This is a genomic window from Flammeovirga pacifica, from assembly GCF_000807855.2.
Taxonomy (GTDB): domain Bacteria; phylum Bacteroidota; class Bacteroidia; order Cytophagales; family Flammeovirgaceae; genus Flammeovirga; species Flammeovirga pacifica.
On record NZ_JRYR02000001.1, the window covers coordinates 3,143,490 to 3,229,437 of the forward strand.

The 85,948-nt window shown below is 33.1% G+C and carries 64 protein-coding genes; 37 read left to right on the forward strand and 27 right to left on the reverse strand.

The window, feature by feature from the left end; genetic code table 11:
* The 6 genes from NH26_RS12285 to NH26_RS12310 all read right to left on the reverse strand — a co-directional run.
* Window positions 1–1,514: tetratricopeptide repeat protein (locus NH26_RS12285; RefSeq protein ID WP_139263034.1), on the reverse strand; the 1,514-nt coding region annotated here is incomplete at its 3' end.
* Between the two features lies 1 nt (window position 1,515).
* Window positions 1,516–4,974, reverse strand: a complete 3,459-nt coding sequence (locus NH26_RS12290; protein WP_084812163.1) for a sensor histidine kinase — start codon at window positions 4,972–4,974, stop codon at window positions 1,516–1,518.
* Window positions 4,975–5,217: 243 nt separating this feature from the next.
* Window positions 5,218–5,811: an HdeD family acid-resistance protein gene (locus NH26_RS12295; RefSeq protein ID WP_044227855.1), complete on the reverse strand. Its 594-nt coding sequence runs from the start codon at window positions 5,809–5,811 to the stop codon at window positions 5,218–5,220.
* A 38-nt stretch (window positions 5,812–5,849) separates the two neighbouring features.
* Window positions 5,850–6,329, reverse strand: coding sequence for a hypothetical protein (locus tag NH26_RS12300; protein ID WP_044227853.1), 480 nt, complete (start codon window positions 6,327–6,329; stop codon window positions 5,850–5,852).
* A 312-nt stretch (window positions 6,330–6,641) separates the two neighbouring features.
* The gene (locus NH26_RS12305; RefSeq protein WP_044227850.1) at window positions 6,642–8,096 is read right to left on the reverse strand and encodes a M48 family metalloprotease; all 1,455 of its coding nucleotides are present in this window, start codon (window positions 8,094–8,096) and stop codon (window positions 6,642–6,644) included.
* 221 nt (window positions 8,097–8,317) lie between these two features.
* The gene (locus tag NH26_RS12310) at window positions 8,318–9,817 is read right to left on the reverse strand and encodes an arylsulfatase (RefSeq protein WP_052432257.1); all 1,500 of its coding nucleotides are present in this window, start codon (window positions 9,815–9,817) and stop codon (window positions 8,318–8,320) included.
* A gap of 243 nt (window positions 9,818–10,060) precedes the next feature.
* Between NH26_RS12310 and NH26_RS12315 the strand changes: the two genes are divergently transcribed.
* Window positions 10,061–10,522: a hypothetical protein gene (locus NH26_RS12315; RefSeq protein ID WP_139263036.1), complete on the forward strand. Its 462-nt coding sequence runs from the start codon at window positions 10,061–10,063 to the stop codon at window positions 10,520–10,522.
* A gap of 3 nt (window positions 10,523–10,525) precedes the next feature.
* Here NH26_RS12315 and NH26_RS12320 read toward each other — a convergent pair whose 3' ends face one another.
* From NH26_RS12320 to NH26_RS12325, 3 genes are all read right to left on the reverse strand, one after another.
* Window positions 10,526–10,852, reverse strand: a complete 327-nt coding sequence (locus NH26_RS12320; RefSeq protein WP_044227885.1) for a nucleotide pyrophosphohydrolase — start codon at window positions 10,850–10,852, stop codon at window positions 10,526–10,528.
* 223 nt (window positions 10,853–11,075) lie between these two features.
* Window positions 11,076–11,210 (reverse strand): hypothetical protein, encoded by a 135-nt coding sequence (locus NH26_RS25795; protein ID WP_262494278.1) that lies wholly within the window; start codon window positions 11,208–11,210, stop codon window positions 11,076–11,078.
* A gap of 570 nt (window positions 11,211–11,780) precedes the next feature.
* Window positions 11,781–13,256, reverse strand: a complete 1,476-nt coding sequence (locus NH26_RS12325; protein ID WP_044227845.1) for an SDR family oxidoreductase — start codon at window positions 13,254–13,256, stop codon at window positions 11,781–11,783.
* A gap of 192 nt (window positions 13,257–13,448) precedes the next feature.
* Here NH26_RS12325 and NH26_RS12330 point away from each other — a divergent pair, with 192 nt between their 5' ends.
* From NH26_RS12330 to NH26_RS12365, 8 genes are all read left to right on the forward strand, one after another.
* Window positions 13,449–14,150 carry a hypothetical protein gene (locus tag NH26_RS12330; RefSeq protein ID WP_044227842.1) on the forward strand — a complete coding sequence of 234 codons (702 nt, stop codon included), beginning with the start codon at window positions 13,449–13,451 and terminating at the stop codon, window positions 14,148–14,150.
* A 360-nt stretch (window positions 14,151–14,510) separates the two neighbouring features.
* Window positions 14,511–15,482 (forward strand): AAA family ATPase, encoded by a 972-nt coding sequence (locus NH26_RS12335; protein ID WP_262494279.1) that lies wholly within the window; start codon window positions 14,511–14,513, stop codon window positions 15,480–15,482.
* A 10-nt stretch (window positions 15,483–15,492) separates the two neighbouring features.
* The gene (locus NH26_RS12340) at window positions 15,493–16,419 is read left to right on the forward strand and encodes a DUF58 domain-containing protein (RefSeq protein WP_044227835.1); all 927 of its coding nucleotides are present in this window, start codon (window positions 15,493–15,495) and stop codon (window positions 16,417–16,419) included.
* A gap of 2 nt (window positions 16,420–16,421) precedes the next feature.
* The gene (locus NH26_RS12345; protein WP_052432256.1) at window positions 16,422–16,913 is read left to right on the forward strand and encodes a DUF4381 domain-containing protein; all 492 of its coding nucleotides are present in this window, start codon (window positions 16,422–16,424) and stop codon (window positions 16,911–16,913) included.
* Complete coding sequence (locus tag NH26_RS12350; protein ID WP_044227832.1) at window positions 16,906–17,895, forward strand: VWA domain-containing protein; 990 nt, start codon at window positions 16,906–16,908, stop codon at window positions 17,893–17,895. The genes NH26_RS12345 and NH26_RS12350 overlap by 8 nt, the downstream gene beginning before the upstream one ends.
* A complete protein-coding gene (locus tag NH26_RS12355; RefSeq protein WP_044227829.1) occupies window positions 17,892–19,649 on the forward strand; it encodes a VWA domain-containing protein in 1,758 nt (585 codons plus the stop codon). Before NH26_RS12350 ends, NH26_RS12355 begins: the two co-directional genes overlap by 4 nt.
* Entirely contained in the window at window positions 19,643–21,022 is a 1,380-nt protein-coding gene (locus NH26_RS12360) for a BatD family protein (protein ID WP_084812165.1), read from the forward strand. Before NH26_RS12355 ends, NH26_RS12360 begins: the two co-directional genes overlap by 7 nt.
* 655 nt (window positions 21,023–21,677) lie before the next feature.
* Entirely contained in the window at window positions 21,678–22,616 is a 939-nt protein-coding gene (locus NH26_RS12365; RefSeq protein WP_044227823.1) for a hypothetical protein, read from the forward strand.
* A 248-nt stretch (window positions 22,617–22,864) separates the two neighbouring features.
* Here NH26_RS12365 and NH26_RS12370 read toward each other — a convergent pair whose 3' ends face one another.
* On the reverse strand, window positions 22,865–23,623 hold the full coding sequence (locus NH26_RS12370; RefSeq protein ID WP_052432255.1) for a hypothetical protein: 759 nt from the start codon (window positions 23,621–23,623) through the stop codon (window positions 22,865–22,867).
* 248 nt (window positions 23,624–23,871) lie between these two features.
* On the opposite strand from NH26_RS12370, the gene fusA (NH26_RS12375) reads away from it, so the two are divergent.
* The 5 genes from fusA (NH26_RS12375) (at window position 23,872) to rpsJ (ending at window position 29,923) form a co-directional block, all read left to right on the forward strand.
* Window positions 23,872–26,010, forward strand: a complete 2,139-nt coding sequence (gene fusA / locus NH26_RS12375) for an elongation factor G (RefSeq protein ID WP_044227821.1) — start codon at window positions 23,872–23,874, stop codon at window positions 26,008–26,010.
* A 402-nt stretch (window positions 26,011–26,412) separates the two neighbouring features.
* A complete protein-coding gene (gene rpsL / locus NH26_RS12380) occupies window positions 26,413–26,793 on the forward strand; it encodes a 30S ribosomal protein S12 (RefSeq protein WP_044227819.1) in 381 nt (126 codons plus the stop codon).
* Window positions 26,794–26,888: 95 nt separating this feature from the next.
* Complete coding sequence (gene rpsG, locus NH26_RS12385) at window positions 26,889–27,371, forward strand: 30S ribosomal protein S7 (protein ID WP_044227817.1); 483 nt, start codon at window positions 26,889–26,891, stop codon at window positions 27,369–27,371.
* Window positions 27,372–27,377: 6 nt separating this feature from the next.
* Window positions 27,378–29,516 carry an elongation factor G gene (fusA, locus tag NH26_RS12390; protein WP_084812166.1) on the forward strand — a complete coding sequence of 713 codons (2,139 nt, stop codon included), beginning with the start codon at window positions 27,378–27,380 and terminating at the stop codon, window positions 29,514–29,516.
* 101 nt (window positions 29,517–29,617) lie between these two features.
* Window positions 29,618–29,923 (forward strand): 30S ribosomal protein S10, encoded by a 306-nt coding sequence (gene rpsJ / locus NH26_RS12395; protein ID WP_044227810.1) that lies wholly within the window; start codon window positions 29,618–29,620, stop codon window positions 29,921–29,923.
* Window positions 29,924–30,066: 143 nt separating this feature from the next.
* Here rpsJ and NH26_RS12400 read toward each other — a convergent pair whose 3' ends face one another.
* Window positions 30,067–31,026, reverse strand: a complete 960-nt coding sequence (locus NH26_RS12400; protein ID WP_044227808.1) for a FecR family protein — start codon at window positions 31,024–31,026, stop codon at window positions 30,067–30,069.
* A 202-nt stretch (window positions 31,027–31,228) separates the two neighbouring features.
* On the opposite strand from NH26_RS12400, the gene NH26_RS12405 reads away from it, so the two are divergent.
* Window positions 31,229–31,684 carry a hypothetical protein gene (locus NH26_RS12405; RefSeq protein WP_044227805.1) on the forward strand — a complete coding sequence of 152 codons (456 nt, stop codon included), beginning with the start codon at window positions 31,229–31,231 and terminating at the stop codon, window positions 31,682–31,684.
* Between the two features lie 113 nt (window positions 31,685–31,797).
* Window positions 31,798–33,981: a bifunctional alpha,alpha-trehalose-phosphate synthase (UDP-forming)/trehalose-phosphatase gene (locus NH26_RS12410; RefSeq protein WP_044227801.1), complete on the forward strand. Its 2,184-nt coding sequence runs from the start codon at window positions 31,798–31,800 to the stop codon at window positions 33,979–33,981.
* Window positions 33,982–34,721: 740 nt separating this feature from the next.
* Here NH26_RS12410 and NH26_RS12415 read toward each other — a convergent pair.
* Both NH26_RS12415 and NH26_RS12420 read right to left on the reverse strand, forming a co-directional pair.
* Window positions 34,722–35,756 carry a ferredoxin--NADP reductase gene (locus NH26_RS12415; protein WP_044227796.1) on the reverse strand — a complete coding sequence of 345 codons (1,035 nt, stop codon included), beginning with the start codon at window positions 35,754–35,756 and terminating at the stop codon, window positions 34,722–34,724.
* A gap of 18 nt (window positions 35,757–35,774) precedes the next feature.
* The gene (locus tag NH26_RS12420) at window positions 35,775–36,611 is read right to left on the reverse strand and encodes a hypothetical protein (protein ID WP_139263038.1); all 837 of its coding nucleotides are present in this window, start codon (window positions 36,609–36,611) and stop codon (window positions 35,775–35,777) included.
* Window positions 36,612–36,887: 276 nt separating this feature from the next.
* Between NH26_RS12420 and NH26_RS12425 the strand changes: the two genes are divergently transcribed.
* From NH26_RS12425 to NH26_RS12435, 3 genes are all read left to right on the forward strand, one after another.
* Window positions 36,888–38,336, forward strand: a complete 1,449-nt coding sequence (locus tag NH26_RS12425; protein ID WP_084812167.1) for a ComEC/Rec2 family competence protein — start codon at window positions 36,888–36,890, stop codon at window positions 38,334–38,336.
* Between the two features lie 183 nt (window positions 38,337–38,519).
* Entirely contained in the window at window positions 38,520–39,935 is a 1,416-nt protein-coding gene (gene glmM, locus NH26_RS12430; protein WP_044227787.1) for a phosphoglucosamine mutase, read from the forward strand.
* Window positions 39,936–40,153: 218 nt separating this feature from the next.
* On the forward strand, window positions 40,154–41,299 hold the full coding sequence (locus NH26_RS12435; RefSeq protein WP_044227784.1) for a cysteine desulfurase family protein: 1,146 nt from the start codon (window positions 40,154–40,156) through the stop codon (window positions 41,297–41,299).
* Window positions 41,300–41,389: 90 nt separating this feature from the next.
* Here the strand turns inward: NH26_RS12435 and bshA are convergent, their stop codons facing one another.
* The gene (gene bshA / locus NH26_RS12440) at window positions 41,390–42,532 is read right to left on the reverse strand and encodes an N-acetyl-alpha-D-glucosaminyl L-malate synthase BshA (RefSeq protein ID WP_044227781.1); all 1,143 of its coding nucleotides are present in this window, start codon (window positions 42,530–42,532) and stop codon (window positions 41,390–41,392) included.
* 22 nt (window positions 42,533–42,554) lie between these two features.
* On the reverse strand, window positions 42,555–42,878 hold the full coding sequence (gene ytxJ / locus NH26_RS12445) for a bacillithiol system redox-active protein YtxJ (protein WP_044227778.1): 324 nt from the start codon (window positions 42,876–42,878) through the stop codon (window positions 42,555–42,557).
* A gap of 210 nt (window positions 42,879–43,088) precedes the next feature.
* Between ytxJ and NH26_RS12450 the strand changes: the two genes are divergently transcribed.
* Complete coding sequence (locus tag NH26_RS12450) at window positions 43,089–43,412, forward strand: DUF805 domain-containing protein (RefSeq protein ID WP_044227775.1); 324 nt, start codon at window positions 43,089–43,091, stop codon at window positions 43,410–43,412.
* 171 nt (window positions 43,413–43,583) lie between these two features.
* Here the strand turns inward: NH26_RS12450 and NH26_RS12455 are convergent, their stop codons facing one another.
* A complete protein-coding gene (locus tag NH26_RS12455) occupies window positions 43,584–44,684 on the reverse strand; it encodes a hypothetical protein (protein ID WP_071397158.1) in 1,101 nt (366 codons plus the stop codon).
* A 205-nt stretch (window positions 44,685–44,889) separates the two neighbouring features.
* On the opposite strand from NH26_RS12455, the gene NH26_RS12460 reads away from it, so the two are divergent.
* A complete protein-coding gene (locus NH26_RS12460; RefSeq protein WP_044227769.1) occupies window positions 44,890–45,768 on the forward strand; it encodes an SDR family oxidoreductase in 879 nt (292 codons plus the stop codon).
* A 154-nt stretch (window positions 45,769–45,922) separates the two neighbouring features.
* Here NH26_RS12460 and NH26_RS12465 read toward each other — a convergent pair whose 3' ends face one another.
* The 6 genes from NH26_RS12465 to NH26_RS12490 all read right to left on the reverse strand — a co-directional run bounded on the left by NH26_RS12465 (window position 45,923) and on the right by NH26_RS12490 (window position 54,104).
* The gene (locus tag NH26_RS12465) at window positions 45,923–46,510 is read right to left on the reverse strand and encodes an SPOR domain-containing protein (RefSeq protein ID WP_044227766.1); all 588 of its coding nucleotides are present in this window, start codon (window positions 46,508–46,510) and stop codon (window positions 45,923–45,925) included.
* A gap of 151 nt (window positions 46,511–46,661) precedes the next feature.
* Window positions 46,662–50,048, reverse strand: coding sequence for a preprotein translocase subunit SecA (secA, locus tag NH26_RS12470; RefSeq protein WP_044227764.1), 3,387 nt, complete (start codon window positions 50,046–50,048; stop codon window positions 46,662–46,664).
* Between the two features lie 227 nt (window positions 50,049–50,275).
* Window positions 50,276–50,830 carry an FKBP-type peptidyl-prolyl cis-trans isomerase gene (locus NH26_RS12475; RefSeq protein WP_052432254.1) on the reverse strand — a complete coding sequence of 185 codons (555 nt, stop codon included), beginning with the start codon at window positions 50,828–50,830 and terminating at the stop codon, window positions 50,276–50,278.
* A 28-nt stretch (window positions 50,831–50,858) separates the two neighbouring features.
* On the reverse strand, window positions 50,859–51,983 hold the full coding sequence (locus NH26_RS12480) for an FKBP-type peptidyl-prolyl cis-trans isomerase (protein ID WP_044227761.1): 1,125 nt from the start codon (window positions 51,981–51,983) through the stop codon (window positions 50,859–50,861).
* 176 nt (window positions 51,984–52,159) lie between these two features.
* A complete protein-coding gene (locus NH26_RS12485) occupies window positions 52,160–53,071 on the reverse strand; it encodes an FKBP-type peptidyl-prolyl cis-trans isomerase (protein ID WP_052432253.1) in 912 nt (303 codons plus the stop codon).
* A 19-nt stretch (window positions 53,072–53,090) separates the two neighbouring features.
* Complete coding sequence (locus tag NH26_RS12490; RefSeq protein WP_044227759.1) at window positions 53,091–54,104, reverse strand: DHH family phosphoesterase; 1,014 nt, start codon at window positions 54,102–54,104, stop codon at window positions 53,091–53,093.
* Between the two features lie 576 nt (window positions 54,105–54,680).
* Between NH26_RS12490 and mutS the strand changes: the two genes are divergently transcribed.
* Genes mutS through NH26_RS12505 form a run of 3 tightly spaced genes read left to right on the forward strand, consistent with a single transcriptional unit; the run spans window position 54,681 to window position 58,789 of the window.
* Window positions 54,681–57,257 carry a DNA mismatch repair protein MutS gene (mutS, locus tag NH26_RS12495; protein ID WP_242427353.1) on the forward strand — a complete coding sequence of 859 codons (2,577 nt, stop codon included), beginning with the start codon at window positions 54,681–54,683 and terminating at the stop codon, window positions 57,255–57,257.
* A 9-nt stretch (window positions 57,258–57,266) separates the two neighbouring features.
* Window positions 57,267–57,797 (forward strand): DUF4199 domain-containing protein, encoded by a 531-nt coding sequence (locus NH26_RS12500; protein ID WP_044227756.1) that lies wholly within the window; start codon window positions 57,267–57,269, stop codon window positions 57,795–57,797.
* Between the two features lie 20 nt (window positions 57,798–57,817).
* Entirely contained in the window at window positions 57,818–58,789 is a 972-nt protein-coding gene (locus NH26_RS12505; protein ID WP_199880239.1) for a glycosyltransferase family 2 protein, read from the forward strand.
* 72 nt (window positions 58,790–58,861) lie between these two features.
* On the opposite strand, the gene NH26_RS12510 is transcribed toward NH26_RS12505, so the two are convergent.
* The 5 genes from NH26_RS12510 to NH26_RS12530 all read right to left on the reverse strand — a co-directional run bounded on the left by NH26_RS12510 (window position 58,862) and on the right by NH26_RS12530 (window position 74,971).
* Window positions 58,862–59,434, reverse strand: coding sequence for a DUF4136 domain-containing protein (locus tag NH26_RS12510; protein WP_052432252.1), 573 nt, complete (start codon window positions 59,432–59,434; stop codon window positions 58,862–58,864).
* A 344-nt stretch (window positions 59,435–59,778) separates the two neighbouring features.
* Window positions 59,779–65,424: an Ig-like domain-containing protein gene (locus NH26_RS12515; protein ID WP_052432251.1), complete on the reverse strand. Its 5,646-nt coding sequence runs from the start codon at window positions 65,422–65,424 to the stop codon at window positions 59,779–59,781.
* Window positions 65,425–65,681: 257 nt separating this feature from the next.
* Entirely contained in the window at window positions 65,682–69,845 is a 4,164-nt protein-coding gene (locus tag NH26_RS12520) for a hybrid sensor histidine kinase/response regulator transcription factor (protein ID WP_071397160.1), read from the reverse strand.
* Window positions 69,846–70,239: 394 nt separating this feature from the next.
* Entirely contained in the window at window positions 70,240–71,760 is a 1,521-nt protein-coding gene (locus NH26_RS12525) for a SusD/RagB family nutrient-binding outer membrane lipoprotein (protein WP_044227750.1), read from the reverse strand.
* A gap of 79 nt (window positions 71,761–71,839) precedes the next feature.
* A complete protein-coding gene (locus NH26_RS12530) occupies window positions 71,840–74,971 on the reverse strand; it encodes a SusC/RagA family TonB-linked outer membrane protein (protein ID WP_084812168.1) in 3,132 nt (1,043 codons plus the stop codon).
* A 309-nt stretch (window positions 74,972–75,280) separates the two neighbouring features.
* Between NH26_RS12530 and NH26_RS12535 the strand changes: the two genes are divergently transcribed.
* From NH26_RS12535 to tnpB, 13 genes are all read left to right on the forward strand, one after another.
* The gene (locus NH26_RS12535; protein WP_084812169.1) at window positions 75,281–76,411 is read left to right on the forward strand and encodes a sensor histidine kinase; all 1,131 of its coding nucleotides are present in this window, start codon (window positions 75,281–75,283) and stop codon (window positions 76,409–76,411) included.
* The gene (locus NH26_RS12540) at window positions 76,404–77,192 is read left to right on the forward strand and encodes a LytR/AlgR family response regulator transcription factor (protein ID WP_044227745.1); all 789 of its coding nucleotides are present in this window, start codon (window positions 76,404–76,406) and stop codon (window positions 77,190–77,192) included. The genes NH26_RS12535 and NH26_RS12540 overlap by 8 nt, the downstream gene beginning before the upstream one ends.
* Before the next feature lie 374 nt (window positions 77,193–77,566).
* Window positions 77,567–78,232 (forward strand): hypothetical protein, encoded by a 666-nt coding sequence (locus tag NH26_RS12545; RefSeq protein WP_139263040.1) that lies wholly within the window; start codon window positions 77,567–77,569, stop codon window positions 78,230–78,232.
* A 3-nt stretch (window positions 78,233–78,235) separates the two neighbouring features.
* A complete protein-coding gene (locus tag NH26_RS12550) occupies window positions 78,236–78,778 on the forward strand; it encodes a peroxiredoxin family protein (protein ID WP_044227739.1) in 543 nt (180 codons plus the stop codon).
* Complete coding sequence (locus tag NH26_RS12555; RefSeq protein WP_044227736.1) at window positions 78,753–80,864, forward strand: peptidase domain-containing ABC transporter; 2,112 nt, start codon at window positions 78,753–78,755, stop codon at window positions 80,862–80,864. Before NH26_RS12550 ends, NH26_RS12555 begins: the two co-directional genes overlap by 26 nt.
* Before the next feature lie 80 nt (window positions 80,865–80,944).
* Window positions 80,945–81,118 (forward strand): hypothetical protein, encoded by a 174-nt coding sequence (locus NH26_RS25455; protein WP_158021936.1) that lies wholly within the window; start codon window positions 80,945–80,947, stop codon window positions 81,116–81,118.
* A 19-nt stretch (window positions 81,119–81,137) separates the two neighbouring features.
* Entirely contained in the window at window positions 81,138–81,326 is a 189-nt protein-coding gene (locus tag NH26_RS12560; RefSeq protein ID WP_044227730.1) for a hypothetical protein, read from the forward strand.
* Between the two features lie 51 nt (window positions 81,327–81,377).
* Window positions 81,378–82,142 (forward strand): ABC transporter ATP-binding protein, encoded by a 765-nt coding sequence (locus tag NH26_RS12565; RefSeq protein WP_044227727.1) that lies wholly within the window; start codon window positions 81,378–81,380, stop codon window positions 82,140–82,142.
* Between the two features lies 1 nt (window position 82,143).
* Window positions 82,144–83,472: an oligosaccharide repeat unit polymerase gene (locus NH26_RS12570; protein ID WP_071397161.1), complete on the forward strand. Its 1,329-nt coding sequence runs from the start codon at window positions 82,144–82,146 to the stop codon at window positions 83,470–83,472.
* 269 nt (window positions 83,473–83,741) lie between these two features.
* A complete protein-coding gene (locus NH26_RS12575) occupies window positions 83,742–84,329 on the forward strand; it encodes a hypothetical protein (RefSeq protein ID WP_044229923.1) in 588 nt (195 codons plus the stop codon).
* 231 nt (window positions 84,330–84,560) lie between these two features.
* Window positions 84,561–85,100 carry a DUF6263 family protein gene (locus tag NH26_RS12580; protein ID WP_044229926.1) on the forward strand — a complete coding sequence of 180 codons (540 nt, stop codon included), beginning with the start codon at window positions 84,561–84,563 and terminating at the stop codon, window positions 85,098–85,100.
* Between the two features lie 73 nt (window positions 85,101–85,173).
* Window positions 85,174–85,452, forward strand: coding sequence for an IS66 family insertion sequence element accessory protein TnpA (gene tnpA / locus NH26_RS12585; protein WP_071397162.1), 279 nt, complete (start codon window positions 85,174–85,176; stop codon window positions 85,450–85,452).
* On the forward strand, window positions 85,452–85,793 hold the full coding sequence (tnpB, locus tag NH26_RS12590) for an IS66 family insertion sequence element accessory protein TnpB (protein ID WP_071397163.1): 342 nt from the start codon (window positions 85,452–85,454) through the stop codon (window positions 85,791–85,793). The genes tnpA and tnpB overlap by 1 nt, the downstream gene beginning before the upstream one ends.
* The last annotated feature ends 155 nt before the right edge of the window (window positions 85,794–85,948 follow it).

Consider the following 85,948-nt stretch of genomic DNA (forward strand, 5'->3'; position numbering starts at 1 on the left):
GTTAATCGAACTCTATTGATGGCGAAAATTGTAAATAGTGTTACTAAACCTAGTATGATAATTAATGCAGTTCTTTGATTTTTTGATTGAACGAGTTTTTCTTGTTGAATTAGCTTTTGGCTGGCATAATTGAGGCTGTCCGACAAAGCTCGTTTTTCATTTTCGTATTGGTACTGTTGATGTAAAACTACTTGTTGACTTTCTAAATTAAGTATACTGTCTCTTGCTGTCACAAAATGCTCGTAACTTACCAAGGCCTGCTTACTATTCCCTAGTATTACATAAATATCATATAAGTCTTTTGAAATATTTTGTGTTTGCTCAATTTCAAGGCCTTCAGCTCTTGCTAAGGCTTTTTTCAAATAAAAAATTGCTTTATCGTAGCTTCCTTTTTGTTTATAATAAAGACCTAAATAACGATAGCTTTTAGCAATACCTTTTTTATCATCAAGTGTTTTATTGATTGCTAAAGCATCGTTTAAGCTATTGTAGACTCCTTCTAATTGATCATTTCTGATATGAATTAAAGCTATACTATTCAGTAAAGTCCCAATATTATGTTTACGATTTAATTCTCTTGCTATAGCTAATGCTTCCTCAAAATATTGAAGTGCTTTATCATATTCTTTTTTGTAATCATAGGCTATTCCAAAATTGGTTAGACACTTTAATATTCCCGCTTTATCACCTAGCCTCTTTCTTATCTGATAACTTTTGTCCGTATATTTTATGTAGTTATCATAATCCTTTAACTGAAAGTAAGAATTAGAAATACTCAAATAAGTATAAGCCATAGAATATTCATTGCCTGCTTCCTCATTGATTTTTAAAGCTTTAAATTGAAGCTCTACTGATGCACTTAAATCTCCTTGACGAGATTTAATGACTGCCAAATTTGTCAGAGGAGCACTTTTCGGACTTCCCGCTTCCGTATATAATTGATGACATCGGGTTAAATTTTTCTCTGCCTCCTCATAATTTTTTTGAAAAATATTAATAATACCAATATTATTCAATGCTCCCGCCATCAGGATTTTATCATTTAAAGTTGATGCAATTGCAAAACTTTTATTGTAATAATTTAATGTAGTTTCATAATCTCCTCTTGCATAATAAGTAGATCCAATCCCATGAATTGACCTGGAAACTAATAAACTATCCGCCACTTCTCTAGCTATATTCAAGGATTTTTTAAAAGTGATTTCGGCTTCTTCGTACTTTCCTTTTCTATATTGAGTCTTCCCTCTAATTATTAAATTTTCTGATTGATATTTCAATAAGTTTTTCTCCTCTGCATATTGTAAGCCTATGTTTGCAAGGGCAAATGCACTATCTGTATTTGACTTTACTATTTCTTTACTTTGCTTAAGGAGTGCTTCTAACCGAGTTGTATCTTCTAAATTAGTATTTGTCCAAACATTCCATAAAGAATCTGATTTTGTTTGACAGATAGCAACTTCAGAAATCAATAGTAGTAAAATACTTAGGTAGATATAGTTTCTTCTATTACACATACTAAAAGTTTTTATTGATCTCAATTAATAAAGTAGTACCTCTCCCTTCTCTACTTTCTATTTCTAAGAAACCTCCAATAGCATCCAGTCTATTTTTCATTCCCTTAAAACCCAACCCAGAATTCTTTTTTATTACATTAATAGCATCAAACCCAACACCATTATCTTCAATAGTGAGCATATAGATATCATCATAATTTTTTAATTGAATATCTACTTTTGAAGCCTTCGAATACTTAAAAATATTATTGATTCCTTCTTGAAGAATTCTATATAGAGTGATTTTTATTTGATAGTTTTCAATTAAATGATCGTCGAAATTATGGAAGAAATTAAATTCCATTTCTTCAGTACTTTTATCTACTTCTGTGATTAGACTATCAAAAGCTGAAATAATCCCAAAGTCAACAATAGCCTTTGGCATTAGAGTATGAGCTACTGTTCTACTTTCTACGATAGACTTCTGAAGATAATCCCAACCTGTATTAAACTTTTCAAGTATTTCAGGTGGTATATTATCTAATTTCTTTTTGAAAGATTGAAAATTCAAGGATGATATGGTCAATGTTTGTTGTAATCCATCATGAATATCTTTTGAAATACGTTGTCTTTCATTATCCTCTGTAAGGATAATCGCTTCAAGAATTTCTTGTGTTTTACGCTTTTTTTCCGTTACATCAATGTAAGTTCCTACTACACGTTGAGGGTCTCCATAATGGTCTCTTTCTACAATTTTACTCTTTACAAGAATCCATACAATATTTCCATTTTTATGATAGAACCTGAATTCTTGATCTTCTATTTCATCTATTAACTTCTGTTTTCTTAGTTCCTCATAAGTTGTTATCCAAAGTGACCTATCATCAGGATAAACAAAGGGTAATATACCTGTTTTTCTATCACAATCTTTCAACTCATATCCTAATAAGTGAGCTGATGCATCACTTAGTATCAGTTCATCATTTATAATATTATAATCCCAAATACCATCTTTTGTCGCTTCTAAGGCATAATTCAACCTTTCTTTACTTTTCATTAAATCATGATTCAGATGAGAGATTTCTTGTGTTCTATTCTCTACTAATTCTTCTAAATTATCATTTAAGAATTTAAGTTCTTGCGTACGCTCATCTACCTTAATTTGAAGATTTTCACGCTGCAACTTTATTACTTTTACTCTCCATTGAAATATGACAAATACAACAAATAAGAAAATTAAGATGTAAGTAATTTTAGCTGTTAGGGTTTTGTACCAATACTCCTCTTTCACAAAAGAATAAGATTTTTGAAGGTACGTATAGGAGTTATCGGAATTTTTTAATCTAGCATAAAAAGTATATTTCCCAGCAGGAAGATTGTTATAATAAGCCACTGCTCTGTTTCCCATACTCAACCAATCGTTATCATATCCCTCAATTTTATATTCATAATTAAGATTCCCATGTTGAGTAAAATCAAGAGTAGACAAATGAAACTCTATTTGTTTTGAGTCAGCTTTATAAGTAGATGGAAAGCTATCCATTTTCTTGCCATTCGTCACTACTTCTTGTAGTACTACTTTTGGTGATGAATAATACACTTTTTTAGGTCTAAACTCGTATAAATTTTCTTTTGCCAAAAGGTATAGTTGGGAGTGAAGTTTTATAAAATAAGGATTGTATCCAATCTCATGAAATGCTCCTTCTGCAAAATTCCATTTAAACTTTTTCCCCAAGTTCATTACCTGCTTTCCATTTTTCATCACTGGTATAATTTCTTGCATATAAGGCTGTCTTTTGTGAGTAACAAAAAACCATTTCCCTTGAGGTTTAGACATGGCAATCATCATAGACTGATTTGCAGGTAAATTTGTCCTTGTGTCATAATGAATTACCTCGTTTTCATTTTTGATTTGTAATAACCCTGATCCATAAGTCCCTACCCATAAACTAGAGTCATTATCTATAGAGACATCCACAATATATTTAGTTAAAGATGAATGCTTATTAAATGGTCTTAGGGTATCACCTTCTACAATATACACCCCTAAACTTGTTGTTAGCCAATCTTTTCCTAAAGTCTTAGACAGATTCTCAATATGATAAAAAGGTGGTTTTAGTTTTATCAAGGAATCTTTTTTAGTGATATAAAAGCCCTTTCTATTATTGATGATATATTCTCCATCAGATAACTGGAATAGATCCATTGTTTCAGTAGAACATATTCTTTTTATCAGTTTTAATTGATCATTCTCTATCTTCACTTCAAAGCCACCTTTATTGGTAGACAAGAGTAAGTTTCCTGAATTTGATTTAGCGGTCTTGTATATCTCTTCTCCAATGAAATTTTCTGATTTCAATTTGACAATTTCTTTTCCATTGAACGTGAAAACACCATTTGCTTCAGATCCAAACACAATCTGATCATCAATTATTACTGGCTCACAAAAACTAGCATTAATGGCTTCTTTTGATTTGGGTAATTCTAAAAAAGGAGTATTTGATAGGTAATTTAAACCCGCTGTAGCCCCTGCCCATAAATTACCATCTCTATCTAAAAAGATAGTCAACATTTTATGATAAGTGAGTCCGTCTTTATCATAAATCGTTTCAACCTTATTGTTATACACTCTATGTAAACCTTCACCTCCTGCCCAGATAGCTCCATTCTTTTGTACTAAAATTTTGCGTATCACTTGTTTAGATTTATTCTTACCTAACCAGTAAATCAGCTTTCCTGAAATTGAATTATAACGACATAATTCTCCCCATTGCCCTCCTATGAGTAATTCTCCATTATGCTCTTTCACTGTATAAGCCATCATATCAATAGGCTTTTTGGTCATTAATTCGGTTTCATTTGTTACACTATTCCATTTATAAATAATTGAATGTTGTTTTTTTACATAGGTATGAAGTATCAATAATTTACCTTCCTCATCACTTGGGAAAATTCGGAACAATGCCTTATTAGGGTATTTGTACTTTATTAATTTGCCATTTTTTAGAGAGAAAATTGACCGATTACAAGCAAACCATATTCCCCCATTTTTATCAGAAAACATGTTATTTACTCTTTTTAGTTTTCCTCCATTTTCATCATATACTTGAACTATCTCATCATCTTTTAAATAAAATAAACCTCTATTTGTAGCAAACCACAACTGATTATTGGCATCAATCTCAACCAATTTTATTGACTCAGTTTCTATAATTGGATCTGTACTAAGGTTAATAACTTTTACTGTTGCTCCATCAAACTTTAATAAACCTCTATCAGAACCTATCCATAAATAGCCACTAGTATCTTGTGCAATAGAAAAAACTCTATCAATAGGAGTATCTTGAATTTGAGTCCATGTTTTTATCTCATATTCATTAATAGGTATAAATGGGTTCAACTCTTGTGAAAAAGAGTTGTTACTTATAAAAAGAGCATTTATTAAGAAGAAGAAATGATATAAAAAATGGCGTGTTTGCATAGTAATACTAGAAATCAGAAACTAGAACTAAGATAGCAGATTTTATAGGAATAAGATGAAGGTTGCAAGATATATCTCTAAGGGATGTATCAGGCAACCATATCTATTTGTATTTATTTCTTCAATAGAAGATATCGTATTTGATACTTACACTTTCAAAAAATGAAACTAGAAATACTGTAAAATATACTATTTGCAATTAAAATGAATAGGCAATCTATCTCTAGATCGCCTATTATTGTTTTAGACTAATTCCAAATCTACTTGTTCTTTTAATATTTTTCTAGCCTTTTTAAGTTTCAAGGAGATCGCTATTTGATAGATACCCAAGAAGATAAATACCGCTCCTGTTAATGAGATAATGGTAAAACCTGCCCAAACTGGATTCCATATTAATATCATAGAAAGGATCAAACCAATAGCTCCTAAATAAAAGAGTGGACCTCTTGTTATTACTCCAAAGCCATTTAATACTTCTGAGAAAGTCATGGCCCCAATCGCCCTTATCATAAAAGTAAAACCAACATACATAGGTAATGTCGCCATTGAGATGGATGGGTTTTTAATCAAGAATATACCTAGGAATAAATTGATAAAACCCCAGAATATAGACCAACCCCATCCACTTATAGTTTTTCTATTCATGAATGAAAATATGATATCTGATAAACCTGTAAAAATAAAAGTGATACTAAAGAACACAGATAGTGCTATGTAACTTTCAATAGGGTATGTAAAAGTAAATACGCCTGCAGCCACTAATACAAAACCAGATACTAATAATAACCACCAGTGTTTAAATGATTTTTGCAACGAGTTTCTTACTTGATTTTCCATAACTTTTGTTTTTTGAGAGATGTATTAAATTTTTATTTTTATTTAAATATTGATGAGGTAAGCGTTGTAATGTTTGAAACAAATTCTTCACCTACATCTGAAGTTCTTTTTAATAGAGACCTTGTATCATTATTCATATCTTCTAAATGAATAGAGATTCTTAAGATCATTTCTTCCACACTGTTTTGTAATTGATAAATATCTAAAAGTGATTCTTGCAATTTGATTTCTTTTTGAGCCTCAGAAAGATCCCCATCACTCATTATCTTGGCCATTACTTTATATCTCATATTATTAAATATGATATCTACCTTTTTAGTGACTTCATCAAAACTTTGCTCCTCTCTTACAGCGGTCTGACCTAAAGCATAAATACTTTCAGATTCTAGTTCTTTAATTTTTTCTGCCAGTGTGATTTCATTTTCCAATAAGAAATCATCAATCTTTGAAGAAATTTCTTTTTTTGCTTCCATTAAACTTAATGGATAAGAGAGCGATGTATTATTCAATGTTTTCATAATAGTTTCAATTAAAAGAGATGTTTTTTTCTTACATTACAAAGGTGCATTATGTGGCTTAAATCTATATTGCAGTGTTACCTAATCCTTGATTTTAGGTATTTTACCTAGGTCACCATCAAAAAAAGAGGTCACAAAGTGCCCTCCCTTTCATTGAGTATAAAATACTCTTCTTTACCCTAATATATTACTACTTCAATAGTTTCTGGGTTACTCTCTTTTACCTGCTTTAGCTCTTTTATCAAAAGCATAGCAAGTAATAGAATTATAAGTGTCACTATTTTCATAAAACTCCGCTATACGGTATTTATATTACTCTGTTATTTTTACATCGTGATGTATCTTTACCTCAGAAGTGTAAGCATACTTTTTCACAATTTTAATTCCTTGTCCTTCTTTCAAATGGTCATCAGCTTTCAAGTCGTTCAAGACTTCAATAAGTTTAAGTGAAGCCACATTGTTATTCCTTTTACATAAATACTTTAATGTTTCCCCTGCTTTTACCTTTACTATGGCTACTTTCTGAGTATGAATCCTTTCTCCGTCATTATCACCTAACGCAATTAAAGATACAGATACTCTTTCGAATATTTTCAGCGATGAATCATCTGAAAAGTTACTAATTCTATATACCCTCCCATTGGCTTTTACCCAGCCTATATTGGCATAGTTCTCCTGGGCTTTACTTTTGACTGCAAAAGATATTCTGTATCCATTCTCTTCACGATGTGGAAAAAATCCTTTACTAGAAATATGTCCCTTTTCCTTATCCGATAGTTTTTCTATAAATTTCTTTGAAGCCTCCATCACTTCTGTTTCTTCTTCTATAGAAATGACCACTCCCTTTCTAGAATCTTGACTATATCCACCAAAATATTCAGGTTGATTAATCAATAACCATTTATCTGGAAATTTCACCTTAATTGACAATTCTGGATGCATGAATTCAGATCCTTCGAAAACACCTTGTGTTACACTATTTCCAAATAATACTCCATCTATTGCCTGATGATACTGTTCTTTTTTATTGGCAGTCGACCCATGAATCATAAAAGAAGCTTTCGTTTCTATATCACTTTCTCTTTTAGGAGTATAGGGATGGTCGCTGAAATAACTTTTCTTTTCTTCTTCCCCTGTTACTAATTCAATAACATCAGTCATTCTATGTAAAATAGCTTTTAGTGCTACTGGGTTATAACCTGCTCTTGCTGCTAAATCCATACCTTCTAAATCTGCCTCTGTTTCCTTCTTCCTACCGTATGAGGCTAGATATAAGGCATTGGATGCTTTTATTGGAGCATTAAAAATATCTCCTAGATCTTTACTAATTATACCAATTAATTCTCCTGGTAACTCAAGTAATTTAGGTAAAATTCCTTTTTTCATTTGCGAGATGGAGTGCCGATTATGTGCATGAATAATTTCATGAGCTAATATCCCTGCTAACTCATCTTCCGATTGAATAATACTTAACAAACCTGTAGTGATAAATACATATCCTCCTGGCAATGCAAAAGCATTAGGTTCTACTTGAGGTACAATTCTAAATTGATAATTAAACTGTTTATCTTCTAACTGACTTACAAGTTGTTGTCCAACACAATTGATATATTCTGTCATTTCTTCATCTTGATACACCCCCATTTCTTGAGCTACTTGATTTGCATATTCCAATCCTAAAGTTTTATCGAGTTCAATATTTTGAGCGATCAAACTTGAAAATTGAAAGACAAAAATTATTTGTAGTAGTAAAGCAATTGTTTTCATGGTATATATTCTAAAGAGTTGATGAATAAATAATCTTTCCTTTTGATTACATTACAAATATGAAGGTTTACATAAAGGTATATGTGAGTAGAAAACCTAATTGAAAGGATTAGGTAAATTACGTACTGTTTTACTACCTCATGAATTATCTCTTGACAATATTCTAACAAAAAAAGGAACGCCATTTCTGACGCTCCTCTCAATACGAAAAATCTATTTATTTACTCTACCCATGACGCTGCCGATTGTCTTGGAGGGAACTCCTTGAAGGTTCCCATAAACTCTTTAACAGTTTCTACTGTTGGAGCCATCAAGAACATATGTTCGATAAAGAAATCTGTGTAACCAGACTCATCAATTGCTCTTTCAAAAGGATCTCTTCTAAGGTTGATGATAATTGGTGCTCTCAACTTAGTGAAAGGTTTAATCCATACATCCAACCCTTCGTGTTCTTGGATGGAGAACATAAACTTCCAATCACCAATTCTTACTGCAGATAAATCACCTCCATCTGTAAAGTAGAAGAATTCTTCTCGTGGTCCTTTTTCTTCTTGGCCTAAGAAATAAGGCATGAAGTTGTAACCATCTAAGTGTACTTTGTAAGTCATATCATCAGCTTTGTAGCCAGTTAATAACTGCTCTTTTAATTGGTCTTCACCTGCTGCTGCCACTAAGGTTGGCATCCAGTCTTCTAAAGAGATAATCTCATTAGATACTTGATGAGGAGCAATTTTACTTGGCCAGCTCACCATCATTGGTACTCTGAAACCACCTTCCCAAGTAGTATTCTTCTCCCCTCTGAAAGGAATCATACCACCATCAGGCCATGATAATACCTCCGCTCCATTATCAGTAGTATATACTACAATGGTATTTTCAGTAATTCCCAATTCATCTAATTTGTTTAGTAACTGACCAACGTGCCCGTCATGCTCTACCATACCGTCTGCATATACACCTTGACCAGTTTTACCTTCAGCCTCTTCTGTAAGGTGAGTCACTACGTGCATTCTTGTAGAATTAAACCACACAAAGAAAGGTTCATCATCATTATGAGCTTTATCGATAAAATCTATAGATGCGGCTAAGAATTCTCTATCTACAGTTTCCATTCTTTTCTTTGTTAATGGACCTGTATCAGAAATACGACCATCAGCATAGGCATGAATCACGCCTCTTGGGCCAAATCTTTCTTTAAAATTTGGATCTGTTGGATAATCTGGATGTTCTGGTTCCTCTTCCGCATTTAAGTGGTATAGATTACCAAAGAATTCATCAAAACCATGGTTGGTTGGTAAGAATTCATCTTTATCACCCAGGTGATTTTTACCAAATTGACCCGTTGTATAACCTTTTGTTTTAAGAATTTCTGCAATTGTTGGATCTTCTTTTTGTAATCCTAAATCATCGCCAGGTAGACCCACTTTAGAAAGACCTGTTCTTTTTGCACTTTGGCCTGTTATAAAAACTGAGCGACCTGCTGTACAACTATTTTGTGCATAACTATCAGTAAAACGAATTCCTGAGTTAGCTATTCTATCGATGTTTGGCGTTCTGTACCCCATCATACCATCGTTGTAAGCACTTATATTAAACATCCCTATATCATCACCAAAAATGACTAAGATATTAGGCTTTTCATTACTTCCTTTCTTTTTCTTTTGAGCTATTAATTGATTAGCAAAAAGGGTAACAAGAATAAATAAAATAAAATGTTTCATTTTGTTTTCTATTAGTGAATGAGATAATCTTTTTTGTTTTTGATCATTGATCACATTACAAAGGTGCAGTATTGACCTCTCCTATAAGTGAGTAGAAAACCTAATTGAAAAGTTTAAGTAAATTACCTATGCACGTATTGGGTGGAAAAAGGAATGATATCACTAGGGGTATTAAATACTCATATCGATTTGATGTAAAAAAAATACACCTTAACTTCAATGCTCTATCACATAGAAATTAAGATGTACAGATTATATTTACTATCATGTTTCCTTCTTTGTTTGTCATGTAATAATGATGATAATATACCGACAAACATTAGTCATACTCTCAGAAGTAAAGAAACTATTGATGAAGAATTCTCAAATCAAAGAATTATAGAACAAAGCGAGATAATTTTATATCGTGATTCTTCCTATACCAATTATTTATATCAAGAAACCTATTCTTTATCGAATACATCTGAATTACTTTACACTACCTATTATTACTATAGAGGTGGATGGTCAGAAAATAGCGATAAAGAGATTCACTTGTTTCTTAATGATAATTACTTTTTAAATAAAGTGGATAATGTAGCTGATACTACTTTTTGTGGAGAACTTAATGGGGCTTCAGGTTTTGTACCTACTATTAGGGTAGAAGATTTCGAGCCAATAGATTTAAACCTTCCCGATTTCCCTTGTTTACCAGAGGATAATTAAACTTTACTTTAATTTTTCGTTGTTTTTATGTCTGTCAGCATCACGAATTGACTTTTTCTCTAAGTTTTTCTTTAATGCTTCAGTCAAATCTATGCCTGTTTGATTGGCTAAACATACTAAAACAAACATCACATCAGCCATTTCATCGGCAAGGTCAACATCTTCATCAGATTTTTTAAAAGATTGTTCACCATATTTTCTAGACATAATTCGAGCTACTTCACCCACTTCTTCCATAAGAATAGCAGTATTAGTCAGCTCATTAAAATACCTTACACCAGTGGTGTTGATCCACTCATCTACTACTTTTTGTACTTCTTCTAAAGTCATAATCAATTGGATTAAAATTAATGGATCAAACATAATATTTTAGAAAATGAAGAACTAAGAAAAACGAATTATATTTTTAGAATTTCTTTTGTTGAGAGAGCACTTAAATACTAGAGATTAGTTAATATATGGGAGATGATCAGAAAAAATTGGGCATAAAAAAAGCCCTTAAGGGCATCACATCATTGGTCTTTATCGACCTTCTTACTATTTAAAGTAATGTTTAAGCAGATTGCTTTACATTACCTTTTAACTCTTTTACTTCAGTTTTCTTTGTTGTTTTTGACTCACAAACTGGTACTAAAACTGGGAAACCTGTTGCCGTTACTGTGAGAATTTTTCCTTTAATTGTTTTCATAATTTTATTATTTGTTTGTTTTAATAATGATTGGATAACCTGTCGCTGTATGCGTTATGATTGTGTTTTGTCTTGATTTCATAATTTTTAAATTTTAATGTTTGAATTACTTATTTGTTTTTACAATTACTGGGTAACCTGTTGCTGTTACTGTGATGATGCTATTTTGATTTTTCATGTCTTTTTAAATTTTTATTGTTATAAATTAATTACTTGTTTGTTTTTACAATTACTGGGTAACCTGTTGCTGTTACTGTGATGATATTATTTTGATTTTTCATGTCTTTTAAATTTTAATGTTTTTGTTTTGTTTTCTATTTTATTACACGACAAAGGTGAGATAAAGTTTCGACTTATTATAGGGCATTTATACAATTAAAAGCTATATGAACAAAATATTATAAACACTCAATTCAACACTTTATTGTATTTTATTCTGTTTAAATACCTAAAAACCATAAATAAAAATAGAAGTGTATTTAAATCACACTTACCTATGATGTAAGTGTTCATCAATACACTTCTAATGAATTAGTTATATTAATTAATTGTTAATGTTTTAATTATTTTTCAAGAGGCATTTTTGGAGTACAAATCATCATCATTATAGGCTATAATGTTCTTTGCCATGCCCGGAAAAACGAAACCATGAAATGGATAAACTGCATACCAATACATTCTTCCCCAAATACCTAATGGTCTAAATGTAGCATTTTGCTCCAACCACTTCTTACCATCTTTTTCTTTTATCTTAAACTCCAACCAAGCTTCACCAGGAAGTTTCATTTCAGCAAAAAGTAAAAGTCGTTTATGTTTTTTATCGGCTAAAATCACTCTCCAAAAATCTAGAGACTCTCCTGTTTTTAACTCGGTAGGACTTCTTCTACCTCTTCTTAGACCAACACCACCTACAAATTTATCCATGATACCCCGTATCCTCCAGAGCCATGTTCCATAATACCAACCTCGATCACCACCAATTGACCAAATATTATCCAAAATTTCTTCGTCAGGGCGCTTAAATTCAAATTTTCGTTTATCGGTAAGGCAACCATATTTTGGTACTTGTATTAAATCTAGGAAATCTTCTCTTATCGGACCAATAATCGACTCTTTCCAACTAGAAACAACTGCATTTTGCTCAATACGTTGAAAAGCCATTTCTAGTGCTTCTTCATAACTATATAATTTAACTGGAACTATCTCTTGGATATTCCCGTTTTCGCAAATCACTTCATTATCCATACTTTCTACCAAGCTTCTCGCTAAAGTGTAAGTAGTCGATGTTACAAAGTATAACCAATAAGATGATAAGTTGGGTGTAAATACAGGAACGACCAATATCTTACGGTTCAGTTTTCTAACCTTTGAAAACCGTAGTAACATCTCTTTATAATTTAAGATACATTTTCCTCCTATATCAAATACTCTATTATATGTCTCTTCTTTTAATATTACCCCTGTTAGGTAATCCATCACATTCCGAATACTAATAGGTTGGCATTTTGTTTTTAACCATTTAGGAGCAATCATCACAGGTAATTTCTCTACTAAATCTCTGATAATCTCAAAAGATGCACTTCCTGATCCTATTATTATCGCTGCTCTTAATACAGTTAATGGTACTGGTCCGCTTCCTAAAATTTCTTCCACCTTTAATCTAGAACCTAAATGCCTTGAAAGTTTTTGGGCATTGACTATTCCACCCAAATAAATCATTTGTTGGCATTGCGACCGAGAAACATAATTTTTAAAATTAGTAGCTGATTTTTTTTCTAGTTTTTCAAAATCATCAAAGGAATTACTCATAGAATGTACCAAGTAATAGGCTACATCAAAATCTAAGGGTAGATCTTTCAGGGATGTTTCATCCAATAGGTCTCCTTTTACCACTGTAACGTTTTTCATAAAACTATTATCAAAATCTTCATAGTCAAAACGTCGAGGATCTCTACAAAGGCATATCACATGATGACCTTGTTTCACTAAAAGTGGTAATAATCTCCTTCCTATGTAACCTGTAGAACCAGTGAGTAATATCTTCATAATCGGTGCATAAAATTTAGTCTTATACAATGAACAATAAAACCATCAAAAATGTTAAGTCCCCTTCCCATTATTCCTTATAAGTATAATTACATCTTGATATAACTAAATGTTATAACTCATAACCATATATTGTTTAATATCAAACAATATGATTTTACATTTGTACATATACAAAAAACTAATCATACCATGTACAAAAAATTCTTAATCACTAGTATCCTGTCATTAATTTGTGTGCTATTTTCTTATGCACAAGAAGATTCTATTGCTATTACACCTCCTGAGGAACAAGTAGATGCCAGTAATCCTTTATCAAAAGGACTCAATTTCTATCAGATTGGCCGTTTTAAACCGAATAAGGTAGAATTACAAAACATTGTAAATTATACTACAAACAAATGGTTTATTAGAGCCGCTGTAGATTATACAAAACCTTATGATGACAATGTTTATTATGGCTCATCAAGTTTTATGGTCTCAAGAATATTTGATTTAGCTAAAAACAATGATGAATGGAAAGTACAAACAGGTTTTGGTGTTGTAGTTTCTAATTCAAAAGTCAATGGAAATGCAATAGGGGTAAATTTTGTTGGGGTACAAATGAACGACAAATGGAAATTTGTTGAATTATTCACTTATCAATCTAATGGTACAATAGAAGCTCAATATGGTGCCTATTATAAATTTACACAAAATGGAAACTGGGAAATAAGAACCCATCCAAGAATGCTTTTCAATACACAAACAGGTGTACATGAAATTCCTGTAGGTATTGGTATAGGACATACTATGAGGACACCTATGTTTACTACTTATATCTTCTGTGAACCAGAGTATGACTTATATAATAATGAATATCTTATTTATTCTGGAGTTAAATTTATTTTCTAGCCCACTCTATTAATAATAGAGTAAAAAATAGAATACGAAAAAGAAAATCAACTTAAAACATCAAAAAATATACTTAAATGTTTATATGAATTAATATCTTAATCTTTAAATTTATAATCCAACTATTTCTTAAAATTAGGTTAGGTAATTTACCTAATCTATATCAAATGAGTAAATTACGGATAAAATAATGGCTCAAAAACAAGAGATTTGAGAAAATGATTATTTAAGAAGTTCATCTGAAAATGTATCAGATTATTCTAAATCAAAATAGAATAAATATTTCTTAATGATCTTATCTCTCAAATAAAAATATTCGTTATTTTGTTTAAGTTCAAACAATATTAATATAATACTACCGTGTCAGCATTAACCTCAATACAAAAACTACAAGACCTAATGGCAAAGTCTATTATAGGTCAGGAACAGGTAATCAACCGAATTATTTCGTGTCTAATATCAGATGGCAACCTATTATTGGAAGGCTTACCTGGTTTGGCTAAAACTAGAGCAATTAATGCTTTGGCGAAAAATATGGATTTAGGGTTAAGTAGAGTTCAATTTACTCCCGATTTATTACCTTCAGACATTACAGGTACAGAAATTTATCAGAATCAAGGAGAAGAAAATTTTGTCTTTCAAAAAGGACCTATTTTCAATAATTTGATTTTAGCTGATGAAATTAACCGTGCACCTGCAAAAGTACAATCTGCTTTATTAGAAGCAATGCAAGAACGTCAGGTTACCGTTGCGGGAACAACGTACGAACTTCCTTCTCCGTTTTTTGTAATGGCTACTCAAAACCCGATAGAGCAAGAAGGAACATACCCTCTTCCTGAAGCACAAATGGACCGTTTTCTTATGCATGTTATTGTCAATTACCCTTCGATAGATGCAGAATTAGAAGTGTTACGTTTAGTACGTTCAGAAGAAAAATCTACTGCAGAAAAAGTAAAAAAAGAAGTAGAAAAGCTTCCTAAAGACATTATTTTTCAGGCAAGAGAAGAAGTGCAAGAAGTACATGTTTCCGAAGCTATTGAAAAATACATTGTTGCTTTAGTGTATGCGACTAGAACACCAGAAAAATATAGTGAAGATTTAGCCAAATGGATTGACGTTGGATGTTCTCCTCGTGCTACTATTGCATTAGATAAAGTAGCTAGAGTGCAAGCATGGTTAAACGAAAGAGATTTTGTAAAACCAGAAGATATTCAAATAGTTATCAAAGATGTTTTCCGTCATAGAATTGTAAGTAGTTTCGAGGCCAATGCTTTAGGAATTACTAAAGAACAAATTATTGATGAGTTATTGAGTAAAGTAGCAGTCGCTTAATTCTATTGACATGGAAAAGAAAGAAAACCAACCAAAAGGCCATGTTACCCTAAAAGAGTTACATGGACTACAATTCGAAGCTTCTGGGTTTAGTTTTTTACCTAAATATAAAGTCCAATCACTTCTTGCTGGTAGACACAAATCTGCTATGAGAGGACGTGGTTTAGATTTTAAAGAAGTTCGTGCTTATGTCGCAGGAGATGACATCCGAAATATTGATTGGAAAGTCACTGCTCGAACTCAGAAAACACATACTAAAGTATTTTCTGAAGAAAGAGAAAGACCTGTTTTATTGGTGGTAGATCAATCTTCATCCATGTATTTTGGAACACAGCAGTACTTAAAATCTACACTAAGCGCACATTTAGCTGCTTTAGGTGCATGGCGCACAGTAGAAGTTGGAGACCGTGTGGGTGCTTTTATATTTAATGATAAAGAATACCAACAAATACGTCCTCAAAGAAGTACTACGGCCATTTTACAAATGCTGAAGACTATTGAAGTATACAATCAGCAACTCGATGCCCATCATCCTCCATTATCAAAAACTAAGCTTTTCGAAAGTGTTTTTCAGAAAATTAGATCGAGTGTTAATCACGATTACTTAATCATTATTATTTCTGATCTCAGAGGACTATCCGACACTAGTTTACATCATATCTTTAATCTAAAAAGGCATAATGATGTAATGGTTTTTCATATAGAAGATGAATGGGAAAAAGATCTACCTATGACTACTTTATCACTTTCAAATAGTGAAAAACAAGTTTCTATTTCAAACTCTATGAAAAAAGAGAGGAAACTTCAGAAAAAAGCTTTTGAAGCTGATAAAGAACTATTGATAGATCAATTTTCTGAATACGGTATCCCTTTACTTTCTTTCAATACTAAAGAAAAAGGGAGTACTCAAGTGAGAAACCTTCTAAAAGACCAATAGAAATGTTGACACAAGACTTAAATACGGTTTCCGATTCAACTCAACTTGCACAACAGGTGTTGGACTTTATTCCACCTGAAAAAGTGGATATGACCCCTCAAGGTATTGGTTGGTGGATCATTGGAGGAATTTTGTTGGTGGGAATATTGGTACTACTAATCAGATTCTATATCACGTTTTTAAAAAATACATATAGACGTACCGCATCACATCAAATAGATGAAATGTTAGCTAAAGAAGAAACCAATAATCAAAAAGTATATTTCATCAATCAAATATTAAAAAGAGTGGCATTAACCACTTACTCAAGAAATGAAGTGGCTTCGCTACAAGGTAATGATTGGGTAAAGTTCTTGAATAACCACTCTAAGACTCAGTTTACTCCTCAGGATACAGAACTGATAATTAATGCTCCATACATGAAACATGAGCAGATAAATAATGTTGAATCTTTGGCGGAAACGGCAAAAAAATGGATTAAAAATCATGTATGAAATAGCTTATCCTTGGATGTTTGCTTTGCTTCCATTGCCCCTATTAATGTGGTGGCTTTACCCTGCCTATAAGCAGAAAAAGGAAGCATTGTATTATCCAAAATTCGAAGAATTAACTGAAGCTACTCGTTTGAAGCCTCAGAAAAGTGCCACGATATTAAAAAGAAGGTGGTTTCAATATCTGACCAACTTTATTGGTTGGTGTTTGATTGTTATCGCTCTTTCTAATCCACAATACATAGGAGAACCAGCCAAAAAAGTAAAAGAAGCTAGAAATTTATTAATCGCTGCTGATATTTCTATGAGTATGGAAACCCGAGATTGGATTAACCCTGAAGGAGAAAGAATGAGTCGCTGGGAAGCTGTACAAGGTGTATTGCATGATTTTATTCAGAAAAGAGAAGGTGATCGCATTGGTCTGATGTTATTTGGAAGTGATGTATTTGCAATGCCTTTTACTCCTGATTTAGAAATTATTAATCACACTATTAATGAAACGGGTATTGGAATGGCTGGACACAAAACCACTATTGGTAATGCCATTGCTTTATCTACTCAGGTATTTGATGCAGATTCTATCGATCAAAAAGTAATGATTTTACTTACTGATGGACAAGATAGCGGTAGTGAGATAGTGCCTATTACAGCCTCTCAAATGGCCGCAGATGATTCCATTAAGATTTACACTGTAGGTATTGGAACCAAAAAATCTGCTGCTTATGAATTAGATGATAATACGCTAAAAATGATAGCAAAAAATACTGGAGGAGATTATTTCTTTGCTGGTAATATCGAAGAACTCAACAAAATATATGATCAACTGAATGAGTTAGAGCCTATCGAATTTGAAGACGAAAGTTATCGTCCGACTAGATTACTGTTCTACTACCCTATTTTAGCTTGTTTAGCTTTAATATTAACCACTCAGTTTATCAGTATAATTGTTAATCTAATTGTATCACTTAAACGTAGAGAGTCATGAAAGAAATAAATGATTTTTTTGAGGGATTCTCGACCAACATTCATTTTCTACGTCCCGATTATTTATGGACCTTAGTTCCTATTGGAATCTTATTTATTGTTACATGGATTTCGGTAAGAGAATCTGAATATTGGAAAAAACTGATACACCCTCAATTACTCAAAATATTATTAATTAAGGGGAATAAAAGAGGTGCTTGGTTTCCTAAGCTCTTAATGATATTGACCCTTACTTTAAGTGTATTTGCTGCTGCTGGCCCTACTTGGCAAAGAGTAGATAAGCCAGGGAACCAAACAGAAGCTAAGGTGATGATTATTTTAGACTTATCTCGTTCTATGCTAGCCACTGATATTGGGCCTACCAGACTGGAAAGAGCTAAAATGAAAATCAAAGATTATTTAGAGATCAATGAAGGAGTAAACACGGGTTTAATTGTTTTTGCAGGTTCTGCTCATGAAGCACTACCACCAACCAAAGACTTTAAAACTTTCCGTTCTACTTTAGATGCTTTATCACCTAACAGTATGCCGTTAAAAGGTAGTAACCTCGAACACGCATTACAAATTTCTGATATCACTTTAGATAAAACAGATGCTCCAAGTTTTGTTTGGGTCATTACCGATGATCTTGATGCTACAGCTACTCAAGCTTTAGCAAAAAGAGCCGATTCAGAGGATAAATACAGTTTATTAGTTTTAGGAACGCCAGAAGGAAGTCATATTCCACTTTATAGAAATCGACTTCTGAAAGATAAAAGCGGAAAGGCTGTTACGGTAAGTTTAAATACCAATCAGTTACAAAAAACATTAGCTATTCCTAACGTATCACTTATTCCATTTACTTTAGATAAAAGTGATATAGAAATTTATGTCAAGGAAATAAAAGAATCACTAGTATTTACTAAGGATAGCGAAAAAGCGGAAGAAGATTGGGTAGATGCAGGTTATTATCTTCTTTACATCATTGTATTCTTATCTCTTTTCTGGTTTAGAAAAGGATTGCTAGTACAATGGAACTGGGTAATTATTCTCCCTTTTGTCTTCATTTTTGGAAGCTGTAATCAAATTGATCAATTACCAAAAGAAGATCTAACGGTTAAAGATCTATTCATGACCAGAGATCAACAAGCACAAAAGGAGTTAGAAAAAGGGAATACAGAAAAAGCTGTAGATCTTTTCGAAGATGAATCTCAGAAAGCTTATGTCTTAGCTCAGAATGGGGAATATGATAAAGCTGCTGATGCTTATTCACAAGATGTATCTGCTGAAAGTATGTACAATCTAGGAGTTTCTCAGGCTAAATTAGGCAATTGGGAAGCGGCTCAAACGGCTTTTGAAATGGCCTTAAATATCGATCCTGAATTAAAACCTGCACAGAAGAACCTTGAAATTGCTAAAGAACAAATGAGAATGATCAACATTCATATGTCTGATGAAAGTAATTTGGGTAAAGACAAAGCAATGCAAGGGAGAGAATATGAGCCTGAAGCAGGTGAACCCGAACAGGAGTCTGCTCAAAACTCGGATAGAAAAGCTGAAGGTGAGTTTGAAACTATTCAGGAAATGGGAGAAAAAGAGGTCAACCCAAGTATGGAAGAACTCTTAGAAATGCAGTTTTCTGCATCAAAAAGTCAGTCCAAAGCCAGTATGATACGACAAGTAAAGCTGGAGCCGAGTATGTTCTTAAAAAAGAAGTTTAAGTATCAGTACCTCACAGACGAAAATAAACCTAAACCTACAGATCAAAAATGGTAAAAAAGTACATCATCACAATTGTGTGCCTACTGTTGGGAGTATCGGTTTGGGCACAAGAAAGAGCCACATTATTTACCACTACTACTGTAAATAAAAAACAAGTAATGGTAGGTGAACCCTTTAAAGTAAAATTGTCTATCTATACCACTACTTGGTTTACAAAAGGCTTAAACTTTGAAGATTTTCAATTACCCAATGCATTAATGGTAAAGGATGGTAGAGCGATCCCTAACTCAATGCAAATTGGTAAATATAAATACGCTGGAGTACAACAGACTTATTGGGTCTTTCCTTTTAGTGCAGGAGATAATACTTTTCCTTCTTTAACTCTTGAAGTAGAAACACCAGATCCTGGTGACTATAAAGGGAAAAAGAGAACATTAAAAACGAAGGAAAAAACCATCAAAGTTGTTCCTCCTCCATTAGGAGAAAACCCTAAGGAATGGTTAGTCTCTACAAATGTGAGAGTAAAAGATACTTGGAATAAAGATCTTTCAAAGGTAAAAGTAGGCGATGTACTGAAAAGAACCATCACTATCACTGCAGGCAATACCTTAGGACCACTTATTCCGATTAGAACATTCGATTCTTTGTCTTGGGCTGGTATTTACCCAGAATCACCTACCAATTCAAATTATAATAATAACGAGGGATATATATCAGGAACTCAACGACAGGTCATCACCTATTTGGTGCAAGAAGCTGGTACCTATACTATTCCTGGTATTCATGTGAAGTATTATCATCCTTATCAAAAAAAATCTAAGGAGGTACATTCAAAAGAACATCAAATTAAGGTCGAAGAGAACCCTAACTTGAGTATGTTGGCTTCCCTTCAAGATAGTCTCAATAAATTAAATCAGATAGAAGAACCTAAAGAGGTATCACCAGAGAAAAGTTGGACAGACTATGTTCCTGAAAGCTGGAGAGAAATTTTAATAGGTTTGATTATTCTTTTATTGATCTACCGCTATCGTCCTGATCAAAAAATCAATCATATCATTCAAAAGAAAAAAGCTACATTTAGTTATAAAGAAGGTGTAATTTTCGATAGTTTGCTCTCTTCAATTAGGAAGAAAAAAATTGATAACATACTTCAGCATTTCAATATGTGGATCAATATTCTTCCAAACCAAAGTGTGAGTAACTACAAGCAAACACTTTTTGATCGTCTTATGTCAAATCAATTAAGTGATCTAATAGATGAAGTTGCTGAAGAGAAATATAAAAATGGTCAGGATATTATTTCAGATGATCTAAAACAACGTCTCTCAAAGCAATTAAAATGGGATAGAAAAATCTTATTAAAGATAGATAAAAAAGAAAGTTGGAAAGAACAGAAAACAAAAGAATTAGATGATTTAAACCCTTAATCATTTGAGGACAAGTATAATCTGTGAAAATAAAAGGTGGATAAAGTATATCATTATCCACCTTTTTCTATTACAAATTCACTGTAAAATACTATTAATTATATATGTAACACAAAAGACAAAAAGAGCCTTTTATCTCTTAACTATCGGAAACAATCATTAACAATTAGATTAACGAAAAGTACTTTTTATTTTGCGACATTTAGAATGTTATAAGAATGTATTACTACTTCATATAACACGAATAACTTTACCCAAAATTCCAAAAAACTATTTGAAAATATAGACAACTAATCATATTCTTTACCCCTACTCGTCTTACCCGACGGGTCCTATTTATTCGTTACATATAACCTCCTGTTAATGTATTAAGTTAAGGATAATTCATTTATCCCAATGTCTTTTTATTGCCTTTTGTTTATTACGTATCGAGTAACATTTTATCTTTCAATTTAATCAGTATTGTTATGTAAAAACACGAGTTTATTACTAAACTCACCAACCCGAAGAACAAGGTAACATAGTTACCTAAAATTATCACACGAAAACTAAAATTTGATGAAATTATCCTTTACCCGAATAATTTCTACTAAACAAATCGAATAGAAAAAATCTATTCCTATTTCAAAAACAACTTTAAATTCAATCATTAAAAATGAAACATTTACCCTTATTTCTAGGTGCTTTACTAGCATCTCTTATGTTCTCTTGTACAAATCAAGAAGAGCAACCCGTATTAGGCCCAGAAACTGAAACAGTAGACTTACTAATTGAAGTCGGTGCTCCAACTTTTACTAACGCAAGAACATCAGCTGCTTTAACTGATTGGATTGATCAATCTAAAATAGTATTTACTATTGATGGTCAAACACAAGAAGGTGAAGGCTGGTCATTTACTCCTCCAACAGAAGATGAAGGTGGTAAATTAATGGATGTACCATTTGGAAATGCCAGAGTATTTAGTGCTTCCTATTACAATGACTGTGGAAGCGATGACGTAATGATCATGGATAGAATTAATGATCTAAATTCTGAAGTTACCATTGGTGAAGTGTTAAGTGCTGCAAGAGCATCACGTAATCCAATTGTTGCATATGAAGCAGATCCACAAACAAAAGATGTCAATTCTACTACTACTTTAGAGACTTTCCAAATGGATTCTCAAAATGGTAGAATGACCGTTGCTGCTATGTTTGAAGACCAAGAAATGCCTCGCTTCTATCAAGCTATTCTCAATGTACATGGTTATGATGCAGACGGTAACAAAACAGATAAAACTGCTCCAATGTTCTTCTCTGGTTCTGCAGGTTGGATTGATGTATCTAGTTGTTTACTAACAACCGGAGCATACATTGATATTGCATTAACCATTAGAGAAATTGATGAAGATGGAGTTGTAGTTGAAGGAGGTATCAATAAAAGATGGGACTTTAAAGCAGTGGATAACGCTAAACAATTTGTTACACCAGGAAAAGCAAAAGGCTTTGGTCTAATCATTGACAAATCGTTAACTCCAAGAGTAAAAACATTCGAAGGTTTGAACTTTGCTTTCGAAGATTTAATTGAAGATGATGAAGAAATCATTATTGAGTAAAATGTTTTTCTTCACATCATAAAATATTTCCAATTGTCAATTTCGTGTGATCGGTGCATATCAAATGAACTTGAGGGAGACTTCCAATTCAACAAACTAATTGAACACGACACCTCAACTCATGGCGATTGATACTGATTTATCAAGGCTGCTTACTTCGGGAGCAGTCTTGTTTTTCCCTTAATAACCAAATAAAAAAAGGTGATGAATTAATATTCATCACCTTCATTTTTATGTATATCTATTTTTTAGCTCTGAGGAAAAGTATGTTTCTTTTCATACTCTGAAAAATAAAACTTAGTATTTTTAAAGAGATTGAAGTTTAATGAAACATAAAATACATTCCCAGAAATTTGATTGTAGTTCAAAGTTGTTCCTTTCATTTTAGCATGGTTATCGCCCCACGAAGAGTTGAAGTAATCGTTTAAGTAATACTTAAATTTGATATTAGTACCATACGGAAACTGAACACCAAGCATTAAAGAATGTTGTAGATTTACACGATCTGTAAACCAAACTGAAAACCTATCGTCTTTACGTTCAGAAACAAATGTTTTCTCTTTGTATTGAATTGGAATTTCAAATTCATACCCACCATATATAAACAACCCATGAAGGTTACCTACTTTGAAACCTATAGGAATACCAAGGTTATAAGATCTTACTTTTTTTCTTACTGGTCCTTGAATATTTGCATCTATATATTCTGAAGGGACATCGAAAATCATCCCTACATTACGAATACCAAATCCTGAGTATAAACCAAAACGAGGATTCAAATCAACATTAACGATGGATTGCCAGTTAAAAACAGGAGCAAAACGAAGTACTCCTCCATTAATTTCCTGCCCACTCATTTTTAGGCCAGTATTTCCAGAAAAAATTATTTCCAAACCTCCAGTGACATAAACATCTGCTTTTTGAATTTTAGCTTCTTGAGCATAGTTTGTTAATGCAAAAAAGCAGCTTATCAAAAGTAGAGGTACTATTTTTTTAATCTTAATCATCTCTCTAATTGGTAAATTACAATTACAAAAATGCAAAAATTTATCAATTATTTATTAACAAGGCAAAGTAATATTGTCTACACCTTCTCAACATCAAATACTATTTTGAAACTTAAAATGAAGTCCCTAAAGCAATTGATACATTAATTGATTGATAATAAGCACAATAAATAGTAAATTAATCCACTTATTCTCTTATCATCAACTGATAAGACTTAATTAAATACCCAAACTAAATATTAATCACATTGGCAAAGAAAATATCTCTTTCGCACCAACGCAATATTGGTATCATGGCACATATTGATGCTGGTAAAACAACAACAACAGAACGAATTCTATACTACACCGGTAAATCTCATAAAATTGGAGAAGTACATGACGGTGCTGCAACCATGGATTGGATGGAACAAGAGCAGGAACGTGGTATTACCATTACTTCTGCAGCGACTACTACTACTTGGAATTATCCAACAGAACAAGGAAAAGTAACCCCCGCGTCAGAAGAGTATAAAGTAAATATTATTGACACTCCAGGTCACGTAGACTTTACTGTAGAAGTGGCTCGATCTTTAAGAGTTTTAGATGGTGCTGTTGCTTTATTTGATGCTGTTTCTGGTGTTGAACCACAATCGGAAACTGTATGGAGGCAAGCAGATGACTACAAAGTACCTCGTATTTGCTTTATTAATAAAATGGATAGAGCAGGTGCAGATTTCTTAAAGGCCGTCAAAACAATTGAAGAAAAATTAGGTGCTACTCCAGTACCTCTACAATTACCTATTGGGGCAGAAGAAAATTTCAAAGGAGTGGTAGATCTTATTACCAACGAAGCCATTGTCTGGAACGAAGAGGATCAAGGATTCACTTATGAAGTCATTGACACTCCTGCTGACATGATAGACGAAGTAGCCGAATGGCGAGAAAACCTCATCGAAGCCGTGTCAACACACAATGAAGAATTAATGGAAAAATTCTTTGATGATCCTGATTCCATTACTCCAGAGGAAATTAGAACGGCGGTAAGAAAGGCTGTTATGAATATGGATTTCTCTCCTGTAATGTGCGGATCTGCATTTAAAAATAAAGGCGTTCAGGCATTATTGGATGCGGTTTGTTCCTATCTACCTTCTCCATTAGATCTTCCTGATACTATCGGAACAAATCCTGAAACAGGTGAAGAAGAGACTCGAAAGCCTGATGCTTCTGATAAATTTGCCGCCTTAGCATTTAAGATTGCTACAGATCCTTTTGTCGGTCGATTATGCTTTTTACGAGCATATTCAGGAACCCTTCAAGCAGGTTCATATGTATTAAACATGCGTACGGGTAAAAAAGAGCGTATTTCTCGTTTGATGCAAATGCACTCCAATAAGCAAAATCCTATTCCCCAAGTAGAAGCTGGAGATATTTGTGCTGGTGTTGGATTCAAGGATATAAAAACAGGGGATACCTTAGTAGAATTAGGTGCTCCAATTGTACTAGAAGAAATGGTTTTCCCTGAACCAGTAATTGGAATTGCTATAGAACCTAAAACAAAAGGAGATGTTGATAAATTAGGAATTGCAATTGCTAAACTAGTAGAAGAAGATCCTACCCTAACCGTTGAAACTAATCATGAAACCGGACAAACTATCTTGAAAGGAATGGGTGAACTCCACCTAGAAATTATTGTAGATAGGTTGAAACGTGAATTTAATGTAGAAATTAATGAAGGTGCACCTCAAGTAGCCTATCGTGAAGCTATTAAATCATCTACAGAACATAGAGAAACTTATAAAAAGCAAACAGGTGGTAAAGGTAAGTTTGCTGATATACAGTTTGAATTAGGCCCTGCGGAAGCTGATGAAGACGGAACAATAAAGCCCGGTTTACAATTTGTTGATGAAATAAAAGGCGGCGTTATTCCAAGAGAATTTATCCCAGCAATACAAAAAGGATTTGTAGCGGCAATGGATAATGGTGCTTTAGCAGGTTATCCTATTGATGCAATGCGTGTTCGTTTATTCTATGGTTCCTATCATGATGTGGATTCGGATGCACTCTCTTTTGAATTAGCAGCAAAATTAGGATTCAAGGAAGCAGCTAAATCGTGTACACCTATTATTTTAGAACCGATTATGGATGTTTCTGTGATTACTCCAGATGAATACACAGGAGCTGTCATTGGAGATATTAATAAAAGAAGAGGGCTACCAAAAGGTCAAGAAGTTTCAAATGGAGCTGTAGTTATCAAAGCAGATGTTCCATTATCTGAACTCTTTGGTTATGTTACCGATCTTCGTACAATTACTTCCGGTCGAGCTTCAGCCACGCTGACATTTTCAGAATACAAAGAAGTTCCAAGAAATATTGCTCTAGAAGTCATTGCAGAATCAAAAAAATAATGACACCCATCTCTTTATTTTAGAATATTATTTGAAGCTCATGATTTACATCATGGGCTTTTTTAATGTTCCATTTCCTCTTTAAAAGGTTTCTCACTTACTTTTTCAATCTTATTACGATCAAAAAGACCGTCCTCCTGGTTTTAATTTGTCTTTCATTATTCCAAAACCCATTAAAAAAAATGAAACAATCACAGTTTCACTAAAATACTTCAATAAAAACCAGATAATTACCTTTTATTAACAACCAAATTAATAGATGATAACAAACTCATAACAAATAGTTTACATAAAAGAATGGAAAAAACAGAATAAATTAATACCTTTGCCCACTGTAAAATTTTTGCATTCGAGAATTAATAGTATCGAACGTTAGACGCATTTAAATTAAAATTTAAGTAAATGCCTACTATTCAACAACTTGTTAGAAAGGGAAGAAAAAAGATTGTAGTAAAATCTAAATCTCCCGCATTAGATTCATGCCCTCAACGTAGAGGAGTATGTACAAGAGTTTACACTACTACGCCTAAGAAGCCTAACTCGGCGATGCGTAAAGTAGCTAGGGTTCGTTTGACTAACGGTAAGGAAGTCAACGCTTATATCCCAGGTGAAGGACACAACTTGCAAGAGCACTCAATCGTTTTGATTCGTGGTGGTCGTATTAAAGATCTTCCTGGTGTGAGATATCACATCGTTCGTGGAGCTCTTGATACAGCTGGTGTTGAAGGACGTGGTCAACGTCGTTCTAAGTATGGTACTAAGAAGCCTAAGGCTGCTAAGTAATCCTTACTTACAAAATTAATTAAAGTCCAAGTCCTGAAGTAAAGGTCGTTTACGACAGTAAGGACATCTCTAAAATTGTTTATTCTATTTAAGAAATGAGAAAGGCAAAACCTAAAAAGCGCTACGTATTACCTGATCCTAAATTCGGTGATACTATGGTAACAAAGTTCGTTAACAACTTAATGGTTGACGGCAAAAAAAGTATTGCATACAGCATTTTCTATGACGCATTAGAACTTGTTGGAACAAAGCTTTCAAAAGAAGGCGAAACTGTTGATGCATTGGAAGTATTCAAAAAAGCACTTTCAAACGTAATGCCAGCAGTTGAAGTTAAAGCACGCCGTGTAGGTGGTGCTACTTTCCAAGTGCCAGTGGAAGTACGTCCAGATCGTAAACAATCTCTAGGTATGAAGTGGATGATCACTATGTCTAGAAAACGTAACGAGCGTACAATGATGGAACGTCTTGCTGCTGAAATCATTGCCGCTTCTCGTGGAGAAGGTGCTGCAGTGAAGAAGAAAGACGATACTCACCGTATGGCAGAAGCAAATAAAGCATTTTCACACTTTAGATTCTAATAATCCGTGGCTAAGAAGATCCATCTTTCGCACCAAAGGAACATCGGTATCATGGCTCACATTGATGCTGGTAAAACTACGACTACAGAGCGTATCCTTTATTACACAGGTAAATCTCACAAAATTGGTGAGGTACACGACGGAGCTGCAACTATGGACTGGATGGAGCAAGAGCAAGAACGTGGTATTACTATTACGTCTGCTGCTACAACCACTACATGGAATTACCCAACTGAACAGGGTAAGGCTACTCCTGCATCTGAAGAGTACAAAGTAAACATTATTGACACTCCTGGTCACGTTGACTTCACTGTAGAAGTTGCGCGTTCATTACGTGTACTTGATGGCGCTGTTGCACTTTTCTGTGCCGTATCTGGTGTAGAACCTCAATCAGAAACTGTATGGCGTCAAGCTGACGATTACAAGGTACCTCGTATCTGTTTCGTTAACAAAATGGACCGTGCAGGTGCTGACTTCTTGAAAGCTGTTAAGACTATTGAAGAGAAATTGGGTGCAACTCCAGTTCCTTTACAATTGCCTATCGGTGCTGAAGAAGGTTTCAGAGGTGTAGTTGATTTAATTACAAACGAAGCTATCGTTTGGAATGAGGAAGACCAAGGCTTTACTTACGAAGTAATCGACATCCCTGCCGATATGGTAGACGAGGTTGCTGAGTGGAGAGAAAACCTTATCGAAGCTGTTTCAACTCACAATGAGGAATTGATGGAGAAATTCTTCGAAGATCCTGATTCAATTACTGCTGAAGAAGTACGTGTTGCAGTTCGTAAGGCTGTTATGAACATGGAATTCTCTCCAGTAATGTGTGGTTCAGCATTTAAAAACAAAGGTGTTCAAGCATTACTTGACGCTGTATGTTCTTACTTGCCATCACCATTGGATTTACCTGATACAATTGGTACTAACCCTGAAACAGGTGAAGAAGAAACTCGTAAAGCGGATCCTTCAGATAAATTCTCAGCGTTAGCATTTAAGATCGCAACTGACCCATTCGTAGGTCGTTTATGTTTCTTAAGAGCTTACTCTGGTACTTTAGAAGCTGGTTCGTATGTATTGAACATGCGTACTGGTAAAAAAGAGCGTATCTCTCGTTTGATGCAAATGCACTCTAACAAGCAAAACCCAATCCCTCAAGTGGAAGCAGGTGATATTTGTGCTGGTGTAGGTTTCAAAGACATCAAAACTGGTGATACTCTTGTTGAGCTTGGTGCTCCAATCGTATTAGAAGAAATGGTATTCCCTGAGCCGGTAATCGGTATCTCAATTGAGCCTAAAACAAAAGGTGATGTTGATAAATTGGGTATGTCTATCGCAAAGCTTGTTGAAGAAGATCCTACATTAACGGTAGAAACTAACCACGAAACTGGTCAGACTATCCTTAAAGGTATGGGTGAGCTTCACCTTGAAATCATCATCGACCGTTTGAAGCGTGAATTTGGCGTGGAAATCAACGAAGGTGCTCCTCAAGTTGCTTACCGTGAGGCAATCAAAACTTCTACTGAACACCGTGAAGTTTATAAGAAACAAACTGGTGGTAAAGGTAAATTTGGTGATGTACAGTTCGAATTAGGACCTGCTGAGCCAGACGAAGATGGTGTTGTTAAACCAGGTTTACAATTCATCAACGATATCAAAGGTGGTGTAATTCCAAAAGAATTCATCCCTGCGGTACAAAAAGGATTCGAGGCTTCAATGGGTAATGGTGCTTTAGCTGGCTATCCAATTGATGCGATGCGTGTTCGTTTATTCTACGGTTCTTACCATGATGTCGATTCAGATGCTTTAGCATTCGAATTAGCTGCAAAACTTGGTTTCAAAGCTGCCGCGAAACAATGTACACCTATCATCCTTGAGCCAATCATGGACGTTTCTGTAATTACTCCTGATGAGTATACAGGTTCTGTAATTGGTGATATCAACAAGCGTCGTGGTCTTCCGAAAGGACAAGAGATCTCTAACGGTGCAGTTGTAATCAAAGCTGATGTACCTTTATCAGAATTATTCGGTTATGTAACTGATTTACGTACGATCACTTCAGGTCGTGCATCTGCTACACTTACTTTCTCTGAGTACAAAGAAGTACCAAGAAACGTTGCAGAAACAATCATTGCAGAAGCGAAAAAATAATTATGTCAATAATCATGAACCACTGAACCTACAACGGTAGGTTCAGAGTTTATGATATTATATAACCTGTTAGCGGACGGCTAACTTTATCAAAAAAAGATATGACACAAAAAATCAGAATCAAACTTAAGTCATACGATCACAATTTAGTAGACAAATCTGCTGCTAAGATCGTTGAAGCTGTTAAGAAAACAGACGCAGTTGTTGCAGGTCCAGTGCCTCTTCCAACTAAGAAAGAAAAGTTCACAGTTCTTCGTTCACCACACGTTAACAAGAAATCTCGTGAGCAATTCCAACTTTGTACTTACAAGCGTTTGATCGATATCTTCTCGTCTTCTCCAAAGACAGTAGACGCATTAATGAAACTTGATTTACCATCAGGTGTTGATGTTGAGATCAAAGTCTAAGTTTGAAACTCTAGACATATTAAAGCCTTTTACAACTCCGGTTGTAAAAGGCTTTTTTTATTGATCAGAAGTAAAAAAAAGCTATTCCAATCTACTTGAAATAGCTTTTCTCATGATTAAAGTGCTTAAATAGATTCCACACTTTATTTATTTCTTAATATCACTTTCTCTCCTTCTAAGATAAAATCTACTTCTAGTGTTTTACACAAAGAGGTTACAGCAGCTGTAATTCCTTCATCTTTAAAACTACCAGAGTAAAGCATTTCTCCAATTTGATCAAATTCATGGTTTATAACAACTCCAAACTGTTTTTCAAAATCGTATAGTACCATTGTTAAAGGAACTTCATTATATACAAAGTGCCCTTTTGTCCAATGTGCATGATCTGTTCCTAAATCAAAAGCATTTCCAATCTTTTTAGAAGTAGATTTTAGAGAATGACCTTTTTGCACTGTAGTTTTCATTTGATCATCTTGATGATGTGGAGATGAAACTTGTAAAATATCCTCTCCCAAATTCGTTAAATGAAAGAGAAAATCATCATCTCTAATATCAAACATAGCCCCTGCATTTGCATGAACAACCGAGCGATCTGTTTTTACTTCATAAGAAACTCCTCCTTTACTTTCTGGGAGAATATGAAATTGTGCATGACCGTTCATGTATATATTTCCTTCAAAACCATGCTTCAGATACTCTAAACTTGATCCTTTTTTAATATATGCTACAGATCCATCAGGAAATGTATATTCTAAGGTACCATCTGATGGTGAAACATTCTGAATTCCGTTAAAGAAAAACCATAACGCATATATCCCTACAAAAACAGCAGCAACAGCAGCAACTTTCCTAAACTGCTGAGGGTTAAATAAAATCTCAATAACTCCTCTTTTTTCTTTTTGAGATTCTCCAATGTTCAATTTTCCTTGTATTTCTTTCCACGACTGCTCTTTTGTTTTCTTAGAAGTCGGAATTTTCATATTAGAAAGTTGATCCATTGCGTTATGTAAAGAAGCTAACTCCTCTTCATGTTTTTTTTCATTTGGGTGATTCAAGTCGTAAAGTATTTTATCATTATATTCTTTTTCTTCTTCAGGTGACATATTTGTTAATTTTATGGGGCGAAAGTAAATTTCCTATCAAAAATAGATTAACATTTATTAATATTACATCTAAAAGGGGTTTTACCCTACTTAATTGTCAATAAAAAAAACTGAATCTTTTATTTCATACCTAATAAAGCTATATTTATTAGGAGTAAACACATCTCTATTTTTTGATACGTAAAAAACAACTTCTTATTCTATGAACGATGTTTGGTTTCAATTCATTCAAAACCTACAACAATACACTTGGTGGTGGATCGTATCCATCTCTATAATTATAGTACTTTTATGGGTTTATATCTACTTTCCTTTTGGCAAAAAAAAGAAAGTATTTAGCCACGAGCAGTTAGATGGTCTTTTTCAAGAACTTAAAGATTCTCAAGATAGCGTTAAAGACGTCTTTAATAGCTACCAAGAAATAATTGAAGACAAAAATAGAGAACTTCAGGAATATGACGAAAAAATTAAGGAAAGAGAAAATCATTTACTCTTAATTTCTGATTTACCTGATGAAATTGAGGTTGAAATAAAACTCAGAACTAGAAAACACAATCAAAAAATGCTCGCCTTGGGATGTGCTTCTGGTACAGCTTTAGGTGGTGTAGGTATTTGGGTTTTCATACATTGGGAACGTGTGCTCCAATTTATTCTGTAGTATTTATTTAATCATAAGTACTTCAACAAACCTATCACCATATATAACTACATTTATGTCGTGTGTAAATTGGTCAAAAATGTTTACTTCAAGAATACTTAACTAACAATAAAATGACAAAGAAAACAATTATTGTCTCTAACAGACTTCCTGTAACGGTAAGTAGAAATGCCGACCAAGGAATTACATTCAAACCAAGTTCAGGCGGATTAGCCACAGGATTAAGTACTACTTATAAACAAGGAGGCAACTTATGGATAGGATGGCCCGGTACGTCTGGGCATAGTGACGAAGAAAAGGAACACATTACAAAAAAACTTAAAAAAGATAATATGGCTCCAGTCTTCCTTACAAGGGAAGATGTAGATAAATTCTATGAAGGATATTCCAATAAAACATTATGGCCACTATTCCATTATTTTACTGAATATGCCATCTATGAAATGGATTTATGGGAATCTTATATTCATGTAAATGAATTATTTAGAGATGCCATATTAGCAGTAGCAGAACCAGAAGATAAAATATGGGTACATGATTATCAACTGCTGTTATTACCCGGAATGCTAAGAGAAGCATTACCAAATGCTACAATAGGCTTTTTTCAACACATTCCTTTCCCATCTTATGAGATTTTCCGTTTACTCCCATGGAGAAAAGAAACATTAGAGGGAATGTTGGGGTCTGACCTTATTGGTTTCCATACCTATGATGATATGCGACATTTCTTGAGCTCTGTAAATAGAATAGTGGGATATGATAGTTCGTTAGGTCATCTAAAAGTTAAAAACAGACTTGTTTCTGTAGATGCCTTCCCTATGGGTATTGATTATGATAAATTCGAACAAGCTGCAGATTCTGAAAAAACAAAACAAAAAGTAATTGCCTATGGCGATTTACTAAGTAAAAATAAATCAATCCTCTCTATTGATAGATTGGATTACAGTAAAGGTATCAAACACCGCTTAATTGCATTTGATAAATTCCTTTCGAAGTATCCTGAGTATCAAGGTCAGGTTTCATTGATTCTACTCGTTGTCCCGTCAAGAGATCAAGTAGATCAATACCAACATTTAAAAGAAGAAATTGATACATTAGTTGGTAAAATCAACGGTAAGTACACTCGTATGAACTGGTCTCCAATTCATTACTTCTACCGTTCATTTAGTTTCGAGGGATTATCAGCATTATATAAAGCTTCTTCGGTTGCTCTTGTAACTCCTCTTAGAGATGGTATGAACTTAGTCTGTAAAGAGTTTGTAGCAAGTAAAACGGATCAGCAAGGGGTACTTATATTAAGTGAGATGGCTGGTGCAGCTAAAGAATTATCAGAATCTATTCTTATCAACCCTAATGATGAAAACCAAATTGTAGAGGCCCTTTATACTGCTTTAACTATGCCTGAAGAGGAACAAAGAAGCAGAATGAAAGAAATGCAAAAGAAGGTTAGACGATATAATGTACATCGTTGGGTAGAAATTTTCATGAATCAACTAGACAATATTATTGAAAGACAAACAGCAATGAATATGCGTTTACTATCAGAGACTTCAAGAAGTAAAATGCTCCAAAAATATAAAGATGGGCAAAAACGTATTATATTCCTTGATTATGATGGCACCTTAAAAGGTTTTGCTGCAGATCCTCAATCTGTATCTCCAGATCAAGAATTAAAAGAAATAATGACCAACCTTACTGCAGATCCTAAAAACAGAGTGGTTATTATTAGTGGTAGAGATAAAGAAACTCTAGAAAAATGGTTTACAGGCTTTAAGGTAGATATTATTGCTGAACATGGTATTTGGCTTAGAAAAGGTGATGAGCCTTTCGAAATGATCGATAACCTTAATTCTGATTGGAAAGCTAAAATCAGTATTATTCTAGATCGTTATGTAGACCGTACTCCAGGATCTTTTGTAGAAGAAAAAGCATACTCTGTAGCATGGCATTACCGCAAAGCGGATGCAGACTTTGGCGATCTAAGAGCAAGAGAATTAGTAGGCAACTTAAATTACTTGATATCGAACATGAACCTACAAGTAATGCACGGTAATAAAGTAGTTGAAGTTAAAAATCAGGATGTCAACAAAGGCAAGGCTGCATTAAAATTCCTATCTGAGGATAATTATGATGTTGTATTTGCTGCTGGAGACGATGTAACTGATGAGGATACTTTCCGTTCTTTACCTAAAAAGGCTTATACTATTAAGGTTGGTGTGTCTGCATCAGAAGCAAGATACAATCTTAAAACAGTAGCAGATGTGAGAGAATTACTTACTGAATTCACAAAGCTATAAACATGTAAATAAATAGACCTTCAAAAATAACTGAAGTAGTCTAGATTATATATACAAAAGGGCTGTCTCATTCTAAATGAGGCAGCCCTTTTTATAACATCTTAGATGCTAAAAAATCAAAATAACTAATATCAAAAAGTAACTTCTTTTCTTATTGGTATTTTCACCTTTTGTAAGTGAATAGAATTTTGATTGGCAATAAAATGGTTAATATCAAAGAAAAGGATGCTCCCACACAGGACCACCCTTTTGTACTTTTCTAAGAATAGAAAAAAATTAATTAGATGATAATTTCATTTTTTCCTAAAAAAAGGAAAATTAAGTTAATTAAAACTGAATTTCATAACCTTAACTGGACAGTGCCGTTAAGCTATATGAAAGCAATCATAATTAATGTCATATGAATAGATGAAGAGAAAAAAGAGGAGTGATTGCTTGTACAGTCGATAATCATTAAATGTCAGAGGAATAGACTGAAGAGACTGTTTACAAATAGATACGAAAAAATATTTTTACTTATAAAATAACTAATAACTCGAAGTGTTAGTGAATACGTTAGTAAAAATTATAAGATATAAGTTTAGCGAAATGAACAGATTGAAGAGGAGTTGGAGTAACCCTTTGCCTAATAGGCGAAGGGTTCTTTGTTTCTTCAAACTTGATAACTCAAAGTAACGACTAAAATTCTACTATTCCAAGAATAGATAACAATTTTTAGTAAATAAAACTAAATTTATTGTTTAACTATAATCAATTTTAACATCTGAAGACGCTGCATGGCTAATACATGTCAGTACGTAGCCTTCATTCTTTTCTGATTCTGATAGAGCAACTGAATCTCCCATTTCTACTTTACCAGATACGCATTTGCCTTTACAAGCAGTACATACTCCATTCTGACAAGAATATGGGATATCTAAACCTGCATCTAAACCTGCATCTAATATATTGACTCCTGCTTCTGCTTTAACTTGATGTTCTTCTCCATCAACTACCAAAGTTATCATTTCATCAGCCAGTTCTTGATTGATCGATTCAGCGTTATCTGAAGGAGTAAAACTTTCTTTGTTTATTTTCGATGACGATACTTTAAATCTTTTCAAAGCACTTTCAACACTAGTCATCATGCCTTCAGGTCCGCATAAAAAATGTTCAGAGTTATCTAGAGATAATCGATTAAGAACATTTACCGCCATAACATCATCTATTCTACCTTTAAATCCGCCCCAAGAAGGTGAAGGCTGACTTAAGACATGAATCACCTCTAATCTGTTTTCGAATTTTGATTTTAGTTCATCTAAATGTTCATTAAAGATGATACTTTGCTCGTTTCTGTTACCATAGATTAAGAACACATTCGAGTTTTTCTCAAAAAACAAAAGACTTTTAAGCATAGAGAATAAAGGTGATATACCTGATCCTGCTGCCCACAGAAAAATATTTCTAGTTTTAGTATTATCTGCATCTAAAACAAAAGTACCCATGGCGTCACTTATTTCTAAACTGTCTCCAGCTTTTACATTATCATTAATGTAATTAGACACCAAGCCTCCTTCTACTCTTTTTACAGTAATATCTAAAGTAGCATCTAAATGAGGGGTAGATGATGTAGAATAAGATCGTATTGTTTTTTTACCATCAATTTCGTTGTGTACAGAAATAAATTGACCTGGTAAATATTGGATCTTTTTAAAAAGTGGTTGTTTTAATTTTATCGTCATAGTATCAGATGTTTCCTGAACAACATCTTTTACTTTAAGGGTATACTTATTCATTTTTTTAAATTTTATTGGCTACTCTTGTACTGGTTCATAGACCATTGCTGATCTTTCTAAAGCTTCTATATGCGGATCATTAGCTGCATAAATCATTCTGTAACCAAGATTCTTTCTTCCAAAAAATACTACTTTAACATCAACTAAATCATCCTCATCAATTGTAAAATCAGATTTTAATCTTTTTATGCTAGAGTAATTATAATCGTTTTTGACACTTGCTTTTGCATCAAACATAAAGCATCTTCTACCAGCAAAAACAGCAAATTTTCCATTTCTAACCATTTTAGACCTTTCGTAAAAGCCTTGGCCAAACTCAGAGAAATCACCTGCTCCGCTCCATTGGATAGATTTATCCATATCGTATACATCGAAATAGCTATATGTTGTTTTAAAACGATGTAATAATCCTTTTTCGATATGCTTCTTTTCTATCTTGATTTCTTTGAAATTGACTTTCCTGTCGGATTTAAATGATATACCAATATGATCAAAAGCATACTCGAAATTCTCATTAGATGCTTCTGCTAAAGGTATTTCTTCTTCAATTTCTTCCTCCACTTCGTCTGCTTCTTCTGCTTCGTCAAATGGCTCTTCTTCTTCAATGTTTAAATCATTATTGATAACCTCAGGTTCTTCATAAGGTTTTACTTCTATGACAACAGGTGTTTCACTTTCCTCTTTGTCAGTATTTTGAGTTTTCTCATAGTCTTTCAACTCCTCGTCATCAAACCATTGATCAAAAGATTCAAAAATCGATTGATCGCTCTCGTTTTCTGTTGTAGAATCGTTATCGCTGCATGACTCAAACAAGAAGAGTAAACTACATAGACTGAGTAAATATTTAATTTTCATCAGATGTTAAATGATTGGTCTTTGTTGAGTGAAATTCATTAAGTATTTTGTAACTGCATTACCAAAGTTCAAGCTTCTTGTCAAAAAACTCAATGAATAGAGTATAAAACTTCTATTAATTCTCCGAATTTGATAACTAAATAACTTTGATATGCAATTATAATAATAATTTAAACCTTATTCCCTCCTTGCATTCAATGAAATTTGATTAATTTAATGGTCAGATAGAGAATAACCACTGCATATTCTCATTCGAAATTTTCTTATTGCTTAACTATGACGATTCAACAAGCTCCATTTTTTTGGATAAATATCTCCTTACTTCTTGGGATTATTTGTTCAGATTACTTCACTTTTATATCATTCAACACCACTATAATTCTATTGGTTATTAATTGGTGCTTATTTTCCTATTTGACATTCAAAAAAAGAAAGGCCAACAAATTAGGGTTGATTACGCTATTACTTTTCTCCATTTTTTTATTTGGTAATTGGATAAATCAATATCAAAAACAGTCCTTTTCTCAAAAGAATTATCAAGTGATAGTAGAGAAAGTGATACAAAAAAAGTCAACCTATATCGAAGGATATCTTGTTAACCCACAAAGATTAATAGACTCAAAAGTTAGTTTTTACCTACCAAATCAATATTTGATACAACCTTCAGATCTTTTAGTCATAAAAGGACGTTGTATTCTTCAACAAGAAATGAATCAATATCTGAAATCAAAAGGTTTATTTCATCAATTAAAAGTGGACCATTATTGTGTTGAGCAACAAGGTGATCAAACCTATAAAAGTAAGTATCGAAAAATGGTTTATCACACTTTCGATTCTTCTACTAGAGGGCTTGCTTTGGCTTTGTTTTGTGGTGATAAAAGTGAATTATCTGATCAAATAAAAGAAGTTTTTAGAGTAAGTGGCAGTCTACATTTATTAGCGCTATCTGGAATGCATATTGGCATACTTGTCTTTATCATCCATAGCTTACTCTTTTGGTTTCAATGGATTCCAAAACAATGGCATCCAATAAAATGGATATTTCTTTGCGTATTCGTTTTCTTAATAATTCAATTTGTAGCTCAAAGTGCCTCCATTCAAAGAGCCTCATTGATGTTATATTTAAGTAGCTTCTCTTTAGTATTCAGAAAGCAAATCAATCCTATTAATATCATTAGTTTCACCTCTTTTGTTATACTAATAAAAGCTCCTTTCTTGTTGTATTCTCTAAGCTTTCAATTATCATTTTTGGCTGTATTTAGTATTGTCCTTTTTCCGTATTGGACTCACATTATTCATCTTAAATGGTATAAAAAACTATTCGTTTCTGTTTTTCTAATGGGGATATTATCGAATTGGTTTACCTTTCCACTCATCTTACATCACTTTGAGTTTTTTCCTATTTGGGGAATTTTCAGTGGACTCTTATCAGGGGTTCTTCTTTCTTTAATGATGTATTGTGGTTTGCTCACTTTATTGGTTTCAGAATGGGTAGATTTAAATTGGGCATTTGATTTACTACATCAGTTACTCGTAGGATGGCTGTCTTTATTTCTTCAACTTCCTCAGCTACCTTCATTCAAACTATCAGAAGATTTAGCTTATGGTTTAGTTGTCTGTATTATTTGCATCACTTATGGAGGCTATCAAAAAGATAAGGCCTGGAATAGAATCGGTTCTTTTACAGGTTTAGTGATACTTACTTTACATTTCTACTATCAATAGAAAATCAGAAAGTGAAGAAATCCGTTAATATTTTGCCCAATCAGTGCCATAAAATATAGATTTGATCTAAAATCTAGACAATCACTTAAACTTCTTTCGATTTACATCAATTTTGATTGTTAATTTACTTCGTGATATCATTAATAAGTTTAATTTTGTGACTTCATCAAATTTTTTGAGACTTTGACATTAATTAAATCAATTTCCGGTATCCGAGGAACTATTGGTGGTTCAGCAGAAGATTCTTTGAACCCTGTAGATGCTGCTAGATTTTCTGCAGCTTATGCTAAATGGATTCTTGCCAATGCAGAAGGAAGCAAAAACAAAGTTGTTTTGGGTAGAGATGCCCGTGTTTCTGGCGGTTGGTTATCACAGATTGTATCGGGAACATTACAAGCAATGGGAGTAGATGTGCTTGACTTAGGTTTATCTACGACTCCAACTGTTGAACTTGCAGTTGAAATGGAAAATGCTGCTGGAGGTATTATTCTTACAGCAAGTCATAATCCTGCCAACTGGAATGCCTTAAAACTATTAAACTCCAAAGGTGAGTTTATTTCTGCTGAAGCAATGAAAGAAATTCTAGAAGATGCTGAAGCAGGTAACTATGAGTTTGTTGACTACAAAAAGACAGGTACAGTAACAGAAGATGATACTTATATTGATAAGCACATCGAAAAAATTCTTGCCCTTGACTTAGTCGATCTTGAAGCAATTAAAGCTAAGAAATTTAGAGTAGTTATTGACTGTGTAAACTCTACAGGAGGTATTGCTGTTCCAAAGTTGCTTGAAGCTTTAGGTGTTGAGCATACTGAAGAATTATTCTGTGAACCTAATGGTAGATTCCCACATAACCCAGAACCTCTTCCAGAACACATTAGTGAACTGTGTAGAACATTGGAAAATGGAAATTATCACCTAGGTATTATTGTCGATCCTGATGTTGACCGTTTGGCGTTAGTGACCGAAGATGGTACTCCTTATGGTGAAGAATATACATTAGTAACTGTTGCTGATTATGTTTTAGGAAAAACAGCAGGTAATACAGTTTCTAACATGTCTTCGACTAGAGCCTTGAGAGATGTTACTGAGAAGCATGGTGGTGAATATACTGCTGCTGCTGTAGGTGAAGTGAATGTAGTGAAAATGATGAAAGATACGAACGCTATCATTGGTGGTGAAGGTAATGGAGGTGTAATTCTTCCTGAGCTACACTATGGTAGAGATGCTTTAGTTGGTATCGCTTTGTTCTTATCTAAATTAGCTACTTTCGAAGGATCTGCTAACAGACTTCGTGCATCATATCCTAGCTATCATATCTCAAAAAATAAAATTGAACTGACACCAGAAATTGATGTTGATTTGATTTTAGAGAAAATACAAGAACGTTATGTCAATCAACCTATCAACACTTTAGATGGTGTGAAGATTGAATTTGGCAAAGAATGGGTGCATTTAAGAAAATCAAATACAGAACCTATCATTCGTATCTATTCTGAATCTGAAACGGAAAGAACAGCTGAACATTTGGCTCAAAAGATCATTTCAGATATTAAAGAAATTCTACAATCGAACAACACTGTAGAAGATAACGCTTAATACAAAACAAGGTTTAAATAACTGATTATCAGATTAATTTAACCTTAAAAGTATCCTAATATTACTTAAGAAAATGGGCAATCTCTCACAGATTGTCCGTTTTTTCATAACTTTGTATCCAATTGGTGTCATACCAACCTTGACTGTAAAAAGTCTTGGGAAAATTGGTGTAAGGTTAAACTACACAACAACCAATTCAAATCATTTTATAACACACTATGAGCATTTACTTAGATAGCGCTGCTAGTACAGCCTTAGATCCTCAAGTAAAAGAGGCTATGATTTCATCTATGGATGCCGTTTTTGGTAATCCATCATCCACTCACGCACACGGTAGAGCTTCTAAAGCAGAATTAGAAAAAGCTAGAAAGACGATTGCCCAAAATATAAATGCACTTCCTTCTGAAATCATATTCACCTCTGGTGGGACAGAAACAGATAATGCTGCTATCAAAGGGCTTGTTCATGCTTATGGTTTAAAAAGAATCATTACTTCTAAACTAGAACATCACGCAGTACTTCATATTACTGAGCATTTAGCTCAGGAACAAGGTATCGAGTTAATTTACTTAAACTGTGATAACAAAGGTGTTTTAGATTTAGATCAACTAGAATCATTACTTTCCGAAAAAGGAGAGCAAACTCTAGTAACACTTATGCACTGTAATAACGAAATCGGTAATATTTTAGATATTAAAAGAGTAGGCGATTTATGTAAAGAAGCAGGTGCATACTTCCATTCTGACACAGTACAAAGTGTAGGACACTTTCCTGTGGATGTAAAAGATATTTATATACACACACTAGCTGGTGCCGCACATAAATTCCATGGTCCTAAAGGAGCTGGTTTTATGTACATTAAAAAAGGTACTAAAATGCCTGCACTAATAGAAGGTGGTGGACAAGAACGTGAAGTGAGATCAGGTACTGAAAATGTTTGGGGTATTGTTGGTTTAGCCAAAGCTTTAGAAATTGCTACCGAAGAAATCGAGGCACATACTTCTCATATAAAAGAGGTAAAGCAATATATGGCTGATCAATTAAAAGAACATATAGATGGCGTTGAATTTAATGGTATGAGTGCTGACCTAGATAACAGTTTATACACTGTATTGAACGTAAGCTTCCCTCCTTCACCAAAAAATAATATGCTATTGTTTGCTTTAGACTTACAAGGCGTTTCTGTTTCTGGTGGATCTGCTTGTTCTTCTGGAGCATCGGTTGGATCTCACGTTATCGCCGGAATTGGTGGAGCAGCAGATAGAACTTCTGTTCGTTTCTCTTTCTCGAAATACAATAAAAAAGAAGAAATTGATACTGTAATTGGAAAGCTTAAAGAAATCTTAGGCCTGGTAGAAGCATAGGAATTCTTAAAACATTTCTTTAGATATACAATGAGGCTACCTCCTAGGATTAGGAGGTAGCCTCATTGTTTATTAAGCTTTTTTGCTTTATTACTTTTTACCTAATTTACTCTTTTTAATCGCCTCCTCATAAACATCTACATATAAAGGGCATACCTTTTCGATAGAGAATTGTTGTGCTTGTGTTAAAGCATTCTCTTTATAATAAGGTAAATTTTTATCATCTAGAATATGAAGTGCATTTTTGGCCATGTCTTCCACATCACCAATTTCAGACATCATACCTGTTAAACCATGGATATTTACTTCAGGAATACCACCTGCATTCGAAGAAACTACAGGTACTTGGCACGCCATTGCTTCTAGTGCTGCCAAACCAAAACTTTCCTTTTCAGAGGGCATCAAATATAAATCTGCCACCGATAGAATTTCTTCTACTTCGGCAATTTTACCCAAGAAACGTACGTCTGCACATGTTCTTAACTCTGCACATTTCTCTTCTAACTTTACTCTTTCGGGACCATCACCTACCATTAAAAGTTTACAAGGGATCTTTTCTCTCACTCTTTTAAATACTTCTAAGGCATCGTCTGCTCTTTTTACTTCACGCATATTCGAAACGTGAACTAATAGCTTTTCTCCATCAGGACAAATAGCCGTCTTAAAATGGTCTTTTTTATGCTTATTAAAACGGGATAAATCAACAAAGTTAGGAATAACTTTAATGTCTGTAGTTAAATCAAAATACTCATAAGTTTCTGCCTTTAAGCTTTCTGATACAGACGTTACACAATCCGATTCATCAATAGAAAAAGACACAACAGGGCCAAATGTCTCATCTTTACCAACAAGAGTAACATCAGTACCATGTAGTGTTGTTACTACAGGCATATTGATACCTTTCTTAGCTAAGATTTGTTTAGCGGTATAAGCTGCAGAGGCATGAGGTATAGCATAGTGCGCATGTAAAACATCTAAGTTTTCTGCTTGTGCTACTTCTACCATTTTACTTGTGAGTGCCAATTCATATGGAGGGTACTTAAAGAGAGGATACGTTCTGATATCTACTTTATGATAATATATATTTTCATCAAAAAAGTTTAAACGGGTAGGTTGTTCATAAGTTATAAAATGAACTTCATGACCTAGTTGAGATGCCAAACATTTTCCTAATTCTGTAGCTACCACTCCACTACCTCCGTAGGTTGGATAACATATGATACCGATTTTCACAGGTTAATAATTTTAATTATAATTAGGCAACAACTTCTTTATAAGAGATCCCCATATGAGAGGCAGAATACACCACTTTACCGTTTTCAAAAACAATTACTTGAGGAGATTGATGCTCCACCCCAAATTTTTCAGCAATTGCATTAGAAATAGGTCTGTATTGGATAAGATCTAAATAATAAGGAGTTACATTATTACCTTCTTCCCAAGAGCGTTCTAATCTATTCAATGCCATAGAACTAATCGAGCATCGTGTAGAATGTTTTAGAATCATGACTCTTTGATTATGAGACTCTTCTATAATTTGATCTAACTGATCTAACTCGTTTAATGTTTTCCAGTTCATTGTAGTACTTAAAGTTCGTTTAAACAACAGTCGCAATGTAGTTAAAAATTTATAGAAACTCCTACCTTTTTCATCAATTTGATGATGCAATAAAGGAATCTTCCTTTTGGAAATACATCCTTTTTTATAACTTATGATGTATTTGAATTAATAATTGTAAAAGTTCAATCACAATTTTTTTATCTATCAACAAGACTTCTCCTCTTTTATATGAAATATTTTTTAAAAGCATTAACTGAGTATAGTAACTTTTCTGACCGTACAAGAAGAAAAGAGTTTTGGATGTATACCCTATTCAGAATATTATTTGAATTACTCTTTTGTATGATTGCTGTTTACACTAGAACTTGGGCGATATATGCTATTGCACATGTGTTTATTCTTCTTCCAAGTATATCCATTTCTGTAAGAAGAATGCATGATACAGGTAGAAGTGGATGGTTTATTTTTGTCCCAATCATGAACATTATCTACCCTTTTATTGATAGTCAAAAAGGAGAAAACAAATATGGTCCTAATCCAAAAGGTCTTTAAAAAAATAACCCCTTCTTACCTCTAAAATGGATAAGAAGGGGTTATTTTGATAGATAACTTTTGTTACTTTTCTAACATCAATTGCAGTTCATCTCCATAGGTAATAGCAGCATGTTGAAGAGTAAATTGATGATAAGGTTTTCCTTTGGTCATTTTATTCATAATTGTACATCAATCGCTTTTTTTATGTAGCCCTTTTTCTCTTAATTTTCTTTTCTCAGCCAATTCGTCTTGCTTTTGTTTTTCCCACATTTGTTCTCTCACCTGCCATTGCTTCACCGCTACTCTTTCAATTACCTCTTCTAAAACTTTATTCGTTAATTCTGCAACGAGTTGAGAATCCTCGTTTTTATCTTTAGAGAATAGAGCACCTTCAATTACTTGATAGACGACATCTTTAAGTACTTCTTCATTTTTTTCTGAAGAGATGTCTTTTAATATATCATTGACTACATTATTTACGATATCAGATATAGCTCCCTCTAATCTTCCTGCAGCATAATTTCCTACGACCGGTATCAGTTTTATATCATTTATTTCTTGATTCTCCTTTACCGCATCTTCAATCAGCACATCAACGTATCCTTTTAAATCTTCTTCTCTTTCTATGTGAACTTTTCTTACAACATTCATCACTTTTGAAGAGACCAAATGAGAAATACTATCATGATAGGGTTTAACCACATCATTTAAAAATTTATTATTTCCATATTCTCCTGTATTCACTTCATCTTTCACTCCCTCTAAAACATTAATAACAACAGCATCAGATATTTCTTCTACCACAATTTCTTTAATATGAAGTATTGTTCGGTATATGCCTAAATTTTCTAAGTTGATAATCTCGTTACTATGCCAACGAAACAACATGGCAAAAATCCTTAATAAACGGAAAAAGTGCATTCCTGGAAAACTACCAATCAAATCATAAAAGTGAATAAAAGGATAGAAATACCATTTTGCATAGGTTTTAAGTCGATAAGCTTCACGCCATGAAAATAAAAATTCCATCAGATAGAAGCACATAAACCCTATTTCAATGATATAGAAATTATCGAATATATAATCTTGATATAAAAATGCAGGATATGGTATGAGATAAAATAAGGTATCTCTTACAATCTCGGTCTCAAAAAGAGAATTAAAAACCATCCACAAGAGGTGAAAAATTATGATGTTCAACATGATAATGTCGCGCACCAAACGTTTGTATTCTTGCTTGTCTAACTTATCGTAGTTAAAATGCTTTTTGATACTTAGAAAAATATTCATTCTAAAAATTTTGATTATTCTTAAGCAAAATACCAATAATTATGGATACCTATAGAAATTCAATTATTAAGAATCTATAATATCTGAAGTTCTTTAAGAATTCTAATTTTTTTAGCTTCATTGCTGTGTATTATAAAGTGTTTCACCCTATATTAGTTAAGTAAAAACTTACTATAACCTATTCGATTACCAACCAATAATCAACATGTACAACGAACCAATGTTAAGAGACAATGCACTCCAAGGAAAAAACTATATAGTTACTGGAGGAGCTACAGGCTTGGGTAAGTCTATGACGAAATATTTTCTTGAACTCGGTGCTAATGTTACCATTTGTAGTCGTAAAGAAGAAAAGCTCAAAGAGGCTGCAGATGAATTAGAAGAACAGACGGGTAAAAGACCATTCTATGTAGTCTGTGATGTTAGAAAATATGATCAGATAGAAAATGTTATTGAGGAGGCTTCTCAAAAATTTGGACAAATTAATGGCCTTTTGAACAATGCAGCCGGTAATTTTATTAGTCCTACAGAACGTCTTAGTCATAAAGCTTTTGATACAATAGTAGACATTGTTTTAAAAGGAACATATTACTTTACTTTAGCCATAGGAAAATATTGGATAGCCAACGGTATCAAAGGGGTAATGCTAAATATTGTCACTACTTATGCTTCCACAGGTTCGGGATTTGTGGTTCCTTCAGCATGTTCAAAAGCTGGAGTATTAGCACTCACTAGATCATTAGCTGTAGAATGGGCAAAATATGGCATTCGTGCCAATGCGATTGCTCCAGGGCCATTTCCAACAAAAGGTGCATGGGATAGATTATTCCCTGAAAATATTAGAGAGCAATTTGATGAGGCTGGAAAAGTACCAGTAGGTCGCGTGGGAGAACATCAAGAGTTGGCCAATTTAGCTGCTTATTTAATGTCTGATTTCTCTGCTTATATGAATGGAGAAGTGGTTACCATAGATGGTGGTGAATGGCTAAAAGGTGCTGGAGAGTTTAACCATTTAGATGCCATACCTTCTCCTGTTTGGGATGATATTGCTTCGTCAATTCGACAATCAAATAAAAAGAAGTAAACTACTCAATACGGCATTTCAATAATACCGTCTCAATAAAAAATAATTACCTGAGTTTAATGAATTTTCATCATACTTAGATAAAGTAAAAAGCGAGGCTAACTCATTTTAAAATAAGTTAGCCTCGCTTTTTTATTCTCTCAGAATTTAATGATTAATCCTCATTTTCTTCATTATCTTCTAATTCAGATGCATTTTTTCTTTCCTCCGCTTTTGATATTCTAGCTTGCACATCATCCACATTCATTTTTTCTTTTATCAAAAATGATGTTCTGTACTTTCTTTTAATTTTAGTATGCTCTGCGTGGGCAGTTAATCTATCGTAATAGTAACCCGCTTTCACCTTGTAATTTGGTTGTTCAAAAGTAAGTTCTACTTCATAATTACCAAAACGTTCTTTTAGATTATATACCACATCTTCTGCTCTAGCTCTATTGCTACCAGAATATACCATGATTCTATAAATAGGGATTCCTCCTAGATCTCTTGATGCAAGGTCTCCAAGAATGGTATTCACTTCTTCGTTTACATCACCCGTAGGTAAGGTATTTGAAGTAACTGTTTCTTCTATATCCTGGGGTTTTGATACTTCTTCTACATGTTCTGGAACAGGCATGTATGAAGCAAAATCTGTATTTGTGATTACAGTCGATGAAGAAGATGATGATGTTGTTTGAGAGGGTTTACAAGCTACAGCTCCCAAAAATAAACTCACTATTAAAAATCGTAAGAGTAACTTCATAATAAAGATTTAGATAATATACAGCTCCAAATGGAGGTTGCTATTTGTAAGAACAGGAATGATACAACTAAATGTAGTCATATCATTCCTGAATACCCTTCAAAAAGGAGACTCCTTTTCATTTAAGGGTTAAATATATTTACTTAATTGACTATGATTCTAAGATCACGCAATTACCGTTTTCTATATCTGCCTCAACAGTTTTGTATTTCACCCCTTCTTTCACCGTACCGTTTTGATATTTCACATTAACACGATCGTTTCTAGAATAGGTTTTATCACTGTTTCTTGGTTTTACAACTTCGACAGGAGCTCTTGGTGCTTGGGGTGCACCTTGACCTTGAGGAATCTGAGGTTTAGGATCATTTCCTAAAGAAGAACCTGCATCAGCTTTTGACGCTGTTACTTGTGGTTCTGGTCTTCTTTGTTGTTGAGGAGCCGCAGGCATTGGAGGTTGTTCCTGAACAGGAATTCTCGCCTTCGATAAGAATGAAATAATTTCATCATTCACCTCAGCAATAAACGATTTAAACAAATTGAATGACTCAAACTTGTAAATCAATAATGGATCTTTCTGCTCGTGAACTGCATTTTGAACTTGTTGTTTCAACTCATCCATTTCTCTTAAGTGATCTTTCCATAAATGGTCAATCACTGCAAGAGTAGCACTTTGAGCCAATGCCGTTCCTACTTCATCTCCATCAGACTCTAAAGCGTTGTCTAAGTTCACATTGATTTGGAACATTCTATGGCCATCTGTAAATGGCATTACAATGTTTTCTACCACTCCACCTCTTTCTTCTTTTACTTTTTCGAAGATAGGTTTTGCTTTTTCCCAAATCGATTGATTTTTAGACTTATAATGTTCTAAAGCCTCTTTGTATAATTCTTGTGTTAAATGTTCTTCATTTAACTCATGGAATCCATCTTGATTTATTTCAGTAGATACACCTAAAACTTTTAATGCATCTAATTTAAAACCTTCGTAGTTACCTACATGAGTTTCTGCAATATTACCACAAACATCAAAGAAAGTGTTCATGATATCTACTTGAAGACGATCTCCAAATAAAGCATTTCTACGACGACGGTAGATCACTTCTCTTTGGTAGTTCATCACATCATCATACTCTAATAGACGCTTACGAATAGCAAAGTTGTTTTCCTCTACTTTTCTTTGAGCTCTTTCGATTGACTTAGTAATCATTGAGTGCTGAATTACTTCACCTTCCTCAAGACCTAATCTATCCATTACTGATGCTATACGCTCTGAACCGAATAAACGCATCAAGTTATCTTCTAAAGAAACAAAGAATTGCGTTGATCCTGGATCACCTTGACGACCAGAACGACCTCTTAACTGACGGTCTACACGACGAGATTCGTGTCTTGAAGTACCAATAATAGCTAAACCACCTGCACCTTTTACTTCTGCTGGTAATTTAATATCAGTACCACGACCGGCCATGTTGGTTGCAATAGTTACGGCACCTGACTGACCCGCTTTTGCTACTACCTCTGCTTCACGACCATGTTGCTTGGCATTCAATATTTGGTGATCAATACCTCTCATTTTTAATAAACGAGACATAATTTCAGAGTTTTCTACCGAAGTAGTACCCACCAATACTGGACGACCTTGCTCCACTAATTTAAGAACTTCTTCTGCTACTGCATTGAATTTTTCTCGTACAGTTTTATACACAAAGTCCTCTCTATCATCACGAATAATTGGACGGTGAGTTGGTACAGTGACTACGTCTAATTCGTAGATTTCCCAGAATTCACCTGCTTCAGTAATTGCCGTACCCGTCATACCAGTTAATTTATGGTACATACGGAAGTAGTTTTGAAGTGTTACTGTCGCATAAGTTTGAGTAGCATCTTCAATTTTTACATTTTCTTTCGCTTCCAATGCTTGGTGAAGACCATCTGAATAACGACGACCTTCCATGACACGACCTGTTTGCTCATCAACAATTTTCACTTTATTGTCGACCAAGATATAATCGATATCTTTTTCGAATAAAGTATATGCTTTAAGCAATTGTTTCATTAAGTGAATACGTTGAGATTTCGTATCGAAGTCAGCAATCAAAGCATCTTTAGCTTCGATTTTTTCTTCGTCTGATTTCTCAGGGTCGTTTTCAATTTTACCAATACCTGTTGCCAAGTCTGGAAGTACAAAGAAGTCAGGGGAGTTATGGCCAGTAACGGTTTTGATACCATTCTCTGTTAACTCTACACTGTTGTTCTTTTCCTCAATTACAAATAACAATGGCTCATCAGCTTCTGGCATGCGGCGGTTATTATCCTGCATGTATTCACCTTCTACTTTTTGTAGCAATTGTTTCATTCCTTCTTCACCAAGGAATTTGATTAGAGGTTTATATTTTGGAAGTGATCTATGCACTCTTAGTAATTGTAAACCACCTTGAGTCTTATCTCCTTCTTTAATTAATTTTTTTGCTTCGTTCAACATTTTTTGAGCCTGCTTACGTTGCTCATCAACTAATGTTTGAACTTTAGGTCTTAACTCTGCAAACTCTTCTTGTTGATCTCCTTTTGGTACAGGACCTGAGATAATCAATGGAGTTCTAGCATCATCAATAAGAACGGAGTCAACCTCATCAATCATTGCAAAGTGATGTTCTCTTTGCACAAGATCGTCCTTATCTCTAGCCATATTATCACGTAGGTAATCGAAACCAAATTCGTTATTTGTACCATAAGTGATGTCTGCACGGTAAGCTTTTCTTCTTGAGTCTGAGTTAGGTTGATGCTTATCAATACAATCTACAGATAACCCGTGGAACTGGAATAAAGGAGCATTCCATTCTGAGTCACGCTTTGCAAGATAGTCGTTGACAGTTACAACATGCACACCTCGTTTTGCTAAAGCATTTAAGTAAGCAGGTAATGTACCTACGAGTGTTTTACCTTCACCCGTCATCATTTCACCTACTTTTCCTTGATGAAGGAAGATACCACCCAATAATTGTACATCGTAGTGGATCATATTCCATTCTACTTCAGTACCAGCAGCTAACCACTTGTTTGCCCAAGTTGCTTTTTCCCCATCAATAGTTACATTCTCATATTTTGCCGCCATTTCACGGTCATAATCTGAAGCAGTAACTACTATTGATTTATTTTCTGTATATCTACGACCTGTTTCTTTTACCACTGCAAAAGCTTGCGGTAAAAGGTCCAATAGAATTTCTTCTAACTTATCGTTACGGTCTTTCTTTAATTTATCGATATCCTTGAAAGCCTTGTCTTTAAAAGCCAAATCTAACTTAGGATCATTATCAACAGACTGCTTTAACTCATCAATTTGAACATCAATATCATTTAGCCCTTTTTCGATATAATCAATGAAATAAGCGGTTTTACCTCTTAATTCATCATCAGAAATACTTTGAAGCTTTTGATATTCTGTATTAATCTTTTCAATATAAGGGGTAATTTTCTTAAGGTCCCTTTCTGATTTTGTACCAAAAACCTTTGAAAATACTTTGGTTATTGATTCTAACATATATGTTTTTTAAAAATGTGTAATCTTATAGAATTGACAATCTATTATAGGGAATAGATAATCGAAACAAATTTAATGTAATTAAACGATATTCAATAAATAGATGATAGAAGATATATGTGATTATTCACATTTTTTGCTACTAAATAAAAAAAACCGAAGAAATTATTCCTATTTCTTCGGTTTTTATCTATGACTACAAGTTATAAGTCTTCCGTTCAGAATTCTTATTGCTCATCAGTTTTCCATAAACTATCTATTTGCATGGTAAAAATGAGAGAAGATCTACCTGGTATATTAGGAGGGCTTCCTGCCACACCATATCCATACTGTGATGGAATAACCACTTTAGCTATCTCATGTTCATGCATTTCAAATAACGCAATATTCCACCCCTCAATAACAGATGTTTTTCCTAAAACTACCTCAAAAGGTACTCCTGTTAAAACATTACTATCAAAAGGAACAGCCTCTGGACCTCTTACCCATCCTGTATAAGTTACGTGAATTGAATCACCAAAACTAATTTTACGATCTGGATCTATAGGTTGCCCTGTAGTTGTACCTGTAGAGGTCATGTATACCCCAAATTTCAGGTATTGATCTACATCGCTGTCATTATCAGCAACAAATACACTATCTGCAATAATGTATTGTCTAATTAAAAAATCTTCAGCTGCATTTTCATCAATATCTTCTAGCACATCGCTCTTTTCAGTACAAGAGAAAATGCTAAAACATGCAGCGAATAATAAAAAGTAATATGGAATGCGTAATTGCATAATTTGATAAAGTAAATGACTAATTATCTTAATCTTTTTCTTCCACTGTTATTTTAAACACAAGTGTTTTAAATGGACGAATTCTTTTGAACAAGTCAAAAGTTTGTGGATTGTCTCCTGTTTCCCAGTATGCCGTATGTGAAGGCATTACAAAGATAGCAGATTCTCCGTATTTCATTGTTCTTAATGCTTTATACCAACCATTAATCACTTGAGTAGTGGCATTTTCGTCACGAGCAGCTTTAGCACTTTCGTAAACTCTTAAGTTCAATGGTGTATCTGAATCAATATTTGAATCGAAAACTAAACTTTCTCTATCTGGAGAAGTAACACTAATAAATTTACCTTCATAACGCACATTTACAGTATCACCTATAGATATAACATCTCCGCTACCATCAGTAACTGTTTTCTTAACGATGTAATCAGGTATTTCTAATGGTATACCATCTTTACCCCATTCTTCTTCAACAATCGAAGAGTTACTAAATAGTGTATCATTTTCAATTCCACTGAATCCTGGAATTGAATCTTGAGCATATTGTTGTGCTAAAGATTTTTCATGCTCGGCTTGAGAATAAACATTTCTTACCGCTTTAATTTGTAATTTTTCAGCAGTTATGATATCATTAAACTGAAGACCAATACCTGAAGAAGAAGTACCTCCAAAGGCTAAATAAGAAGGGATATACACTCTTTCAGGAATTTCTGTTCCTCTTAAGTTTATTACAGCATCTAAGTAACCTAAACATATGGCACCTCTACGCATTGCAAATGTGTAAGTAGAATCCTTTAAAAATACTTGAGTCACCAAGTTATCTGGGTCTGTATCAACTTGCTCATTACCAATCAAACTTTGATCAAACCTTCTAAGATCAAGAGTTGACTCAATGATACGTATATCATGGCCACTATCATCTGGTTTTGCAGGTGGGAATAAAATACCCTCGTTTGGAGTAATATACACTCCGTAACCTGAACCTAGCGATGATGTTTTAAAATAGTCAATATTATTGTCGTTTAAGTAGTTTTCAAGTGTTTGAGTATCTTGAGCTACATAATCTACAATATCATTTTTTAGACAACCTGTCATAGCTAATAAGAAGCCAGCAGATATAATAAATTTAAAGAAATTGTTGTAAGTATTGTTCATAAGATAAGTAGGTTTTTATTTAATTAGATTTCCACTTAATGTATTCAACAAGAGGCAGTTAAAATCCACATTTCCAATAACAACAAATTTACCAATATTAATAATGGTAAATTTGTTGTATTATAATATATTATCTATTTATAAGTCTATTTAAGAAACTTATCTTAATTCTTAAATTATTTTGTGTTTGGTGCTTCTGGTGAAGAGAAGTTTACCAATTCTACATCAAACTTAAGTACCGAGTTTGCAGGGATTTGCGCTCCCATTGCTCTTTGACCATAAGCTAACGGAGAAGGAACGTACAAAGTAGCTTTAGCACCTTTGTTTAACAAAGCGATACCTTCATCCCAACCTTTGATTACTCTACCTTGACCCAATACGAACGGTAATGGTTGCCCGCGATCTAAAGAAGAATCAAATTTAGACCCATCTAACAAAGTACCAGTATAGTGAACTTCTACGTTATCACCATTTTGTGGTTGTGGTCCTTTACCTTCTTGAGTGATTACATAATACAAACCTGATTCAGTTTTTTGAACCCCGTTGATATTGTTTTTAGAAAGGTAATCTTGAATTAATTTATCATCAATAGCAATTTGTGCCTTTGCGTCTTCTTCAGCTTCTGCTTCTTTTACTTGAGTATAATCTTCTCTGTTATCAAAAACTCTTGATAAACGAAGACCTACAGTAACTACATCTAAGCTATCCTTCACAAATGGAGGTAACATTTTACCAAAGAAATCTTTAGCTACGATAGTCATTTGAGTAGAATCACCCTCATGTGCCATCATTAACATCTCGATAATAGGATCAATTTGTTGACCTTCAGCAATTGCTTTTTTGAAAACTGAATCGGGAGGAATAACAAACATTTCATATTCTCCTCTACCCATCATTGAGTTTTCGAAAAGAGTTGAATCTTTGTCATCAGAAATTTTGAATTTAAATTCGATAACGTTGTTTTCGATTGGCTTCACTCCATTTCCGTTCTCAACTACATCAAACTCTCTACCAGATTGAGTTTTTTTAGTACATGCAACAGCACCCAACATAAGGATACCTACTGCAATTTTCTTTGTAATTTGCATATTTAGTTTTAATATAAATCTATTTCAGTTTCTCTTCTAAAACTTTTTTAAATAAGGCTACAGCCTCATCAATAGTCATTCCATCTACTCTGCCACCTGCTGCATTTTTATGACCTCCGCCATTAAAATGCTCTGCAGCTAAATCTGCTACAGAAAAGTCGCCAATAGAACGTAAGGATACTTTAATACCGTCTCTTTCGTCTGTTTCTTTAAATATACCTGCAATCTTAATTCCATTCACAGACAAAGCATAATTCACTAATCCTTCTGTGTCTCCAGATTGTAGCTTATAATTGTCTCTGTCGTCTTGAGATACTGTAAAAAAACCTGTATTTAAATCAGACCAAAAAGTAAGGTTTTCTTTTAATGCATGACCCAAGAAACGTAATCTTCTCTCTGTGTTATTGTCATATATTAGATTGTATAACCTTGCTGTATCTAAGCCTGTATCTTTTAAAGCGGCGGCAATACGTAATGTTCTACTACTTACACTAGGGTATTTAAACGATCCTGTATCTGTAACAATACCTGCATATAGACATGCTGCGATACGTTGATCAATTTTTTGAGTCCCTTCGTCTAAGTCAATAAACTCATAGATTAATTGAGCTGCAGCAGCGGCATCAATATCCCAAAGTTCATAATCAGCAAACTCTACTTTACCTCTGTGGTGATCAATCATCACAATAGTCTTATTACTTAATTGCTTTTCGACCATTGGACCTAGATCCTCTATTCTGCTCAATGCAGAAAAATCAACACAAAAAATAACATCAGCTTTATTAATAATGTCCTCTGATATTTCTGGTTGTTCTTTATCGTGAATAACTACTTCTTCATGGCCTGGCATCCAATGTAAAAATGATGGATAAGCATTTGGCGATAAAACAGTAGTGTTGTGCTCGTCTTTTCTTAGGTACCAAGATAAACCCAAAGCTGATCCTATGGCATCTGCATCTGGTTTTGTATGTGGTATGATGACCACATTTCTTGGTTCTTCTAAAAATTCTTTAAGCGTATTAAAATTATGCATAAGTTGATTTGCTCATAGCATGAATACCGTTCTTCTCTTCCAACACGTCAGATGATTCATGCGGTTGCATATGAATTAGCACACAAAAGTCTTAAAAAATGTACTCTTAATCAATTTATTATCAATTATCTAACCCTTTTATGTACTTTATTTAGATTTTTTTGACATTAAACAACACTAAATCAACATTTTAGAGGTATAAATATTCTCTATTAATTTCCTATAAATCAGATAAATCACCTTTTTAAAAATTAAAATGAGGTTAAAATGAAAGCGGTTTTGTTAAAAAATAGAAATTACGCAACCAAATTACTATTCAGTCGTTCGATTAAACAAGGATAATAAAAAATTGATTAGGTAGTAGATTAGTTAAGATCGTGCAAAAGGGATTTCACTTTGTGATATCCCTTTTTTTTTGATTAGTGATAAATGTATAGTGAATTCTACTTCTCATTTCCTAAATTTGTTGATTGGAGTATTTGAAGCAATTCTGAAATAATATTTTGCTTCTGAAGATGAATTAAATTGGCAAATACATTGGCAAAAGGGAAAACTAAAGAGAAAAAAGAAACACCCATGATGAAACAGTTTAATGCCATTAAGGCAAAACATCCAACAGCGATGTTACTGTTTAGAGTTGGTGATTTTTATGAGACATTTGGTGATGATGCAGTTACTGCAAGTAAAATTCTTGATATCGTTCTAACGAAGCGTTCTAATGGAGCTGCTTCTGAGATGGCGTTAGCTGGATTTCCACATCATGCTTTAGATACCTATTTGCCTAAATTAGTTAAGGCTGGGCAAAGAGTTGCTATTGTAGACCAATTAGAAGACCCTAAAACCGCAAAAGGTGTGGTTAAAAGAGGCATTACTGAGTTGGTTACTCCTGGTGTTTCTATGAATGATAATGTACTAAGTGTAAAACAAAATAATTATTTATGCGCAGTACACATTGTCAAAGATCAACTTGGTATTTCTTTCCTTGATATTTCTACTGGTGAGTTTTTTGTAGCACAAGGCGATCAGAACTACATTGATAAACTTCTACAAGGGTTTTCTCCATCAGAAGTGCTCTACTGCAGAAATGATCAGGATAAATACAAAGATATTTTTGGTGATACCTACCCTACTTTCCGTCAGGATGACTGGGTCTATACTTCTGAGTATGCTTACGAGAAGCTGACAAATCATTTTAAAACAAAAAACCTTAAAGGGTTTGGTATAGAAAACCTGCCTTTAGCGATTATTGCTGCAGGTGCAATTCTTAACTACCTAGAACTTACAGAACACCATCAAATAGAACATATTCATCAGATCAGTAGAATTCAAGAAGATAAATATGTTTGGTTAGATAAGTTTACTGCTAGAAGCTTAGAATTGATTTATCCTCAAAATGATGGCGGTATACCTCTTATTGATATTTTAGATCAGTGTGTTACTCCTATGGGGGCGCGTTTGATGAAAAAATGGACGGTTCTTCCTTTAAAAGAAAAGAAAAGTATTGACCACCGATTAGCTGTAGTCAATTACTTTGTCGAAAATGAAGATACAGCAGAAGATGTACTCGCTCACTTAAGACAAGTAAATGATGTAGAACGCTTGATATCAAAAGTGGCGGTGGGAAGAGTCAACCCAAGAGAATTGGTGTATATCAAAAAAGCACTGCAACATTCTGCACCCATCAAAAAGCTACTTTCTGGTTGTCAGGCCTCAGAAATAAAAGAGATAGCGGACCACATCAATACTTGTGATGTTTTAGTGGAACGCATCGAACAACAACTTCAAGATAATCCTCCGATCAACCCTGCCCAGGGAAGTATGATTAGAGAGGGAGTTGACAAAGACTTGGATGAACTAAGATTGATTTCTCACTCCGGAAAAGATTTTCTTCAGAAGATACAGGAAAGAGAAAGTGAACGCACAGGAATTCCTTCTTTAAAAATTGGTTACAATAAAGTTTTCGGCTACTATTTAGAAGTTCGAAATACACATAGAGATAAAGTTCCTCAGGAGTGGATTCGTAAATCTACCCTAGTAAATGCAGAAAGGTACATTACAGAGGAATTGAAAAAATATGAGGAGAAAATTCTAAATGCTGAATCTCAGATTTCGGTGATTGAGAATAAGATTTTTATGGACTTGGTACATACAGCCAACAAGTATATTACTCCTATTAAACAAACCGCTTCGACGCTTGCGAAGGTGGATTGCCTCCTTTCTTTTGCTCTTAATGCACTAGAATATCAATATACACAGCCAACAATCACAGATGATCAGTCGCTTGATATTAAAGATGGACGCCACCCTGTAATTGAAAGACAACTTTCTGCAGATGATCCTTATATACCTAATGATGTTTTCTTAGACAATCAAGAACAACAGATTATGGTTATTACAGGACCAAACATGTCGGGTAAATCAGCTTTATTACGTCAGACGGCATTAATTGTATTGATGGCACAAATGGGTTCTTTTGTACCTGCTTCTGCTGCTCAAATTGGTATAGTTGATAAGGTATTTACTAGAGTGGGTGCATCAGATAACCTTTCTAAAGGTGAATCTACTTTTATGGTAGAGATGACAGAAACGGCAAGTATACTTAATAATATTTCTGATCGTTCTCTAGTCTTAATGGATGAGATTGGTAGAGGAACAAGTACTTATGATGGTGTTTCTATTGCTTGGGCGATTGTAGAATATCTGCATAATCATCAAAAAGCTAGGGCGAAGACATTATTTGCCACTCACTATCATGAATTGAATGAGCTGGCAGTAGATTTCCCTCGAATTAAGAACTTTAGTGTATCAGTTAAAGAATATCAAAAGAAAATTATCTTCCTTAGAAAACTGAAAGAAGGAGGAAGCGAACATAGTTTTGGTATTCATGTAGCACAATTGGCTGGTATGCCTAATACTGTAGTAAGAAGATCAGAAGAAATCTTAGATCACCTCGAAGAGGATAAAAGAAAAGAGAAAAATAAAGAAAAAATTAAAGAAGTTCCTAAAGAGAATTATCAACTTTCTATATTTGATACAGCATCAGATCCTATTGCTAAAAAACTAAAGGAAGAAATGGAAAATTTAGATATTAATACCATGACACCATTAGATGCAATGATGAAATTAAACGAACTAAAGAAACTATTAAATTAATTTTTTGATATGGATATTTACGAAAAAGAACAACCAAAGAAATTTCCCGTTGCCATGAAATATGCTGCTATTGCAGGTGTATTTTCTTTCGGGTATTCTATCTTTTTAATGATGATGGAAAAAAGCCAAGATCAATTCTTAGGCATGTTAGGAATGGTTGTAACTGCTGTTGCTATGTTTATGGCAACTAGAGAATATAAAAATGATTGCGAAGGTTATTTACCTTTTAAAGAAGGGTTTAAAATTGGTGCATTAATGGGAGTAATTTCTTCATTTATCTCTAATTTGCTTAATTATTTTTATGTAGCATTTATTGATTCTAGCTTTATTGAACAAGCAGTAGATGTTACAGTAAAGGAAATGGAATCTAACCCTCAGATAACAGATGAACAATTAGAGCAGTCGATAAAAATGGTAGAATGGATGATGGGTACTCCTATTCCTTTTCTCATTGCCTTTATTTTTGCATCAATTATGTCTTGTCTTCTTGCTCTTGGTGTTGCAGGAATTTTAAAGCAAGAAAATCCAGAAGCCGTTTAATTTTAAACTCATAAGAAAATATGTCTACGGATCATAAAATTGATGTTTCCATTGTCGTTCCTTTATTAAATGAGTCAGAATCTCTTCCTGAACTTATTGATTGGATAGCAAGAGTTTTTAAACAAGAAAACTTGGTGGGAGAAGTGTGTTTGATTGATGATGGAAGTACTGATAATTCGTGGGAAATTATTTGTCAGCTAAAAGAGAAATATTCTTGGATTAAAGCTATTCGATTTTTAAGAAATTACGGTAAATCTGCTGCTCTTCAAATGGGTTTTCAAGAAGTTTCAGGAGAAGTAGTTATTACTATGGATGCTGATCTTCAAGATAGTCCTGATGAGATTCCGGAACTAAGAAGAATGATATTAGAAGAGGATTTTGATATTGTATCGGGTTGGAAAGAAAAAAGATACGACCCTATCACTAAAACAATTCCTACTAAAATATATAATGCTGCAACTAGAGCCTTATCTGGTATTAAACTTCATGATATGAATTGTGGGCTTAAAGCCTACAAATTAGATGTTGTGAAGGTCATTGAGGTGTACGGTGAAATGCATAGATACATTCCTGTTATTGCCAAATGGCATGGATTCGGTAAGATTGGTGAGAAACCAGTAATACATCAAGCTAGAAAATATGGATCGACCAAATTTGGGTTGGAACGTTTTGTAAATGGCTTTTTAGATCTAATGTCAATTACTTTTGTCTCTAGATTTAAGAAAGCTCCAATGCACTTTTTTGGTACATTAGGTTCATTATCTTTCTTAACAGGTACTATTTCAGCACTGTGGTTACTTATCGAAAAAGTCTATTTATCAATAAATGGTTTACCAATTGATAGAGAAGTAACAGAAAAACCTCTTTTCTATTTGGCTTTAACTGCAGTCATTATCGGTACACAGATGTTCATGACAGGTTTTATAGCAGAAATGGTATCATTAAATCAACCAGATAGAAATGATTATCATATTAAAAGTAGAATAGAATAATTAAAAATATAATATAGAAAAAGGCGATCTCAGAACTGAGATCGCCTTTTTTATTTCATCAACTTTTTTTAATTAGTTACTCCCAGGTTGAGTGGGGTACTTCTTAAATATACTTTTGATAAAACGATTAATATTTCTTTCTCTTATTGTAGGACTTTCTTGCTTTTCAGATAATGTACTTACTGCAGCAGCTTCCCATAACAATTGCTTAGCGGCTGTATCAAATACATCAATTACAAAAGTACCTTCTGTATAATCGTATTCTGAATAATGAGTGGCACCTACACCCCAAGGGCCATACCATCCACCATAACCAGCGTTATACGATGTTACACTTTTCTTTTCTTTTGTCGTAAATACCATTCCGACTTGTAAATCGGCTGTAGTATCTTGCTCAGAATAAGTATATCCTAATTGCTGCATGTTTGCAATGACAGCGTTCTTAACTCTTTCTCTATCAAAAGCAGTTACCTTAGTTGAAGCAGAATTCCCCTGCCAAGGCAATAAGCTAAATGTTTTATATTGATTAAAGTTCGTTCCCGGATTATAATCTGTTGTAATCTTAGTGGAAGAACATGAAGTCACTAAGAAAGCAATACCTATACAAGCACTGATTGTTAGCCAAATGTTTTTTAAATTTTTCATATTCCTAAATGTTTTGATGAGTAGTTGTGTTAACTCAGATAAGTTTTGAACTATAAAGATTATAAATACTAGTGAGATCTACTTTATTTTACTGTAATATTCCTTGAAAGATTTAGAGTTTAATAAAGATTAAGACGATATATTAAATCTTAACATTATCAATGTTAAAAAAATCAGCCTATTGAATAACTCCAATAGGCTGATTTTTGTTAAGAAATATGTTTCATTTTAAATGAGATGACTAAAAAGGGGTCGATTTCCTTATCAATTGTGATGAACGAAAGTCATCCCATTAAAAATCTTTTTGTACTCACAGCTCTATAAAAAAGAACTGTGAGTTTTTATTATTTGATCTGTAATTTTAAGTATTCATGTAAGTCACCACCATGAATACTTACAATATATAAGCCCGAAGGTAAATGACCCACTTCCAATTTAAACCCTGGTTGGTATTCAATAATTTCTGAAATCAATACCTTACCATTCATATCTGTTACTTGGAACTCATAACGGCCGTTAGCAACATTCGAAAATTCAACATAATCATCTGTTGGAACAGGGTAAATTGATAAAGCACTTTTAAGCTGATCAGAAGTTGAAAGTACTTCTCCGACTACCTTAACAACCACAGAAGCAGTAAATCCTCCATCATCTGTTGTTACTGTTACTTCAGCAGTTCCGATACTTTTAGCTTCAAGTAACCCTGTATTATCAACTGTTACTACACTGTTATCTGAAGACGACCATGTAAAAACAAGATTCGTCGCATTTGCAGGGGCAATAGCTGCAGATAGTTGGCTACTCATCCCTTCAGATAATTCAATACTAGTCTCTGATAGAGTAATTCCCGTAACGAAGATGACATCTTCTTCTTCTTCCTCCTCTTCCTCTGTTTCTTCGATCGTAATTACTGTTTTATCTGTAGTGTTATCTACTGATGCCGTAATTTCTACTGTACCAATTGCTACAGCTGTTACTAGTCCTTTACTATCTACAGTTGCTATGCTTTCATTTGAAGATATCCACATTACTGTTTCTTCACAATCACCTGTAGATTCTATATTAGCAGTTAAACTTAATGTTTGACCAACGTAGATTTTTTGATCTTGTTCAACTACAGCAACACTAGTAATTTCACATGCTTGAGCCATTTCTGCTCTCATCAAGATAATCTTATCTAAATTCCATTGCCAATCATGTGTACCTGTTGCTTCGATACGTAAAGTATATTCTCCTGCAGTGGTTATATCAATCGAACCGTCCGCTTTTAGTTCTTGGTAATCATCCCAAGATCCATTATTAGTTACAGGAGTTACGATAGATTGTTCGTTCAATGTAATAGTTACTTCTGCATTATCAGATGGTGTAGATATTAAATACTTTACACTATAAACTCCTGGTTCTAAATTGATATCAAATTCTACATAATCTCCTGAATTTACCCAGTTAATACCTACGTCTTCGGCTAAATTCACTCCCAAAGGAACATTACCATCATCAAAAGTTCCTCCTGTTCTATCAAAGTCTTCTGCTTCAATTACAATATCTTCAGGTGCTGCTTTAATAGAAATAGTCGCTGTACCAATAATTGAATTATCTACCATTGAGGTGGCTGAAATAGTTACTTCTTTACCTGCTGTGGCTTCTAACGCTTGTAATAAACCTGTACTGCTAATAGTCGCTACAGTTTCATCACTTGTACTCCAAGTCACGTTATTATTACATACATCTAATGGTAAAACTTCTGCAGAAAGCTGAAGCGTTCCTCCTTCTGCTACCATTCTAATTGCTGGTAAAATCTCTACTGATGTAAGTGCAGATGCTTCTGATACGATTACTTGAGCCGTTTCTTCACCCAATTCTGTCGTTAATTTAACCACAGCTGTACCTACTGATACTCCAACAAGTACTCCACTCTGATCAACAGTAGCAACTGATTCATTATCAATTGACCATACAACTTGATTAGGTTCGCATGCCGTAATTGGAAGTTTAGAGTAATTTAATTCTAAAGATTGACAGTTGGATATACGGTACTCCGACTCTAAACTTACTGAAGTTAACTCTTGACAACCAACATCGCCATCAAACTTCATTTCAAAATGTTCCATGTTCCATTGGTAAGCCGTAGATCCTGAAGCAACTACTCCAATCTCATGTATACCTTCTGATGAAATGCTTACTTTTTCTGTAAGTTGATAAGGTTGGAAATTATCCCATCCATTATTTTCAATGGAAGTACTTCCTTGAAGTTGGCTATCCACATACATTTCTACTTTAGCATCAGCTGCTGCGGTACCTGCATAAAATGTAACTGTGTAATCTCCTGCAGAAGGGAAATAAATTTGATATACTACATAGTTCCCCGTTTTCACTGCATTGATTCCTTTTACTCCAGCTGAAGGTTCATATATTCCTAATTCATCACCAAATTTATCATCAAAGTCTTCTGCTTCTACATAAATTACTTTGCCTACTGAAATTTCTAATGATGCTGTTACATTAGGATCTGTAACAGAAGTTGCTGTAACGGTCACTTTACCTTCCTCACTTCCTGCTACTACAAGACCATTTCCGTCTACAGATACTAAATTATTGCTCGCTGACCATTCTAATTCTGTTGCATTTGCCCATTCTGGTTCAAAGCCTAATACTTTCATAGGTAATGAGCTATTTGGGAATACAGCCGTTCTTTTTGATAAAAGAATAGATGATGGCGCAACTAAAGGAGCTTCATCTTGGCAAGTTATCGTAATGATTTCGGTAACCACCTCATTATTTCCATTAGAGATACCTTTCACCTCTGCAACTCCCGCTTTATTACCTGTAATGATTCCATCTTGAATAGATATTACGTCAGCACCAGAGATAATTTCCCAAGTCAATGATTTATCATAAGCATTTTCTGGAGTAATATTTACCTCAATTGGTATTTGCTCTCCTACTTGAACTGTTCTTAACCATTCTTTTACCTCAATTGACAAAGGTACTATTGGACCTTCAATTGATAGTGCACTTTCACATGTAGAAAGAGATGAATTTCCATCAAGTAAAGTAAGTCTTAAAGTATAATCCGAACCGATGGCCGCTAAATTATCCAAATCTATTGTTGTAGAGATAAATTGTTCTCCATTAGATTTTGTAAGTTCTTCAGAACTACCCAAAACAACTCCACCTTTTAATAATTCTGCTTTTAATGTTCTTCCCGCCAAAGCATTTACTGAAAGATTGAAGGTATAAGAATCTTCACCAACTAAGGCATCAGAATAATCAAAACAATATACTTTTTCATCACCACTTATTACTACAGTTACTTCTGTTTCGGTAGTAAATATCGTTCCTCCATTTTCTGTATCAACAACAGTAGCTTTTACAGTAGATTTCTCTCCGATTTTTAAACCTGAAATTTTACCTGTTACATGATCAACAGTAACCGCTGACTCATTAGAAGAAGACCAAACAACGTCATAATTTGCTGCTTCTTCTGGTAGAACAGTAAGTGTTAAAGGTGTTGTGATAAGAACTTCAGATTCAAATGTATCTCCTTGATCTATCATTACCTCAGTTATTGGTGTTGATTGATATGGAATTGCTTGTACTACAATTGATTTTACAATACCTCCATCATCTGATGTAGCTGTAATTGTTACTTCTCCTGCATCAGCATGTGCTGTAACAACACCAAATTCGTCAACAGAAACACTTGATTCATCTGAAGATGTCCAGCTGATTTTCTTGTTGGTAGCATTTTCAGGTACAAAAGTTACTTCTAAAGCTTTTGATTTTCCATTCATTAAATCAAATGTTCCATCTAATAACGATAAATCATTTAAGGCTATTAGGCTAGAAATATCAGACGAACGAACAGGTGTAGTAGACATATCAAATACTTGTAGAGATACAGTAGTATAGGTCACTTTATTTCCACGAATTTCAATCACTACTTCATTATTTTCTTGAAGATATTCTACAGGAACATCTACTTCCATTGTACCGAACCAAAAATTTCTAGAATCTTTGTATTCACCTCTCCAATCTGTGTCATAATCTAGGTTATTACCATTTACAGTGATATAAGCAGGTACAAGTGCATTTTCAGGGAATTTACCAGAGAATCTTAAAGTTGCTTCGCCTTTTGATGGCACTACAACATTATTAATATTGGTTGTCATTGGTGTACGCCCAGGTACTTCTTTTCTAAATAATAGACCTCCAATAGAAGTAGTTCCTTGATTTAGCGCAAGGCCCATATATTTTTCTTCTACAGACGTTTGGTCTAATTCTAGGTTATTTTCTAAATGATAAACTAAGATCACCGTACCCCCACCTGAAATGGTTAAAGTACCAGGAGCTGTTTTTAACAATGTTTCATCTAAAGCAACTCCACCTGTAGTTCCAATATTCTCATCAAAATACATGTATCTCTTTTCTACTGACTGAACTTTAGTGGCTTTCGTATCAAAAAGATTTAAATCTACTGTTGCTTCATCAAATTGTAAGTTATTGACAATAAGGTAGACTTTATTTTGATCAACATATGCATCTACTTGAATATCTCTATCAGTTGCTTTTGTATCAATACGAGTTCCGTCTACATCTCTCCACAGCTCATACCATTTCACAAAATCTGACCAAACCCACTCACAAGAAGCATCATAAGCAGTACAATTAGGATCTACTCTATCCATTAATACAGAACCATAACGAGTTGTTACATTTCCATTTGCATCTCTAACATCACCCCACTCTGCTTTAACAGGAGCAAAAGGCATAGAATATACTACATGAGATGGTCGTTCAAGGAATTGCATAAACATTCCATTAAACGGTCTAAGGTTTTCCCAAGCTTTTCGTTCCATTTCCTGATCATTAATCCAACCAGAAACAGCACCAAACTCAGATAAAACGATGTCTTTTTTGTAGCCAAATTTTTCAATATCATACCATTCTAACATGTCAAGCATCGCTTCTACATGACCACCAGTACGTACCACGCCTTTACCTGTTTCACCTACAGACCAATCGTATATATGAATACCATAGAAATCCATGTTATCACCACAATTGTCTATAAATCCTTGCCACATCACATCCCACTGATACCAATCATCTGTACGGTTATCATTTACAGTTGAGGCCGTCATTTCTTGAAGGTAGGGCATTAAATCATCAGAAAACCATTTTTCATATTGATTATCTGCTACTCTATTGATACCGTCTTTCCAGTAGAAATCGTGCATACCCCAAGTCATACCACCAATTTTTGGTGCTTTGGCACCCAAACGGTTTTTAACTCCTTCTGCTACTAGATTGTGATATTCCCAAAGTTTTTCTTGACTTGTTGCATAGATCCAGCTTTTACCACCAACCATCATTTCCATATCAGGTTCGTTAATTACTTCCCAATAATCAGGTAGTGGCTCACCTTTATCTCCATTAGATTTGGCAAAGTAAAGGTCTAAATATTCTGTTACCCATTCTGCAGACGTCTCAACTTCTAGAGGTTGCCAACCATGCCAGGTTTTCCCTCTTTCTCCCCAATCTAAAGTGGGATATGTAGGATGAGGGTTGGTTCCCATAATCATGAAACCTTTACCTTCATATTGTTGTGCATTTAATTTGCTTTCATACCAACTTTTTAAACTTTCTGCTTTTGTTTTCATCGCCATAACATCTGGCTTATTAGGTCTGTTAGGATCTTCTGGTGTATCAGAAAATTTCCAACTGGCAGAACCATTATCTCTACCCCAATAGACGTCTAAATCATTAATAAAATAATCTAGTTTATCTTCTTGTCCATCCCAATCTCTATCGGTAGATGCCGAGTGTACTGTGATGTGTCTATCTCTTCCAAAGTCAGAAATACCATCTACGGAATGTACCATATTTAAGTTGACATCAACTTGTACATTCTGAGCAAAAGCTCCTAGTGGTATGAAGAGTAATAAGAGAGGAATAAACCTTACCGGAAAAGTAGTTTTAATCTTCATAAAAATTCATTTCAAATAAATAATTCATTGTTTAGTTATATGAAAAAACTATCATTTTGAATGTAAAAAGTAGCAACTAAGTGAGCTCAAAAAAATAATCATCCAAAAGTATATTTCATCATATCCAAACTTAGAACTTCCCTCTAAGAACTTACCATGGCATTTGATACCAACAGCATAGGTATTTACACTTTTATGGGTTTAATTGGCTAAAAATGAATATTTATAGGGTAACGACACCTGAATTAATAAGATTTTTATTCGTTATACTGTATAGTGTTATTGACATAATCAGAAGGGCTTACACCAAATTTCTCTTTGAATCTTTTTCTAAAAGTAGCTAGATCTGAATAACCTACTTTCCATGTTACTTCAGAGATGTTTGTATTCCCTTGTTTAAATAACTCGGCAGCATGTTTTAACCTTACATTTCTAATAAAAGATAAGGCGGTTTCGCCCGTAAGGGCTTTTAATTTTTTATTTAAATGATTTCTCGACAGTCCGTAATCATTTGCTAATTGATCGACATTAAAATCAGAATTATCCAAGTTTTCTTCTATAATCTTAAGTACTTTTTCAATAAACTGTACATCTGGTTTTTGGGTGGAAATCAAAGATGGATTGATCTTGATTTCTTTATCAAATTTTTCTATTAACCTTTCTCTATTTTTTAATATCGAAAAAACTATTGAAGACAATACATTTTGATCAAAAGGCTTGGATACATAAGCGTCAGCACCTTCCATTAACCCTTCAATTTGATTTTCATTGGTGCTTTTAGCGGTTAACAAAATGATGGGTATATGGTTGACAATATCATCACTTTTAATCTTATGCAGCATATCCAATCCATTCATTTTGGGCATCATTACATCACTAATAATAATATCAGGCTGATGTTGTATACACTTTTGATATCCCTGTTCTCCATCCTCTGCTTCAAGAACATGATACATTTGATCAAATAGAGATACAATCAAAGCTCTCAATTCCTCATTATCTTCCACAATAAGAAGAGAATATTTCTTTTGTTGAAGACTAAAAGTATTTCCCACTCTATTTATGATATCCTCATTGGTATATGTTTCCTCATAAATTTTATCCTGAGGAATAACTTCTCCGACTTCATGGTGTACCATTGGTAGAAATACTTTAAATACTGATCCTTCTCCTTCTTTGCTTTCTACTTCTATTACTCCTTGGTGTAGATCTACTAAGTTTTTGATTAAGCTTAACCCAATGCCGGTACCGTTTCTAAGCATTTTACTTTTATCTGATCTTTGAAAATAGCGCTGAAATAAAAATGGTTTATCACTTTCCTTAATTCCAATACCGTTATCTGTCACCTTTATTAATACCTTTTGATCAATTTCTTCTATTTCCATCAGTACTGTTCCCTTTTTAGAGGTAAACTTCAAAGCATTAGAAATTAAGTTATTCACAATTTTTTCTACACAATCTGGATCAAAAGACATATTCAAAGCTTGGCTTTTTGATTTAAATTGAAGCGTAATTTCTTTATTATCAGCCAATGGCTGGAAACCTTTCACAATGCTTGAAATAAATTCTATGATATTCATCGACTGCATAGAAAGTTGCATCTTATTTTGTTCAAGCTTTCTAAAATCAAGAATTTGATTGACCAACCGAAGCATCAAATCTGCATTTTGTTTGATGATCTTTAAGTGTTTCTTTTTTTCAACTTCAGATAAATCAATACTATTGATTAAACGATCTAAAGGTATCGTGATTAATGTTAGAGGCGTTCTGAACTCATGTGATATGTTGGTAAAAAAGCGCAGTTTAGATTGTGCGGCCTCTTCTGCATTCTTCTTTTCTAAACCTGCGATGAATACTTCTTTCTTTTGCTTTCTAATTCTAGAATATATTCTGTAGATGATTATAAGTAATAAAAAGGTACTTAGTACATAAATTACTATTGCATAATTGCTGAGAAAAGGATGACGTTGAATTGTAATTTTTAATTCCTTGGGTTGATCCGACCAAAAATTATCGCTATTCGCCGCATTGACTTTCAGTATATAATCTCCTGCAGGTAAATTGGTATATTTTGCTTGTTGATTATTATGTCTTGTTGAGGTCCATTTTTTATCAAACCCTTCTAATTTATATTTAAATTTTACCTTATCAGGATAGTTAAATTGAAAAGCTTCAAAGGCGATAGAAAAACTGTTTTGATCATGTCCTAAAATTATTTTTTGAGTATGTTCAATACTATTCTCTAAAATCGTTTTTCCCTCGTATTTTTTATGAGGATAAATGACTTCATTCAATATTTGAAGTTCTGAAAAATATAAATTTGGAGGTACGCTATCTAAATGTATTTGATTTGGATAAAAAGTATTAATTCCATTCACCCCACCAAAAAGAATTTGCCCACTCTTACGTGTATAACTCACTAAATCTTCAAATTCGTTTGCTTGTAAACCGTCAGATGTAGTATAGTTTACGCATTGAGAGGTACTCGGATTAAACTTTGTCAATCCCAAATTGGAGCTTAACCAAAGATTGTGCTCAGCATCTTCTTCAATAGATTTGATAGAATTGTTTGCTAGTCCATGTTCTACAGTAATACTTTTAAAAACAGGTTGTTCAGATGGTTGACAATAAATCAACCCACCTCCCATAGAACCCATCCAAATAGTTCCATCATGAGATTCGAATATCTTTAATATATATTCATTGGGTAACGATTTTTTTGATTTGCCCTCTCTAAAAGTAATCACCTTCGGATGTGTTTTCTCTAGTTCAGTACTCTTAATTAGATTTAATCCCTTATCTGTTCCTACCCACAAATTTTGATGAGAATCTAATAAAATACTCCTAATAATATCTGATGTTAGACTACCATTATTTTTATCAAAGTTTTGAGCTGAAAGTATACTACCATCTTTATCTACCCTTATTCTCCATAAGCCATCATTATAAGTACCTATCCACAAGGTGGAATCATTTTGAACTTCTATATCGAATACAAACCCTAATTTTTTAGCTATTGGAGATTGAGGTAAAAGTTGCATGGTACTTGGATCCAAAGCAATTAAAAAAGTAGGAAAGGTGGTCCCTAACCATATAAGTCTATCCCTTAATGCTGAATGAGGAAAATGTTGCTCTGCAATGGCATATACTCTATTGTTTTCACTTGGATAGTTTTTGATCGATAATTGACCAAAACCATTGTCATAATTGTATTTATTTTCCTTTATCAAATAGTTTAACCCTCCTAGTTCGGTTCCTACCCAAAGATTCTGTTGGCTGTCTTCAAAAATAGCTTTTACATGATCATCATATAATGAATTATTTTCTGTTTGCTGATAATGTTCAAATAAATGATTGGGTTGTTCTATCAAATACACACCTCCACCAGTTGTTGCTACCCATACTTTATCATTGTCTAAAATTATTGAAGTTACCGGATGATAAGACCTGCCACTATTACTAGTTGCTTGATAAAATTTTATCAATTGTAATCCATTTTGAGACAAATGATATGCAAATACTCCCTTTCTATTTCCTAACCAAAGGATTCCATCTTTATAAGCTATTGTATTGGCCGATTGATAATTTAATTCTTTCAGGTAAAGATTATTTTGTTGTCCTTCCAAAGAAGACACAAATTCTCCTGAAGTGATCAACCTCTCATCACAATAATGAAGAGCGGCCACATTACCTTCTATCTTATCAAAATTGATCTGATCTAGAGCTTTATTAGTAGTATTAATTCGAACTAAACTTGAGTTTAGTCCCAACCAAATATGGTTATCTTTTCCTTTAAAAATTGTCTGTACTACAACTTGATGTAATGAGGTATCAATATCCATTAAATTAATAGACGATTGACGTATGATCTTATCATTATTAACATCAAGATCCACTCGAATGAGTTGATCCCAATTGCCTACCCAAATTGTATTCTCATCAATTAGAAAAGAAGATATATCGTTTGTTTTTAGTTGATAGTGTTGATCACTTTTAATAGAATAATTGGTAAAGGTTTCTGTTTTTACATCTAACCTACTTAGCCCTTTCCCAAAAGTTGACACCCAGATATTCCCTAATTGATCCTCAGAGATTTTCCGGATCATATTACTACTAATACTGTTAGCAGAAGAACTTACACGGTATACTTTACTATCTAAACCATTATAACGTACTAATCCGTCTGAAGTGGCTAGCCAAAGAAAACCCTTTGAATCTTTAAATACATCTCTTACATCTAACTGAGAAATATTGGAAACCTTATTGATTTCATACTCCTTTACCTGCTTTATTTTAGCAAAAGATATGGATATGTTGATGCTGATAAGGAGATAAAACCATAGCTTGACGCTTGGCGACAAAGTTAATAATCTAATAACGTTTATTGGTGTTCTGAAGTATTGGTTAAAAGTCCATTTCATTCTATCAAATAGTAAATCAATTCTTGTTATTAAAAAGGTAACCCACTCATTCATCATAGTATTTATAGCTTTTAACTGAAGCTATGTAGAGTGAGGTGATAACAAGAACAATAGATTAAAAAGTACGTAATAAGCACTTTTACAATAAGTGTCAAAATCACATATACAAATACGCTATTTCACTTGATCTGACCATCATTATCAACTAGACAATACCTAAACATAAGAAAATAATTGAATCGTTTGATGAGAAAATGTGTGTTTCCGGCCCTTTTTGCCCTTATTAGCTATAAACAAAAAAAACACAGGCAGGAAGAAAAAATCTTCCTGCTTGTGTCACTAATTGTCCGTTATTATTATTATTCAACTTAAAATTTTCGATAATACTATTCTATTATTTTGTCCACCAGAAATTCTGTGGCATATTTTCAGCAGCTTGCATGTTCTCATAATTTGTTGCTGCTTCAGACGCTGGATATGTGATTTTCCATTGGTAGAAATCATCAAATCCACCATCAGTTCCTTGTGTAGTTTTCTTATAATCTACACCTGGAACAAAGATTGTCCCGAAGAACAAGTCTGAATTTCTTCTTACTTCTGCATAAGCTTCAGGTCCATTACCTACCAAGCCGATCCATTTTTGTTTTAAGATTTCTGCCTTAGGATTAATATCAAAGTTTGCTTTAACAGATGTCCAGAATGCAGGGAAATCTGTTTCAACATCAGAACCTAAACCATAATATTCTAATGATAAGTTAACCCCATCTTTAAAGTATTGTAATTGCATTGCTGCATCTGTAGTATATTCAGCTCTTAAAAAAGCTACTTCCATAGGAGTTGCAATCATTTCTGGAGTATCATAGCTACCTACATTGGTTCTATTAACACCAAAAGATGAATTTAAAGCAGAAATATCTTCTCCTTGCATTAATTGAGGAGCAAACCAATCTTCAGTTTGTACATCTCCATTAGCATCTTCATAAGTATTTGTGAAGTATACAGATAAACGAGGGTCATCGTTCACAGGATCAGTATCTCTTTGGTTCATTGCATTTAACATTGCTTGAGAAGGAAACGCTCCACCCCAATCAAATGAAAATGCATCACCGTTAGAAGCTAATCCCCAAATATCGCCCTCACCTGTAAAAGGAATCAAAGCTATTTCAGCATTTGTTTCGATCAATGGCGCACCTAAAGCTTCTGTAACTTTAGCAGCATCACCAATACGAGAAGCTAATCTTAAACGTAAAGAGTTGGCTAATTTTTGCCACATCAAATGATCGCCACCATACACTAAATCAGCATCACCAAATGAATTACCTGCAGTACCTAATACAGTAACAGCATTATCCAATTTAGCGATCATATCAGCATAGATATCTGCTTGATCATCATATTTAGGCTTTAACATGTCTTGTGTTAAAGTTTCGCCTGCTTCAGCTGCAGCATAACCTTTTCCTGCATTAAAGTAAGGAATATGACCATAGATATCAGTAATACGATGTGCGTTAAATACTTTCCATACATCTAGCATAGCTAGTTTTGCTGGATCAGCATCATCTGCATTTACATCTTTAATTGCTACTTCTAGGTTACCAACAATCTTTACATAAGATTTATTCCAGTACTCACCTACCCACACTGGGCCACTACCTGTAAGCCAAACTCTTGAGTCTCCCCAAGCACCTACATAGTGCATACCAATCTGTCCAGTAGTAAGTGAATTTAAACGAGATGTTTCATGACCTACACCAGATACAGCTAACTGAGCAAAAGTAAATGTTTGCGCAGGAGTTGGCTTAGAAGGGTTGTTAGGGTTAGTATTTAACTCTTCGAAGTTGTCAGTACAAGAGGCAGCTCCAATTAGAACTGATCCTGCAACTAATATATTTTTAAGAGATTTGCTAAATTTCATAATTCTCTAATATTTCTTGTGAATAATTATGTTGAAGTGGTAAGACAGTTAAACTGCCTTACCTTCTCTACAATATTTATTAGAATTTAAGGTTTAAGTTGAAACCGTAGCTAGCTGTTGATGGTAATGCAGCGTACTCAATTCCTAACATACCTCTTGATACAATCGATTCTGGGTCGATACCGTCCATACCATTGTAGAAGAACATTAAGTTTCTACCTACAAAAGATATTGAAGCTTGTTTCACGAATACTTTTTCTGTCCATCTAGTAGGAAGGTTATAACCTAAGCTTACTTCTCTAAGTTTTACATAAGATGCATCCTTAACAAAGTCGTCTGCTACGTTAGCTGTTCCAATTTGACGGTAGTACTCTTGAGTATCCATTAATTGCTCTTGACCGTTAGCGTCCATTACTTTTACACCACCTGCATTTCTTTGCTCAGCAGTTAATTGGTGGTTACCATTTTGGTGTAAAGCGAAGTTAGTGTAAGAGAACATGTCTCCACCTACTTTAGCGTCAACTACAATGTTTAACATTACATTCTTATATGTGAAAGTGTTTGTTAAACCTAACATGTAATCTGGAGTAATGTTACCTAGTGAAAGCATACCGTTACCGTTTTCATCCGTTTCCAACATCACGTTTCCGTCCTCGTCTAATTGAGGTAAACCGTTTGCTCCTCTAGCTAATTTAGCACCTTTGATCTCACCATAAGGCTTTCCAACTTCAGCAAAAATATTTGCTTCACCTCTAGCCGATCTATTTAATAAGATTTGAGTTAAACCTTCTTCTTCATAAAGTTCTTCAAGAACGTTAGTGTTTTTCGTGAAGTTCATACCCAAGTTCCAGTTAAATCCTGAAGCTTTTTTCACTACATCTGCCGTTAATAAGATCTCAACACCTTTGTTTCTCATCGAACCTTGGTTGATTACTACTGAATGAGCACCTGCTGAATAAGGAAGTGAAACCGGAATTACTTGATTACTAGTAACTGCGTTGTAGTAAGTAACATCTAAACCAATTCTATTATTTAAGAATTTTAAGTTAGTACCTAATTCTATAGAAGTTGTTTTCTCTGGTTCGATATTCGGATCTACAAGACCAACAAAGTTGTCATCACCTCTATTATTGATGTTACCAATAGAACCTGCAGGTTGACCGTTAATTACATCTTGAGTAATTACAGAGTAATTTAATGTCTGAGAGTAAGGATTTGGATCAGAACCTACTTGTGCATATGATGCTCTAATTTTACCAAAAGTAAAGATAGACTCATCTACGTTCATTAATTCTGAGAATGCAAATGCACCAGTAATTGAAGGGTAGATATAACCACTCTTATGAGTAGGAAGTGCTGAAGACCAATCGTTTCTCACTGTAGCATCTACAAATAACATATTCTTGTAAGCTACACTCAATTGAGCATAAATTGATTGAACTTCTTTTTCCGTTAAGTTTTCTGTTGTTGAAGTTCCTCCGTCAGCATTGTTAAAGCTGTACCAATCTTTTTCTAATAAAGCGTTAGCAATCGTTTGGTTGTGAACTACTTTTTGCTTCAACAAGTTACCACCTGCCAATACATTAATAGAAAGTTCGTTATCAAAGTCTTTTTTCCAGTTTACTAAGAAGTCTGTATTTTGCTCTTGAACATTAAATACATCTTTAGATAAACGACCTGGAGCGTGATAAACGTTTTCTCCTTTAGGTGCTGTTTTGTATCTATCGTGTTGCCAGATATCAGCAGTATGACGTAATTGAACACTTAAGTTATCAGTGATATCATACTTTACTGACCCCAATGCAATTACTCTATTTTTCTCATCCCAGTTTGGAGAGTGATTGATAGAGAAGTATGGGTTAAATACATAAGGACTAGATGTAAAGTTATAATGCTCTCCATCTCTTAAGTAGTTGTTTTTAAGATCTGAATTACGAATTGATCTTGGCATACCGATGAATGTGAACATTGGGTTCTCCATTGATTCTGCCATTTGAGGTCTGTTATTACCTTTTACATTTACGTAATTCACTTTAGTATCAAAAGTAAATTTATTACTTCTTAAACGACCTCTTAATCCTAAGTTATTTCTTTCGTAAGAACTTGTAGGGATAATACCTTTGTTCTGTAAGTTGGCATAAGACAATCTGAAATCAGCATTTTCCGAACCACCTGAAACTGCAAGTGAGTTTGTCATAGTAGAACCTGTTTGGAAGAAATCATTCACGTTATCAGGCTGTGCTGTGTATGTTGATTGATTACCTGTCCAATCTACATAAGACTGACCGTTCATTTTTGCACCCCAGCTAGATCCTGCATAAGAAGGCTCTCTGATTAAATCTTCTGGTGGTATAGCTCCATCTCTACCTACTCCGTATTCGTTTTGGAATGATGGCATTACTAATGGCTTTTCGAAAGTGAAGTTACCATTGTATTCTACATTAATACCTTTTTGTTTTTTACCAGTTTTAGTAGTAATTACAATTACACCACCACCTGCTCTAGAACCATATAAGGCTGCAGCAGCTGGTCCTTTTAATACAGATAACGTTTCGATATCATCAGCATTTACATCGCCAATACCATCACCATAATCAATACCTCCATCCCAGTACGATCCTTGTGCAGAATAGAAAGATGAGTTATCAATTGGCACACCATCTACAATGTATAGAGGTTGGTTTGAACCAGTTAAAGAGCTATTACCACGAATAACTACTCTTGATGATCCACCTGCACCAGCTGCAGTTTTAGTAATTTGTACACCTGCAACTTTACCAGATAAGTTGTTGATAACATTTGGTTCTTTTGCGATAGCTAAATCGTCTCCTTTTACCTCTTGAACAGAGTACCCTAATGCTTTTGTCTCTCTTTCCATACCGAAAGCAGTGACTACTACTTCTTCTAGTTGTTCTGCATCAACATCTAAAGAGATAGATAAGTTTGATTGGTTTGCTATTACTACTTCTTGAGTAACATAACCAATGTAAGAAAATACTAAAGTAGTATTCTCAGAAACTGATAAACTAAATTTACCATTAAAATCTGTGGTAGTACCCACAGATGTTCCTTTAATAAGAACGTTTACACCAGGTAAACCATCGGACTGACCCGATTCTGTAACTACACCCTCAATAACTCGATCTTGAGCGAGGGCAACATTTGCCATTAAAAGCAAACTTGATAAAAAAGTTAGTAGTCTGAATTTCATATTGAACTGAAGGTTAGATGAACAGACGTGCAGATCAGAGTAATATTTCTTATTTTTGACCTACAAAACGAAGGAAACCCTCCTTCGCAATTTCTTGATATCGTAAATGTATATCAGACACTTAAGAAATTTTAAAAAAATAGATTAACAGTAGTTAACTATTGATATACTGCATTATTTTTAGGACAAACAGCATTCAACCCTATATGAACGTCATAAAAACCTAGATTTAATGCAATAATCTAATTTAATTGTTTATCCTACGTTTAACACCTATTTAGCTAATGTTTAAAAATATTCTGTTAAATAATGGCTACAAATCCTAAACAAACGTTAGACGATAGGCAGGTAAATTATTTCGAAAATCTACCTTTTTCAATGTCTTTAAAATTAAACAAACCGGTCATACACCATAGTACCTTCTGGATCTGCTATTTTATATTAAATGGTTTAAGGTGGGGAAGCTATTACGATGATTACACTTATTCGTTTCAATCGAATTTGATCAACTTTGCGATTCATATACCGCTATCGTATTATCACGCCTACTATTTATTACCAAAGTATATCCCTTCGAAAAAATATCTGATGTATATTTTTCAGCTAAGTTTGGCACTTACTGTAATGATGTATTTAAAGGTATTTCTCACCCAACAGTTTTTACTACCTGTTTGGCCAGAGGCTGGTGCGCAAGCAGAAATTCTTAGTATGAATCATGTTATCGCTATTATTACTGGTGAATTATATGTTCTAGGGATTACTACTTCAATAGCACTAACTAGAAATTGGATTGCTAACCAAAGAAAAACAAGAGAACTTGAAAAACAGAATATGATGACAGAGTTGAGTCTATTAAAAAGTCAGATTCAACCTCACTTCCTATTTAATACTTTAAATAATATCTACTCCCTTACTTTAGATAAAAGTGATGAAGCACCTGATGCAGTCATGAAACTAAGTGAGTTGATGAGCTACATGCTTTATCAAAAAGAAACGCGTGTGAATTTAGACGACGAACTGTATCATATGAAAAACTACCTTGATCTGGAAAAATTAAGGTTCGGTAAAAGATTAGACATACAGTTCAATGTCAATGGAGATCCTACTCAAGTAAGAGTACCTCAATTACTTTTATTGCCATTTATAGAAAACACCTTTAAACATGGGGTAAAAAACAAACTGAATCAGATCAAAATCTCTTTAGACTTGAAGATCTGCGAGGATTTTATCACTTTTGAGGTAGAAAATCCAAGTATTGATAAAGTACAACTACCTTTTACTTTGGCTGAAGTATCTGACAAGAATAATAAGAAAGGTGGTTTTGGCTTATCCAATGCAAAAAGACGACTTGGATTATTATATGATGAGAGGTACACACTTCAAATCGAAGATGGTGAAGATAAATTTAAAGTAACGCTTAAAATTCCAAGAGATGAGTAAGATTAATTGTATGATTGTAGATGATGAACCTTTAGCAATTAAGGTAATTGAAAACTATCTACAACGTCTTGACGAATTTGAAATTATAGCTACTTGCGAAAGTGCTATTGATGCATTTAATGTTTTACAAAACAACTCTATTGATCTCATCTTTTTAGATATCAATATGCCTATGCTTACGGGCATTGATTTTGTAAAGTCCTTAGAAAAGAAACCTGAGATTATCTTAACCACTGCTTATAGAGAATATGCTTTAGAAGGGTTTGAAATATCAGCTTTAGATTATTTATTAAAACCTATTTCTTTCCAACGGTTCCTAAAAGCGGCTAATAAAGCTTCTCAACTTATAAACACAAAAGAAGCAGCTTTAAATGCTCGCAAACCTACTAGTGAGAATGCTACTCCTATCGAGACAACTTCTAGAGTGGCTGTAAAACATAATGATGAACCTCCATTTATCTTTCTAAAAGTAGAAAAGAAAATGGTGAAAATACTTTTAGATGATATTCTATACATGGAAAGTCTGAAAGATTACCTTAGAGTATTCACTAAAGAAAAAGAATTTGTAGTTCATTATACACTAACCAAAATTCTTGAAACACTTCCTGATAACGACTTTATTAGAATACACCGTTCTTATGCTATTTCATTGAATAAAGTCAATGCTATTGAGGGAAATCAAGTAGAACTTAAAAATGGTAAAATGCTTCCTATAGGTAGATTATACCAACAAGTAGTAAAAGATACGATTTATGGTAGAGGAATTATGCCTGGGAGTTAATTAATTGAAGAATTAGGCGTTCCTTTCAACAGAATATTCTGAAACATATAAAACTCTCCGAAAAATGAATTATTGGCATTTTTTCGGAGTCTTTGTTTCTTTACTATTTGTTAACCTTCTATCTGATAATTATTTTAATTAAGCTCAACTTATGATTTAGTAAATTGTTACACTCCTATCTTCAGTATTTAAAATAAACCTACAAATACCATAATATATTAGTATATTTTCATGTTATTGCAACTATTATTATATTTTTTATAAAAATAATGTGTTTTTTTATAAATTAACTATCTGAAAATTGGATTGTAAATTTACATCCTCTAAAATTGATTTTGATTATTAGCTATTAAAACTAGTATTTCTATAAACTAATGAATAAACTATCTCTCAATTTATTATTACATCATAAACTCGCCCTCTTTTTTTTATTAGTGCTTTTTTCATGGGTACTCCAATTTGTATCTAACGAAATGATTATTTCTGATGAAGTTTGGTATACGACTTATGGTGAACAATTATCTTTAGAACAAATTGATGGTATTATTGAATGGAATGCGACCTATTGGTGGTTTTCATATTTAATTACTCCAATAATTCTATTGATTAAAGTTCTTTTAATTACTTTCTCTTTAATTATTGGAGGAATATTGTTTGACATATCTTTGTCATTCTTTAAAACTATTGGGATTGTGTTAATTACTGAGTTTATTTTCCTTATTCCGAGTGCAATACAGCTTACTTGGTTTACATTTTTTGAAAATATTCACTCTTTAAATGACTTAATCTCCTTCACACCTTGGAATGTTTTCTACTATATCAATAAAGAAGATGTATTGGAATGGTTCATTTACCCTTTGAGTTTGATTAATTTTTTTGAAATACTTTTTGTTTCAATTCTAACTTATCTTGTTAGAAGAGTACTTATAGAGAAAACAGAAGATCAAAATAAAGCTTTCAAAATCGTAGCCTATGGCTATGGAAGTGGGTTAGTAACCTGGGTAGTTTTTATTACTTTTCTATCTATTCAATACACATAATATATGAAGAAGAAAAATGTCATCATTTTTACATTTCTTCTCCTGATATCATTTTTTAGTTTCAATATTTTTAAGATCTCTCAACATAAACAAACTATTAAAGAGCAGATTAAGGTATTGCCGGAGTTTTCTTTTTCATCAGTAAAAGAGAATCACAAAAATATATCAAGTAACATTTTCTTTAAGTCAAAAACCGTAATTATTCACTTTAATTCTACTTGTCATTTCTGTCAAGAAGAGGTTCAACTACTTAAAGATCATGAAGAATTGCTAAAATCATTGGATATTAATATAGTTCTTATTTCAGAGGAAGATACAAATATACTTCAAGAATTTCTGAAAGAGAATGAACTATACAACTCCGATTTTCAACTACTTAAATCGAATATTGGAGATTTTTATAAACTATTTGGTACATCACAAGTTCCTACTGCATTTCTTTATAATGCAAATGGGAAACTGATCAAAACGATTACAGGATTAAGCAAATTTGAACTAATTACACAAACTTTTTTAGAGGATGAAAAAGTCAATTCACTTCATTAAAAAAATACATACTGAACAACAAGGAGAAGCTGATTGTGGTGTTGCTTGTCTGCTAAGTATCATTAGATATTATCACGGGTATCCTATTCCTCTTGAAGAATTGAGAGCAATTAGTGGTACGTCTATCTCTGGAACTTCGCTTTTAGGTTTATATGAAGGAGCCAGTAAAATTGGGTTCAAAGCTGTTGGTTGTAAAGCCAGTATTGAGCATTTAAAAAAACATGAGCAGCCTTGCATTTTACACGTTTTGATCAAAAATCAACAACATTATATTATTGTTTATGGATATGATCAAAAAAACGAAACTTTCATTGTTGGTGATCCAGCAAAAGGTGTTTTTGAAATGAATGTAGTTGATTTAGAAAACATCTGGAGTTCAAAAACTTTACTTACACTAGAGGTAACAAAACAGTTTAATACAGATAAAGAAGTTAAACAACAAAGAGCACATTGGTTTTTAGAGGTTTTACAAAAAGACAAAAACTATTTGATTTCAGGAGGTTTTTTAGGTGTTATTGTAGCTGTTTTAGGTTTATCTATGAGTATTTTTTCACAGCGATTAATCGACTTTATTTTACCCTCTAACAATCAACAAAAACTCATTTTATCCATAAGTTTACTATTTATATTGCTATCTCTTAGAGTTTTGTTCACTTATGTGAGGGGAATATTATTATCGAAGCATTCCAAAAAATTCAATGCCAATATTGTACATTCCTTTTTTAGTAAACTGATGTATTTACCTTACTCATTTTTCCAACAAAGAAAAACAGGGGAAATGATTGCTCGATTAAATGATACTCAACGGTTACAAAAAGTAGTCACTCACTTTATGACGAATATTTCAATTGATGTTTTATTGGTAAGTATTTCACTTATTTATCTTTGTTTTTTCAACGTTTGGATAGGGAGTTTGGTACTCTTTTTCATTCCAATATATATTTTAATTGCTTTTAAGTACAATGCTAAGATCATCCAACAACAAAAAGAAGTAATGGAATTGTATGCACATACCGAAAGTCAATATATAAGTACAGTGCAAGGAATTAAAACAATTAAAATTAATCAGAAAGAAACATTCTTTACTAATAATACCCGACAGGTGTATCATCAATTTCAAAATAAAATCTTTGACTTTTCTAAACTTCAGTTACGAGTAAGTGGTTGGATGGAAAGTTGGAACACCATTTTTTCGATTACTCTAATTAGTATAGGAGCTTTTATTGTCTTCAAAGAAAAATTAACTACTGGCGAATTGATGGCAATATTAACGATTGCGATGAATATAACTCCTTCTGTTATCCGCATTTCGCTTTCCAATATTGATTGGAATGAGGCGAAAGTTGCTTTTGATAGAATGTATGAATTTATTCAAGTAGATAAAGAAAAAAGTAAAGGGTCAAAAAATCTAACTGAGATTGAAAAAATCCAATTCCATCAACTTGGATATAGATATCCTGGCAGAAAAGAATTATTACAAGAAATTAATATAGAAATAAAGAAAGGAGAGACTATTGGAATTATTGGTAATAGTGGTTCAGGTAAAACTACATTACTTCATCTTCTTCAAAAGTTTTATGCTCCAACAAGTGGACAAATTCAAGTGAATGGTTATAGTTTAAATGATATCACAACAGATAACTGGAGAAGTTTTTTGTCAACTGTAGATCAGGATATTCAACTATTCTCTGGATCTGTTTTAGAAAATATCACACTCAGTCATGATCCCAAGGATTTCGAAAAGGCTGTTCAGTTTTGTCATGAGTCTGGATTTCATTCTTTAATTATGCATCTCCCTCAAAACTACATGACGATAGTGGGTGAAAATGGTTTGAATTTATCTGGTGGTCAAAAGCAACTAGTTGCTTTAATTAGAGCATTGTTTAAAAATCCTCAAATCCTATTATTAGATGAATTTACCTCTGCAATGGATAAAGATTTAGAAAAAGAAGTGATCAAAATATTAGATAAAAACGCCAATGATAGAATCACAATTCTTATCTCACACTTTGATAATCTAAGTAATATAGTGGACAAGGTGTATAAAATTGAAAATCAAAGCATGCAACATTTAGCATGTGTTTAAAATATTATTACGCGTACATAATAAGTGGAAACCGAAAAGCTTTAAAAGAGTAGGTAATTCAAAAACAAACTTAATAAGAAATGGAAAGTTTAAATTTAGATCAGATGGAGGAAATCCAAGGTGGTTGGGTTGATACAGCTGCTGGTGCTGCATGTGGCTTAGCACTAGGCGGTGTTTTTGCAGGAGGTTTTGGTTTTGCTGTAACGGCAATGATGTTCGGTCCTTCTTGTATTGGTTTAGTTATCGCAATGTAAAACTTTTTAATAAAAAATTATGAAAGAATTAACAAATCAAGAAATGTTAGATTTTAAAGGAGGCAGTTTTGCTTCTGGATTTTGTGCAGGTGCTGGAGCTATTGGAGTTGCAGCATATTGGGCAGGTTGGGTAACAGGTGGGGCTGCTTGGGTTACAGGTGGTGTTATTGTTACTGGTTGTGGTGCGTACAGTCTAGCTACAATGTAAATGTGCATGTGGTATTATGCTTAGCATAATACCACTATTAATAAAAACACAATGATTGATATAAAACAAATTAGTAAAGTCATAAATAAAAAAAGTATCCTAAATAACATATCAAATACTTTTAGTCATGGTGAGTGTTGGGGAATAATAGGTGAGAATGGTGCTGGCAAAAGTACTTTACTTAATATTATTTCGGGTATTGATAATGAACATACAGGGAATATTTATTATGATAATTATAATTATAAATCATCTAGCTTAGACTTAAGTTCTAATATTGGTTGTTTACTTGATGAAAGTATACTTATCCAAAATTTAACTTGCAAAGGATATATACATTTTTATGGTTATTTGAAAAATCTAAACAAAAAAGTAATCGATTTTAGACTTAATAGATTATCTACATATTTTGGTATAGAAGATAAATTAAATGAAAAAATTGATTTGCTTTCCTTAGGGATGAAAAAAAAACTTGAAATTTGTACTGTTTTACTACACGATCCTAAAGTTATAATCCTTGATGAACCATTTAATGGTTTGGATATTTATTCAGCTAAATTACTAGTTGACCTTTGTAAATTTTTACTTTCAAAAAATAAAATAATAATAATTTCATCTCATGATTTAGAATATATTAGAGAAATCTCATCACATCTATTAATCTTAAATAAAGGTCAGGCTTTGTTTAAAGGAATATCTAGTGAGATATTTAAAGATGAAAAAAGAAGTATTAATAGTTTATTAGATTATTTAAATGATAAAAATTTAAAAACAAATGATAATACAATTGATCTTGAATTAATAAATTGGATTTAATATGAATACTGTAGAATTGATTAAACTTTTTTCAAAACAAAATATCATAACTAACAAATTAGAAAGTAAAATTTTCAACCTAATAATAACTTTTTTCATTATTTTTTCTGCTTTTACTTTTGGTATTTCATATGATATTATTTTTCAAAATAAAAATGATATAGCAATATCATTCATACATATTAGTGGTTTATTATCTTCGGTTTCCCTAATGATTAAAGACTTTTTTCCAACATATAGAAATGTGATTTTTATAAATTCAAGTAGGTATAATTTAAAAAAAATAAATCTTTTTAAATTAATTTTGATAAATGAACTATTCAATTTACCATTAATATTATACTTTATATTTTTAACGACATTTATATTATTCTCAAATTACATTAGTACAAATGATTTTTTGATAATTATTTCATATGGAATAGTCATATTTTATTTAAATATTTATATTAGAATATTTATTGAATTAAAGAATAAATTATTATTTATGATAAATTTAATTTCAATATTAATAACATCTATTTTATTTATATATTTTAAAATATATTACATATCAATTGTTTCATTATTCATTTTAAATTTCTTGTTATATATTTCTATATATAAAGAAAATAGCATTAAATATAAAAAGAAATATAAAATAAAATTACCCATATTTAAAGATTCCATTTATTTTATATTAATTAAAGATAAACATAGTCTAATAAATATTATTACAGCTTTAGCAGGTAAAATAGTAATGATAATTGCTATATTATCACCGTTAAAAAAAATATTTTTAGGTATTGATTATTGGGGTTTAATTATTTTTTCTCCTGCCATGTATTTCACTTATTATTTGAATAATTTTTTTGGTTATAACAAAACATTATTGCTAAATATTATTCAATCAAGAGAAAAATTTAAATTAATAAATAAACTATTTTTAAAAAATACTTTTATATTATATACGATAGATTTTTTTATATTAATTATTGTAGTCACATATATAGAATTAAATAATATTGATTTGTTATTAAAAACTCAAGAAATTTTATTCTATTTTTTACTTTCTGCAATAATATTACCACAAATTGGACTTTTTATTTCTTATAAATTCCCTATAAAAATTGAAAAATCATTAACAAATAAATCAAATACTAGCATAATTGGGGTTATTATTACTATGTCAACAGTATCAATAATACTTTTATTTGTATTATTAATTAAATCTATATTTATCATTTTGTTTTTATTTATGTTAATTTTTTCATTCATTTTATATAAAAAAAACAAAAATATCATTTCATCAAATTGTAATAATATTTTATTTAAATTAAAAAATACATAGTAAGAAGAAACCAAAAAGCTTTAAAAGAGTAGGTAATTCAAAAACAAACTTTATAAAAAATGGAAAGTTTAAATTTAGATCAGATGGAGGAAATCCAAGGTGGAATACAATCAGCTCTAGGTTGTGGAAATTGGTTTGGTTGTATTAGGGTCAGGAGGAGCTAATTTATTAGCTTTTGTTGAAGGTGTAGTTCTAATTTCAGAATTCTGTTAATAAAAAAACTACCTTTATTCCTTGTTTTGGAATAAAGGTAGGGTAAAACATAAGACATGAAATACTCAACAATTAAAAGTAATTATATTTTAGATCTTGTATATTCAATATTTATAGCTGTAATTACTTTTTTTATCATTTTTAATTCTAAAAATATTGAATATAAAAATCAGATATTAATTTATTTAATTGAATATTCAATGTATTTATTATGGCTTAAATCATTAACAGAAAATTTCAAAATCAATATTCTTATTAAGAAGAAAAATATTGATTTTATATACTTAATCAATGATTTTTCAAAAATAAAAATTATTATACTTACAATTACTTTTTGTATATTTCACTTCATAACACCTGAAAAAATTAATTTTATTCAACTTAAAATTATAGTTATTAAAACATATTTTTATACTTCTAATTTAATTTTATTTTATTTATCTAAAAAAACTAAAAACTATACATTAATGGGAATATCTTTTGTTCCAATGTTAATAATATATTTTATAAATATAGATTCAAATAATGATAATGACCATTTGTTTTTTATAACATTTAGCATTATTAGTAATATTTTATCTTATAAAATATTTAACAATTTGCCCAATAAAAATACTTTTGATTTTGACATTAATTTAAATTAAAGTTATCACATCAAAATCAATGATTTTAAATTTATTAATATACTTTTCACAAAAAACATGCATTCATTTATCTCATTGTACACAATGAGATAACAATTAGCAATCTTAATATTCTAAGCACTATTATCATGGCTATATTATATACTGATACTAAAAATAAAAAATATTTTTTTCTATTTTTAATATGAATGTTATTGCTTGCAATAGATCAAATTTTGAAATCAACAAATCATGAAACAACTATTATTATTCTTCATTCTATTAAGCCCCATCTCTCTATGGGCACAAACTTCTTTAAAACTTCAACTTAAAGAAGGCGAGACGTATTATCAAAATTCGTCAAATACTACTAATATCGAGCAACAGATGCAGGGACAAACCATGAAAATTGGAATGGACAATATTAGTAGAACTGCATACTTTGTAGAGAAAATAGCCGATGGTAATTATCAATGTAAAGTTACTTTTGAAAGTCTTGAAATTGGTATTGAAATGGGACCTCAAATTCAAACATTCACTTCTAATTCTGGAGAAGATCCTTTTTCTAAAATCTTGAATGCACTCACCAAGCAATCATTTTCTATGATTCTTTCTCCTTTAGGTAAAGTAGTTGCTATTAGTGGTATGGAAGAATTGTGGAATAACGTCGAAAAAGCCACTCAAGATATACCAGCATTTCAAAAAGGACAAATTTTAAATCAGTTAAAACAGTCTTATAGTAATGATCAACTGATTTCCAACACCGAATTGGTTTTCAGTATCTACTCGTAAGCAGTCGGGCAACTCCATCTATCATCCTATAATCCCACGCATTAATTTTACGACATAATCAAACACAACAATTATGTCAAGAAAAGAAGAAATGTACGCTCATCTAGAAGCATGGAAAGAAAGTGGATTAACTCAAAAAGGTTATTGCGCACTTCATTCAATAAAAGCACCTACTTTCAGTTATTGGGTAACCAAGACTTGTGGTAAAAAAAACGTTGACTCACCTGCTCAATTTATTCCTATCTCTCCAACTAACCCTGTTGAGCAAAAAATAACAGTTGAATACCCTAACGGAGTAAAAGTTCATTTATCAAACACTGAACTTCTTAAAGAAGCGATTCATTTATTCTAATGTTATCCTTACGAAATACAGACCATATTTACCTTTACAGTGAGTTTACGGATATGCGTAAAGGATTTAACGGTTTAAGTACTATCGTTATTTCTTTGATGGAGATGAATGTAGTGAGTGGTGACATTTATGTTTTCATCAATAGAAGTAAAGATAAAATCAAACTGTTACGTTTCGAAAGAGGTGGCTTTTCTCTCTATTATAAGCGATTAGAAAGAGGTCGATTTGAACTTCCAGTAGGTTTTGGAAAGTGTGACAGTATTCATTTAACCTCTGCTCAAATTATGATGTTAATAGAAGGCATTTCTTTAGAAAAAAGAAATCAAAAAGTGCGTTTCTAGTATCATTATTGCTATAAATAAGAGGTGAGTAAAGATGAGAAAATAGCATCACTGAAACAAACAAACACTTCTTTAAGTGAAGAAAACACACAATTAAAAGCACAGGTGGCCATGTTTCAGAATATGCTTTTCGGGGCTAAATCCGAGAAGCGTAA

Coding starts and splice junctions, on each gene's coding strand:
- NH26_RS12290 (WP_084812163.1), bottom strand. CDS start 4,974: ATGCAAACACGCCATTTTTTATATCATTTCTTCTTCTTAATAAATGCT.
- NH26_RS12295 (WP_044227855.1), bottom strand. CDS start 5,811: ATGGAAAATCAAGTAAGAAACTCGTTGCAAAAATCATTTAAACACTGG.
- NH26_RS12300 (WP_044227853.1), bottom strand. CDS start 6,329: ATGAAAACATTGAATAATACATCGCTCTCTTATCCATTAAGTTTAATG.
- NH26_RS12305 (WP_044227850.1), bottom strand. CDS start 8,096: ATGAAAACAATTGCTTTACTACTACAAATAATTTTTGTCTTTCAATTT.
- NH26_RS12310 (WP_052432257.1), bottom strand. CDS start 9,817: ATGAAACATTTTATTTTATTTATTCTTGTTACCCTTTTTGCTAATCAA.
- NH26_RS12315 (WP_139263036.1), top strand. CDS start 10,061: ATGTACAGATTATATTTACTATCATGTTTCCTTCTTTGTTTGTCATGT.
- NH26_RS12320 (WP_044227885.1), bottom strand. CDS start 10,852: ATGACTTTAGAAGAAGTACAAAAAGTAGTAGATGAGTGGATCAACACC.
- NH26_RS25795 (WP_262494278.1), bottom strand. CDS start 11,210: ATGAAAACAATTAAAGGAAAAATTCTCACAGTAACGGCAACAGGTTTC.
- NH26_RS12325 (WP_044227845.1), bottom strand. CDS start 13,256: ATGAAGATATTACTCACTGGTTCTACAGGTTACATAGGAAGGAGATTA.
- NH26_RS12330 (WP_044227842.1), top strand. CDS start 13,449: ATGTACAAAAAATTCTTAATCACTAGTATCCTGTCATTAATTTGTGTG.
- NH26_RS12340 (WP_044227835.1), top strand. CDS start 15,493: ATGGAAAAGAAAGAAAACCAACCAAAAGGCCATGTTACCCTAAAAGAG.
- NH26_RS12345 (WP_052432256.1), top strand. CDS start 16,422: ATGTTGACACAAGACTTAAATACGGTTTCCGATTCAACTCAACTTGCA.
- NH26_RS12350 (WP_044227832.1), top strand. CDS start 16,906: ATGTATGAAATAGCTTATCCTTGGATGTTTGCTTTGCTTCCATTGCCC.
- NH26_RS12355 (WP_044227829.1), top strand. CDS start 17,892: ATGAAAGAAATAAATGATTTTTTTGAGGGATTCTCGACCAACATTCAT.
- NH26_RS12360 (WP_084812165.1), top strand. CDS start 19,643: ATGGTAAAAAAGTACATCATCACAATTGTGTGCCTACTGTTGGGAGTA.
- NH26_RS12365 (WP_044227823.1), top strand. CDS start 21,678: ATGAAACATTTACCCTTATTTCTAGGTGCTTTACTAGCATCTCTTATG.
- NH26_RS12370 (WP_052432255.1), bottom strand. CDS start 23,623: ATGATTAAGATTAAAAAAATAGTACCTCTACTTTTGATAAGCTGCTTT.
- rpsL (WP_044227819.1), top strand. CDS start 26,413: ATGCCTACTATTCAACAACTTGTTAGAAAGGGAAGAAAAAAGATTGTA.
- rpsG (WP_044227817.1), top strand. CDS start 26,889: ATGAGAAAGGCAAAACCTAAAAAGCGCTACGTATTACCTGATCCTAAA.
- rpsJ (WP_044227810.1), top strand. CDS start 29,618: ATGACACAAAAAATCAGAATCAAACTTAAGTCATACGATCACAATTTA.
- NH26_RS12400 (WP_044227808.1), bottom strand. CDS start 31,026: ATGTCACCTGAAGAAGAAAAAGAATATAATGATAAAATACTTTACGAC.
- NH26_RS12405 (WP_044227805.1), top strand. CDS start 31,229: ATGAACGATGTTTGGTTTCAATTCATTCAAAACCTACAACAATACACT.
- NH26_RS12410 (WP_044227801.1), top strand. CDS start 31,798: ATGACAAAGAAAACAATTATTGTCTCTAACAGACTTCCTGTAACGGTA.
- NH26_RS12415 (WP_044227796.1), bottom strand. CDS start 35,756: ATGAATAAGTATACCCTTAAAGTAAAAGATGTTGTTCAGGAAACATCT.
- NH26_RS12420 (WP_139263038.1), bottom strand. CDS start 36,611: ATGAAAATTAAATATTTACTCAGTCTATGTAGTTTACTCTTCTTGTTT.
- NH26_RS12425 (WP_084812167.1), top strand. CDS start 36,888: ATGACGATTCAACAAGCTCCATTTTTTTGGATAAATATCTCCTTACTT.
- NH26_RS12435 (WP_044227784.1), top strand. CDS start 40,154: ATGAGCATTTACTTAGATAGCGCTGCTAGTACAGCCTTAGATCCTCAA.
- ytxJ (WP_044227778.1), bottom strand. CDS start 42,878: ATGAACTGGAAAACATTAAACGAGTTAGATCAGTTAGATCAAATTATA.
- NH26_RS12450 (WP_044227775.1), top strand. CDS start 43,089: ATGAAATATTTTTTAAAAGCATTAACTGAGTATAGTAACTTTTCTGAC.
- NH26_RS12455 (WP_071397158.1), bottom strand. CDS start 44,684: ATGAATATTTTTCTAAGTATCAAAAAGCATTTTAACTACGATAAGTTA.
- NH26_RS12460 (WP_044227769.1), top strand. CDS start 44,890: ATGTACAACGAACCAATGTTAAGAGACAATGCACTCCAAGGAAAAAAC.
- NH26_RS12465 (WP_044227766.1), bottom strand. CDS start 46,510: ATGAAGTTACTCTTACGATTTTTAATAGTGAGTTTATTTTTGGGAGCT.
- secA (WP_044227764.1), bottom strand. CDS start 50,048: ATGTTAGAATCAATAACCAAAGTATTTTCAAAGGTTTTTGGTACAAAA.
- NH26_RS12475 (WP_052432254.1), bottom strand. CDS start 50,830: ATGCAATTACGCATTCCATATTACTTTTTATTATTCGCTGCATGTTTT.
- NH26_RS12480 (WP_044227761.1), bottom strand. CDS start 51,983: ATGAACAATACTTACAACAATTTCTTTAAATTTATTATATCTGCTGGC.
- NH26_RS12485 (WP_052432253.1), bottom strand. CDS start 53,071: ATGCAAATTACAAAGAAAATTGCAGTAGGTATCCTTATGTTGGGTGCT.
- NH26_RS12490 (WP_044227759.1), bottom strand. CDS start 54,104: ATGCATAATTTTAATACGCTTAAAGAATTTTTAGAAGAACCAAGAAAT.
- mutS (WP_242427353.1), top strand. CDS start 54,681: ATGATGAAACAGTTTAATGCCATTAAGGCAAAACATCCAACAGCGATG.
- NH26_RS12500 (WP_044227756.1), top strand. CDS start 57,267: ATGGATATTTACGAAAAAGAACAACCAAAGAAATTTCCCGTTGCCATG.
- NH26_RS12505 (WP_199880239.1), top strand. CDS start 57,818: ATGTCTACGGATCATAAAATTGATGTTTCCATTGTCGTTCCTTTATTA.
- NH26_RS12510 (WP_052432252.1), bottom strand. CDS start 59,434: ATGAAAAATTTAAAAAACATTTGGCTAACAATCAGTGCTTGTATAGGT.
- NH26_RS12515 (WP_052432251.1), bottom strand. CDS start 65,424: ATGAAGATTAAAACTACTTTTCCGGTAAGGTTTATTCCTCTCTTATTA.
- NH26_RS12520 (WP_071397160.1), bottom strand. CDS start 69,845: ATGAAATGGACTTTTAACCAATACTTCAGAACACCAATAAACGTTATT.
- NH26_RS12525 (WP_044227750.1), bottom strand. CDS start 71,760: ATGAAATTTAGCAAATCTCTTAAAAATATATTAGTTGCAGGATCAGTT.
- NH26_RS12530 (WP_084812168.1), bottom strand. CDS start 74,971: ATGAAATTCAGACTACTAACTTTTTTATCAAGTTTGCTTTTAATGGCA.
- NH26_RS12535 (WP_084812169.1), top strand. CDS start 75,281: ATGGCTACAAATCCTAAACAAACGTTAGACGATAGGCAGGTAAATTAT.
- NH26_RS12540 (WP_044227745.1), top strand. CDS start 76,404: ATGAGTAAGATTAATTGTATGATTGTAGATGATGAACCTTTAGCAATT.
- NH26_RS12545 (WP_139263040.1), top strand. CDS start 77,567: ATGAATAAACTATCTCTCAATTTATTATTACATCATAAACTCGCCCTC.
- NH26_RS12550 (WP_044227739.1), top strand. CDS start 78,236: ATGAAGAAGAAAAATGTCATCATTTTTACATTTCTTCTCCTGATATCA.
- NH26_RS12555 (WP_044227736.1), top strand. CDS start 78,753: ATGAAAAAGTCAATTCACTTCATTAAAAAAATACATACTGAACAACAA.
- NH26_RS25455 (WP_158021936.1), top strand. CDS start 80,945: ATGGAAAGTTTAAATTTAGATCAGATGGAGGAAATCCAAGGTGGTTGG.
- NH26_RS12560 (WP_044227730.1), top strand. CDS start 81,138: ATGAAAGAATTAACAAATCAAGAAATGTTAGATTTTAAAGGAGGCAGT.
- NH26_RS12565 (WP_044227727.1), top strand. CDS start 81,378: ATGATTGATATAAAACAAATTAGTAAAGTCATAAATAAAAAAAGTATC.
- NH26_RS12570 (WP_071397161.1), top strand. CDS start 82,144: ATGAATACTGTAGAATTGATTAAACTTTTTTCAAAACAAAATATCATA.
- NH26_RS12575 (WP_044229923.1), top strand. CDS start 83,742: ATGAAATACTCAACAATTAAAAGTAATTATATTTTAGATCTTGTATAT.
- NH26_RS12580 (WP_044229926.1), top strand. CDS start 84,561: ATGAAACAACTATTATTATTCTTCATTCTATTAAGCCCCATCTCTCTA.
- tnpA (WP_071397162.1), top strand. CDS start 85,174: ATGTCAAGAAAAGAAGAAATGTACGCTCATCTAGAAGCATGGAAAGAA.
- tnpB (WP_071397163.1), top strand. CDS start 85,452: ATGTTATCCTTACGAAATACAGACCATATTTACCTTTACAGTGAGTTT.